Below are 115,343 nucleotides of genomic sequence, written 5' to 3'. Positions count from 1 at the left end.
ACCTGCCGCCCGTGCAGGCCGGCTCGTCGATCATGCCCGGCAAGGTCAATCCGGTGATTCCGGAAGTCGTGAACCAGGTCGCGTTCGAGGTGTTCGGCAACGACGTGACCATCACCTTCGCGGCCGAGGCCGGCCAGCTTCAGCTCAACGCGTTCGAACCGGTGATCGCGAGCGCGCTGTTCCGCAGCTTCAGCCACCTGACGGCCGCGTGCACGACGCTCGCGCAGCGATGCGTGAGCGGCATCACCGCGAATCCCGAGCGGCTGCGCGAAACGATGGAGCGCTCGGTCGCGCTCGCGACCGCGCTGAATCCGTACATCGGCTACAAGCGCGCGACCGCCGTCGCCGCCGAAGCGCATGCGACCGGCAAGTCGATCCGCGAGGTCGTGCTGGCGCGCGAACTGATGACCGAGGCGCAACTCGACGAAGCGCTGCAGCCCGAAGCGCTGATCCGGCCGCGCGCGTTCTGACGCGAGCCGGTTCGCGGTCGTACCGAAAGCGCCTCCGGAGCGGGGCGCGACACATCTACAAACAACGGAGACTCACGATGACACACCCCAGCGAGCGCCCGGCCGGTCCGGCCGGCGGCGCGGATGCCGCGCATGCCGATCCCGATGCGATGTTCGCGTCGCACGAAGCCGGCTATGCGAAGCAGTTGAAGCCGCGGCACGTGCAGATGATCGCGATGGGCGGTGCGATCGGCACCGGCCTCTTTCTCGGCGCGGGCGGCCGCCTGCAAAGCGCGGGGCCCGCGCTCGCGCTCGTGTATCTCGTGTGCGGCGTGTTCGCGTTCCTGATCATGCGCGCGCTCGGCGAACTCGTGATGCACCGGCCGACCAGCGGCAGCTTCGTGTCGTATGCACGGGAGTTCATGGGCGAACGCGCGTCGTTCGTCGCGGGCTGGATGTACTACCTGAACTGGGCGACGACCGGCATCGTCGACATTACCGCGGTCGCGATCTACATGAAGTACTGGGCCGTGTTCACCGACGTGCCGCAATGGGTGTTCGCGCTCGGCGCGCTCGGGATCGTGTCGGTGATGAACATGATCGGCGTGAAGGTGTTCGGCGAGATGGAGTTCTGGTTTTCGCTCGTCAAGGTCGGCACGCTGGCGGTGTTTCTCGCGGTCGGCGCGGTGTTTCTCGCGAGCGGCCATCCGGTGGCGGGGCAGATGACGGGGCTGCATCTCGTCGCGGATCACGGCGGGATCTTCCCGCACGGGATTCTGCCGGCCGTGCTGATCGTGCAGGGCGTCGTGTTCGCGTATGCGAGCATCGAACTCGTCGGCGTCGCGGCGGGCGAGACGGCCGACGCGCGCAAGGTGCTGCCGAAGGCGATCAACAGCGTGATGTGGCGCATCGCGCTGTTCTACGTCGGCTCGGTCGTGCTGTTGACGCTGTTGCTGCCGTGGACCGCGTACAGCTCGCATGAAAGCCCGTTCGTCACGTTCTTCAGCAAGCTCGGCGTGCCGTACGTCGGGACCGTGATGAACGTCGTGGTGCTGACCGCCGCGCTGTCGAGCCTGAATTCCGGTCTCTATTCGACCGGCCGCGTGCTGCGCTCGCTTGCGATGGGCGGCTCGGCGCCGCGCTTCGTGTCGCGGATGAACGCGCGCGGCGTGCCGTACGGCGGGATCCTGATCACGGTCGCGATCAACGCGATCGGCGTGCCGCTGAACTACATCGTGCCGGCGCAGGCGTTCGAGATCGTGCTGAACATGGCGTCGCTCGGGATCATCACGACGTGGGGCTTCATCGTGATGTGCCAGATCCTGTTCCGCCGCGCGGTCGATCGTGGCGAGATGAAGGCCGTGTCGTTCCGGATGCCCGGCGCGCCGTTCACGTCGTGGCTCACGCTCGCGTTCCTCGTCGGCGTGCTGGTGCTGATGGCGTTCGACTACCCCGGCGGCACGTGGACCATCGCGATGATTCCGGTCGTCGTGCTCGCGCTGGTGATCGGCTGGAAGCTGGCGAAACGTGGTGCCGAGCGCGAACGGGCGGCGGCGATGCCGGCATCCGTGCGCGCCGTTGCGGATCCCGCGCAGAACGCGTGATGAACGCTTGACGTCATGCACCGGGGGCGTCGGTCCGTTCGCGGGCCGGCGCCCCCGGTGCGTTCGGTTCCGGTTCAATTCACATTCAGTTCAGCCCGGCGCGCTCGCCGACCCATCGGCCGAAATCGCCGGCCATCTCCGCGGTCAGCTCGTGGCCGGCCGCATACAGCCGCGTGTCGTGCGCGACGCCGAGCGCCGTCAGCTTCGCGTCGGCCGTGTCGGCCCACGCGATGGGCAGCTTGTCGTCGAAGCGGCCGTGCATCACCAGCGCGTGCAGCGTGCTCAATGCATCGCGCGGCGCGATCAGCGGATCGATTTCCGGCAGGACGCGCCCGCACAACACGGCGAACGCGTTCACGTCGCCCGGCGACGTGAGGCCGACGCTCGCGCTCATGATGCCGCCCTGGCTGAAGCCGGCGATCACGGTCGGCAACGCGGGCGCCGCGCCATCTCGCGCGCGGAACGCATGCAGCAGCGTGATCAGTTGCATGCGGCTCTCGTCCGCACGCGCCGCATCGATTTCAGGGCCGTTCGGGCCGAAACGCACCGGAAACCACGCATGCTGATTGGGCCCGAACGTGAGCGGGCCGCGCAGGAACGCGATTTCGATGCGCGGATCGATCGTGTCGGCCACGTTCAGCAGGTTGGTTTCGTTACCGCCGACGCCATGCAGCAGCAACAGGCGGGCGGCGGCGCGGCCGGTGGCCGGACGCAGCCGGTATTGAAGGCCGGATTCGGGTTCGGTGGTCAGCGACAGGACGTCGGTCATTGCGTGGGTCCGGAAGAGGATCGATGCGACAGTCTAGAGCGAGCGGATCGGCAGGGGAATCGCCAGGACGGGATTGATTGTTTCCTGTTGGGAATGAATCGGGGCACGGGTCGTTTCGAGAGCCGGTCACGATGTCACGCGGCCACGCATCTGATCGCGGCCGGCACGCCGATCGGCCCCTACGGCTCATTGATCGCAGGGCAGGCGCGTGCCCGGCACCTGGTGCTCGTCACGCACAACGTCCGCGAGTACGAGCGCGTTCCGCGGCTGCAGTTCGAAGACTGGCTCGCCGAGCCGGACGAAGGCTGAACGGTCGATCATGCAGAGTCGACACTAACGAACCAGCCGGGCGAATACTGAGACGATTATAAAAAATACCAAAACAAACCGCCCGTCGATAATGCGCAAACGTTTTGCCGGAATTCAATAAGACGGATGTTGCGCGCATGAATAAAACAATGAATTTCCGCTATTCCGGCAATTCGTCGAGCGCCGCAGCCGTACGGGGCATGGTGGCGGAAAGTTAACGGCAAATCCGCAAAAAACTTTAGGCATTTCCGTGCGCAATTAATCATTGCGATTTCCTCGATGATCGATTGGTTTTCGGTCATCGGACAGTCATACACCATCCCCGATAATGCGGCGCTCATTCTTTCAATAGACAAATGGGCGATCGAACCCGGATCGCCGCGGGGAGCTGTACTCATGACCATCCGTCATCGCATTACGCTGCTAGTCGTCCTGACGTTCTTCGCGCTGTCCGCGATCGGCGTCTACGCCGTGTACCAGACGCGCAAGAGCGCGTCCGAGGTGCGTCAGGTCACCCAGGGAATCGTGCCGAGCGCGCTTGCGTCGGCGGATCTCGTCGCCGACGTGAAGAACATCCAGATCGCGACGATGACGCTCGTCTACGCGCCCGACGCGAACACCGCCGCGCAGGCGCGCGACGAGCTGAAGGCGAAGCAGGCTGCACTGCGCGCCGCGCTCGACGGGCAGGCGAAATCGGCGGTCGGCCGCGCGCAGGAAGGGCTCGTCGCGCAGGCGAAGGACAGCGCCGCGAACTATTTCGCGGCGATCGACGACACCGTGAAGATGAAGACGGACGGCAAGGTCGAGATGGCGCAGGCGTACCTGTTCGCGAACGTCGCGCAGTATCGCGACGAACTCGAAAGCATCGTCGACACGCTGCGCGTCGAGAAGAACCGCCAGAAGGACGACGCGATCGGCGCGTTGAACGGGATGCTCGCGACCACGGCGACCGCGATCGCGGGCGTCGCCGGCACGGTGATCGTGCTGCTGACCGCACTCGGCTTCGTGCTGTATCGCCAGATCACGCGCCCGCTGATCGGGATGCAGACGGCGATGAGCGAGATCGCGACGAGCCAGGATTTCACGCGCCGCGTGCCGGTGGGTCGGATGGACGAAATCGGCCATTCGATCGTCGCGTTCAACGGGATGATCGAGAAGATCCAGGAGAACGCCGCGCAACTGAAGCAGAAGACAGCCGACATCCAGGCGATGCTGCAAAACATGCAGCAGGGCATCCTGACCGTCGTCGAAGGCGGCGTCGTGCATGCGGAGTATTCGGCGTACCTCGAAACCATCTTCGAGACGAACGACATCGCCGGGCGCGACCTGATGGCGCTCGTGTTCGACGATTCGGCGATCGGCGCCGACGCGCGCTCGCAGGTCGACGCGGCCGTGCATGCGTGCCTCGGCGAGGACAGCATGAACTTCGAGTTCAACGAGCATCTGCTCGTCAACGAAGTCGCGAAGCGGATGCCGGACGGCCGAGAGAAGTGGCTCGACCTGAGCTGGTCGGCGATCACCGACGAGACCGACACCGTGGTGCGCCTGATGTTGTGCGTGCGCGACGTGACCGAGATCCGCGAGCTGACCGCGCAGGCCGGCGAACAGCAGCGGCGCCTCGAGATGATCGGCGAGATTCTGTCGATCAGCCAGGACAAGTTCCACGACTTCGTGCACAGCGCGAAGGGCTTCCTCAGCGAGAACGAACGGATGATCCGCCAGCACGAGCGCGTCGATCACTCGATCGTCGCGGCGCTGTTCCGCAACATGCACACGATCAAGGGCAATGCACGCACGTACAGCCTGCAGCACCTGACGAACATCGTCCACGAAGCGGAGCAGGCGTACGAATCGCTGCGCCGCGCGGACGGCGGCCCCGAGTGGAACCGCGACGCGCTGATGGACGACCTGGCGCGCGTGCGCGAGGCCGTCGACCACTACGCGACGATCAACGCGGTCACGCTCGGCCGCAGCGGCGAGCCGGCACCGAATGGCGCCGATTTCCTGATGGTCGAGCGCGCGCACATCAGCGAGAGCCTGCGCGTGCTCGACGGCGCGGATCCGGCGAACGCGTCCGACTGGCACGCGGCGCGCGATGCGGTGCGCCGCATGCTGAGCCAGCTCGGCACGCAAGGGATCGGCGACGCGCTCGGCGGCGTGATCGAATCGCTGCCGTCGCTCGCGGCCGAGCTCGGCAAGCCGGCGCCCGTCGTGCATATCGACAGCCACGGCCAGCGCGTGCGCAGCGAGATCGTCGCGACGCTGAAGAACGTGTTCATGCACCTGCTGCGCAATGCGATCGACCACGGCATCGAATCGTCCGACGCGCGGCGCGCGGCCGGCAAGCCGGCGTCCGGCACGATCGACATCGCGGTCGGCGTGGGCGGCGGCGAACTGTGGTTCGTGCTCGCCGACGACGGCCGCGGCCTCGCGCTCGACCGGATTCGCGGCATCGCGCGCGAGCGCGGCTGGATCGATGCCGCGAGCGAAGCGGCGCTGTCCGACGAGGACGTCGCCGAGCTGATCTTCCGGCCGGGCTTCTCGACCGCTCAGATGGTGACCGAAGTATCGGGGCGCGGCGTCGGCATGGACGCGGTGCGCAACTTCCTGAAGCGCGACGGCGGCGATATCGCGCTGCGCTTCACCGACGATCGCGTCGGCGCGCCGTATCGCGCGTTCGAGACGATCGTGTCGCTGCCGGCGCGCTTCGCGGCGGACGGTGCCGCGCACGGCGCGGGGCACGCGCAGCGCGCGCGCAGCGCGGATATCGGCGCGGCGGAGTGACGGCGTGATCGTGCAGGCATGGATGATCCAGATGGCCGCCGCGCTGGCGGGCGGCGGGGTCGTCGCGGTCGCGGCGGCGGTCGTGTTTCGCGTGATGCGCCAACGGCTCGTCGCGTCGATGGAACGCGACACGCACGCGTTACGCGGTGCGCTCGACGCAGCCGCCGCACGCGCCGATGAAGCGGCGTCGGCGCATGCGCAAGCAGCCGACGCATGGGCGCAACGCGAGGCGCAGCTGGAGGAGGCGCTGACGCGCGAGGCATCCGCGAACGGCGCGCAGCGCGACGCGGTGCAGGCGCTGTCGGCCGAGCGCGCCGCGCTCGCGCAACATGCGCTGAAGATCGCCGACGAAGCCGCGCGTTTGCGCGGGCTCGCCGGCACGTTCGAGCGCTGGCACGAGCAGATGATCTCGCTGACCACGCAGAACCAGGACATGCGCGCGAAGAACCAGGAGCTGTCGGCGATCGTCGCGCACGTGTCGATCGTGTCGCTGAACGCGTCGATCGAGGCCGCGCGTGCAGGCACGGCCGGGCGCGGCTTCTCGATCGTCGCGAGCGAGGTGCGCGGGCTGGCCGCGCGCTCGCAGGAGCTGTCGAACAGCTATCGCGACAGCCTGAACCGCAACGATCTCGTGACGGCCGCGACGTTCCAGGACATCCAGGCCGGCGGCAAGATGATCACGGCCGCGCTCGCGACCGTCGAGACGCTGGCCGGGCAACTGCATGCACGGATCGAAGGAGAAGCCGCGTGATCAGCGCGCAGGCGAGGGCCGGGTTCGAGCGGATCTTCTTCGATGCCGCGCGCACGCGGCTCGCGGCCGGCGGCGTGTGCGACATCCGGCCGGCCGCCGGGCATGAACACGATGCGCCGGATCGCGTGCAAGCGAAGTCGCGATCGAAGCCGAAAGTGACCGGACATGTCGTCGTGCTGACGATCTCGGCGCTGCATTTCCGGCTGCTGCTCGCGCTGCGCTTCAGCGACGACGACGCGACGCGTCGCCATTTCGCCGGTGCGACGGCGGGCGCGAACAGCCAGCGGCCGCTGACCGACGCGTTCATGGAAGTCGCGAACCTGTGTTGCGGCGCGATCAACCAGGCGCTGACCGCGCCGTTTCCCGATCTCGGGATGTCGACGCCTTACCTGCTGAGCGGCGCGAGCCTCGACTTCATGCACGCGCTCTCGCCCGATTACGTCGCCGCATACGACCTGACGCTCGACGGCGACGTGCGGGTCGGCGCGACGCTGTGCGTGTGCGCGAACGCGCCGGTCGATTTCCACGTGCCGGAAACGGCCACGGTCGATACCGGCGGCGAGCTCGAACTGTTCTGACCGACCATCAGGAGTCCATCAGATGACCGAAGACCAACCCGTCAGCAAGGTGCTCGTACTCGACGATAGCCGCGTGCACGCCGACGCGCTCAAGCGTTTCTGCGACGCGCACAACCTGGTCGGCCTGACCGTGCGGCGCAGCCGGCTGCTGAAGGTGCTGCGCTCGAACATCGATCTCGGCGCGATCCTGCTCGCCGAGGATTACGGCGGCTCGCCGGCCGAGAGCGCGATCATCGCGACGCAGATCGACGCGCTGCGGCCCGAGCTGCCGATCATCCTGCGCCGCGAATCGCTCGCGTCGCGCGACGGGCTGCCCGATGCGCTGGCACGCGTCGCCTGCGCGGCCTACGTCGCCGACGACATGACGCCGCTCGCGCGCGCGATCGACGAATATCTGTTCGGCCGCGACTACCCGAACGCGCTGGTGCGCGGCATCTCGGAGATCACCGAGGCGCGCCTCGACAGCCTGTTTCCGGGCATGACGATCGAGCACGACACGCCGTGCATCGTGCGCGACCAGATCATCTTCGGCGAAGTGTTCAGCCTGATCGCGCTCGAAAGCGCATGGTGCCGCGGCTACATGCTGCTGCAGACGAGCGAGCAGCCGCTGCTCGACATGATCGGCGGCACGCGCGACGGCGGCCGCGCGCCGGATTTCCGCGACGTGAACAGCGTGCTCGGCGAGTTGACCAACCTCGTGTGGGGCGCGTTCAAGAACCGCTATCTCGGCGACGCGGAGGCGCTGGCGCGCCATCCGGTGCAGGTGCCGCTCGTCGTCAATCACAAGCAGAAGTTCATCTCGTTCGGCGGCGACTGTCCGCAGCTCTGTTTCAAGTACCGGATGACCGATCCGGCATCGGGGCGCTCGGTCCGTCTCGACCAGCGTTTCGTGTTCAGCCTCAGCTGGTCGCCGGAGGATTTCCGCGAATCGGTGCAGGACGTCGGGCCGATGGTCGAGTCCGGCGAACTCGAACTGTTTTGAATGTTGAAGTCAGCAACAACGAAAAGGGGAATACGACATGGCAAAGATTCTGGTGGTCGACGATTCGGGCACGGTGCGCGACGAAGTGGCCGGCTTCCTGCGCAATCACGGGCTCGACGTCGCGACGGCCGTCGACGGCAAGGACGGGCTCGCGAAGCTCAAGGCGACGCCCGGCGTGCGCCTCGTGATCAGCGATGTGAACATGCCGAACATGGACGGGCTGACGATGGTCGAGAAGATTCGCGGCGAACTGGCGAACACGGCGGTCAACGTCGTGATGCTGACGACCGAGAGCAGCCCGGCGATGAAGGAGCGCGGCAAGGCCGCCGGCGTGAAGGGCTGGATCGTGAAGCCGTTCAAGGGCGACGCGGTGCTCGACGCGCTGAAGAAGCTGGCGGGCTGACGCGCCCGCGGGCCGTCGAACGGTTGCGCGCGCAATTTACAGCGCGCCGGGATGTCCGTATCCTGCCGGATGCCGAGGGCGGCGTGGCGGCGCATCGTGCGCCGCACGCCCGGCATTGACGAACATCAGGAACGGAACGAAACCGATGGCATCCGAATACGGGCGACCCGCTGCGCGGCACACGGGAATGCAGATCGCGAAGGGCGTCGTTTTTACCATCGTGGGCACGTGCATCCTGATCGGCGTCGCGCTGTACGCGCAGTCGACGCGCGAATTCCTGCGAACGTCGGTCGTCGTGCCGGGGCGTGTCGTCAAGCTGAACGCGGGCACGCATCATCCGGAGATCGCGTTTACGACGCTCACGGGCGAGCGGGTCGAATATGCGCAGGGCGGCGACGTCAGCGTGCAGGACGGCGCGACGGTCGAAGTGCGCTATGCGCCGGACGCGCCGAAGATGACCGCGCGGATGAATACGTTCGGCGCGATCTGGGGCGGCGTGCTGGCGATCGGCGCGATGGGGGCGGTGTTTTTCGCCGTCGGCGTCGGTCAGTTGTGGTCGGGTGTGCGTGCATGGCGCAGCGGGCGGAACGCGACCGCGCGCTGACGCCCTGAAGCGTGGAGGCTGACTATCGGCTCGCCGCCGCCGTCGCGAACTCCTCGACGACGGCTTCGATCACCGCCTGCACGCGCGCGGTCTTGTAGAGATCGGCATGGGCGACGAGCCACACGTCGAAATGATTGCACCGCTGCGGCATGAGTCGCACGAGTTCCGGCTCGGTGTCGGCGCGGAAGCACGGCAGCTCCGAAATTCCGAGCCCCGCCAGCGTCGCCTCCACCAGCATCATCGTCGACGAGGTCTGGAACATCACGCGGCCGCGCGACGTCGGCTCGCCGCACAGCGCGTCCCACATCGTCGGCACCACCGGCTGTTGATACATCACCAGATCGTGCCCGTCGAACGCGCTGCTCGCGACCGGTTCGCCCCGTTCGGCCAGGTAGGCGCGCGATGCGTAGATGCCCGTTTCGAGATGCCCGAGCCGCCTGGCGATCAGGTCCGGCGATTCCGGCCGCAACGTGCGGATCGCGAGATCCGCCTCGCGGCGCGTGAGGTTGGTGATTTGCGCCGACGTCACGCACACGACGTCGATGCCGGCATGCCGGCGCCGCACGCGGGCGATCGCGGGCACGACGAAGCGCTTGCCGAGCGTGTCGGTCGTCGCGATCCGCACGGACCCGGCCAGTTGCTCGTCGAGCCCCATTACCCGGCGTTCGATCGTGAGCGACGCGCGCTCCATCGTTTCGGCCGGTTCAAGCAGCGCTTCGCCCGCGGTCGTCAGTACATAGAGGGACGGCGTGCGCAGAAACAGCCGGGCCGACAGTTCGTCCTCGAGCGCGGCGATCCGGCGCCCGACCGTCGCCTGGTCGACGTTCAGCTGCGTCGCGGCGCCGCGCAGCGTGCCGGTGCGCGCCAGCGCAAGGAAGAAGCGGGCGTTGTCCCAGTTCATACGGACTGATTGTGTCATCGGGCAGGCGGCGACGGACGGGAAACGGTGATGCAAATCTGCATCGGGGAAATGCGAAATTATCACTTTTCCGCATCGCGCGCCCGGTCCTAGACTTCCGGCATCCGCATGGAGGTGTCATGTCCGATTGCCGTTCCGTTTCCGTCCCCGTTCCCCTCGCTGTGGCGGCCCCGAGCCGCGCGACGAAGCGCGAGCAGCGCCTGACGCTCGCGCTCGTCGCGGTCGGCATGTTCATGGCGGTGCTCGATTCGACGATCGTCAACGTCGCGCTGCCGGCGATGCGCACGAGCCTCGGCGCGACGGTCGCGGAACTCGCGTGGATCGTCGACGCCTATACGCTCAGCTTCGCCGCGCTGATCCTCGCGGGCGGTGCGCTGTCCGACCGGTTCGGCGCGAAGCGCGTGTACCTTGCCGGATTGGCGCTGTTCGTCGGCGCATCGGCGGCGTGCGGCGTCGCGTCGTCGGTGGCGATCCTCGTGGCCGCGCGCTTCGTGCAGGGCATGGGTGCCGCGCTCTTTTTGCCCGCATCGCTCGCGATCGTACGCAGCACGTTCGACGTGCCGGCCGAGCGCGCGCGGGCAATCGCGGTGTGGGCCGGCATCGCGTCGGTCGCGGTCGCGGTGGGGCCGGTGCTGGGCGGCATCCTCGTCGACGATTTGGGCTGGCGCAGCGCGTTCCTGATCAACGTGCCGACCGGCGCGGTCGCGTTTGCCGGCGCGGCGGCGCTCGTTCGCGCATCGGTCGCGCGGGATGTGCGCCACTTCGACTGGGCCGGCCAGTGCGTCGGTGCGGCGGCGCTCGGCGCGCTATGTTTCGCGGTGATCGAATTGCCGACCCGCGGCGCCGGCGCCACGGAGGTCCGCGCCGCATTGCTGATCGCCGCGCTCGCCGCCGGGGTACTGGTCGTCGTCGAGCGGCGTGCGCGCCATCCGATGGTGCCGCTCGCGTGGTTTCGCAATCGCGTGTTCGTCGCGATGAACCTGATGGGCAGTCTCGTCTATGTCGGCTACTTCGGGTTGCTGTTCGTGTTGAGCCTGTACCTGCACGGGCGCTTCGGCATGAGCGCGCGGCAAATCGGGCTGACGCTGCTGCCGTTCGCGCTGAGTCTGTCGCTCGGCAATCTGCTGTCGGGAAAACTGCATGGCCGCGTTCGTCCGGTCACGCTGATGGCGAACGGTCTTGCGATGGCCGCGCTGGCCATTCCGGCGATCGCGCTTGCGCTCGCGCTGCATGCGCGGTGGCCGGTGGTCTGGATCGCCATGGCCGCCTTCGGCACCGGGACCGCGTTGTCGGTCGCGCCGATGATCGCGACGGTGCTCGAACAGGTGCCTGCCGACGCGGCGGGCGTGGCATCCGGGTTCCTCAACGCGGCACGTCAGGCCGGCAGCCTGCTCGGCGTGGCCGTGGCAGGCGCCGCGACGATACTGTTGCCGGATCTGACCGATGCGCTGTGGGCGGTCGCGGCGCTCGGCTGCGTCGCCTATGCGATCGCCGCGCTGGCCGCGAGGACGGCAGGCCGCGCGGACGCCGCGCAACGACGCCGTTGACGCGAGACGGGCACGGGCGTTGCGCATGGCCGGCTGACCGCCACGCATGCGCGTGCGCGTGCGGCACCGCGGCTGGACGCCGTGCGGAATGTGGAGGACCATTTCGTGACGATGCCGCGAACGGACGGATAAGCGTTTCGCCCGGTCGCGTTGCATCGAAACCTGCCGAACCCGTCAAGCGGAACACCATGGAACCCATTCACGAGACAGCCGAGCCGATCCTGCTGCGCGACGCGCACGACGGCGTCGTCACGCTGCGCCTGAATCGCCCGCAGCAGTTCAACGCGTTGTCCGAAGCGATGCTCTCGGCTTTGCACGATGCCTTCGATACGCTGGCCGCCGATCCGCACGTGCGCTGCGTCGTGCTGGCGGCCGAAGGCAAGGCGTTCTGCGCCGGCCACGACTTGCGGCAGATGCGCGGCAAGCCCGAACTCGACTACTACCGCACGCTGTTCGCGCAGTGCAGCCGCGTGATGCTCGCGATGCGCGCGTTGCCGGTGCCGGTGATCGCGCGCGTGCATGGCATCGCGACGGCGGCCGGCTGCCAGCTCGTCGCGGCATGCGACCTCGCGATCGCGGCCGATACCGCGCGCTTCGCGGTGTCGGGCATCAATGTCGGGCTGTTCTGCTCGACGCCGGCCGTCGCGTTGAGCCGCAACGTCGCGGCCAAGCGCGCGTTCGACATGCTGGTGACCGGCCGTTTCGTCGATGCGGCGACGGCCGCCGCGTGGGGGCTCGTCAACGAAGCCGTGCCCGAGGACGCGCTCGATGCGGCCGTCGCGCGCAAGGTCGCGGAGATCGTCGCGAAGAGTCCGGCCGCGGTGCGGGTCGGCAAGCAGATGTTCTATCGTCAGCGCGAGTTGCCGCTCGACGAAGCGTATGCGTACGCGGGCGACGCGATGGCGCGCAACATGATGGAAGAGGATGCGGGCGAGGGGATCGACGCATTCCTCGAGAAGCGCAAGCCGACGTGGCGTTCGTGATGCGGTGACGGAGGTGGGCAGGGACCGCGTTGTCTCCCCGACGGTGGGTGCAACGCGCTACGACGTGACGCCCCGCCGCAGCGCCTCCGGTCAGCGTCCGTAGCTCCCCGTGCGCAGCGCCGGTTGCACGGTCGACGCGCCGGGCGGCACGATCACGACCGGCACGCGGCGCGCGAGCGCGCACATCAGCTCGTAGCCGATCGTGCCGCTGGCTTCCGCGACATCGTCCACCTTCACCTGGTCGCCCCACAGCTCGACGCTCGAGCCGATGCCCGCGTTCGGGCACGGCGTCAGGTCGACGGTCAGCATGTCCATCGACACGCGGCCGACGACGCGCGTCATCACGCCGTCCACTGCGATCGGCGTGCCGGTCGGCGCGTGGCGCGGATAGCCGTCCGCGTAGCCGCACGCGACGACGCCGATCCGCATCGGCCGGTCGGCCGTGAAGCGGCGGCCGTAGCCGACCGTTTCGTCGGGCGCGAGCGTCTGCACGCCGATGATCTTGCTGGTCAGCGTCATCGCGGCCGTCAGCGGCGTGTCGGCGATATCCCGCGCCGCGCCGGTCGGCGACGCACCGTACAGGATCGTGCCGGGCCGCACCCAGTCGCGGTGCGCGCGCGGATGCCACAGCACGGCCGCCGAATTCGACACTGAGCGCTCGCCCGGAATCCCGGCCGTGGTCGCGTCGAACTGGTCGAGCTGCCAATCGACTTCGCCTTCGTCGGCGTTCGCGAAATGCATCATCAGCGTGATCTTGCCGATCGACGGCGCGCTCGCCGCGCGTTCCCACGCGGCGCGGAACACGGCCGGCCGGTAGCCGAGCCGGTTCATGCCGGAATTCATCTTCAACTGGATGTCGATCGGCTGCCGCGGCTTCGCGGCGATCAGCAGGTCGAGCTGTTCGTCGCAGTGCACGGCGACCGTCAGCCGATGGCGATCGGCCAGCTCGACGTCGGCCGGTTCGAAGACGCCTTCGAGCAGCAGCACGGGCTTGTCCCAGCCGAGCTCGCGCACGCGCACGGCTTCGTCGAGATCGAGCAGCGCGATGCCGTCGGCGGCCGCGAGGCCCGGGTAGATCCGTTCGATGCCGTGGCCGTACGCGTTGGCCTTGATCACGGCCCACACGCGCGATGGCGCGACGGTGCGGCGGATGAAGTCGAGGTTGTGGCGAACGGCGTCGGGGCGGATATGGGCGACGATGGGACGGGGCATGGCAAGGGCTCGGGTCGGATGTCGTTCGGCGCAGGGTAGCGCGGGGGAAAAGGGGCTGGCCGGGGCTGGCCGCGCGCGGGGCGCGTCAAGCCAGTGTTGAGCGCTATGTTATGGGTGTTCGACCAGTTTTAATTAACGTATTTATCGACGATTTGGTGGAAATTTTGGCGGCGGCGCGGGCCGGGCGCCGTCATCCGCGGCGTGTGCGGCCGAGTCTCCCGTCTAGAAAACCCGTGCGCGAACGGCACGGCGCAATGCTAAGCTCTCGGCGATCTTGTCATTGATCAATGTAATCATAACGGAGGAGACTTTGATGACGACGTCCCAGCTGTGCCTGTTCATCGTGGCGCTGTTGCCGTTCCCGATGACGTTTCTCGCCAAGGCCCGCAAGGGTTACGACAACCGTACGCCGCGCGACTACCTGGCGAAGCTCGAAGGCTGGCGCGCCCGCGCGCAGGCCGCGCATCAGAATTCATGGGAAGCGCTCGCGCTGTTCGCGGTCGCGCTGCTGGTGGCGTGGCACAACGGCGCGAACGTGCATCGCGTCGACCAGCTCGCGATCGCGTTCGTCGCGATCCGCGTCGTCTATGCGCTGATGTACCTGCTGAACTGGGCGTCGCTGCGTTCGCTCGTATGGTTCGGCGGCATGGCGTGCGTCGTCGGGCTGTTCTTCGCGACGCCGTAAGCGGCCGCCCACGGGCAACGCGCCGCCGGCATTGCGTGCGGGCGCTCGTCAGGCGCCGCCCGCGCCTCGTGCGTGACTGTCATTGGATGCGGGCGCAACGATCTTCGACACGAACGGCGGCGCGTCCGCTTCGCTGCGCAGGAACGCGATCAACGGATCGAGCAGCCGGTGCCGCGTCGACGGATGGCGGCGCAGCACGAAGCGCCATGACGCATCGCGTGCGAGACCCGGCACCAGCGGCACCAGGCGCCCGCTGCGCAGTTCGGGCTCGATCAGCGGCACGCGGCCGAGCGCGATGCCCGCGCCGCCGACGGCCGCGCCGATCACCTGGCTGAAGCTGCTGTAGCGGACGATCTTCGTGTCGAAGTCGTCCGGCAAGCCGAAGTGCACGGCCCAGTTGCGCCAGTCGATCTCGGGGCTGTCCTCGTGCATCTCCTGCAGCAGCCGCGAGCGGCAGACGTGCTCCGATGCGTACGGAAACAGTTCGGGGCTGCAGACCGGAAACACGGTTTCCCGGATCAGCACGTCGTCGTCTGCGCGCAGCCGATGCACGGGCACGTGCACGATCGCCAGATCGACGCTGCTGCGCGCGAAATCCGGCTCGTCGTCGAGCACGACCGCATGCAGCGGGGTGTCGGGATGCAGCGACGAGAATTCCGCGAGACGGCGCGCGAGCCACATCGACGAAAACGGCGCGTTGGCGGACACGGTGAGCCGTTGTGCGGTGCCGCGAATCTCGGCGCACGCGTCGGTCAGACGCGACAGCGCATCGCCGACCGCCGGCAGCAGCCGCGCGCCGGCCGGCGTGAGGCCGATGCCGCCGAGCCCCGTGCTGCGTTCGAGCAGCCGCGCGCCGAGCGATTCCTCCAGCGAACGGATCTGGTGGCTGACCGCGCTGGTCGACACGTTCAACTCGGCCGCCGCGCGCGCGAACCCGCCGAGGCGGACGGCCGCCTCGAAAGCACGCAGTGCGCTGAGGGGAGGAAGGTGCGACATGCGGGGTATTGTAGTTGACTCAACACCCGTTGAAAAATCATCTTTTGCCGCGCGCGAGCGGCGCGGGTAGCCTCGATCCGGTCAATAAAAACGCAACGAAACACCGACCGGAGGGCTGCATGTATTTCGACCGACGACTATGGGCAATGATGGCGGGACTGCGCTGGCGCGTGGCGGCGGCCGTCGCGCTCGGGCTGCTCGCGATGGGTGTCGGCATCCTGCGCTTCGTGTTTCTCGGCCGCGTGCTGGCGCTGGTGTTTTCCGGCGCGCCGGCGCGCGGCATCGGCGAGGCCGTCGCCGCAACGGCGGCTTGCGTGCTGCTGCGCGCATGGCTCGACCATCGCCGCACGGTGCTCGCGCAGCAGACGGCGGGCCGCGTGCAGGCGACGCTGCGCGCGCGGCTGTTCGACCGGATCGCCGCGCTCGGCCCCGCGTGGTTCAGCGGCGAACGCACGGGCGGCGTGATGCTGGCCGTCGTCGACGGCGTCGAGCAGTTGCAGACCTTCTTCGGCGTCTACCTGCCGCAGCTCGCGATCGCCGCGTGCGCGCCGGTCATGATCTTCGCGGTGCTCGCGTGGTGGGATGTGCCGACGGCCGCGATCCTGCTGGTCGCGGCGCTCGTCACGCTCGCGCTGCCGCAACTCGTGCATCGCGCCGACAAGCGCGCGGCGCTCGCGCGTTCGACCGCGTTCAAGGCGTTCGGCGAGGAGTTTCTCGACGCGGTGCAGGGCCTGCCGACGCTGAAGGCATTCGGGCAGAGCACCGCGTTCGGCGCGAAGCTGGCCGCGAAGGCGCGCGCGCTGTCGGACAGCACGTTCTGGGTGCTCGCGCTCGGGCTGCTGACGCGGCTCTTCACGGATCTCGGCACCGGCCTCGGCGCGGCCGCGGCGATCGCGGTGGGCGCGTGGCGCGTGCAGCACGGCGACATGAGCCTCGAAGCGCTGCTGATCGTGCTGATGGCCGGCAGCGAGATCTTCCGGCCGCTGCGCGACCTGCGCGCGGTGCTGCATCAGGGGATGATCGGCCAGTCGGCGGCGAATGCGGTCCATGCGCTGCTCGACGCGGGCGATCATGCGCGTTCCGTCGACGCGCCGCGCGTAGCGGGCCTGCGGCCGGAGATCGTGTTCGACGACGTCAGCTTCGCGTATCCGGGGCGCCGCGCGGACGCGCATGCGGCGCTGAGCTTCACGGTGCGCGAGGGCGAGACGGTCGCGATCGTCGGGCCGAGCGGGGCCGGCAAGTCGACCATCGTGCGGCTGCTGCTGCGCCAGCACGACGCGCAGGGCGGTGCGGTCCGGATCGGCGGCCACGACGTGCGCACGCTCGATGCCGACCAGGTGCGCGAGATGATCGCGGTCGTCGCGCAGGATGCGACGCTGTTCGACGGCAGCGTCGCCGACAACCTGCGGCTCGGCCGCCCGGACGCGAGCGACGCGGACATGATCGCCGCCGCGCGCGCGGCCAACGCGCACGATTTCATCTCGTCGCTGCCCGACGGCTATGCGACGCGCATCGGCGAACGCGGGCTGATGCTGTCGGGCGGCCAGCGCCAGCGGATCGCGATTGCCCGCGCGCTGCTGCGCGACGCGCCGATCCTGTTGCTCGACGAGGCGCTGTCGTCGGTCGATGCGGAGAACGAAGCACTGATCCAGCAGGCGCTCGACCGGCTCACGCGCGGGCGGACGACGCTCGTGCTCGCGCACCGGCTGTCCAGCGTGATCGGCGCCGATCGCATCCTGGTGCTCGACCAGGGGCAGGTCGTCGACGAAGGGACGCATGCGGCGCTGATCGCGCGCGACGGCCCGTATCGACGGCTGATGGGGCCGCAGCTGGAAGCGGTCGCCGAAACCGTCGGCGTGGCGGCGGCGGCCGGCGCGACCGCGCGCGCGTCGTCGGGCCCGCAGGTGCGGCCGCTGAACGACGACGCGGCGATCATCGGCTGGCCGGAGACGTTGCAGACGCTGCTGCGCTTCGTGCGTCCGTGGAAGGGCAAGGTCGTGCTCACCGTGCTGTTCGGGATCGGCCGCGTGCTCGCGTTCATCGGTGTGGGTGTGATCGGCGCATGGGTGGTCGGCGCGGTACCGACCGGCCATGTCGGCACCGGGCTAGTGGCCGCGCTGCTCGTGATCGCGCCGGTCGCGGCCGTGCTGCACTGGCTCGAATCGTGGCTCGCACACGACATGGCGTACCGGCTGCTCGCGGAAATGCGCATCGCGCTGTTCGCGACGCTCGAACGGCTCGCGCCGGCCGGGCTGCTGCGCCGCCGCTCCGGCGATCTCGTGGCGCTCGCGACGCAGGACGTCGAGACCGTCGAGTATTTCTACGCGCATACGCTCGCACCCGCGTTCGTCGCGGTGCTCGTGCCGGCCGGGGTGCTGGTGTTGCTCGCGTCGGTCGCGTGGCCGCTCGCGCTGGTGCTGCTGCCGTTCCTGCTGTGGGCCGGGCTCGCGCCCGTGCTGGCCCGGCGCGACGTCGACCGGCTCGGCACCGGCGCGCGCGACGCGCTCGGCCAGCTCGGCGCGCATCTGACCGAAACGATCCAGGGGCTCGCGGAACTCACCGCGTTCGAGGCGATCGCGCGCCGGCGCGCGGCGTTCGTGGCCGAAGTCGATGCGTACCGCCGGCAGCGCGCGAAGCTGCTCGACGATCTGTCGATGCAAAGCGCCGCGCTGGAAGTCGCGAGCGGGCTCGGCGGGCTGGCCGTCGCGGCGCTCGGTGCGTGGTGGTGCGCTCGCGGCGGGTTTCCGCGCGAGTCGTTGCCGCTGCTGGTGCTGGTCGCGGTGGCCGCGTTCATGCCGGTGGCCGAGATCGGGCAGGTCGCGCGCCAGCTTGCCGACACGATCGCGTCGACGCGCCGCTTGCGCGCGCTGGAGAAGGAGCCCGTGACGGTGACGGACGGCACGCACGCGATGCCGGGAAATTCGGCGGTGCGGTTCGACGCGGCGTCGTTCACGTATCCGGGGCGCAGCGTGCCCGCGATCGACCGCGTGAGCTTCGAGGTGCCGGCCGGCAGCACGGTCGCGCTGGTCGGCGCATCGGGCGCCGGCAAGTCGACGATCGCGAGTCTGCTGCTGCGCTTCTGGGATCCGCAGCAGGGCCGCGTGACGCTCGGCGGCGTCGACCTGCGCGACCTGCGGCTCGACGATCTGCGGCAGCACATCGCGCTCGTTGCGCAGGATACCTACCTGTTCAACGACACGCTCGAAGCGAACATCCGGCTCGCGGCGAGCGACGCGTCCGACGCGGACGTGCGGCGCGCGATCGACCACGCGGCGCTCGGCGACTTCGTCGCGCGGCTGCCGGACGGCCTCGCGACGCGCGTCGGCGAGCGCGGCGTGCAGTTGTCGGGCGGCCAGCGTCAGCGCGTGGCGATCGCGCGCGCGTTCCTGAAGGATGCGCCGGTGCTGATCCTCGACGAGGCGACGTCGCACCTCGACACGATCAGCGAACAGCAGATCCGCGCGGCGCTGGAGGACCTGATGACGCAACGCACGTCGATCATCATCGCGCACCGCCTGTCGACCGTGCGCCATGCCGACCTGATCCTCGTGATCGAGCACGGTGCCGTGATCGAGGCCGGCCGCCACGGGGAGCTGATGGCGCGGCAGGGCGCGTATGCGCGGCTCGTGTCGCATCAGGCGAGCGGGGTCGCGGCGTGACCGCGCGGTGTGCCGGCCGCATCCGGTGTTGTCGATCGCGGGCTATTGACAACATATGTTGCGTCATTGTCTAATTCGTCATCGTGCGTTGCGAACGTCTGGCCGCGTGCGTCCCGACATCGTTTGACGGGGCCGGCCAATCGGGCGCACGCTGCATGGCGGCCGAATTGATCCTATTGCACGACATCCGCGTGCGCCTGGGCGAGCTCGCCCGCCCGGTATGCGACGCGTACATGCAGTAGAGCGACGCATGGCAGGCCGTGCGCCGCCGGCGCGGCCGTCCGTTCGTCGATGCGCTGCGGCAGGCTGCGCTCGCCGCATACCGCGGTCTCGTCGCGGAACTGGACGGGATCGCGGCTGGCGTCGGATGGCCGTCCGGGCACGCGCCGCACACATCCTGATCCATGAGGCCACGCATGACGACCGTTTTCCATCGCGCCCCGTGCGCCACCTTGCCCGTTGCCGTCGCAGGCGACGGCATCGAGATCATCGATTCGACCGGCAAACGCTATATCGACGCGTGCGGCGGCGCGGCCGTATCGTGTCTCGGTCACAGCAACCAGCGCGTGATCGACGCGATCAAGCGGCAGGTGCAGCAATTGCCCTACGCGCATACGTCGTTCTTCACGACGGAAGTGGCCGAGGAACTGGCCGACCGGCTCGTCGACGCCGCGCCGGCCGGGCTCGACCACGTGTATTTCGTGTCGGGCGGCTCCGAGGCGATCGAGGCCGCGCTGAAGCTCGCGCGCCAGTATTTCGTCGAGAAGGGCGAGCCGCAGCGCCGTCATTTCATCGCCCGGCGCCAGAGCTATCACGGCAATACGCTCGGCGCGCTCGCGATCGGCGGCAACGCATGGCGGCGCGAGCCGTTCCTGCCGCTGCTGATCGAAGCGCACCACGTGAGCCCGTGCTATGCGTACCGCGACCAGCAGGCTGGTGAAACCGACGAAGCGTACGCGCAGCGCCTCGCCGACGAGCTCGAACGGAAGATCGTCGAACTCGGCGCGGAAAACGTCGCGGCGTTCGTCGCGGAAACGGTGGTCGGCGCGACGGCCGGCGCGGTGCCGCCGGTGCGCACGTACCTGAAGAAGATTCGCGCGGTGTGCGACAAGTACGGCGTGCTGCTGATCCTCGACGAGATCATGTCGGGGATGGGGCGCACGGGTTACCTGTATGCGTGCGACGAAGACGGTGTCGCGCCCGATCTGCTGACGATCGCGAAAGGGCTCGGTGCGGGCTACCAGCCGATCGGGGCGACGCTCGTCAGCGACCGCATCTATCGCACGATCGTCGACGGCTCCGGCTTCTTCCAGCATGGTCACACGTACCTCGGCCACGCGACCGCGTGCGCGGCCGCGCTCGAAGTGCAGCGCGTGATTGCGGAAGAGAAGCTGCTCGACAACGTGAAGGCGCGCGGCGAGCAGTTGCGTGCGTCGTTGCGCGAGCACTACGGCGCGCATCCGCATGTCGGCGACGTGCGTGGTCGCGGGTTGTTCGTCGGCGTCGAACTCGTGCGCGATCGCGACACCAAGGCGACGTTCGACCCCGCGCTGAAGCTGCATGCGGCGGTCAAGCGCGAAGCGATGCAGCGCGGGTTGATGGTGTATCCGATGGGTGGCACGATCGACGGCGTGCACGGCGATCACATCCTGATCGCGCCGCCGTTCGTCTGTACCGCGCAGCAGATCGACACGATCGTCGAGCGGCTGTCCGGCGCGATCGGCGCGGCGCTCGCGTCGGCCGGCGCGTAAACCCCGACCTCAATGATTCCTCACCATGACAGACAGACTGCCTCCTTTCGATCCGGCGTCGGCCACCGACGAACAGAAGGCCGTGCTCGCCGACATTCTCAGCGGCCCGCGCGGCAATCTGAACGGGCCGTTCCTCGGCTGGATCGCGAGCCCCGAACTGGCCCAGCACGCGCAGAAGCTCGGCGCGTTCTGCCGCTATCGCACCGGGCTGCCGCTGCGCCTGTCGGAACTCGCGATTCTAGTGACGGCCGCGCGCTGGCGCTCGCAGGCCGAGTGGCACATCCATCATCCGATCGCGCTCGAGGCCGGCGTGCCGGCCGCGACGGCCGACGCGATCCGGCTGGGCGTCGCGCCCGCATTCGAATCGGACGACGACGCGCTGATCCATGCGTTTGCCACCGAGCTGTACGACACGAAGCGCGTGAGCGATGCGACGTTCGCGCGTGCGCAGGCGCGCTTCGGCCACGAGACCGTGGTGAATCTCGTCGCGCTGCTCGGCTATTACGCGCTCGTCGCGATGACGCTCAACACGTTCGGTATGCGCGCAGACGGACAAACTGATTTGCCGTTTCCGGAATAATCGCCGCGGGTGCGTGCGTCGGTAGCCTGCCGCGCATGCATGCAGATTGCCGGAAAAGCCCGTATACGCGGGCGTTTCGGCACGGATCGGTCGGCTATCTCGCCGCGTTGTAAGACGTACACCGCACGACTGCACCGTCAGAGCAGGAAATTTTCCCCGTCTCTAGAATTTCTTCGAAAGAGCTACGGGGGAAATATCGATGCGCTGGGTCCTGTTGATCGTGTTCATTGTGTGCGTCGCGTACACGCATCGGCGCGGCAAGGTTCGGCACCGGTTGTTCAGGCAACTATCCGACCACTCGACCTTTACCGCACCGCTGAACTGCTTTTCGTACGCGTTCTCGTCGGTGCCGACCACGCCGTTTCTCGACACCGATCATTTTCCGGAGCTCGCGGTGCTGCAGCGCGAATGGCGCACGTTTCGCCGCGAAGCGCTCGCGTTGCGCGACGCGAGCCGGATCAAGGCGTCGGGCGAGTACAACGACATCGGCTTCAATTCGTTCTTTCGCCGCGGCTGGAAGCGGTTCTACCTGAAGTGGTACGACGCGCCGCATCCGTCCGCGCAGGCGTTGTGTCCGCGCTCGGTCGAGATCCTGTCGCAGATGCCGTCGATCAAGGCGGCGATGTTCGCGCAGTTGCCGCCGGGCGGGAAGCTCGGCCTGCATCGCGATCCGTATGCGGGCTCGCTGCGCTATCACCTCGGGCTCGATACGCCGAACGACGATGCGTGCCGGATCGTCGTCGACGGCGAAGCGTACGCGTGGCGCGACGGCGACGCCGTGATGTTCGACGAGACGTACCTGCACTGGGCCGAAAACCGCACCGCGCACGATCGCGTGATCCTGTTCTGCGACGTCGCGCGCCCGATGAAATATCGCTGGGCGCAGCGCGTCAACGATGCGGTCGGGCAACTGCTGATGCGCGCGGCCGCATCGCCGAACGAAACCGGCGATCGCACGGGCGGGCTCAATCGCGCGTTCCGGTACCTGTATGCGATTCGCCGCGCCGGCAAGCGGCTGAAGGCGTGGAATCGCACCGTGTACTACATCGTCAAGTGGCTGCTGTTCGGCGGGATCGCGGTCGCGATTTTCTGGATCTGACGACGGGCGAGAGTGGGCGGTTGCTTTCCGTCTGACGATAGCGCGGCCTCGCACGGGCCGACGGCCTTGCGCCGCCGTCAATGCAACCAAATGTATTCGTGCGAGATCAACGTGCATTGGCCGCGTATGATGGCTTGTTCACATCGATAGGTCGGTGAGCAAGCATGACGAGTACCCGTAAAACCATGATGATCGCCGGCGGGCTCCTGGTCGCCGCGGCCGGCACCGCGTACGTGATGCTCCTGCGCGCGGACCACCGTGCGATCGAAGACGCCGGCATCGCCGATTCGGCCGCACCCGTTGCCGCGGCGTCCGCGGGCAGCGATCACGCGGTGCAGGGCGCGATCGCGCCGCCGGCGCCGGCGCCGGCTGCTGCGACAGTACCGAAACAGGCGGCTGTCGCGGCACCCACAGCACCAGCCGCACCAACACCCGCGCCGGCCCCGACCGCGCGCGTCGCCGCCGCGCCTGCGCCGGCCCCCGCGGTCCCGGTCGTCAGCGACAAGCCGCAACTCGTGACGAAGCCCGCTGCGCCGCCGCCGAAGGTCAATGTCGTAACGGTGGATGCGCAGGATTCGACCCCACCGGCACCGGCACCGGCACCGGCCGCGAAATCCGCTCAGTCCATGCCACCCGCGCAGGTCACGCAGCGCGCGCCGCGCAAGCGCGACGGCCTCGAACGCCACGCCACCGCCGCGCCGCCGGCCGCGACGAAATCCGAAACGCCGGAGACCGCCGCGCTCGTCAGGGAATCGGCGAAGCTCGATCCGTCGTTGCCGCCGCCGTCGATGTCGTCGATCTCTTCGATGCCGGCGAGCACCGGTTCGTACCGGCAGGGGAGTGGGTCGTCCGGCGCGAATCCGGTGGCGGCCGCGATGACCGAGCAACTGGTCAGGCAGTCGAGCAGTTTCAAGTCGACGGCGCCTGCGCCGGCGGACGGCGGCCCGAGCGCGACCAAGTAACCGCGAACGCCTTCGGCATAAAAAGCGCCCCGCACGCCGACCAAAGCATGCGGGGCCAAGAGAGACAAACCTTAATGTCGTCGGGGCTGACGTCCGTCAGGCGGCGACCGCTTCCTCGGCTTGCGGCTGAGCGGTCGTCACGGGCGCGGCCACGTCCTGCCGGATCAGGTGGTCGAACGCGCCGAGCGACGCCTTCGCGCCTTCGCCGACCGCGATCACGATCTGCTTGAACGGCACCGTCGTCACGTCGCCGGCCGCGAACACGCCCGGCACCGACGTCGCGCCGCGCGCATCGACGACGATCTCGCCGTGCTTCGACAGTTCGACCGTGCCTTTCAGCCATTCGGTGTTCGGCACGAGGCCGATCTGCACGAACACGCCTTCGAGCTCGATGCGCTGCGTGTCGCCCGAGCGCAGATCCTTGTACACGAGCCCGTTCAGCTTGCTGCCGTCGCCAGTCAGCTCGGTCGTCTGCGCCTGCGTGACGATCGTCACGTTCGGCAGGCTGCGCAGCTTGCGCTGCAGCACCTCGTCCGCGCGCAGTTGCGTGCCGAATTCGATCAGCGTGACTGCCTTCACGATGCCGGCGAGGTCGATCGCGGCCTCGACGCCCGAGTTGCCGCCGCCGACCACCGCGACGCGCTTGCCCTTGAACAGCGGGCCGTCGCAGTGCGGGCAGTACGCGACCCCGCGGTTGCGGTATTCACGCTCGCCCGGCACGTTGATTTCGCGCCAGCGTGCGCCGGTCGCGAGGACGATCGTCTTCGCTTTCAGCACCGCGCCGTTCGCGAGGCGGATCTGGTGCACGTCGCCGGGAATCAGCGCGTCGGCGCGCTGCACGTCCATGATGTCGACGTCGTATTGCTTCACGTGCTGTTCGAGTGCGGTCGCGAACTTCGGCCCTTCGGTTTCCTGCACCGACACGAAATTCTCGATCGCCATCGTGTCCAGCACCTGGCCGCCGAAACGCTCGGCCACGACACCCGTCGCGATGCCCTTGCGTGCCGAGTAGATCGCCGCGGCCGCGCCTGCCGGGCCGCCGCCGACGATCAGCGTGTCGAACACCGGCTTGTTTTCGAGCGACTTCGCCGCGCGTTCGCTGGCGCCCGTGTCGAGCTTCGCGAGGATTTCCTTCACGCTGCTGCGGCCCTGGCCGAACGATGCACCGTTCAGGAACATCGTCGGCACGGCCATGATCTGGCGCGATTCGACTTCATCCTGGAACAGCGCGCCGTCGATCGCGACGTGGCGGATGCGCGGGTTGATCAGCGACATCACGTTCAGCGCCTGCACGACTTCGGGGCAGTTCTGGCACGACAGCGAGAAATACGTTTCGAATGCGTAGTCGCCGTCGAGCGCGCGAATCTGTTCGATCACGTCGTCGTCGAGCTTGATCGGATGACCGCCCGTCTGCAGCAGCGCGAGCACGAGCGACGTGAATTCATGGCCCATCGGGATGCCGGCGAAGCGGATGCCGGCCGGCTTGCCGGGTTCGCCGATCGAGAACGACGGCTTGCGCTCGGCGTCGTCGCGGCGTTCGGCCACGGTCACGCGATCCGTCAGCGACGCAATCTCGTTCAGCAGCGCCAGCAGTTCCTGCGATTTCGCGCTGTCGTCGAGCGAGGCGACGAGTTCGATCGGGCGCGTGATCTTTTCGAGGTACGCTTTGAGTTGGTTCTTGAGATTGGCGTCGAGCATGGCGTTTCGGATTCCGTATTGATGATGCTGGTCGGGCACGTCGTGCCGGAGGAGGGCGCGGGCCGCGCGAGGCCGCCCGTGGTGACGCGTGTCGCGCGCCTCGTGCGAGGCGCGCTGCGCCCCTTAGATCTTGCCGATCAGGTCGAGCGACGGGGTCAGCGTTTCCGCGCCCGGCGTCCACTTGGCCGGGCACACTTCACCCGGGTGAGCGGCGATGTATTGCGCGGCCTGGACCTTGCGCAGCAGTTCGCCTGCGTCGCGGCCAATGCCGTTGTCATGGATTTCGCACAGCTTGATCTCGCCTTCCGGGTTGATCACGAACGTGCCGCGCAGCGCCATCCCTTCTTCCTCGATCAGCACGTCGAAGTTGCGCGACAGCGTGAGCGTCGGGTCGCCGATCATCGGGTACTTGATCTTGCCGATCGTGTCCGACGTGTCGTGCCAGGCCTTGTGCGTGAAGTGCGTGTCGGTCGACACGCCGTAGATTTCGACACCCAGCTTCTGGAATTCCGCGTAACGGTCGGCGAGGTCGCCCAGTTCGGTCGGGCAGACGAACGTGAAGTCGGCCGGATAGAACACGACGACGGACCACTTGCCCTTGAAGTTCTCTTCCGAGACGGGCACGAATTCGCCGTTGTGGTAAGCGGTTGCCTTGAACGGCTTGATTTGGGTGTTGATGATCGGCATCTGGACAATTCCTTTTCGTCAGGGGTGAGTGGAGTGTTGCCAGTATCCGGGTTCACCCTGAACTTGTGAAATTGCTTGTTTCAATCCGGGGCATCGGGATTTTCTATCTGCTTCCGGCCCTTGATTGGCGGGGGCGGGCGGGGGACATCGGATGAGTAGTTGCGACGCTGGGGCCGCGATGGCCGGACGGCGGGCTTCTGGTGACGATCGCCTCCCGGCGAATCGGTTCCGGACGGCGCCGAAGGTGATTCAGGCGATAAGGGCTGTACGTGCACTCACCATTCCGAGCGCAGGTCCTCCTGGCTGGCGATCTCGCGCCCCTTCCATAGACCGAACACATTGTTGACAAGTGTGTGTTCGTGTCGCGCGATATAGGCGTCGATGGCGTCGCCGATGATCTCGGCGCGGGAGCGGTTCCTGGCCGCTGCGATGAGGCTCAACGCGGCATGCTGGTCATCCGACAGATCGATCGGGATCGTGCGCATTGCAATCTCCATGACTTGATGCATCCATCATCGATATGCGGTTGCGCAAATGCAAGGTCGCCGCCGATCCGAAGCGAATACCGCTTCGCGGTTCGGTCGGCGGGACACGCGCCGCTCAAATCCCCGCCATCTTCCGCAACCACGCCGCCAGCCGCCGCGCCCCGTCCGGCGTGTCCGCGTCCTCGCGCGTGCACAGGTAATAGTCGCGCCCGTCGTCGAGCGCGTGATCGAACAGCTGCACGAGTTCGCCGTTCGCCAGTTCGCGCTGGACCAGCGGCGCACGCAGCAACGCCGCGCCGAGATCCGCGCGGGCGGCGCTCAGCGTGAGTTGCCCATCCTCGAACATCGGCCCCACCGCGTGCGACACGTGCCGCACGCCGGCGCCCTGCAGCCAGTTGACCCACGTGCTGCGATCCTCGTCGTGCACGAGCGGCGCGCGCGAGAGATCGGCCGGCGTGCGGAACGGCCCGTGACGCTTCAGGAACGACGGGCTGCACATCGGCACCATCGCGCCCGGCAGCAGCCGCTCGCAGCGATAGCCGGGCCAGTCGCCGGTGCCGAAACGGATCGACAGGTCCGACGCATCGCTTCGGTAATTGCGGTGATGCGCGTACAGCACCGTGACGTCGACATCGGTGTTGTCGGCCAGGAACGCGTGCAGCCGCGGGATGAACCAGCCGATGCCGAGCAGCGGAATCAGGCTGACGGTGATCTGGCGCAGCGACGAACGGTCGCGCACGAAGCGCGTCGCGCTGCGCAGCACCGAGAACGCCGCGCTGATCGACCGGTAGTAGTCGCGTCCCTCGTCGGTGAGCGCGAGCAGCCGGCCTTCGCGTACCGTCAGCGGCGTCTGGATGAACGCGTCGAGCAGTTGCAGCTGATGGCTGACCGCCGACGGCGTGATGTCGAGCTCGCTGGCCGCCGCGGTGACCGACCCGAGACGCGCAAACGCTTCGAACGCACGCACCGCACGCAGCGGTGGATCGTGCGGCAATTGTTCTATATTTTTCATGTATCGAATTTTATCGAAAAATCAGGGTAAGCGACAACACAAAAATATCCCGTATTTACAGGGTGATACGTTAATGTGTCGGGAACGGCATAAGCATCCAACAATTGGGTATTTGGGGTTTGGATGTCGAATATTTAATATTTTTCATGTTTCAGATCCAGCCGACCGATCCCCGCACATGAAAATCGCTTTCCTCTCCGTCAGCCTCGCCTTCTCGGCGGCCGCCCTGGTCGCTACCGTTCCCGCGTCCGCGCAGTCCGCGCCGCAGACGGTCCTGATCGGTCTCGCCGCGCCGCTCACCGGCCCGTCCGCGCGGATCGGCAAGGATCTGCAGAACGGCGCGCAACTCGCGATCGACGACGCGAACGCGAAGCATCCGACCATCGGCGGCAAGCCGGTCGTCTACAAGCTCGTCGCGGCCGACGACCAGTCCGACCCGCGCACGGCCGTCGCGGTCGCGCAGCAACTCGTCGACCAGCACGTGATCGGTGTCGTCGGTCACTGGAACACGGGCTGCAGCGTGCCGGCGTCGCGCGTGTACCGCGATGCGGGCATCCCGCAGATCGCGCCGGCGTCCACCGGCCATCAATACACGCAGCAGGGCTACGCGACGGCGTTCCGCATCATGGGTCACGACGATGCCGGCGGCCATTTCACCGGTGCGTACGCGGTGAAGACGCTGAAGGCGAAGCGCATCGCGGTGATCGACGATCGCACGTCGTTCGGCGCGGGGCTGGCCGATCAGTTCATCAAGGGCGTGCAGGCGAACGGCGGCACGATCGTCGATCGCCAGTACGTGAACGACAAGACGACCGACTTCAGCGGCGTGCTGACCGCGATCAAGGGCAAGCGCGCGGATCTCGTGTTCTTCGGCGGCCTCGACGCGCAGGCCGCGCCGATCGCGCGCCGGATGCGCCAGCTCGGCGTGAACGCGCCGCTGCTCGGCGCGGGTGGTTTCGTGAGTCAGACCTTCCTGTCGCTCGCGGGCAAGGACGGCGACGGCGTGACGGCGCTCGAACCGGGCCTGCCACTCGACCGGATGCCGGGCGGCAAGGCGTTCGACACGCAATACCAGGCACGCTTTCATGCGCCGATCGAATTGCATGCGCCGTTCGCGTACGACGCGGCCGCCACGCTGATCGCGGCCGCGCAGAAGGCCGGTACGACGCAGCCGGCGAAGCTGGTCGCGGCCGTTCGTGCGGCCGATCGACCGGGCGTGACCGGGCGCATCGCGTTCGACGCCGAAGGCAACCTGAAGGACCCGGCTTTCACGATCTATCAGGTGCGAGGCGGCAAGTGGGCCGTCGTCGACGTGCTCGGCGGCTCGCGCACCGCGGCCAGGTAACGACAAAACGACAATAACCAGGACGATTCCCATGACAGAAGCGAACCCGACATCCGCCGCCGCTCCCGAGGACACGCGCCTCGGGATCCTCGCGCGGCGCCGCATCGAAGCGGAAATCATCAAGCCGATCTACGAGATCATGAAGCGCGAATTCGGCGCCGAGCGCGCGCAGGCCGTAATCGCCGAAGCCGTGCGCGGCGCGGCCGTCGACGCGGGCCGTACGTTCGCCGCGCAGGAGCCGGGCGGCACGAGCGTGAAGTCGTTCATCGCGCTGCAGGTGCTGTGGGAGAAGGACGATGCGCTCGACGTCGAGGTGCGGCGCGCGGACGACGCGCACTACGACTACGACGTGCATCGCTGCAGCTACGCTCAGATGTATCACGCGATGGGGCTCGGCGAGATCGGGCACCTGCTGAGCTGCGCGCGCGACAGCTATTTCATCCAGGGCTATGCGCCGGACATTGCGCTCACGCGTACGAGCACGATCATGCAGGGCGGCAAGCGCTGCGATTTCCGCTATGCGCTGCAACGGGCGCCGGAGAACGGCGATGCGTGACGATACCGATATGGCGAGCGTGCCGCGCGTCGACGGCGAACGCCTGTGGGCGTCGCTCGAACGGATGGCGCAGATCGGCGCGACGCCGAAGGGCGGCGTGTGCCGTCTCGCGCTGACCGATCTCGACCGCGAGTCGCGCGACCTGTTCGTGCAGTGGGCGCGCGATGCCGGTTGCGCGGTGCGCGTCGATCGGATGGGCAACGTGTTCGCGCGCCGTGCGGGCCGCAATCCGGACGCCGCACCGGTGATGACGGGCTCGCACGCCGATTCCCAGCCGACCGGCGGCCGCTACGACGGCATCTACGGCGTGCTCGGCGGGCTCGAAGTCGTGCGCGCGCTGAACGACGCGGGGATCGAGACCGAGCGTCCGGTCGACGTCGTGATCTGGACCAACGAGGAAGGCTCGCGCTTCGCGCCGGCGATGGTGTCGGCCGGCGTGTTCTCGGGCGTCTATACGCTCGAATACGGGCTGTCGCGCACCGACGGCGCGGGCCGGACGATCGGCGAGGAGCTCGAACGGATCGGCTACGCGGGCACGGAGCCGGTCGGCGGCTATCCGGTGCACGCGGCGTACGAACTGCACATCGAGCAGGGCGCGATTCTCGAGCGGGCCGGCAAGACGATCGGCGTCGTGACGGCCGGGCAGGGACAGCGCTGGTACGAGGTGACGCTCACCGGGGTCGACGCGCACGCCGGTACGACGCCGATGGCGTTCCGTCGCGACGCGCTGGTCGGCGCGGCGCGGATGATCTCGTTCATCGACGTGCTCGGCCGCCGTTACGCACCGGATGCGCGCGCAACGGTCGGGATGATCGAGGCCCGGCCGAATTCGCGCAACACGGTGCCGGGCGGCTGCTTCTTCACGGTGGAATTCCGTCACCCCGACGACGCGGTACTCGACGAACTGGACGCGGCGCTGCGCGCGGAACTCGCGCGCGTGGCCGACGAAACCGGTCTCGGCGCGCAGGTCGAGCAGATCTTCACGTATGCGCCGGTGCCGTTCGCGCCGCGCTGCATCGATGCGGTGCGTGACGCGGCGCGCTCGCTCGGGCTGTCGCACATGGACATCGTGTCCGGCGCGGGCCACGACGCGTGCTATGTCGCGCGTGTCGCGCCGACGGGCATGATCTTCGTGCCGTGCGTCGACGGGCTGAGCCACAACGAGGCCGAAGCGATTACGCCGGAATGGGCGACGGCCGGCGCCGACGTGCTGTTGCGCGCGGTGTTGCAGAGCGCGCAGGAAGCATAAGCGCGACGCGCGCGGCCGAGCAGCGGCGCGCCCGCGTTACTTCGCTGCCTTGCGCCGCGCCCTATGCGCGAGATACGCGACGATCTGGTCGAGTTCGCGGTCGCTCAACTGATCGGGCGGAAACGCCGGCATGCTGCGGCCCGGCCAGTCGCGCACCGACGCCGGATTGCGGATGTAGCGGCGCAGCGCGGCGGGCTGAAAGTAGTCGACCGGGTTCATCGGCGTGTTCAGATCGGGGCCGGCGTGGCTGCTGCCCGCGCCGTCGATGCGGTGGCACGCGAGACATTGCGTGACGAACAGACGCTGGCCCGCACGGGCCGGATCGTTCGCGGGCAATGCGGTGTCGACCGCGAGCGACGGCCAGCGCGCGAGCGGCGACGATTCGATCGTGATGCGCACGATCTGGTACGGCCACTGCTCGCCGCGCACCGACGACGCGTCCGGGCCGAGCCAGACGAGATAGAACGGCCCCGCGCTGACCTGCTTGCCGGGTAGTTTCGGCCACGGACGGGCCGGATCCTCGATCGCGAGCCACGGGGTCGCGCCGGCCGGCGCGCGGCGGCGCACGAGATCGAGCGGCAGTTGCGCGGCGAAGCCGTCGGCCGCGCGCGTTTCGAGCACACCGTCGTCCGGCAGCGGCGTGTCGCCGAGCAGCGCGGCGAACGGCACCGCGCGGAACGTCATCGGGCGGCCGTATGCGATGTCGCGCGGCACGTGGATGTCGGCCGCGTCGGCGCGTGCGAGCAGCGTCTGGCGGGAGACGGCGCGGGCCGTGCCGTCGGTGTCGAGTTCGAGCGTGGACTGGGCCGACGCATGTTGCCCGAGCAGGCAAACCGTCAGCAGCACAAGCGAGAACCACTGGCGCTTCAGCATTCGTTCTCCGGGAAGGGGCGTTCCGGCGGCGGCAGGAGGCGGGGCGCCGCGGCCGATGGAAGGAATCGGGCGACAGTCTATCCGGTACGCGCGGCGCTGGCGAATTCGGCAGAGGAAAGGCGCGGCGGTCGCGGTCGGACAGGCCCGCGACAGCGCGCCCGACTACCGGGTTGGCGGGGTGGTGTCATAGCGCGGTCCGGACGGAGGGAAGACGAAGGGCTCGCTGGCGACACGCGGCCTGCCCGCGTTCACGACGACATTGCGTTACCGGGCCGCCATCAATGATTCGAACACGTCGCTTCGTTTTTCGGCATCGGCGTGTCTTGCTTCGGTTCGAAATCGGCTTCGCGCATTCCCGACGGCGTCAGCGACACGAAATGCATCGCCGTGCCGCGCGCCGGGAAGCCGGCGACGCCGGTCGAGCCCCACGGAATCGGTGAGCGCTGCACGCCGCTCATCGCGATGTCCGCCGGCGCGAGCGCGAGCGTCAGCAGCCGGCCGTCGCGGGTCGGCACGTACGCGTGCGTGCCGGAAACGCCGATGTCCGATTCGCGCACCGACGCGGGCAGGCAGTCGAGCGTCGCCGTGCGGCGGCCGTCCGGGGCGATCAGCATCGCGACGCCGCGATCGTCCGCCGTCGTCGTGACGACGATGAAACGGTCGATGTCCGGCACATAGGCGGCCGAATACACGTAGTACTGGATCGCGCCGTTCAGCGAGCCGAGTTTTTCCAGCTTCGCGGCGACCGGGTCGAACATCGCGTATTCGAGCGTCGCGTCCGTGCTGCCTTCGATGAACTTCTGCCACACCAGCAGCGCGTTGCGCGGCGAGCCCGCGATCACGGGCCACCACTCGCGGCGGTGCGGCGCGACCGCGACATGGTTCAGCACGCGCCCGGCCGCGTCGTAGGTTTTCAGGTAGACGCCGTTGCCGCTGCCGAGGTTGTCGACCCCGCCGCCGTTGACCCAGTCGGCCGAATAGAACACGACGAAGCGGTCGCCGACCGTCGCGACGTGCCCCGAATGGCCGCCCGATTCGACGTCGTTCGGATAGGGCTTGATCGGCTTCAGGTCGCGGCGGTAGACGCCGTAGCGCTGGCTGACTTCCTGCGACGTGTTCCAGCCGTCCTCGAACGTGACGAAGATGTCGCCGCGCGCGTTCTGCGCGATCGACACGGGTTCCTGCGCCTCGGGGCGGCTGATGAACGTGCGGACGCGCAGCGCGCGCCGCTTGTCGGGCAGCCATTCGCCGACGTACACGTCATGCGGCCAGTTGCCGCTGCGCAGCGCACCGCGCGGCACGATGCCCGAGCTGCTGAAGAATACCCAGCGTTTGCCGTCGCCCGCATCCGCCACGCCGATGCCGTGCATGAAGCGCCGCGGGTCGCCGGTGTCCTGCGGCGACGGGGCGCTCGACACGGTGACCGTATGCACGGCCGGCGCGCCGGCGAGGGCCGGCGAGCCTGCGCCGACGCCGCCCGCGCCGCAGAGCACGGTCGCGGCCAGCCGCATGACCGCCTGTCCCGCGCGCGTTCGCCGCGTCATTCGACGGTCACCGATTTCGCGAGGTTGCGCGGCTTGTCGACGTCGGCGCCGCGCGCGCAGCCGACGTGATACGCGAGCAGTTGCAGCGGGATCACGTTGACGATCGGCGACAGCAGGTCGCCCGATTCGCGCACGCGGATCAGGTGCGTGTCGCGGTCGGCGTCGATCTCGAGCTGATTGCCGGCCAGCACGTAGAGCCGGCCGCCGCGCGCGCGCACCTCGGCCATGTTGGACTTCAGCTTCTGGAACAGGCGGTCGTCCGGCGCGATCGTGACGACCGGCATCGCGCTCGTGACGAGCGCAAGCGGCCCGTGCTTCAGCTCGCCGGCCGCATAGCCTTCCGCGTGGATGTACGACACTTCCTTGAGCTTCAGCGCGCCTTCCAGCGCGATCGGGAAATGGATGCCGCGGCCGAGGAACAGCGCATTCTCGGTGCGCGCGAATTTCGCGGCCCAGCCCATGATCTGCGTTTCCAGCGCGAGCGCGTGGCCGATGCGGTCCGGTAGCGCGCGCAACTGCTTCAGATGCGCCGCGACTTGCGCGGCATCGAGCCGGCCGCGCAGTTGCGCGAGCGTCAGCGTCAGCACGAACAGCGCGACGAGCTGCGTGGTGAACGCCTTGGTCGACGCGACGCCGAGTTCGACGCCGGCCCGCGTCAGGAACCGCAGCGGCGCGTTGCGCGCGATCGTGCTGGTCGCGACGTTGCAGATCGCCAACGACAGTGCCTGGCCCATCGCGCGTGCCTGTTCGATCGCGCCGATGGTGTCGGCCGTTTCGCCCGACTGCGAGATGCCGACGACGAGCGTGCGCGGATCGGCCACCGTATCGCGGTAGCGGAATTCGCTGGCGATCTCGACCTGGGCGGGCACGCCCGCGATGCTTTCCAGCCAGTATTTCGCGGTCAGGCCCGCGTAGTAGCTGGTGCCGCAGCCGAGCAGCAGCACGCTTCTGACCCGCGACAGCAGCGCGCGCGTGCCTTCCGTCGCGTCGAACAGCGCCGGCGAGATCGTGTCGATGCCATCGAGCGTGCTGTCGATCGCCTTCGGCTGCTCGAAGATTTCCTTCTGCATGAAATGCTGGTACGGGCCGAGCGCGGCGTCGTCCGCGCGCGCCTTCACTTCGCACAGCGGGCGCCGCGCGTCCTGCCCGCCCGCGTCGACCACGGCGATGCGCTCCGGCGTGATCAGCGCGACGTCGCCGTCCTCCAGGTACACGAAGCGGTCGGTCAGGTCGCCGAGCGCCGCGCAGTCGGACGCGAGGTAGTTCTGCTCGGCGCCGATGCCGATCACGAGCGGCGAGCCGGCGCGCGCGGCGACGAGGCGCTGCGGCTCGCGCGCGCCGAGCACTGCGATCGCGTACGCGCCGTGCAGCCGTTTGACGGCGCGCACCACCGCGTCGAACAGGTCGTCGCGATAGAAACTGTGGATCAGGTGCGCGATGACCTCGGTGTCGGTCTGTCCGCGAAACGTGTAGCCGCGTTGCTTCAGTTCGGCGCGTAGCGTGTCGTGGTTCTCGATGATTCCGTTGTGCACGACGGCGATCGTGTCGCCCGACATGATCGGGTGTGCGTTCATTTCAGACGGCGCGCCGTGCGTCGCCCAGCGCGTATGCGCGATGCAGGTCTGTGCTTCGAGACCGAGCGTCAGCACGCGATCCTGCAGATCCGTCACGCGTCGCAGCGTGCGTTCGCTGCGCAGGCGGCCGTCGCCCTGCACGGCGATGCCGCACGAATCGTAGCCGCGATATTCGAGCCGGCTCAGCGCATTGACCAGTTGCGGCACCTGATTGTTCAGGCCGCTTGCTCCGACGATTCCGCACATGATTCACCTCGTCTCCATGAAGTTTTACGGCTGGCGCGCGACGCGCGCCGGCGCGATGTCAGAAGCGGCGCCGCGTCGCGCGGCAGGCGTCGCGCCCGGCGCGGCACGTCTCCGGCGGGCTATTCGCGGGGCTGCGGCCCGGCATGGGCGACCCATTCGATGCCCGAAATCGACCCGTTCGCATCGTGCGACGCGACGAGAATGCGCGTCGTGCGCCGCGCGCCGCGCCGGCGCTCGCTCGCGAACGCGGTCGGCGGCACGGAGCGCACCTTCACGCTGGCCGAGCGCCGCATCATCTTCGATACGCGTAACCGATAGGCGAATGGATGCACGACGCGTCCCGCGATCAGCCACATGACGATCGTGCCGGCGATCAGCGCGATGCTCGTCACGTAGAACACGATCTGTTCGATCGGCATCTCGGCCTCGTTGAACGGCAACAGGTAGCGATACGTGTAGATGCAGATCGATGCCCATACGCCCCCGACCAGCGCGGGCCGCACGAGGCGGAACCACGCGACGAGCACGGGCCCGACGATGCTGCCGCGTTCGGCGATCATGTCGCGCGGTGCGCGCAGGGAAAGGTCAATAATCGGCGCGTTCTTCATGTTGAATGCCTCGGTCGGGACTGACCCAAACGGCGCGCTTGCCGCGGCCCCGCAGTACGACGGCGGGCAGGGCGACGACAGTGGTGATCATGCTGATCAGCCAGAACGCGACGGGGTACCAGATGGTGTCAAGGAAGTACATCAGGAGTTTTTCGTCGTAACGACGATCGATCATGCTGCCGATGATCAGCTGCAGGATGCAGGTCGCGACCAGCAGCATCCCGTGCCAGTGCGGCACCACGGACACATGCCAGTTCGGCGGAAGCGGGTAGACGACGTCGATCAGCGCGAGCAGCAGGATGAACGACATCGAGTACGCCCATGCGATGCCGATCAGGTACTCGACGAACAGCGGCCACATCATCATTTGCGTCGGCCGCATCAGCGTGCCCGCGTACTTGAGCAGCACCTGGATGCCGCCCTTCGACCAGCGCAGCCGCTGCCGGTAGAGCCCCTTGATCGTCTCGGGCATCAGGATCCAGCTGAGCGCGTGCGGCTCGTACACGACGCGCCAGTCGCGGCACTGCAGCTTCCAGCTGATGTCGATGTCCTCGGTCAGCATGTCCGAGCTCCAGTAGCCGACGTCGGCGAGCGCGGTCTTGCGGAACATCGTGATCACGCCCGACACCGTGAAGATGCGGCCGTACACCTGCTGCGTGCGCTTGATCAGCCCGACGATCGACGAGAACTCGCCGACCTGCATGCGGCCGAGCAGCGACGTGCGCGTGCGGATGCGCGGGTTGCCGGTCACCGCGCCGACGCCCGGGTCGGTCAGGAAGTGCTCGAGCATCCAGCCGATCGCGTCGTGCGCGAGCAGCGCGTCGCCGTCGATGCACAGCAGGTACTCCGCGTTCGACACGGCCGCCGCGGTCGTGAGCCCGACCGCCTTGCCTTCGTTGCGCGCGTGATGGATCACGAGCAGCCGCGGAATCTCGACGGCCAGCTCGTTGAGGATCTCGCCGGTGCGATCCTTGCTGCCGTCGTTGACCGCGATGATGTCGTAGTTCGGATACTGCATCCCGTTCAGATGCGCGATCACGCTGCGCGCGTTCGCGGCTTCGTTGAAGCAGGGCACGACGATCGAGACCTTCGGGATGCCGCTCGACGCGATCGTGCGCGTCGACAGCTCGCGGCCCTCCTCGAGCAGGAAGTAGTGCACGACGCCGCCGATCATCCACAGATACGACATGAAGAACGGATAGTAGAAGACGAAATCCTGCAGGCGCTGGATGAGGCTATGGGAGGTCATGGCGTCTTGGTTCCCTGCGCGTGCTGCATCTGCATCAGCGCGTTGATCGAGGTCGGGTCGAGGCGCGACTTCAGCGACATCACGTCGCGCATCGCGTCGAGCTCCGGCTGGCCGTTCAGGAAGTTGTCGGGGTAGTAGCCGAAATTCACGGCGCCCTCGCTGCGCAGCCGCCGCATCTGAGCAAGCAGCGTGCTGGCGGGTACGGCCTTCTGCGCGTGCCAGTCGTACGACTGCAGTTCGAACACGGTGCGCTGCAGCCCGCGCTGCTTCGTGCGCACCGCCTTCACGAGTTCGTCCAGCCAGCCTTCCGGGTCCTTCGCCTGCTCCATGTACGGCATCGCCATCAGCGCGACGTAGTCGTAGGCGGCGAGGAAATCGTCGTAGTTCTGCGCATACCATGCTTCCGATTCGGGCTTGAGCACCGGCATCGCGAAGATGTTGCGCGCGGTCAGCACGTCGCCGACGTTCTGGTGAGCCAGCACGATCTGCTCGAGCTGCCGGGTCATGTCGATCAGGTGGCGCGTCTTCTGGCGCGTCCAGCGCTTCATCAGGTCGGGGTTCTCGCGAATCTTGCCGACGTCGGCCGGCAGCCCCCATTGGGAATAGGTGCGCAGCGCATGCCGGCCCGCGTCCTCGTAATCGTCGAGCGCCGCGTCGTCGCCGAACAGGATGCCGCTGAACGACGCATGCTTGCTGAGATCCTCGTAGATCTGCTGGATCATCAGTCGCGCATCGGGATCGAACGGGCTCAGCCGGAACACGCGCGTGCCGTTCTCGCGGGCCGGCGCGCCGCCGAATGCCGTGACGGCCTCGAGGCTGCGCTGCTTGTCGGCAGGCGGCCGGAACGCGAGCACCGGCATCCATGCATACACCTGCACGTTGGCGCGCGTATTGAGTTGCCACGCGGCACGCGAGAACAGGTCGGAACGCATCGGCAGGTGCCGGTTCGGGAAATACACCGCTTCGGCCACGCCGGTGCCCTTCGGGTCCGCATACGCCTGCAGGTACACCGATTTCGGCTGCATCCGGTAGATGCGCTCGATCAGCTTGCCGAGATTCGCTTCCTGTCGCGCGGGATCGGGATCGTAGACCTGGTCGAGGTCGACCTGCACGGTGCGCTCGGGCACGTCGACGTCGCCGCGGTTCGACGCCGGTTCGCGCATCGAGCGCTCGAACCCGCCGATGTCGACGTCGTACATCATCAGGATCCGTCTCAGCCGGTCGAGCGGCACGTCCGGCGTATTCGGGCCGGCGTCGAGGCTGAACTGGATGTCCATGCCGAGCGACGTCGAGATCTGGCGCACGGGCTGGTTTTCCGCGCCGTACGGCCACACCATCGAGCGTGCGACGATGCCGGTGCGTTCGCGGATCTGCCGCACGCACGTCTGCAGGTCGTCGTGCACGCGTGCGTGGAACTCGGCGTCGGTCTCATAGCGCTTCTGGTCTTGCAGATAGAGGTGCGACGTGGTCGCCGGCAACTCGTTGCCTTGCGGATTGGCGATCGCGCCGTGATGGAGATTGTGCGTGTGGCAGCCGAGCTCGACGAATTCCGACTGCCCGAGCTTCTTCACCTCGTCCCACGACAGGAAGTAGTCGCGCGGCACCTGAACCTTGTCGCTGATGCGGATCGGCGTATCCGGCGGCGTGTCGATCCATGCGGTGACGAGGCCCATCACGGCCGGATACTTGAAGCGCTCGAGCAGCGGCAGCACTTTCGTATAGTGGCTGCGGAAGCCGTCGTCGAACGTGAGCAGCACCGAGCGCGGCGGCAGCGGCTTGCCGCCGTGCCGCGACGCCTCGATCTGCTTGACCGTGATCGTGTGGTAGTTGTTGGTCTGCAGCCACGAGAAGATCGCGGTCAGCGTGCCGGTGTCGACCGCGAACGGATCGATGATGGCCGTCTGCGACGAAAACGACGCCATCAGGTTGTCGCGCACGTCGTGCATGCAGATCACGCGGAACGTCTTGCCGTCGGCCGGATCGGACGGCGGCAGCAGGTCGATCATCTTGGCGCCGGTCACGCCCGGAAACAGCGAACAGGCGGCAAACGTGCCGAGGCATCCGCACATGAAGGTCCGTCTGGATTGCAGCATTGCCCGATCTCCTTGCTAGAACGGCAGGTTGAGCGACAGGAAGCCGGTTTCGGAGCGCTCGCGCTGGCCGTCGTATGCGTGACTGCTGACCTCGACGCCGTAGCTCAGCGTGATGTCGTGCTTGAACGTCCACGCGTGCTCGAGGCGCGCGCTCCACAGCGGGCTGGTGCCGAAGCCGCGCTCGTTGTACACGCCGCCCGACACCGACACGCGCTGTTGCAGCCCCACGTCCCCCTTCTTGAACAGCGTCAGCTGATGCATCACGGTCGCGGCGGCCGCGTAGTCGCGACCGGGGCTGAAGTAGGGCGCGTCCCGGCGCGTGTTGCTGTCGGTACCGAGGTTCAGCGAGACGTTGACGAGCTGGTTCGCAGCCGTGTACACGCGCTGCGTGGCGGTCGCCGCGATCTCCTGGTGGAAGTTCGAATCGCTGTAGCGGCTCACGCCGTAGCTCAGCCTGACCTGGCGTCGGTCGTTCTGGCGATACACGACCTCGACGTTCGCGGAGCGGCCCCAGATGTGCGCGGCATACGCCTTCCACGGCAGCGAGTTGTCGTTGGTGTCGAGCCCGGCGCTGACCGTCCAGTAGTCGTTCAGCGCGTACGCGATCGTCCCGCGGCCGCCGGTTCGACCGTCCCCGCCCGTCGAGCGCGTGACTTCGCCCAGCACCGTGAGCGGCCCGTGCCGGTAGTCGCCGCCGATGCCCGTGCGCGTGCGGCTGAGGTTGCCGTCGTCGGTCTGCGCGAAACCGTAGAACGTGTGCGAAAACACGCGCCAGTTGTCGCCGAATGGTTGCGAATACACATAGCTGTCCGACGTGAAGCTGTTGTTGGCCAGTGCGCTGTTGCCGTGCTCGAAGCTCAGGTCGGTCGTGAACACCGGGCTGCGGTACGCTTTGTAGTCGCGCTTGAAGCCGCGCACGGCGCCGCTGTCCGGGAACGTGTTGCCGAGCGTCTGGTCGACGGTCTTCGCGGTCGCGTAGTCGTCCGCCACGAGCGACGCGCGGCCGAGGCCCGCGAGCATCTCGACGCTGTCCGGGTGATCGGTCAGCGACGCGCGATACATCGAGATCGCCTGGCGCGGATGCGACTGGCCCGATACGGCGTCGGCGTGCGCGGCGCGGATCTCCGCGTTGAACGGCACCTGCTTCTCGAGTTCTTCGAGCGCGGCGATCCCCTGGTCGACGTGTCCGGTGAAGATCAGGTACTGCGCGCGCAGCCGGTAGTAGCGCAGATAGTCGCTTTCTCCGGGACCGACGTTGGTCACCTGCTTGACAGGCGGCAGCGACTTCTCCATGTCGTCGAGCACCTGTTTCGCTTCGGGCGCACGCGCCTGGTCGACGTACGACCAGAACAGCCCTTCGCGCAGCTCGATCGGCTGCGTGCGGGCGCCGTACTGGAAGCCGCGGGTCGCGCGATCCGTCGGCGACGCGGTCGCCTGCTGCAGCGCACGCGCGTAGACGGCGTTCGCCTTGGCCGGCTCGCTCAGGTACAGGTAGGCGTCGCCGACGGCCGCCAGCGCGTCGATCGAGATCTCCGCATTCGACGGAATCGTCTCGAACGTCGCGACGGCCGGCTTCATGTCGCCGCGTGCCGCAAGGGCGACGACCCGATCGCCCGCGAGCGCCGTGCGGACCGGCGTGTACTCGGGTGTGGCCGGCATCCGCTTGTCGAGGTCGTCGGCCGCGCGCAGCGCGTTGTCGAGCCCGTCGAAGCGGTCCGAACTCGTCATCGAACGTGACTTGTCGCGTCCGCCGCGCACCTGCTGGCGAATCGACAGTTCTTCGAGTTGCGCGATGTCGACCGCGGAGAACGCATCGGGGCGGGCCTTCGCTTCGTCGAGCGCCTTGACCGCGCCGCCGCTCGCCGCGAGGCCGAACACGTCGTTGCGGACCGTCGCGACGTCGGCGGTGCGCAGATTCGGCGCCTGCGCATTCGGCGCCTCTACGTCGGGTCCTTGCGATCGCTGGATCGGCTCGCCGGGGAGCTGCGCGCCGGGTGACTGTGAAGTCGGTTGCCGGGACGACGGCGGTTCGGCGCCGGATGGCTGGGTCATGGGCGTGGGCGAATTCGGCATCGGCGTGCCGGACGCCTGCGCGGTGAGCGTCGGCGTAGTCGGTGGCGTGGGCGGTGTGGGCGGTGCGGCGGTCGCGGTTTGGGCGGGCGGCTGCGGTGCATCCGACGTCTGCGCGCGTGGCGCCGACGTATCCGGCGGCGCGGTGTCGACGAATGCCTGCGCAAGCAGCATCGGCGCATTCGACGATGGCCCGCTCGGCTGCGGCGCGTCGGGGTCCACCACGACCGTGGTCGGCGTCGCCGGGTTCGATCCCTGCGCGATCTGCATCGACGTATCCGACGCCTGCGCGATCGGCGTCGGCGCTTGAGGGGGCTGTGTACCGGAACCCTGGGCGACCTGCGGCTGCGCGTCGCCTTCGCCGGCAAGGCACGGGCCGGACGCGACGAGCAGGCACAGCAGCGGCGCATGCAGGAGGATCCGCCGGGTCGGCGGAACGACGGTGGTGCATTGTTGTTGACGATTGTTAGCCACGGTGTCTCCTCACTTTGAAACGATCACATCGGTTGCACGCCCGACGGCGCGCGTCGCCGGCCGTCATGCCGCCGGGCGGCAAGGCCCGGCGACATCCGGCCCGCTCACAAGCGGTTGCGGATCGCTTGTCCAAGCAGCGCGCGCGATTCGCTGTTCTTCGGATCGATGGCGAGTGCACGGCTCGCGTTTTGCTCCACACAGCTCCATTCGTCGATCTGTGCGCACCAGCGCGCCTTGGCCAGCGCGCGGGCGCCTTCCAGCTCATCGTGTGTGACGGTGGTCGCTTCCATGTGCGACGTGCCGGCGAGATACGATTGCGGTTGCCGTTTCGGCACGGGGTCGGGGTGTTTTCTCGTGCGCGCCAGCGCCTGTGAACGGGATGTCCGGTGCGCGTCGCCGGCGCGCGCCGTGCGCCTGGCGGCCGACGCGGCGTGCGGCTCGGCCGCGAGCTTCGTCGCCGGCACATGCGCGGGGCGCATGGGTTTCACGTCGGAACGGGCCGTCGTTTGCGGCGGTACGGGCGGTTCGGCTGCGGCCGACATGGCCGGCGTCGCCGAGGCAGACGGCGGAATCGGCCCGGCCTGCGCGACCGTCGCCGTCGAGCCCGCGGGCGCCGCGGTGCCGGACGCGCCGCCCGTTGCCGCCACGATGAACTCGCGGTACTTGCCGGCGGCGTTTTCGATCACGCCGGCGATATCGTGCGTCACGCTCGCGTGGCCGATCCTCGCGTCTCGCTCGACATACGCGAAGGCGCCGAAGATCGCGGCAAATGCGGCGACGCTGAGCGCCGCATTCTTTCCCGGACCCCACGAGGGTTTCGGCTCACGGGCGGGCGAGTCGTCCGGTCGTTCTGCACGAGGCATTCAAGGCTCCTTGATTCGATACGTTCGACGAATGACGCGATCGGCGCGACGCTCACCATCGCAACTGCGTCGTGAGCGTGCCCGTCTCGACGATCGCGAACTGGGTTGCTCCCTGATAGGTTCCTTCGACCCGGTAGCTTGCATCCGGCACGCTGAACAGGCAGCGCGATCCCGATGCATTGAATTCGACGAGCACGCGCCCATGCCGGCGCAGGCGCACTTGCACGTTGGAGAGCGGCTGTCCGGTGCTCTCCGACAGGAAAGACACGCCCAGGTTGTACGGGCGTCCGTCAGGCGGAAGCGGCGCGGTACCGTCGATCCGCGCGTCACCGCAGATATACGAAATCACGTACCGGTTCGCCCCCGGCCCGGACGCCGGCGACGAAGCCGCCGGTGTCTGGGCCATGACGTTCATGCAGAGCGTGGAAAGCACGGCGCTCAGGAAAGGGCGAGCATGTTGTCGAAGCGAGGGTGACATTGCAATCTCCCGTCCAGACGCGATGACGCGCATCGACGCCGAGTCGAATTTGCCAACGTTCTTTTTGCGACACGCTATTGATACACGATGGTTTTTGAACCAACAACTGCGTGTGGCCCGAATGGGACGAAGGGAAAGATCCTATCTAAACAGGATAAGGACGGATTGGTGAGGATTTCTTAATTCTGAATAAAGTCGAGAATTCCGAACATGGAAATTGCTCGTCGGTAGCGATGATCGAGCACGCTTTGAATCACGTCGGAGGTATCGACTTTCGTGCCGAAAAATAACGACTGATAAAAGAAACTATTGCACCTGTATTCAAGGCGAATCGATGAAGGTCCGAGTACAGGTCGTGGATTGTGAAATGAGGGTGCGACGTTTTTGATCATCCCGGCAGTTACAGGTAAATGGAAACTTGTGTAACAAGGTATTTCTGTCTGGAAAATCTCGCTGAATATTCTTACTTAATACCGAAAACAGTAAAAAATACGATGTGAATTCGCAAACGTTTGCGCTTTTCCGCAGATCGATTACAGGTCTGCAAGGGATTTTATGGCGTCGGACGGGATTATCGATTGCTATTGAAACCACGCGCATTCGCGCCGTGGATGCTCACGGCGCGAATGCGCGATCAGCGGCTGCCGCCCGCGCTTCGCCGCGCGCTGCGCATCGCCGGCGCGGCCGCCTCTTCGGTGCCGATCGCGCCGTCGAGCGCCGTGCGCGGCCGGTTCATGATGTAGGCCCACAGCTGTTCGGCCGCGAGCCCGCGCTTGCGCGCCGATCGATACAGGCGGATTTCGAGTTCGGTGATCCAGTCGCCGGCGCCCGCGCACACGAGCGTGCCGTCCACGAGCTCCTTCGCGACACAGCTTTCCGGGAGCCAGCCGATGCCGTGCCCGGCCACGACCATGCCTTTCAGCGCCTCGGACATGTGCGTCTCGAAACACCGGTGCAGCACGTACGGCTCGGTCGCGTTCAGCAGCAGCATCTCGACGATGTTGCCGAGAAACGCGCCCGACGAATACGCGAGCAGCGGCAGCGGCGCGTCGGGCGTGCCGGGCAGCTGGAACACCGGCTTGCCGCGCGCATCGGGCGACGACACCGGCAGGATCCGCTCGACGCCGAGGCTGACGAACGGGAAGTGGTTCGGATCGAGCACGATCGGCAACTGCGGGTGGTGATAGCCGAGCAGCAGGTCGCATTCGCCTTCGACCAGTTGCTGCACGCCCTCCGGCACGTTCACCGCATTGACGCGGGCCGTGACGTGGCCGACCTCGCTATTGAGCTGCTTGAGCCATTCGGGAAACAGCGTGAACACGAGCGTGTGCGCGACGGCGAAGCGCACGACCTGGTCGCTCGCCGCGAACTGATCGTAGCCGTTCACGAGATTGCGCGCCGCATACATGCTGCGCAGGATGTCCGCGGCGAGCCCGCGGAACATCTGGCCGGCGGGCGTCAGCGCGACCGGGTTGATGCTCCGGTCGACCAGCTTCGCGTCCATCCAGGTTTCGAGGGCGGCGATTCGTCTGCTGAACGCCGACTGCGTCAGGTGCCGGTGACGCGCGGCCCGGGAAAAACTCTTGGTATCCGCCAGGCTCAGGAAATCTTCCAGCCACTTTGCTTCCATTTCGATCTTCGCTTTTTATAGTCGGGCGCCTGAAAGGCGGCGCCGTCTGCTGCACCAACGTTCTAGCGTACCGCGCATCGCGCCGGTCGGGCCGATGTTTTTTTTCGATCGGTGTCAGTCGAAATATGCATGGGCGTTGTCGGCGGGATTACGGCTGCATAGCGTTGAGGGGCCGGACCGGTTAACCGGACAGTTCACCGCGTTGGACTGTCCCGGCCGCCCGGACGGCACTTCCCCAGGGCCGGCTGCGCCGTGTGCGTGCCGGCCCGCCCCGTTCACGGTCGTTCCGGGGGCCCGGCTCGCCGTTTTTGGTGCAGTGCAGATTGCACATTCGTGACACGCGGGGGAACTATGTTCGTCGGACGCGGCGCAGCATCGGCCGTGTGCGCTCGCGGCGCACCGCCAGCGCCCGTCGCGCCCGACGTTGCACCGTTATGGTGCGCAATGCCGCGCAGGCGTGCCTGCACGGCGCAAAACAGGGGGATATCGAAGGGATCGAGCAAGGCACGTTCCTTGCAAAGCAATCAGTACGCCGGTCCGGCATGCGCAATGCCGGGGAAAACGATCGATGGAGAGAAGATCGATGAAGCCATTCGATGAAATGCTGCAATCCGGCGACATGGTGAGGGCGCCTTACGCGCGCCTGAAACAATGGCTCGACACGCAGGATCCTGCGAGCCTCGCCCAGAAGGCCCACGACGCGGAAGGCGTGTTCCGCAAGACAGGCATCACGTTCGCCGTCTACGGCGACGCGGAAGCCGCCGAGCGGCTGATTCCGTTCGATATCGTCCCGCGCATCATCTCGGGTTCGGAATGGAGCCGGCTGTCGCTCGGCATCGAGCAGCGCGTGATGGCGCTGAACGCGTTCCTCGACGACATCTACCACCGCCAGGAAATCGTGCGCGCGGGCATCGTGCCGAAGCACCTGATCGCGCACAACGAGGCGTTCATCCCGGAGATGATCGACTTCCGGCCGCCCGGCAACGTTTACACGCACATCATCGGCGTCGACATCGTGCGCACCGGCGAGAACGCGTTCTACGTGCTGGAAGACAACGCGCGCACGCCGTCCGGCGTGTCGTACATGCTGGAAAATCGCGAAACGATGATGCAGCTTTTCCCCGAGCTGTTCCAGCAGGTGAAGGTGCGCCCGGTCGAAACCTATCCGCAGATGCTGCGCCAGTCGCTCGCGGCCGTGTGCCCGCCGGGCGGCAACGCCGACAACCCGACCATCGCGGTGCTCACGCCCGGCATCCACAATTCCGCGTACTACGAGCATTCGTTCCTCGCCGACCAGATGGGCGTGCACCTCGTCGAGGGCAGCGACCTGCAGGTGATCGACGGCCGCGTCGCGATGCGCACGACCGAAGGCTTCCAGCCGATCGACGTGCTGTACCGCCGCGTCGACGACGCGTTCCTCGATCCGCTCACGTTCCGCCCCGACTCGGTGCTCGGCGTGGCCGGCATCATGGACGTGTACCGCGCGGGCAACATCACGATCGCGAATGCGCCCGGCACCGGCATCGCCGACGACAAGGCGATCTACTCGTACATGCCGGAAATCGTCGAGTTCTACACGGGCCGCAAGGCGCTGCTGGAGAACGTGCCGACCTGGCGCTGCGGCGAGGCCGACAGCCTGAAGTACGTGCTCGCGCATCTCGACGAACTGGTCGTGAAGGAGGTGCACGGCTCGGGCGGCTACGGGATGCTGGTCGGGCCGTGCGCGTCGAAGGCCGAACTCGAGGCATTTTCCGCGAAGCTGCGCGCGCGTCCCGCGAACTACATCGCGCAACCGACGCTCGCACTGTCCACGACGCCGATCCTGACCGACGCCGGCCTCGCGCCGCGCCACGTCGACCTGCGACCGTTTGTGCTGGTGTCGGACCGGATCCGCATCACGCCCGGCGGGCTCACGCGCGTCGCGCTGCAGGAAGGATCGCTGGTCGTCAACTCGAGCCAGGGCGGCGGCACCAAGGACACCTGGGTGCTGGCCGACTGAGCCGGGCACGACCGCGCGCGCCGGAGTCGGCGCGCGAACCGAACGAAGACGGAGTGGACACGAGATGCTTCTGGGACGTACTGCAAGCGGTCTCTACTGGATGTACCGCTATATCGAGCGCGCGGAGAATATCGCGCGCATCGTCGATGCCGGGCTGCGGATGGCGCTCACGCGCACGGCCGACGCGCCGGCCGAATGGTCGTCGGTGCTCGTCAGCTCGGGCGCGGACGACGGCTATCGGGAGAAATACGACGCGTATGCGGCCGATACCGTGACCGACTACCTGCTGCGCGACCGCGACAACCCGTCGAGCGTGCTGTCGTGCATCGAGGCCGCGCGCTCGAATGCGCGGATGGTACGCACGGCGCTCACGCGCGAGGCGTGGGAAAGCGTGAACGGCGCGTGGCTCGCGCTGCGCCGCGCGTTCGCGCAGCCGGTGCCGGAAAGCGAGCTGCCGGCCGTGCTCGACCAGGTGAAACGCGAAACCGCGCTGATTCTCGGCAGCTTCTACAGCACGATGCTGCGCAACGAGATCTTCGATTTCGCGCAGATCGGCGCATTCATCGAACGCGCGGACAACACCGCGCGGATCATCGACGTGAAATACCACCTGCTGCTGCCGTCGGTATCGCACGTCGGCACGATCCTCGACAACTACCAATGGGAGACGATCCTGCGCTGCGTGGCCGCGCATCGCTCGTACCGCTGGGTGTACGACGTGCAGTACAAGCCGCTGAACATTGCCGACTACCTGATCCTGAACGGCCGCATGCCGCGTTCGCTGCGCTATTGCTACGGGCGCGTCGTATCGAGCCTGAACCTGCTCGCGAAGGATTACGGCGTGATACACCCATGTCACGACACGGCCACGAAGATCCTGCAAATGCTGTCCGATACGTCGGTCGAGCGAATCTTCAAGAGCGGCCTGCACGAGTTCCTGACCGACTTCATCGGCCGTAACAACAGCCTCGGGCTCGAAATCGCCCAGGCTTACAACTTCGACTGAGACTTGCCATGCGACTCGCCATCCGACACATTTCGCGTTATCAGTTCGACGATCAGGCCACCCACGCGCTGCAACGGTTGCGGCTGCGCCCGCAGTCGGGCCCCGGGCAGACGGTGCGCGCGTGGCAGGTCACGATCGACGGCGTCGAGCCGACGCTGTCTTACGCCGACGGGCTCGGCAACCGGATCGACCTCGTGCGCCACGATCGCGGCGCGAAGGCCGAGATCGTCGTCGTGGCGGCCGGCGTCGTCGAGACGCAGGACCGCTCGGGCATTATCGGGAATCCTGAAGGCTATGCGCCGCCGTGGATCTTCGAGCGCGAAACAGCGCTCACGAAGGCCGGCGACACCGTGCGCGCGCTGACCGACGCGCTGCCGATCGAGCCGCACGGCCTCGACGCTTTGCACTGGCTGATGACGGAAGTGCACGGCCGCATCGCGTACGCGCCGAACCTGGCCGCCGACGCGCCCGTCGATGCGGAAACCGCGCTGCAAAGCGGCGAGGGCACGAGCCGCGACCATGCGCACGCGTTCATCGCGGCCGCCCGCGTGCTGAAGATCCCTGCGCGCTACATCTCGGGCTACGTGCTGGCCGACAGCGCGATGCAGCGCATCGCCGATGCGAAGCAGAATGGGACCGACGTCGAGGACGAGGAAGCGCTCGCGCTGCAGAGCGGCGACGGGATGCAGCAGGTGCTCGGCGCATCGCATGCCGCGCAATCGCAATCGCAAGGGCAATCGCAGTCGCAATCCCAGGGGCAGCCGCACGCGGCGCTCGGCGCGCAGCCGCAAGCCACGGCGCTGATGCAGCAGCCGGCCGGCCATGCGTGGGCGGAGGCCTATGTCGAAGGGCTCGGCTGGGTCGGTTTCGACCCGTTCATGAACCGTTGCCCGGACGAACGCTACGTGCGCATCGCGGTCGGCCTCGACCATCGCGACGCGCAGCCGGTGACGGGGCTCGGCGCGACGGCCGTCGGCGTCGAGATCAGCGTCGTGCAGACGCCGGAACTCGTCTGACCCGCGGCGCGCTTTCGCCGCATCCGCCATGCCGGGCCGCCGCGTCGCAAACGACGCGGCGTGCGCGGCCGGCCCAACCCGACTCGAGCTCCCATGTCCATCCACGTCGCGCTGCATCACACCACCCGCTATCGCTACGACCGGCTCGTCAACCTCGGCCCGCAGGTCGTGCGACTGCGGCCCGCGCCGCATTGCCGGACCCCGATCCTCGCGTATTCGATGACGGTCGAGCCCGCGCAGCACTTCATCAACTGGCAGCAGGATCCGTTCTCGAACTATCTCGCGCGGCTCGTGTTTCCGGAGCGCACCGAGCACTTCGAGATCACGATCGATCTCGTCGCCGAGATGTCGGTGTACAACCCGTTCGACTTCTTTCTCGAAGCGAGCGCGGAGCAATACCCGTTCAGCTATGACGACGCGCTGAAGACCGAACTCGCGCCGTATCTCGCGTGCGACCCGCAGACGAGCGCCGCGCCGCTGTTTCGCGCGTATCTCGACGGCGTCGACCGCACGCCGGCCGGCACCGTGAACTTCCTCGTCGCGCTGAACCAGCAGCTTCAGCGCGACATCGGTTATCTGGTGCGGATGGAGCCGGGCGTGCAGACGCCCGTGCAGACGCTCGAACTCGCGTCGGGCTCGTGCCGCGACAGCGCGTGGCTGCTCGTGCAGCTGTGCCGCCATCTCGGCATCGCCGCGCGCTTCGTGTCCGGCTACCTGATCCAGCTGACCCCCGACGTGAAATCGCTCGACGGCCCGAGCGGCACGTCGGTCGATTTCACCGACCTGCATGCATGGTGCGAGGTCTATCTGCCGGGCGCCGGCTGGATCGGCTTCGATCCGACGTCGGGCCTGCTCGCCGGGGAAGGGCATATTCCGCTTGCGTGCACGCCGCAGCCGACGAGCGCCGCGCCGGTCGAAGGGCTGATCGACGAGTGCGAGGTGTCGTTCGAGCACGAGATGAGCGTGACGCGCGTGTACGAATCGCCGCGCGTGACGAAGCCGTACACCGAATCGCAGTGGGAGGCCGTGCTCGCGCTCGGCACGCAGGTCGACGGCGCGCTGGCCGCCGGCGACGTGCGGCTCACGCAGGGCGGCGAGCCGACCTTCGTGTCGATCGACGATCGCGACGGCGCCGAGTGGAACACCGACGCGCTCGGCCCGACCAAGCGCGGCTATGCGACCGAACTCGTGCAGCGGCTGCGCGCCGAATACGGCGACGGCGGCTTCCTGCATTTCGGGCAGGGCAAGTGGTACCCGGGCGAGCAACTGCCGCGCTGGGCGCTGTCGATCTTCTGGCGCGCAGACGGTCAGCCCGTGTGGCACGATCCGTCGCTGTTCGCCGACGAGCGCGAACCGTCGTCGTACACCACCGACGACGCGAAGCGCTTCATCGATGCACTCGCCGCGCGGCTGAGCCTGAGCGGCGAATTCATCCAGCCTGGCTACGAGGACGTCTGGTATTACTTGTGGCGCGAGCGCCGGCTGCCCGTCAACGTCGATCCGTTCGATGCGCGCCTCGACGACGAGCTCGAACGCGCGCGGCTGCGCAAGGTTTTCGAGCAGCAGCTCGACAGCGTGGTCGGCTACGTGCTGCCGGTCAAGCGCACGGACGACGCGCCGGGCCTCGACGGGCCGCGCTGGCAGACGGGCCCGTGGTTCTTCCGCGACGAGCGGATGTATCTCGTGCCGGGCGATTCGCCGATGGGCTATCGGCTGCCGCTCGATTCGCTGCCGTGGGCGGCGCGCGCCGACTATCCGTACCTTGTCGAGCGCGATCCGTTCGCGCCGCGCGACGTGCTGCCGGACGCCGCCGCCATTCGCGCCCGTTACGCGGGCCCGGCCGACGCGCCGCGCTATCTGGCCGGCGTGCATCGCGAAGCGTCCGCGCAGACCGTGATGCAGTGGCGCGACGACGGCACGGCCGCGAGTGGCCGACCGGGCGCCGCGGACCCGCATCGCCGGCCCGAGCGCTTCGAATCGGCCGCGTGGATCACGCGCACCGCGCTGTGCGTCGAAGTGCGCAACGGCATCTTGTACCTGTTCATGCCGCCGCTCGCCGCGCTCGAGGATTATCTCGACCTGCTCGGCGCGATCGAGCTGACCGCCCACGCACTCGGCGTGAAGCTCGTGCTCGAAGGCTATCCGCCGCCGCGCGACGCACGGCTGAAGCTGCTGCAGGTGACACCGGATCCCGGCGTGATCGAGGTGAACATCCATCCGGCCGCGAGCTTCGACGAGCTCGTCGACCACACCGAATTCCTGTACGACGCCGCGTGGCAATCGCGGCTGTGCAGCGAGAAGTTCATGGTCGACGGGCGGCACGTCGGCACGGGCGGCGGCAACCACTTCGTGCTCGGCGGCGCGACGCCGGCCGACAGCCCGTTCCTGCGCCGCCCCGATCTGCTCGCGAGCCTGATCGCGTACTGGCACAACCATCCGTCGCTGTCGTACCTGTTCTCGGGGCTGTTCATCGGGCCGACGAGCCAGGCGCCGCGTGTCGACGAGGCGCGCAACGACCAGCTTTACGAGCTCGACATCGCGTTCGCGGAGATCCAGCGCAACAAGCTGCTGTTCGGGCAGGACATGCCGCCGTGGCTCGTCGACCGCGTGCTGCGCAACCTGCTGATCGACGTGACGGGCAACACGCACCGCAGCGAGTTCTGCATCGACAAGCTGTATTCGCCCGATTCGTCCACCGGCCGGCTCGGCCTGCTCGAACTGCGCGCGTTCGAGATGCCGCCGCATGCGCGGATGAGCATCGTGCAGCAACTGTTGCTGCGCGCGCTGGTCGCGCGCTTCTGGGCCGCGCCGTACACGACGCCGCTCACGCGCTGGGGCACCGCGCTGCACGACCGGTTCATGCTGCCGGAATTTCTTCAGATGGATTTCGACGACGTGCTGGCCGAGCTGCGCGACGCCGGTTTCGCGTTCGATCCGGCGTGGTTCGCCCCGCACTTCGAATTCCGGTTTCCGCTGTTCGGGCAGATCGCGGTGAACGGGATGGAACTGTCGCTGCGCGGCGCGCTGGAACCGTGGCACGTGATGGGCGAGGAAGGCGCGCCCGGCGGCACGGTGCGCTACGTCGATTCGTCGGTCGAACGGCTCGAAGTGCGCGTGACGGGGCTGAACGACAACCGGCACGTCGTGACCGTCAACGGCCGCGCGCTGCCGCTGCAGCCGACCGGCACCGTCGGCGAATACGTCGCGGGCGTGCGCTACAAGGCGTGGTCGCCGCCGTCGGCGCTGCATCCGACCATCGGCGTGCACGCGCCGCTCACGTTCGACATCGTCGATACGTGGCTGCAACGCTCGCTTGGCGGCTGCCGGTATCACGTCGCGCATCCGGGCGGGCGCAACTACGCGACGTTCCCGGTCAATGCGTACGAAGCGGAGAGCCGCCGGCTCGCACGCTTCGTCGAGATCGGGCACACGCCGGGCCGGATGGAGGTCGCGGCCGCCGCGCCGAGCCGCGAATTCCCGTTCACGCTCGACTTGCGGCGGCCGTGATCGATCGATGACAGGGCGGACGACGATGCGCGGTTCGCGACCGCCCGGCGCACCGGCCGGTCGCGGCCCCGCCGGAATGCTAGGATGCGGGCAGAATGCGGTTCCGCACTGCGGCTTGCCGCCTGAATGGCGGCGCGCATGCGCGGCCGCACCCTGACGACGGAACGACATCGTGCCGCCCATTGACCTCGATCATCTCGCCGCCCTCGACGCGATGCCCACGCTTTTCGATACCGGCGCGCAGCCGGACGCCGCCGAACTGGCCGCCGCGCTCGCGGCGCCGGCCGCCGCCGGCCGCTACGACGAACTGCGCGGCAGCGCGGCCGGCCTGCACGCGCCTGCGCTGGCGCCCGCGTGGCGCAGCTTCTTCACGTCGATCGGCAGCGACGGCGTGGCCGACCTCGACCGCCGCGCCGACGCGCTGCACCGGCGCATGCGCGAGAACGGCCTGTTCTACCAGTTGCACGAGCAGCGCGCCGGCGACGGCGCGGTCGGCCCGTGGTCGCTCGACCTGCTGCCGCTGATCGTCACGCCCGAGGACTGGGTCGGGATCGAGCGTGGCGTGCTGCAGCGCGTGCGGCTGCTCAATGCGACGCTGGCCGACCTGTACGGGCCGCAGACGATCCTGCAGCGCGGGCTGCTGCCGCCCGCGCTCGTGACCGGCCACCCCGGGTATCTGCGTGCGATGCGCGGCGCGCGCGTGCCGGGCGATACGTGGCTGCACGTCGTCGCGTTCGATCTCGCGCGCGGCCCGGACGGCCAATGGCGGATCGTCGCGCAGCACACGCAGGGCCCGGCCGGGCTCGGCTACCTGCTCGAGAACCGGCTGATCGTGTCGCGGCTCTTTCCGCGCGGGTTTCGCGGGCTGCGCGTGCAGCGGCTTGCGTCCGCGTACCGCGCGCTGCTGCAGAGCATGCAGTCGCTCAGCCCTGCCGCGAAGAGTTCGCGGATCGTGCTGCTGACGCCGGGGCCGCACAGCGCGACCTATTTCGAGCATGCGTATCTCGCGCGCTATCTCGGCCTCACGCTCGTCGAAGGCGGCGACCTGACCGCGCGCGACAACCGCGTGTTCCTGAAGACGCTGAGCGGGCTCGAACCGGTGCACGGCATCCTGCGGCGCGTCGACGATGCGTGGCTCGATCCGCTCGAACTGCGGCCCGATTCGATGCTCGGCGTGCCGGGGCTGTTGCAGGCCGTGCGCGCGGGCAACGTGCTGCTCGCGAACGCGCCGGGCTCGGGCTTCCTCGAGTCGCCGGCGATGCTCGGCTTCATGCCGCGTCTCGCGGAAGCGCTGCTCGGCGAAACGCTGACGCTGCCGGCCGTGCATTCGTGGTGGTGCGGCGAGGCGGCCGCGTGCGACGACGCGCTGCCGCAGCTCGCGCGCGGCATCGTGAAGGCATCCTATCCACCCGACGTGCAGGAAGGCGGTGCATTCGAACCGGTGATCGGCGCGCGGCTCACGCAGGCGCAACTGGCGGAATGGCGCGCGCGGATTCTCGCGCAGCCCGGACACTACACGGTGCAGGCCGACCTGCCGCTGTCGCAGGCGCCGACCTGGCCGCGGCCCGACGCGCCCGACGGCAACGACAGCGCGCGCATCGTGCCGAAGCCGCTGCTGCTGCGCGTGTTCGCGCTCGCCGACGGCGCGCAGCGCTGGCGGCTTCTGCCGGGCGGGCTGTCGCGGGTCGGCACGCGCGACGCGCTGTTCAACGCGCCGATGCCGCGCGGCGGCAGCACCGTCGACACGTGGGTGATGACCGAGGGCATCGTCGATTCGACGACGCTGCTGCAGACGCATCTCGGCCCCGACGACCTCGTCGAACGGCCGCGCGCGATCGCGAGCCGCGCGGCCGAGAACCTGTTCTGGCTCGGCCGCTACACCGAGCGCGCGACCAACCTGATGCGCCTCGCGCGCGCCGCGCTCGAACGGCTGCGCGGCGAAGACGACGTCGACAGCCCCGCGCATCTGGAACTGATCGACACGTTGTGCCGGGACACCGGGCTGATCGCGGCCGACGCGCCGCACGCCGTCGATGCGCCGCGCGCGTTCCAGCATGAGCTCGCGACGTCGCTGACGCGCGGCGCCGACCGCACGTCGGGGATCGCGTCGTGCCTGTTCGGCATGCGCGGCGCGGCTGCCGCGATCCGCGAACGGCTGTCGAGCGATCAGTGGCGGCTGATCGACGACGCGACCCAACTGTTCGCCGACAGCGCAGGACAGCAGGAAGCGGAGGAGCAGGTCGGCAACGACGCGCTGCAGTTGCTCGAGCGCCTCGGCCTGCTGCTCGGCGCGATCACCGGTGCGCAGACCGACAACATGACGCGCGACGACGGCTGGCGATTGCTGTCGATCGGCCGGCAGATCGACCGGCTCGACTTCCTGTGCAGCGTACTGAAGTTCGCGTTCGACGAAGGCGCCGTGCATCGGCAGGACGGCTTCGAGCTCGTGCTCGAACTGTTCGACAGCACGATCACGTTCCGCTCGCGCTTCCAGCGCGGCTTCGACGTCGCGCCGCTGCTGTCGCTCGTCGTGCTCGATACCGACAACCCGCGCTCGCTCGGCTGGGTCGTGCAGGCGCTGCGCGGCCGGCTGACGAAGGTCGAACGCGGCGAAGGCTATGCGCTGTCGGAACTGGCCGAGACGGTTCCGGACATCCCCGCGTGGTCGCTGCACGAGCTGTGCGAGACCGCCGAAGACGGCCGGCACGACAAGCTGCTTGCCGCGCTCGACACGACGGTAAAGGCCGTCTGGGAGCTGTCGAACCGGATCGGCGAGCGCTATTTCAGTCACGTGCGCGAGGCGGGCAGGACGCTATGGTGACGACGAAAGGTGCACCGAAAACCCCGGCTGGTTCCGGCAACGCACGGCAGGCGCCGCCCTCGGCTCCGGCCGCGACGGGGGCGCCGGCCGCCGTCGCACCGGGCCGGTTGCTGCGTGTCACGCACGACACCGAATACCGTTACGCGGCGCGCGTCGAATCCGCTCAGCACCAGGCACGCCTGCAACCGCTCGCGACGCCGCGCCAGCAGGTGCTGTCGTTCTCGCTCGACATCGAACCCGCACCGGAATCGGTTTGTACCGAAGTCGACGCGTTCGGCAATGCACGTGCGTCGTTCGCGCTGAACCTGCCGCACGACACGTTGCTGGTGCGCAGCCGCAGCACCGTGCGCGTGACGCCGCCCGTGTGGTCGCTCGGCGCGCGCGGCGCGCCGCCGCCTGCGATCGCGAACCCGGACGCCGCGCATGCCACCGCATGGGAGGCCGTGCGCGACCGCCTGCGGTTCCGCGCGGGGCAGCCTTACGACCCCGCGAGCGAATTCGTGTTCGCGTCGCCGCACGTGGCGTGCGACCCGGAACTCGCCGCATACGCGGCCGCGAGCTTCACGCCGCAACGGCCGCTCGTGCAGGCGGCATGGGACCTGATGCGGCGCGTGCATGCCGATTTCGCGTACACGCCGAACAGCACCGACATCACGACGTCGGCGCTCGACGCGCTGCGGTTGCGCAAGGGCGTGTGCCAGGATTTCGCGCACGTGATGATCGGCGCGCTGCGCTCGCTCGGGCTGGCCGCGCGTTACGTCAGCGGCTACCTGCTCACGCAGCCGCCGCCGGGCCAGCCGCGGCTGATCGGCGCCGACGCGTCGCATGCGTGGGTCGAGGTTTACGACCCCGCGTGGCCCGAGGATGGCGGTTGGCTGCAACTCGATCCGACCAACGATCGAGCGCCGGGCGACGACTACGTGATGCTGTCGGTCGGCCGCGATTATGCCGACGTGACGCCGCTGCGCGGCGTGATCCGCGGCGGCGGCGCGGATCAGGAACTGAAGGTCGGCGTGACGGTCGAGCCGCTCGATGCCGATTGACGCGGGTTCGCCGATCGGAGCGGTCGTTTGTTGATCGCGTGTCTGCAGGCGCGTACGTTCGTGACGGCTGCGAACCGGACGGTCCATGCGCGCGGCTCGGAAGACACTTCGTACTCGACCGTGAGACATGACCGGAAAGTCACGTGTCATTCTGTTCGATTGAGTCGGACGAGTTCAATTCTGTAGGAAAAGAGAAAACTGCACTTGTGCGCTGGTGCCCGGATTTCCGATGATCCGGATCTGCGTTCACGTCGCGTCAGCCTGAACGGCTGGCGGCGGAACGGCAGCAAAACACCAAATCGCGCGCAGGAGCCAGGGTGACGCAGCTTTATCCCGATCATCGATCGGCGACGGATGAACCCGTCGCACGGTCGATCGATGCCACCGAGTCGGACAGCACCGGAACGCCACGCAAGCCTCCACCGATCGTCGTCGGCCGAGGCGACGGGGTGTCGATGTGGACGAAAGACACTCGGCTGATCTGCATCAAGCAAATGCCGTTGCCCGGTATCGTCATCTTCGTCCATGGTGTGAATTCCGAAGGCGAATGGTTCGAAGCCGCCGAGCAAGGGCTGTGCGAGGGCCTGAATCGCCGGCTCGGCCGGCTGGACGATCAATTGATGTATCACGGCATCGACGCCGGGCAATTGGTGCCGGCGAAGTACACGGAAAGCGTGACGCCGGACGGGTTTTTGAATCCGAAGCTGCTTGCGGACAACTACGTCAAGCCTGATCCGTCGTTCTCGCCGGTCATTCATTTCCGGTGGGGCTATCGGGCGACAGCCGAGGAACTCAAAGAATACGGCGACAAGATTTTCCTGAACGAAAAGGACTACTGGGGCGGCGGCCCGTTCACGAACGGTTGCGCGAGCCTGCCCGATCTCTGGCACGGCGGCCTCGACGACCGGGCGGCCGGGTGGATAACCGTGCAGGGCATCAACCCGACCAACCGGCCGCTGTATCGCGCGCCACCCCGCGCATATGGCGTGCTCGCGGCGTTGCGCCTTGCGAGGCTGATCGAGTCGATTCGCCGCATGCAGGCCGACGTACCGATTACCGTCGTATGCCATAGCCAGGGCAACATCGTGGGCCTGACGGCGGCGTTTTTCGGCGATGCGCTGCCCGACGTCGAAGATCCGTGGGGACGTAGCGGGCATTGCGTGGCGGATGCCTACGTACTGGCGAATGCGCCGTACAGCCTTGCGCGCGCGGACGGCCTAAACCCATCCGATACGTTCATGGATACCTGGTCGCAACGCGCGACCAGGGACGGCAGCGGTCGTCGCGGACGGCAGACCTACGCCGCGCGCACGAAAACGTTCGGCAAGTTTCTGTCGATCATCGGCACGCGCAAAGCCTACGAACTGCCCGCCGGCAAGATCGATGAAGACATGGCCAACGAACGGGTATCACCGACCAGCAAGCGGTCTTATGCGGCACAAGAGGATCGGGCTCGCCACGGCCTGAACGGATCGACATATGGTCGCGTCACCGCGTATTGCTGTCCACACGACCAGGTGATTTCGGCGGTCACGGTTCAAGGCATCGGCTGGCGCGGCATCGACAAGAACGAGCTGAACGATATCAGCGTCCCCGGCGTGCTGACGCAGCGCGTCTTTGCCTCCGGCTTCCAGGTTGGCGTGCAGGAGCGCTATCGGTATTGGGAAGATGACTGGCGGCATCGGCAAAAGGGGAAGACGTCGGGATTCTGGTATCCGCCTTCGCCACCTGCCAAGTTCAACCTCATCGGTGCGCTCAAAGGGAACGAAAGTGTCTGGGGCGTGGCGGCTACGCTTGCAACCGCGCCGCTGATGTTCGTCGTGACCGGGTTCAGCTCGGCATTGAATATGTTCCGCGTGAACGCCGATCCGCCGGAGCGCTGGGCCGTGGTGGCGGACGCGCCGGCGCTCGACGAACCGTTCGCGCCGCAAGCGTTGCGTTTCGGCAAGCCCATCGAAACGAAGGACGGCAATGCGACAAGCGACTTCAACGAAGGCAACGATCCGCCGGCCGCATGGCGCGACGCAAGCAAGAGCGAGGCAGACAAGCGTGCGGACGATCCTTACGATCAGTACGAGGCGAAGAACGCGGACAGTGTCGCGCAAGGGACGGCAGAGAGCGAAGCCGGACAGCGTTACGAGGACCGCGCGCTGATGCGGATGGAGGCGCGGCGAACGCTGAATACGGAATGGCTCGATGGTAATGGCCACGTGATCGGCGAGGACGGCAAGAGCGAAATACCGGAGGGCTACAAGGAATGGCGCGACAAGCAGATTGTCGATTGGCTCGATCGTGGCTCGACCAACAGCCCGACGAATCACTCCACGACGATGACCAATCCGGAGCATGCCGAAAAGGCGCTTGCGTACGATGTGGCGATCGGGGTTTGCTATCTGACGCCCAAGCAAATGAAGATGCTACGGCTTGAAGCCGATTGGCGGATGGGGGATGGCATCCCGAATGACAATCCGAACAAGAAGTACTGCGACTATTTTTCGTCAGGAAATTTCGATAGAACGCCCCTCCACGAATGGGTACATGCCGAGAAAAGCGAAGCCAATATTCCCGCCGCGATCGTTGACGAACGCGAAGGACAGATTTATCTGAAAGTTGGGGGTGCAATATGAAGACGCTGATCGCCACATGGCCGAGACGTGTTGCCGTTGCGGTCTTGGCGTGGATGATCGCCGCCCTGTTGCTGGCTTTGCTAATGACACACGTTGAACAACCAGACCGAACACAATTGGAGATAGGAGATTGGATGAAACGATTTGTAGTCGTGCCCGGCCTGGTGGCACTCATGGTGTTTCTGTCTACCACGGCCATGACGCGTTCGGCGCATGCCGTGCCCGCTTCGGAGCCGGCAGCAAATGCAACGCCGGCCGCAGAAGAGTCAGTGAAGCCATTTGTGGCACAGGTTGTCGGCCTGATTTGGTTGAATCCTTTGCAGCGGATGGACTACCCGACCGAATGGCAATTGTTGTGGACGCAAGGGCTTGCTGCGCCGAACGGGAACGATGACATGGTGCGGACCGATCCGACATCCTTTACAACGCTTCAATCGATTGGCGCGCTTGTATATGGCAACGAAGGGGTAGAAACATTCAAGGGCTTCTATGCCAAGTACATTGATAAATTCATCCTGCTCATACGCACCCGTTATATTAGCAACGCAAAATATTTCTACACGGTGAAGCCCGAGAAGCAAATCGATTGGCGTGAACTCGCTGGTATCCGGGTCGAAATTGCCACTCCACTTCGCCTCGACGCGGCCTATGCCCGATCGCGCATGATCGATCGGATGATGAACTTCTTCGAGATCGGCCCGCCGTCACCCAAGACTTTGTGGAGCCGCGACACGCCTCCCGACGTACAAATCACGCAAGGCGGCCCCAACGCCGGCTTCACATCGCTGAACAACGCATTGGACTACTTGCAGGCGAACCCCGACAAGAGCGTCTGGGTGATGAACTGGGACGCACCCAACTTCCCGCCCACGGATGCACAGATCAACGAGAATCTGGTCGCGCTGTTCCTCGCCGGCCCAGCCTTCAAAACCGAGCGCGAACCGCTCGCCTGGATCGGCAAGGCCGCAACCGGCAATACGCATGATTTTCCGCAGAAGGTCGGCACGACCCGCGCCGTGCAGGCGTGGAAGGCGACCATCGACCAGGCGTCACGCAACGCAGGCGTCGCGGTCCCGGATCTCCATTACATCGTTCACGACGCAGGCAAGGGCAGCGATGCATCGTCGGCACGTCTTGCCTCGCTCTCCCGGACCTTGACCGAAACCCTCCCCGAATACGACCACTCGAAGCAGGCATTCAACACGGCCGCGCTACTCGGCGACATGGGAACCGGCAGCGCATTGACCGACGTCGCGCTTGCGATCGGCCGGATCAACCACTTCGGCGGCAACGCACTCGTCGCCGGCACGACCGATCCCGAGCATCCCGTCGCGGTCGTTGTCCGGCCACCGTCGAAGCTCACGCCGATCGATCCCGACAAGGACTGGTTCCGCGCACGCGGCGGCAACAATGCCTACCTGCCGTGGTGGGGACGCCGACACGATACGAATTACGGCATGCAGGGCTATTCGTGGTGAGCTCCGCTTGTGCGACGACCGGCCGGTTTGGCACCCCCGATGCGCGTCCCACCAGGGCGCGAGACCCTGCCAACGCTTTAAGTCTTCGTTAATTCTGCACGCCTAGCATGGTGATGCCGGCGAACGGCTCGGACCCCGGTCCGGCGCGCCGGCGGCACGCGCGGGTGCGTCGACGTCACGGCGCCGCGCCGTCGCGCGTCGCCATTTCCCTGCAACGGCGGCAGATCATGATCAAAAACTTCGACTACACGCTCGGCAACGAGACGATCGAGCTTTGTGCGAGCTTCGGCGCGGGTCCGGCATTCCGCCGTGTGCTCGTGAGCCGTGCGGATTCGATGGAAACGCTGGTGGTGCTCGACGCGCGCGGACTGTCGGGCCTGCTGAAGGTGGCGACCGAAGAACCGGAAGGGCTGCTCGACGACGCGATCCGCAAGGTCGGCGACGAACAGCTCGTCGAGCGGGCGATCAGCGGCCGGACGATCGTCGAAGCGGCGTTGTGATGGGGCGGCGCGTGAGCGTGCCGGCAGGCACGGCAACACGCGTCGCGTCGCGTGACGTCGCTCAGGCGGCGAACCGGTCCGTCGCCGCAACCAGCGCCTCCAGAATCCCCGGCTCGTTGTACGCGTGCCCGGCGCCGGGCACGATTTCGAACGTGGCGTCCGGCCACGCCTTCGACAACTCCCACGCGGTGCGCGCCGGCGTCGCGATGTCGTAGCGGCCCTGCACGATCACGCCAGGGATGCCGGCGAGACGATGCGCGTCGCGCAGCAACTGGCCTTCCTCGACGAAGCCCTTGTTCACGAAGTAGTGGTTTTCGATCCGCGCGAATGCGAGCGCATAGTGGCCGTCCGCGAAGTGCGCGGCGAGCGCGGAATCGGGCAGCAGCGTGATCGTGCGGCCCTCCCAGATGCTCCATGCGCGCGCGGCTTCGAGTTTCGCGGCTTCGTCGTCGCCGGTCAGCCGACGATGGTAGGCGGCCATCAGGTCGCCGCGCTCGGCTTCCGGAATGGGCGCGACGAAGTCTTCCCACAGATCGGGGAACAGCCACGACGCGCCTTCCTGGTAGTACCACAGCAATTCCGCGCGACGCATCGTGAAGATGCCGCGCACGATCAGCGCGCTCACGCGTTCCGGATGGGTTTCCGCATACGCGATCGCCAGTGCGCTGCCCCACGAGCCGCCGAACACGAGCCATTGATCGGCACCGACCATCTCGCGCAGGCGCTCGATATCGGCGACCAGATCCCACGTCGTGTTGTTCTCGAGGCTCGCGTGCGGCGTCGAGCGGCCGCAGCCGCGCTGGTCGAACAGCAGGATGTCGTAGCGCTCGGGATCGAACAGGCGGCGATGGTCGGGACCGCAGCCGGCGCCGGGGCCGCCGTGCAGGAACACGGCGGGCTTGCCGGCCGGGTTGCCGCAGCGCTCCCAATAGATGCGATGGCCGTCGCCGGTGTCGAGGTGGCCGTGGGCGTAAGGTTCGATCGGTGGATACACAGGCAGACTCCGGGTGAGGGTCGACAGGAGGCGGACGAGGCGCGGACCGGTGCGCGGGCGGGGTACGGGACTGCGTGGATTGCTGCGCCGCAAAAGTCGTTGCGTGGGCATCGGACCGGCCGCCGCCGGACAAGGTTTGTCATTATGCCCATTCGTCGCGCCGGACGTTGACCCGCCGGGAAGCGGCGTCGCCGGCGGTGTGAGTCACGCGGATTTTTGAAGCAATTTCATTCCGATATTTTTCATACAAAATCCGGCGACAGGTCGGCGGGCTGATCGGACGCCGGCCCATTCCCGCTCCTTCACCGTGCCAACGGAAACCAGCCGATGAACCATCGCGTCACGCAGTTGACCGGGTTGCGCGCCGTCGCGGTCGCGATGGTCGTCGTCGGTCATGCCGAGCATGTGCTACCCGGCGGCTATACCGGCTGGTACGCGCCGTTGCGGCTGATCGCCGACGGGCGGCTCGGCGTGCTGATCTTCTTCGTGCTGAGCGGTTTCCTGATCACCAACGTGCTGCGCGCCGAGTTTGCGCGCACGGGCGGCATCGCGCTGACGTCGTTCTACGTGCGCCGGGCGCTGCGGATCTGGCCGGCCTGCTACGTGTATCTCGCGGCGGTGGCGATCGTCGCGTTCGCCGGCGGGTTCGATGTCGACCGCCGGCAGTGGCTCTATGCGGCGCTGCACCTGTGGAATTACTCGGCGTGGTTCGGGCTGACCGGGGACAACGCGCTGCATCCGGACGGCGCGTGGTACCTCGGCCATTTCTGGTCGCTCGCGCTCGAGGAGCAGTTCTACTGGTTCTGGCCGCTGCTGTTCGTGTTCGGCATCCGCCGCACCGGCACGCGCTGGCTGGCCGCGCTGATCCTGATCGTGCCGCTGGTCCGTGCGACCACGTATTTCCTCGCGCCCGCGCTGCGCGGCCAGCTCGGGATGATGCTGCATACGGGTATCGATCCGATCCTGATCGGCTGCTATGCGTCGCTCAACCGCGAACGGCTCGAAGCGTGGATCGGCTCGTGGCGCGGCGAGGCGCGCATCGTGACGGCGCTCGTGTTCGTCGTGCTGCTCGGCATGCCGCTCGCCGAACACCGGCTCGGCGGCTTCTGGAATGCGACGTACGGCGTGACGCTCGAAGCCGCGCTGATCGCGATCGTCATCGTCGTGCTGAATTTTCGCAGCGAGTTCTGGTGCGCGCGCTGGCTGCGCGCCCGGCCGGTGGTGTTCGTCGGCACGATCTCGTTCAGTCTTTATCTGTGGCAGCAGCCTTTTGCGAATCCGGATCTGCCGGTGCCGCATGGGTTTCCGCTTGGTATCGTGTGGGCACTGATTGCCGCGACCGCCAGCTATTTCCTCGTCGAAAAGCCGTTCCTGCGGCTGAAGGATCGCTATTCGGCGCGCGAGGCGCGACGCGTGCGGGACGACGCGTTGCGGAGGCCGGCGCCGACCGATGCGATCGGGCCGAAGGTGGTGGAATAGGTGGGCGGGGTGGTGATTCGCGTGGCCTTACTTGAAGCGCTTCTTCGAGGCGGGTGAATACCAGAAGTCGCGGAACATATCGATTCCATACGACTTGCCGTCGTATTTGACGATCGTGCGCATGGTACGTTTCCCGGTGGCCGAGCCATTGTCGTCGTCGCTTTCCATATCGGTGACGTGCGCCGTAATCGATAGATCCGCGAAACCGTTGTGAGACGTTTTCTCGACAGCAATCGTCATGTGCGCAGATTCACTACGCAAGTCGCTCGTGTCGGGGCCGCAAGCGGTGCCCGTGGTGGCTACCCAGCCATGGAGATTTGTACCGAACACCGGCCGGAGGCGGGCGCCGTCGCGAATCCACAGCGTCAGGTCGTTCTCGGGGTATGCGTCCACGCAACTTGGCCCGCGCGCGCTGCTGGTAAACACGACGCCGAACGCACGCACGTCGGGTGACAAACGGTAGGGCGCCGTGTCGATGCGGTAGCTGTTCTCGCCGATCTCAGTCGCCGCATCCTCTTCGACCACCGACCGATCGGCCGCCACGACCTTGCCGCCCTCGACGAGCGCGACGACCTGCAGCTTTTTGCTCTCGTCCGGGTTCTTGCTTTTGGGCAGCGAATCGAACGCGACGGCCGCGATCGTCGTTTGCGGCGCGTTCGGCATGGCCTTGCACGACGACGCGACGACGAGCCGGTCCGCGTCGCGCGTGGCGATGCGTGCGCTCGCGATGCCGGCCCAGCGGGCGATGGCTGTGACGGTTTCGTCGCTGCAGGACTGGCTGTCTGCGGCATGGGCGGCAGTGAGCGCCAGCAGCAGGGCGAAACAAAAAGATCTCGTAACCACGATGGAAAATTTTCGTTGAAGCGCTTATCGATCCGTGCACCCTTTGAATTATGGGAAGTGTACTTCGACGTAATGCCGATCGGCACAGCACATGTTATCGCGTTCAAGACTATCCGGCATGCTACAGCTTCAGGTGATCTTTAAGAGCGGGAATGAGTTCGTTGGCTACGTGCTCGACACTTAGAGACTCGCTGAGGCGGACATATTTCTTCATTTGTAGAAAAATCGGTAATTTGTCGTGGCTGACATCTTTGGCGATGACGCACAAGATCAAGATATTATGCCCGCCACCAAATCTACTCAGGAATCCCTCCATTTCTAACTTGCACCAGGATGACTCCAAGAATTCGGGTGTAATGAAAAATATAACGGCGCCTGAGGTAACGATTCCAGATTGAATTGCGGTTACAATGGTTTCCCCATATTGGATATTGACCTTGTCATACCATACGGGCAAACCCTTTCCGTTGAGATACGGGATCAAGTCCTCGACAAAAGGCTTGTTATGTGAGGAGTGACTCAGAAAGACAGGTAGGGCCTTTCCTAGCGGCCTCATGGAAATGGTGGATGCAACCTCTGATCGATCTTTGTACCAAAAAAGACTTGGTGTAACGAAGTCGATGCTGTCTGGACCGGCAGTCGCTGCATATTGGAAGCGTTTGTTCGCAAGTTCACTGAATAGATCGTCGTTGACGAGATCTGATCGATATCTGGCTCCGCACGCCACCATCGATTTCTTCATCTCCTCAATTTGTCCGTCAACTGGGGTTTCATATCCAAAAACAATATAAAATTCTAGATTGTATGGGTTGTTGTTTGCATAAATAAAGCAATAGGCGAGTTGGTATGGGTTTTGTGTGGAGAGAATAATTTTTAGGCGATTTAGTACGAAAGAGTGTTCGCCGTAATCGCATTCCCAAACAAAATCTCTATAGTCGATGGTCATATTGGTTTGCTTTTGTGCGTGGTTGAGGTTGATAATACCAGAGGTTGGCTGCATTCTAACAACGAGCAAGAAATAGGAAAGCGGATGGCTGTTTCCTGACTCGATCCCGTAGGGTCACGCTTGCTCGCATGCCGATAACGTGCCCCTGTATTTCTGAGGAATGTACGGAAACAAAAAAGGCCCTTCCGGGCCTTTTCGTAGACGAAGTTACGGACAACGCTTACCGCGTCAACTGGGTAAAACCATCCAACAACCGCTCGACATCAGCCGCCTGAATCGCGCCCATCGTCGAGATCCGGAACAGTTCCTTCGACAGTCCGCCTTGCCCCGCATAAATCACGAAGCCACGCGCCTTCAGTCCGTCGTGCAGCGCTTCGTACGTTACACCTTGCGGCAGCCGATACGCACGCAGCACGACCGACGACGCACCTTCCGGCAGCACCAGCGGCATCCCGCGCGCCGCAAGCCCGGCCTGCGCCTGGTCGGCAAGCGCCTTGTAATGCGCATGCCGCGCGCGCCAGCCGCCAGCCTCGTCAAACTCGCGCAGCGCCTCGACGAGCGCGTAATACGCATGCACGGAAGGCGTAAACGGCGTATTCCGCTGATCCTGCAGCTTCGCAAGCCGCCCGAGATCGAGGTAGTAAGTCCGGCTCGCGGCTTTCACGAGCGCGCTGCGGCGCACGATCACGAACGCCGCGCCCGGCACGCCGTGCAGGCACTTGTTCGCGGTAGCGGCAACGGCGTCGATCACGCCACCGCCGAAATCGATCGCTTCCGCACCGAAGCTGCTGACGCCATCGACAAGCATCTTCACGCCACGGGCACGACAGACTTCGGCGATCGCATCGAGATCATTCAGCCGGCCGGTCGTCGTTTCATGATGAATCACGGCGACATGCGAGTACCCACCTGCATCGAGCTTCGCACCGATCTGCGCGAGATCCGGCGCCTGCATCCACTCATGCTTGAGCACGTCATGCGCGATGCCGTACTGCGTGGCGATCTGCGTGATCCGCTCGCCGTACACGCCGTTCTCGATCACGAGCAGCTTGCCGTCCTGCGGCACGAGCGCCGCGATCATGCTCTCGACGGCGGCCGTGCCTGAACCCGTCATCAGCACGGCAGCCCATTCGGCCGGATCGAGTTCGTACGCGGCGACGAGGCGCGCACGCGCTTCATCCTGCAGGTCGAAGAATTCGCCTTCGCGATGGCACAGATCGGGTTGCAGCAGGCTGCGGCGCACGCGTTCGGTGAGCGTGACCGGGCCGGGGTTCAGCAGCAGCATCAATGGGCTCCTTCAACGTGGGCTTCGGTCTGCTCGGCGCCGATGTGCCGCATCAGACGGGTCTTGACCTCGACCGGCGTGACGGTCGGGCGGGGCAGGCCGTCGGGCACGCCCGTGCGGATCGCCACGCGAACGAACTGCGCACCGGATGGCCGGCCCCCCTCGCTGGTTGAGGCGAGCGTCGCATCGAGCACGTCGAGCGTATCGCCTTCGACCGCCGACGCGTAACCGCAAGCGGCCGCGACGCCCGCGAACGACACATGCTGCGACACCGTCGCCTGGCCGCCCGTCGATTCGTGCGCGCCATTGTCGAGCAGCACGTGCGTGAGGTTGGCCGGGCCGTAGGTGCCGAGCGTCGCGAACACGCCCATGCGCATCAGCGCGGCGCCGTCGCCGTCGACGGCCACCACGCGCAGGTCGGGGCGCGCGAGCGCGAGGCCGAGCGCGAGCGGCGTCACGCAGCCCATCGAGCCGACCATGTACAGCTGGTTCGGGCGATCGTCGAGCGCGTAGAGTTCGCGCCCGCAGAAACCGGTCGATGCGAGCACGACGGTCGAATCGACCGGCGTATGCGCGATCACGCGCTGCAGCGCGTCGTGACGGGTCGGCCACGCGTCGGCCGACGCGGCGCGCGACGACGATTGCGCGGCGACGTGCGCGCGCGGCTTCGCGGCCGGGTTCGCCTTCAGTTCATACGGCGCGACGCTGCCTTTCTGCATCACGAGCGCGTACGGGCGGCCCGTCGCGTCCATGTGCGCGATCGCGCGGTCGAGTGCCGGGCCGACCTGTTCGGGGTCGGTCGGGAACGTCTCCCACGGGATCTCCATCGTGTCGAGCATCGCCGGCGTGATCGGGCCCATCAGCGCATGCTGCGGCTCGTCGGCCACGCCCGGCTGGCCGCGCCACGTGACGATCAGCAACTGCGGCAGGCGGAACGTCCAGGTCAGCGACGTGAGCGGGCTCACCGCGTTGCCGAGCCCGGAGTTCTGCATCATCGCGATCCCGCGCTTGCCGCCGAGCGTCGCGCCCGCGATCAGCGCGACCGCGTCGCCTTCGTTCGCGGCCGACACGTAGTGCAGCGTCGGGTCCTGCAGCACGTAATTGATGAACGGCGTCAGGTACGAGCAGGGCACGCCCGCGTACCAGTCGAAGCCGCGTTCGCGCGCGGCCTCGACGAACTGGGCCGCTTCGATCATTGCGCGCCCCCGTTGCCGGTACCCGGTTCGGACAGCGGCGTCTGGCCGTGCGCGAAGTCGCCCGCGCGACGGAAGTCTTCCAGATCGTTGACACCGCGCCAGTGGCCGTGCACGTACTGCACCTCGATCTTCTCGCCGGCGGCGATCAGCTCGTTCAGCAGCGACGGGATGTCGAGCGTGTCGAAATCAGGACGTGCCTGCAGCGTCGCGAGCATCGCCTTCAGGCGGTCGACGCCGGCGCCGCGCACGTTCAGCAGACCGATCCAGCGGCCGTGCGGCGTGCCCGCGGCGACGTCGCTCGACACGCGTTGCAGATAGGTCTTCTGGCCGAACAGGCCGCGATCGTCGGCCGCCGAGCAGAGGGCGAAGTCGCGCACGCTCTGATTGGTCTCGGTGAGCGACGAATCGACCACCACGCTGAACTCGGCCTCGCTCTCCGCGAGGTCGCGCACGATGTAGCTGCGGAACAGCAGGTCGCCGTACGAGATCACGGTGTCGCCGGTCAGGCGTTCGGCCGCGCATGCGAGCGACGCGAGCTCGCCGGTCTGCGCGTGGCGCTCGTTGACGACGAGCTTGATGCCCGACGTATCGATCGCATCGGCGCGATAGCCGCCAACCACGGTGATGTCGTTCACGCCGTGCGTCTTGAAGCCGTCGACGAGCCAGCGCAGCAGCGGCTTGCCGGCGACCGGCAGCATGACCTTCGGCTTGTCTTCGGTCACGGCTTCGAGGCCCTTGCCGCGGCTCGCGGCGAGCACGATCGCGGCATTCGACGCGCGCGACGACGACGACAGGTAGATACGCTCGGCGGCCGAGTACTCGTCGGCGTCCTGCAGGCGGAAGATCTCGTTGACCGACGCAACCCGGTCCTCGACGTTGATCAGCGTTTCGCTCTCGTGGATCTCGCGCGCGGTCGCCTGCATCGCCGATGCCGACGCGCGGATCAGATGATTCGCCCAGATCACGGTGCTGATGCCGGCCTGGCGGAACACGTCGGTCGGCGTGCTGTAGTACTTGGTCGGCACGATCACGAGCGGCGCCTTGCCGCTCCATTCGCGCGCGAACTGCAGGATCTCGTCCGGGCGCGACAGCTTGCTGTGGATCAGGATCGCGTCGGCGCCGGCTTCCGCGTACGCGTTCGCGCGGCGCAGCGCCTCGTCCATCCCCCAGCCTGCGATCAGCGCCTCGACGCGCGCGACGATCGAGAAGTCGGGATCGGTCTGCGAATCCTTGCCGGCCTTGATCTTGCCGCAGAATTCGTCGATTTCCGCGAGCGGCTGGCGCTCGCCGCCGATGAAGCTGTTGGTCTTCGGGAACTGCTTGTCCTCGATGCAGACGCCCGCGATACCGCGCTGTTCGAGCTTCTTCACGAGGCGGCGCACGTTGTTGAAGTTGCCGTAGCCGGTGTCGCCGTCGAGCAGGATCGGCAGGTCGCTCGCATCGGCCATGAACTCGAGCACGTCGACGACCTGGGTCCAGCTCGCTTCGTTGTTGTCGCGCACGCCGAACTGCGCGGAGATCGCGAGGCCCGACGCCCAGATGCCTTTGAAGCCGGCTTCGCGGACGATCCGCGCGGACAGGCCGTTGTGCGCTTCCATCAGGAATTCGAGATCGCTGCTCACGAGCATGCGGCGCAGGCGCGCGCTGCGCGATTCGGTGAAGTTGGGTTCGCGTGCGTTCATCGTGCGGCTCCGGCGGTGGTGCGTTGAATCAGGGGAAGAATGTCTTGCGTCGCGCGTGCGACGTCGTTCGGGAAGTCGATCTCGATCCACGGCGAGCCGGTGACGTCGGCGACGTCGAACGAATGGCCGCCTTCGAGCAGCAGGTCGCGCACGGCTTCCTCGTGCGGCATGTTCGCGCGGCCGCTGTCGACGTAGCCCGCGACGATCGTCGCGAGGCGGCGTGCGGTGCCTTCGGTGAAGCGGAAGAAGCCGACCGATTCGCCGATCGTGTCGTAGTCGAGGTCGACCGCGAGCTGCTTGCGCAGCTCGACCGGCACGCCGTTCTTCAGGCACAGCTTGACGGGTTCGTCGCCGGCCTCGAAGTCGCGGTCGATCAGCAGGCGGTCGACGGTCTTGTCGGCATCGGCCACCAGCGCGTGCAGGATGTTCTCGTCGTACAGCACGTCCGCGTCCATCAGCAGCACGTCGCCGCCGCGCGTCATCGCATCGGCGACGGTATGCACGGTCAGCACGCTGCCGAGGTCGTAGCGGTCGTTGATCACGATCTCGGCGGTGCGGCCGAGGCGCTTGAGCTCCTGTTCGACCTTCTCGTGCTGGAAGCCGAGCCCGAGCACGATGTCATCGACGCCCGCGGCGTCGAGCACGCGCAGATGGCGCTCGAGCAGCGACACGTCGTCGAAGCGCAGCAGGCACTTCGGGAACTGCGCCTCGGGCGGTTGTTGCAGGCGCAAGCCGAGGCCTGCCGCAAGAATGATGGCTCGCATGGGTTCTCCAACCAAAAAGCCGGCGATCTGAACGATCAGTCGGCGAGCGGCTGCGGCGCACGACGCCGCTGCCAGTTTCTTTCACTGAAATGCAGATAGAGCAGGCCGGGCAGGCCGAGCGCGAGTTCGCGCGCGCGCTTCGCGAGAGACAGCGCGAGCGCTGCGTCGGGCGGCAAGCCGACCAGCGGCGCGAGCAGCAGGTAGCCGCCTTCCTGCGCACCGAGCGAGCCGGGGATCGCGAAGGCCGCCCCGCGAATCGCCTGGCCGACGCTTTCCAGCAGCAGCGCGTCGAGCCAGCTGACCGGGTGCCCGAGGAAGTGCAGCGCGAGCCACACTTCCGCGGTGCCGACGATCCAGCCGACGAGGCTCAATGCGAAGGTCTTCGCGACTTTCGCGCGATCGCGGTACAGCGCGCCGACCGCGTCGTCGATCGCGTCGGCGCGCGTGGCCAGCGACGACCAGTCGCGCGGACCGAGCAGCTTCGACGCGAGGCGCAGGCCGCGGCCGAACAGCCCGCGCCGCTGCGCCGCGTAGAACGCGACGGCGAGGGCGCCGAGCACGCCGGTGGCGATCAGCGCGGGCGTGCGCAGATACGCGACCGACTCGTGCGTCGCATACAGGCTGAACGCGGCGATGCCGATCAGCGCGAACGCCATCTGCGCGAGCGCCTGCATCGTCGTGCCGACGGTCATGGCGGCAGCCGCGTCGGCCATCCGCGTGCCGCGCTGCGCGAGGTAGCGCACCATCAGCACGGGGCCGCCGATCTGCCCGGCGGGCAGCAGGCTGTTTACCGATTCGCCGACCCAGCGCGCGCGCAGCGCGTTGCCGAGTTCGGCGCCCGGCTGCCCGCGGCGGAACATCACGGAGATCGCGACCGCGTCGATCGCGAGCGGCACGACGTGGAACGCCGCGACGAGCGCGAGGCCCCAGCCGGCCGCGAGGAGCGTGGACGCTACCGCGCCGACGCCTTGCCAGGCCAGCAGTGCGATGAAGAGTGCGGTCCCGAGGGACAGCAGGATGAGGCCCGCGCGTGTCATGACCCGCTCGTGCGTCGCGTGGCCAGTTGCTTGAACACCTGGCGGAAACCGAAATACGCGATCGCGTCCTTCATGTTCGAGATGAAGCGCTTCCACGGCCGCATGCCGGGGTTCGTCACGTATTCGAACGTGAGCGACACGCGCATCTCGTTCTGGCCGAGCGGCGTGATGCGGTGGCGCAGCTTGTCGCCGTCGAACAGCACGATGCCGCCGTCGGCGATCTGCACGGAGCCCGGTTGATCAGGCACGTCCGGGTTGCGCGTATGCAGCTCGTAGTCGAGCCGGCACGACGATTCGTCGATCACGCCGATCAGCAGCGTGTAGCGGCGGCCATCGTAGTACGACGTGTCGTAGTGCCAGCCGATGTGGTCGCCGGGCTTCGTGTAGTAATACAGCGCGTACGCGTGCGGATCGTCGTCCGGCGACAGCATCAGCTTGTCGCCGGTGATCTTTTCGAGGAAGGAGATGAGTGCCTTCGAGCGATACAGCTCGGCGATGTACGGCGCCTGCTCGTCGATCGTATGGCGGCTCACGCTGCCGCCCTGCTTGTGGCCGGGCAGGTAATTGCGGTTCAGGCCGGCCTGCATCGCGCGGGCCGCGTTCGCGAGCTTCGCGTGCGCGTCGGCCGGCAGGAAGGTGTCGAGGTAGAGGAACGAGCCCTGGCGCGTGTAGTCGCCGCGCAGGCGGTCGAGGTCGAGCTGGCCGACGCGGTCGGCCACGGTGCGATCGGGATCGGCCGCGGCCGCGCGCACGGGCGCGGGGCGTGCCGGGCTCAGCACGGAATCGTCGCGCGTGCTAGGAGTCATTTGGAAGCCTGGATTTCGGTTGGGTTCTGCGCGGCCGGGGTCTGCGGGAGGTTGCCGCGCCGCACGATGCGCCACCAGTCGATCACGACCCAGGCGGCGAACAGCGGGGCGCCGATCGACGCCGCGAGCAGGAACGGCTCGACGCCGTCGACGAGCGTCACGATCGGCAGCAGGTACAGCACGTCTTCGGTCTCGAAGCCGCCGGCGAACGCCTGCTTGGTGCCGGCCTTGCCGGCGATCGATTCGATCCGCATGCGCAGGAAGAAGATCAGCGCGACGGCCGCGCCGGCGACCGCGCCGAGCAGCACCGGCGACGCGGCCATCTGGCCGCCCTGGGCGACGATGCCGACGCCCATGCTGACGAACAGCGCGACCGTGACGAGCGCATCGGCCGCGAGGTCGTAAAAATGACCGATTTTGCTGGACTTGCCGCTGATGCGCGCGAGTTCGCCGTCGGTGTGGTCGACGAAGTTCGACAGCACGATCAGGAACGCGCCTGCATTGCCCCAGACGAAGCCGCCGTGCGCGAGGCACCAGGCGCCGGCGAGGCCGATCAGCAGACGAAGGGTGGTGAGGTGATTCGGCGTGACCGGCGTATCGACGAGCGGCCGGACAAGCGAGCGCGCGAGCCGCGCATCCCAGGTGCGTGGCGGGGGCGGCTCGGGGCGTTTGACGGTTTTTCTTTGGTCCATCGGCGAAATATATACGGAATTGTAATTTGTTGCTTTTTATTCGATCAATGTCCTGACATGCGGGAGTGTTACCGCGTCTTGCAGGCATCGGCCGGTTCAAAAACGCACCCGCGAACGACGCGGCCGACCGGGCGCCGGACCCGTCTTCCAGTGTGGTTCGCGTCGCGCGGCTGTCAAGGCCGGACGGGCCTCGCAGGCCGGCGAGGCGGTGTTTTTCGCGCCGCCCGGCCGGTGTCGCGCAGCCCATGCGACCTTGATCCCCGTCAGCGCCGGATAAACCGCATCGGGCGACAATCGGCCGCGCCGGACGGGTCGCGGCGATGACCGAGCCGAACGTCGCCGATGTCGATGCAGACCGGTCGATCGACGCGCGACGGCCGGCGATCGCGAACCGGCGATTCGCCCGATGCTTTCGTGCACCTTTCGTGGGTGTCCGGCGCGGGCGCATCGCCTGTCACAGAACGGTCGTTCGATACCCGGCAAATCCGGCAAGGATCTTTTGCATCCAGCGGACATTTCGCGGCGATCGCCTCTGCGATACTCCGACCGTGCCTGTGGTGCCGGGCCGCCCCTCGCGGCCCCAAGGGCTTCGCGTCGCTCAGGAGACACCCCCCGCGACGTCAACGACAGACCCAAGCGTCAGATAACCAGCCATGTCTTCTTCACGCATCCTCGCTCCCGCCCTGCGTTCGCTCGTCCGCACCGCCGACGAAGCCGCCGCGCTGATCCGCCCCGGCATGACCGTCGCCATGAGCGGCTTCACCGGGTCGGGCTATCCGAAGGCCGTGCCGGCCGCGCTGGCCGCCCACATCGACGCGGCGCACGCGCGCGGCGAGGACTTCCGGATCAACGTGCTGACGGGCGCATCGACCGCACCGGAACTCGACGGCGCGCTCGCCCGCACGAACGGCATCTCGATGCGGCTGCCGTACCAGTCCGACCCCACGCTGCGCGACAAGATCAACGGCGGCGAAGTCGATTACCAGGACGTCCACCTGAGCCACGTCGCGCAATACGCATGGTTCGGGCTGTACGGCGATCTCGACGTCGCGATCGTCGAAGTCGCGGGCATCCGCGAGGACGGGCTGCTGATTCCGTCCGCGTCGATCGGCAACAACAAGACCTGGCTCGAGCGCGCGAAGCACGTGATCCTCGAAGTGAATGCGCGGCAGCCGCTCGGCCTCGACGGGATGCACGACATCTATTACGGCACCGCGCTGCCGCCGCACCGCAAGCCGATTCCGCTGACGAAGAGCGACGACCGGATCGGCGAGCCGTATCTGCGCTGCCCGGCCGACAAGATCGTCGCGATCGTCGAGACCGACGCGCCCGATCGCAGCAATGCGTTCTCCGCGCCGGATGCGACGTCCAAGCAGATCGCGCTGCAGCTGATCGACTTCCTGCGTCACGAAGTGAAGCGCGGCCGCCTGCCGGAAAACCTGCTGCCGCTGCAGTCGGGCGTCGGCAACATCACGAACGCGGTGCTCGCGGAACTCAGCTCGGCCGGCTTCTCGAACCTGACCGCCTACACCGAGGTGATCCAGGACGGCATGCTCGACCTGCTCGACGACGGCACGCTGAGCTTCGCGTCGGCCACCGCGCTGTCGCTGAGCCCCGCCGCCGTGCAGCGTTTCGCCGACGAAATCGCGACGTTCCGCGAGAAGATCGTGCTGCGCCCGCAGGAGATCAGCAACCATCCGGAACTCGTGCGCCGGCTCGGCTGCATCGCGATGAACGGGATGATCGAGGCCGACATCTACGGCAACGTGAATTCCACGCACGTGATGGGCACGAAGATCCAGAACGGCATCGGCGGCTCGGGCGACTTCGCGCGCAACGGCTACCTGTCGTGCTTCATGTCGGCGAGTACCGCGAAGGGCGGCGCGATCTCGCGGATCGTGCCGATGGCGAGCCACGTCGACCATACCGAGCACGACGTCGCGGTCGTCGTCACCGAACAGGGGCTGGCCGACCTGCGCGGCCTGTCGCCGAAGCAGCGCGCGCGCAAGATCATCGCGACCTGCGCGCACCCGGACTACCGGCCGATGCTCGAGGACTACTTCGAGCGCGCGTCGCGCGAGAGCTTCGGCAAGCACACGCCGCATCTGCTCGCCGAAGCGCTGTCGTGGCACGAGCGCTACGTGCGCACCGGGTCGATGAAGGCCTGACGGGGCTTGGGACGGGCGCAGGCGGGCCCGTCAATCCATCGCCGCATGCGCGACGTCGACGCTCGCCGCTTTCTGCGGCGGGCGGATCAGCAGCAACAGCGGGATCATCAGCAACGTCGCGACGCGCGAGATCTTTCCGCAGATGCTGGAGGTGGGCGATACCGCCGCCGATGACGGGCTGCGCGGCTTCACGCCCGACGAGCGCGATACGCTGGTGCGGCTGACGGTACGCCGGTGCGCGGGTCAACCGGCCAGCGCCGCGAGCGTGTACGCCGCAAGGTAGAGCCCCGCGCCGTACGACAGATGCGTGACGAGGCTGCGCCGGCGCGCGACGCCCGGCCGCGGCGTGCGCGACGCCGCCATGCCGAAACCGAACGCCGGATGCATCACGAAGAACGGCGCGGCCACGCTCGCGAGCCCTGCCACGAGGGCGGGGAGCAGCGTCGGCGCGTCGATCCACGCCGGGCCGGCGATCAGCACGGGCAGTGCCGCGAACGCGATGCCGATCGCGTAATGCGCGACCCATCCGAGCACGCGTTCGCCGGGCACGGGCGCGGCGGTGACGATCGACGCATGCCGGAACCGGCCGTGCGTCATGTGGCCGAGCCAACGGCCGACCAGCGCGTAGTCGAGCGACGGAATGCCGAACGCACGCCGCCGGAACAGCGTCCACAGATCCATCACGAGCGTGGCGCCCGCGCCGATCAACAGCAGTTTGAGGAGGGCATCGGGCGTGCTCATCGCGCCCCTCCACAGCGGGCGGTGATGGCGATGCGGTACAGCGGAATGCGACGCGGTTTCAACGGTTTCATGACGGTTGGGGCTTGTCTTCGTGGAGTCGGGCGACTATCTTGCAACTTCAAGTTCACTTGAGGTCAAGCATGAGCCGACTGGACATTGCGGACGTCGCGCGGCGCACGGGATTGCCCGCGTCGACGCTGCGCTACTACGAGGAAAAGGGACTGATCGTTCCGATCGGCCGGCACGGGCTGCGGCGGCAATACGACGAGTCGGTGCTGGAGCGCCTGGCGCTGATCGCGCTCGGGCGGGAGGCCGGGTTCTCGCTCGATGACATCCTCGCGATGGTCGGCGCGGAGGGCCGGCCCGCGATCGACCGCGCGAAGCTCGACGGCAAGGCCGACGAGCTCGATCGCACGATCCGCCGTCTCGGCGCGGTACGCGACGCGCTGCGGCATGCGGCCGTGTGCCCGGCCGCGAACCATCTCGAATGCCCGTCGTTCCAGAAGCTGCTGCGCATTGCCGCGCATCGTCATCCGGCGCGCCGCGCGAAGGCGGAAGGTGCGTAGGCGGCGAGCCTGCGCGAAGCGGGCGGTGCGGTAGCGGTTCGGAGTGGTGCGGCAGGAGAGGCTACGTGGCGACGTGACGGGTTCGACCCGTCGAATCGCGAAAAGGCGGCGCGGCCTGTGCCGCCTTCGACGTCAGCGAAACCGCCGACGCCTGCATCACCCTGCGTAATACACGCGGCATTCCATCTCGCGCCCGCGCACGATCCGCTTGCCGGCAAGCGCGCCGTACGTTCCGGTGAACACGGTGCGCTGGTGCTCGCACTGCACGGCGTCGTAGAAGTAGAGCGACACCCAGTCGGTCGGGCGCCCGGCTTCCGGCGTGCGCATGGCCGCATGCTGGCTCAGCACCGTGAAATGCCAGCCGCCCTTGGTCATGTGCATCACGGGCGGCGGCACGTAACCGTCCGCGTTCAGGCGCCGGTGCGCGAGCGTCGGCAGCACGCCGGCGGCCGCCTTGTTGCGGTACTGGCGATCGATGTAAAGCAGCAGTTCGACGGGCGGCTCCGTGCCGGGGCCGGCATGTCGCATATGGCCTTGCCAGCGCCGGCGGCGGCTCAGCACGTCGTCGAGCGCGGCGCGGATGCCGACCGCGCGTCGCGGGCCGACGCCCGCGATCGTTTCGAGCTGGCCGTTGCGGGCCGCGCGTTCGAGCTCCTCCAGCGTGTCGATGTGCAGTGCGTCGTGAATGCGTAGCGCGAGCGCGTGGCCGATGCCCGGCACCGCTTCGAAGGCGGACGCGCGTTCCGCGTCGCCGCGCAAGCGGTCGAGCTGGCGCCAACGTCCCGTGACCAGCAACTCGGCGATCGCCTGCGCGACGCCCGCGCCGATGTCGGGCAGCGCGCCGAGCGCCTCGACGCCGCCGGTTTCGAACACGCCTCGAATGTCGCGGTCGAGCGCGCCGACCGTATCGGCCGCCGCGCGGTACGCGGCGACCCGATACGGGTTCGCGCCCTGGTCGACGAGCCACTGCGAGGCCTCGCGCAGGCAGGCCGCGACAGTCCGGTTTTCCTCGTACGTCTGGCTGACGGTCGACTGCATGGCAAGAGACCCGGAAAGCACAAACGGAATGGACGCGGCGAGCGACGCGCCGGTCGGCTGTCAACCATTGTCGCGACGCGCGATGAAGAAAACTTGATGCGCGTCAATGGCAAACGTAACACAGGCGCGCGGCGCACGGTCGTGCCGGAGTGCGGCATGACCGTGCGCCGCGCGCGATGCGGTTACGCGTCGAGAAACGACTGCGCGTTCTCGGCCTCGGCGGCCGTACGCAGCGCGGCGAGCGCCCGTTTCTCGATCTGCCGCACGCGCTCCCGCGACATCCCCGCATCCTGCGCGATCGCGTCGTAGGTGTCGGGCTCGGCGCCGCCGAGGCCGAACCGCCGGCGCAGCACGTCGGCCTCGGTCGGCGTGACCGAACGCAGCAGCGCCCGTACGCATTCGCGCATGCGCGTGTCGGCCAGTTGCTCGAACGGGCTGGCCGATGCCTGATCCTCGATCAGCTCCACGAGGCCGGTGTCCGCGTCGGGCAGCGGCGTGTCGAGCGAGACCGGCTCGGCGGGGAGTGCGAGCACCGCGCGCAGCTTGCCTTCGTCGAGGCCGGTTTCGGCCGCGAGCTCGGCCGGCGTGGCCCGCCGGCCGGTGCGCTGCCGAAAGCGCAGCGCATGCCGCTGCACGCGCTGGTACTGGTCGCCGACGTGCACCGGCACGCGGATCGTGCGCGAACGATCCGCGACCGCGCGCGCGATCGCCTGGCGAATCCACCAGGTCGCATAGGTCGAGAACTTGAACCCGCGCCGGTATTCGAATTTCTCGATCGCGCGCATCAGGCCGAGGCAACCGTCCTGCACGAGGTCGGACAGGTCGACGCCGCGGTTCAGGTACTTGCGCGCGATCGACAGCACGAGCCGCAGGTTCGCCTCGAGCATCGCACGCGTCGCGTCGCGGACCTTCTGCTGGCCGTCGCTCAGCGCGGCTGCGAGGGCGCGCCGCGCGACCGCGTCGAAGCCCGCGGCGTCGGTCGCCGACGGATCATCGCGGGCGGTGGCGAGTGCGCGCACGGCACGACTTGCGTCGTCGACGGCCGGCGCGACCCACGCGAGCGAACCCAGCAGGGTCGCCACGTGGTTGCGCGCGTCACGGTAGTCGGCCGAACGGCTGCCATGCGTATGCAACGCGTCGCGCAATGCCGACACCGCTGCGTGCAGCGCGTCGTAGCGGGCGGGCGCGGACGTTTCGCGATCCTCTTCATCGGGCGATCCGGTTGCACCCGTCGCGCGATGGCGCTCGAGCAGCGCGTCGACCGCGGGCGGATAGCCGGCAATCGCATGCAGTATCTGATGGCGGCCCGTCTCGATCTCGCGGGCGAGCACGATTTCGCCTTCGCGCGTGAGCAGCGGCACCGCATGCATGCGCCGCATGTACAGCGCGAGCGGATCGGTCGACGCGCTCGTGCCGCGCGCGAGGTCGCCGAGCATGGCGCGGCCTTCGTCGAGCGCGTCGCGATCGACCTCGACCGGCGCCGCGCCGGCGAACGGTGCAGGCACGGCCGGCTCGTCGAGTACCGCGATGCCGATGTCGGCCAGCGCGGCGCGCACGACCTCGAGCGCGTCGGGGCTGTCGCTTTCGGGCGGCAGCGCGTCGACGAGGTCGGCGTGCGTCAGATAACCCTGCTCGCCGGCAAGGGCCAGCAGCTGGATGATCGGATCGAGCGGTGTGTCCGCCCGGGGAGTGGGGCGTGGCGTAGTCATGTCGATGGCGGCGCGAGCCGCGTTCCTGTCAGGGCGGGCCGAAGCTCGCCGGTTTGCGGTTGCCGGTGGACCGCGGACGCCCGTCCGCGCCGGTCAGCCCGACATCGTCCAAGTTGAGGGCATTTGCGCCAACTTCAACGCCGGCGCCGCGGACGGGCCAGCACGCTGCGTGCCCGCGCGGCCGTCCGGCGCAGGAAACAAAAAGTAACCGATCATACGCGCGGAAATCTGCAGGGGACGTAAGCTAGAGTCAGGCGCGCGCCCGGCGGCGGCGCGCGGATTCTGCCGGAGTACGAGATGAACCCGATTTCCGCCGCGAGGCCCGCCGTCGTCGCGCTGGCCGCATTGACGCTGGGCGGCTGCTACTACACGAGCCCGTACGGTTATGCACCTTATTACGCGCCGGTGCCCGCCACGGTGACGCAGCGCGAGATCCCGGCCGCACCGACTGCGTCCGGTCCGGCCGCGTCGACCGTGCCGCAGGCGCAGGTCGACGCCGGCACGACGGTGCCCATGTACGTCGCCCCGGCCTACGTGCCGCCACCGTATCCGTATTACTACCCGGCGTACTACTCCGGCTGGTACGGGCCGCCCGTGACGATCGGCTTCTGGGGCCGCTGGGGCGGCGGATACTGGGGCGGGCGCGGCGGGTACTGGCATCGTCCGTGGGGCGGCGGGCATTGGGGTGGCGGTCACTGGGGTGGCGGCCATCGGCACTGACCGGCGCGCGGCGGCGCGGGAGAGCATCATGAGGAACACGATTGTCCGAAGTCTGTGCATCGTCCTGGCTGGCCTCGCGGCCGCGCCGGGCGTCGCCGATGCGCAGAGCAGCGCTTACACGAATTCGCCGGCCGAGCTGTATGCGGGGCCGGCGCCCGATTACCCGGTGGTCGCGCAGATTCCGCCCGGCACCGCGCTGGGCGTATTCGGTTGCCTGAGCGACTACACGTGGTGCGACGTCGCGCTGCCGGGCGTGCGCGGCTGGATCGATGCGCAACTGCTCGACTATCCGTATCAAGGCAGCTACGTGCCGTTGCTCGAGTACGGCGCGATCATCGGCGTGCCGGTGACCGGATTCGCGATCGGCGCGTACTGGGATCGTTATTACCGGCACCGCCCGTGGTATCCGGACCGCGACCGCTGGGCGCGCCGTCCGGAGCCGAGGCTCGGCCCCGGAGGCATGCCGCCGGCGCAAGGGCGTCCGCAACCGGGCGCGCCGATGCAGGTCGCGCCGGGCGGCCCGCCGCCCGTGCATGACACGCGGCCGTCGGCGACGCGCGGCGGCTGGAACGGTGCGAACCGGATGCCGGCGCCGGCCGCGCCAACGCCGATGCCGGGCGGAGCGGGCAACGCGCGTCCGGCCGGCCCGCCGCCGGCCGTGCTCCGGCCGCCGCCCGCGCCGGGCGGCGAGGCCCGCACGATGCCGCCGCCGGTGCGGCAGGGAGCCGGAGGTGGTGGCGGTTATGCGCAGCCGCAGGGCGGCGGAAACGGTGGCGGTAACCGCGGCGGCGGTGGCGGCGGCCCGGACGAACGCCGGCACTGACCGCGCCGGTGCCGCGGGTGCTCCGGCACCGGACGAAAAAAAGCCGCTCCGGAGAGCGGCTTCGGGATCAGGCAAGCGGGGGCGAGGTCACGCGCTACCGGTCGCTCGCAGCCCGCTGCGTCAGTCGTCGAGCAACGACAGATCGCGCACCGCGCCCTTGTCGGCCGACATGACCAGCTTCGCGTAGGCCTTCAGCGCCGCGGACACCTTGCGCGGACGCGACTGCGCGGGCTTCCAGCCCTTCGCGTTCTGCTCCTCGCGGCGGCGCGCCAGTTCCTCGTCCGATACCAGCACGTCGATCGTGCGGTTCGGAATGTCGATGCGGATCCGGTCGCCGTCGCGCACGAGGCCGATCGCGCCGCCCGCTGCCGCTTCCGGCGAGCAATGGCCGATCGACAAACCCGACGTACCGCCCGAGAAACGGCCGTCCGTCAGCAGCGCGCACGCCTTGCCGAGCCCCTTCGACTTGATGTAGCTGGTCGGGTAGAGCATTTCCTGCATGCCCGGGCCGCCCTTCGGGCCTTCGTAGCGCACGATCACCACGTCGCCGGCCTTGACCTTGTCGTTCAGGATGTTCTCGACCGCTTCGTCCTGCGATTCGGTCACGTGCGCCGAGCCTTCGAACACGAGGATGCTCTCGTCGACGCCGGCCGTCTTCACCACGCAGCCGTCGAGCGCGATGTTGCCCGTCAGCACCGCGAGGCCGCCTTCCTTCGAGAACGCATGCTCGTACGAGCGGATGCAGCCTTCGGCGCGGTCGAGGTCGAGGCTCGGCCAGCGCGTGTTCTGGCTGAACGCGACTTGCGTCGGAATCCCGGCCGGGCCGGCCTGGTAGAACGTGCGGACCGCTTCGTCCTGCGTGCGGACGATGTCCCACTGGTCGAGCGCATCCTTCAGCGTCGGCGCGTGCACGGTCGGCACGTCGGTGTGCAGCTTGCCGGCGCGGTCGAGTTCGCCGAGGATCGCCATGATGCCGCCTGCGCGGTGCACGTCCTCGATGTGGTACTTGTTCGTGTTCGGCGCCACCTTGCACAGCTGCGGCACGATGCGCGACAGCCGGTCGATGTCCTTCATCGTGAAGTCGATGCCGGCTTCCCGCGCGATCGCGAGCAAGTGCAGGATCGTGTTGGTCGAGCCGCCCATCGCGATGTCGAGCGTCATCGCGTTCTCGAACGCCTTGAAGCCGACCGCGCGCGGCAGCACGCGTTCGTCGTCCTGCTCGTAGTGCTGGCGCGTCAGTTCGACGATGCGGCGGCCGGCGCGCTTGAACAGTTGTTCGCGGTCGGCGTGCGTGGCGACCACCGTGCCGTTGCCGGGCAGCGACAGGCCGAGCGCTTCGGTCAGGCAGTTCATCGAGTTCGCGGTGAACATGCCCGAGCACGAACCGCAGGTCGGGCACGCCGAGCGTTCGACTTCGGCGACGTCGGCGTCCGAATACGACTGGTCGGCCGCGATCACCATCGCGTCGACGAGGTCGAGCTTCTTCAGTTCGATGGCCTTGGTGACCGGGTTCGCGAGGCGCGTCTTGCCGGCTTCCATCGGGCCGCCCGACACGAAGATCACCGGAATGTTCAGGCGCATCGCGGCCATCAGCATCCCCGGCGTGATCTTGTCGCAGTTCGAGATGCACACCATCGCGTCCGCGCAGTGCGCGTTCACCATGTATTCGACCGAGTCGGCGATGATGTCGCGGCTCGGCAGCGAATAGAGCATGCCGTCGTGGCCCATCGCGATGCCGTCGTCGACCGCGATCGTGTTGAATTCCTTCGCGACGCCGCCCGCGGCTTCGATCTCGCGCGCGACGAGCTGGCCGAGATCCTTCAGGTGCACGTGCCCGGGCACGAATTGCGTGAACGAGTTGACGACCGCGACGATCGGTTTCGAGAAATCGTCGTCTTTCATGCCGGTGGCGCGCCACAGCGAGCGCGCACCTGCCATGTTGCGGCCGGCGGTGGAGGTTTTGGAACGGTAAGTGGGCATGGTGATGGCTGAAGAAATATCGCGGGAAAAGGGTGGAGGCTCGGGGAATAAAGGCCTCTCTCGCGCCCGTGCGAACAACCTCTTGAGCTGCGCCCTGGGCAAACTCCGCGATTATCCCACAGCCGCCGGGCGGGCGGCGCCGGCGGGAGCGGGCGGCGCGGGCGGTGCAGCGGACAGCGGCCGACTGCGCCGACTGCGCGAGTCCTACCAGACCCGGCAAACACGAAGCCCGACGCAGGCCATCGCCGGCGCAACCGGGCGGCGGCTCCGTCGCCCGTTCCGCCGACGATGAAGCCGCGCCGCTCGATCGCGCATCAATCGAGCAACGTCAGGATCTCGTCGTACAGCGGCTTCGGAATCCGCACCCCATTTGCGATGCTGCGCGCGCGGGCGTCGAAGCGCCGTTGCGACGGCAGCCGCGCGCCCTGCGCGACGATCGATTCGAACATCCGCTCGCCGCGCGCGAGCCCCGCGTCGAGATCGTCGCCGAGAAACACGTTCGGATCGAACGCGATCACGAGTTCGCCGTGGCACGGCGTCGCGCCGACGCCTTCGTCGAAGTCCATCGATTCCCGGCTCGTCATGTCGCCGATCAGCGCGCCGCCGAGCAGCTCGACCATCGCCGCGAGCGCCGACCCCTTGTGGCCGCCGAACGTGCGCATCGCGCCTTGCAGCGCGGCCTTCGGGTCGGTGGTCGGCTGGCCGTCCGCGTCGATCGCCCAGTGCGCCGGAATCGCCTTGCCCTGTTTCGCGTGCAGCTCAATGTCGCCGCGCGCGATCGCGCTCGTCGCGAAATCGAACACGAACGGCTCGCCGCCCGGGCGCGGCCACGCGAACGCGATCGGGTTGGTGCCGAACACGGGCTCGCGGCCGCCTTCCGGCGCCACCCAGCTATGGCTCGGGTTCATCGCGATGCCGACCAGCCCTTCGGCGGCGATCGCCTCGACCTCCGGCCACAGCGCGGAGAAGTGATAGCAGTGGTTGATCGCCATCGCGGCGATGCCGTGCTGCTTCGCCATCTCGACCAGCACGGGCAGCCCGGTCTCGAAGCTCAGCAGCGAGAAGCCGCGATGCGCGTCGACCGCGACGACCGACGACGACAGCCGGCGCAACGTCGGCACGGCCTGCGGATCGACCTTGCCTTTCTTCAGCGACCGCACGCAGACGAGCAGCCGGTACACGCCGTGCGAATGGCATTCGTCGCGCTGGCCCTGCGTGATCACGTTGGCGATGGCGCGCGCATGCGCGTCGGACATCCCGTTGTGCGTCAGCACGCGCAGCGCGAGCGCGTGGACTTCGTCGAGCGACAGCACGACTTCGGCGGTGCGCTCAGCCATGGTTCACCTCGCGCGGGGCGGGCACGCCGTCGATGCGTTGCGGCACGTGCAGCGGATTGCTGCTGCGGAGCGCGTCCGGCAGCAGCGCGTCCGGCACGTCCTGGTACGACACGGGGCGCAGGAAGCGCTCGATCGCGCGTGCGCCGACCGACGTCGTGCGCGTGTCGGACGTCGCCGGGAACGGGCCGCCGTGCACCATCGCATGGCCGACTTCGACGCCCGTGCCGAAGCCGTTGACGAGAATGCGGCCGGCCTTGCGTTCGAGCGTCGGGCGCAGCGCGGCGAACAGCGCCGCGTCGCCGTCGGCGAGATGCGCGGCGATCGTCAACTGGCCTTCGAGCGATTTCAGCACGCGATGCAGCGTGTCGGCGTCCGCGCAGCGCACGATCAGCGACGCGGGGCCGAACACTTCGTCGCGCAGTTCGGGGTGCGCGATGAACGCGTCGGCGGAGGTCGCGAACAGCGCCGCGCGGGCCTGATGGCGGCCGCCTTCGACGCCTTCGGCCAGCCGTTCGACGGCCGAGTGATCGCGCAGCGCCGCGACGCCTTGCGCATAGCTCGCGTGGATGGCCGGTGTCAGCATCGTTTGCGCGGCGACGGCGCGCACGGCATCGGCCGCTGCGGCTTCGAACGCGCGCAGCGCGGGGCCGTCGACCGCGAGCACGAGGCCCGGATTCGTGCAGAACTGCCCGGCGCCGAGCGTGAGCGACGCGACGAACTGCGATGCGATGGTGTCGTGACGCGCATCGAGCGCGGCCGGAAACAGCAGCACCGGGTTGATCGAGCTCATTTCCGCATAGACCGGAATCGGTTCGGCTCGCGCCGCAGCGATATGCATCAGCGCCACGCCGCCACGGCGCGAGCCGGTGAAGCCGACGGCCTTGATGCGCGGATCGGCGACGAGCGCCTGGCCGATCTCGCGCGATGCGTCGAACAGCAGCGAGAACACGCCGGCCGGCATCCCGCATTCGCGCGCGGCCTGCTGGATCGCGCGGCCGACGAGCTCCGACGTGCCCGGATGCGCGGAATGCGCCTTGACGATCACCGGGCAGCCGGCCGCCAGCGCCGACGCCGTGTCGCCGCCGGCCACCGAGAACGCGAGCGGGAAGTTCGACGCGCCGAACACGGCGACGGGCCCGAGCGCAACGTTGCGCAGCCGCAGGTCGACGCGCGGCAGCGGCTTGCGCTCGGGGCGTGCCGGGTCGATCCGCGCGTCGAGAAAGCCGCCGTCCCGCACGAGCGACGCGAACAGCGCGAGCTGGCCGACCGTACGGCCGCGTTCGCCCTCGATGCGCGCGCGCGGCAGTCCCGTTTCGACGATGCAGCGCTCGATCAGGTCGTCGCCGAGCGCGATGATGTGGCGGCCGATCGCGTCGAGGAACGCGGCGCGTGCTTCGAGCGACGTCTCGCGATAGGTGTCGAACGCGTCGTCGGCGAGTGCGCACGCCGTTTCCAGATCGTGCAGGCTCGCGCCGCCGAAGGCCGGTTCGAGCGGCTCGCCGGTGGCGGCGGCGAGCGCGTGGAGGGTGCCGTTCTGTCCGGCGACGGCCGACTGGCCGATCAGGAGCTGACCTGTGAGTTGCATGGTTTTCCTCGAAAAAAGCAGGGCCGGGCGTGGGGCGCCCGGCCAATGGAAGGGGAAAGGGTGCGGGCGCGTCAGTCCTCGTCGTCGTCGAGTTGCAGCTTGTCGGCGCGCACGCCGGTGTTCGCGCCCCAGTAGTAGATGACGAGCGCGACGGCCGCGACGACGACCGTGTCGTACGGATGCGCGAGCCGGCCCGTGCCGCCGAAGCCGCCGAGATACGACAGCACGATCATCGCCGCATAGAACGCGATCAGCCACGCGGACGAACGCACCTGCTCGGCGAGGCTCAGGTGCGCGGTCGGCACCCAGCGGCGGCACGCGAGATAGACGACGAACATCGCGATTTGCAGCCCGAGCAGCCAGGACACCGTGCTCCAGCCCGACCAGTAGACGATCAGCGCGGCGATCACGAACGACGCGGGGCCGGTGAGGCCGAACGCGCTGGCGCGGAACGGCCGCGGCAGGTCGGGCGCGGTGCGGCGCAGCGCGGCGACCGACACGGGCGCGACCGCATAGCTCAACACCAGCGCGGCCGACACGATGTTGATCAGCGCTTCCCACGACGGGAACGGCAGCGTCCAGAAGATCGCGAGGCCGAACGTGAGCCACAGGCCCGCGCGCGGGATGCCCGACGCTTCGTCGACGCGCGTGAACACCTTGAAGAACGTGCCCGTTTTCGCCCAGCCGTAGACCACGCGCGGCGTCGCGTTCATGTAGATGTTGCCGCAGCCGCTCGGCGAGATCATCGCGTCGGCGACGACCATCACCGCGAGCCAGCCGACGCCGAGCGCGAGCGCGATGTCGCGGTACGGCAGCGAGAACGCCTTGTTCACGTCGTGCCAGCCGGCGGCGAGCATGTCGGTGGGAATGCTGCCGATGAACGCGAGTTGCAGCAGCACGTAGATCAGCGTCGACAGCAGGATCGACAGGATCAGCGCGATCGGGATCGTGCGCTGCGGATTGCGCACCTCGCTCGCGACCGACACGATCGGCGTGAGCCCCAGATACGCGAAGATAATGCCGCCCGCGGACACGGCCATCTCGATGCCCGGCATGCCGAACGGCGCGAAGCCGTGCACGGTCAGGTTCGCAGGCCTGAAGAACGTGAACAGCACGCCGATCACCGCGAGCGGCACGATGAACTTGAAGATGCTGATGATGTTGTTCGCCTTCGCGAACGTCTTCACGCTCGAATAGTTCAAGTAAAAGAAGAAGCAGAGCAGCGCGGCCTGCACGAGCCAGCCGAGCGTGGTCGGGTCGCTCGATCCTTCGACCGTCAGGCCCGGAAACCACGCGGCCGCATACTGGCGCGCGGCGACGACTTCGATTGCGATCAGGCTCGAGAACGCGATCAGCGTGATGAAGCCCATCAGGTAGCCGAGCAGCGGGCCGTGCGAGAACACCGGGTAGCGCACCACGCCGCCCGCGCGCGGCAGCGCGGCGCCGAGTTCGCAGTAGACGATGCCGAGCAGCAGCACCGCGAAGCCGCCGAGCAGCCACGAAAAGATGCCGGCCGGGCCCGCGATCGTCGACACGTGACTCGCGGCGAACAGCCACCCCGAACCGAAAATGGCGCCGAGACCGATGAACGTGAGATCGGTCAGCGACAGCTGTTTCTTGAACTTGCCGTGACCCACGCCGGGGCGCGCGGAACGGGAAAGCGGGACAGACGGGTGTGCATTGCCTTGGCCTGGCATGGGCGTGTCTCCTGGAGGGAATATCGGCACAGGCTTGAGGTGCGCCGCGCTCCGACGGAGCAGCCGCGCCTGCCTGTCGGCCGGCAACGCCCGGTTCGAGCGACCGGGGCGGGCTGCGGGACATTCACGCGCGGCGCGGGCTGGCGCCGGGGGCGAACGGGCCCGCAGGCCATGCCGGACCGGAGACGGCGGCGCGCAGGCGAAATGCCCGCGCACCGCCGCCGCAGAGGCGTCGATCAGAGACCGACGTCGGGCAGCGCCGGGCGCGTGTCGAGCGCCTTCGCGACGATCGCCTTCACTTCCGCGAGCGTCTCGCCTTGCAGCGCGAGGCGCGGCGGACGCGTGACCGCGCTGCCGCGGCCGACGAGTTCTTCGCACAGCTTGATGCACTGCACGAGGTCCGGGCGTGCGTCGAGGTGCAGCAGCGGCATGAACCAGCGATACAGCGCGAGCGCTTCGTCGAAGCGCTTCTGCTTCGCGAGGCGGAACAGCGTCTCGCCTTCCTTCGGGAACGCGTTCGACATGCCCGATACCCAGCCTTCGGCGCCGACCGCGATGCTCTCGACCACGACGTCGTCGAGGCCCGCGAACAGCACGAAGCGATCGCCGACCGCGTTGCGCAGGTCGATGAAGCGGCGCGTATCGCCCGACGAATCCTTGAAGCAGACGATGTTCTCGCAGTCCTGCAGCGCGATCAGCACGTCGGGCGTCACGTCGTTCTTGTAGATCGGCGGGTTGTTGTAGACCATCACCGGCAGGTCGGTGCTCGTTGCGACCGCGCGGAAGTGCGCGGCGGTTTCGTGCGGCTTCGCCGAGTAGACGAGCGCGGGCATCACCATCACGCCGTCGACGCCGACGCGCTGCGCTTCGCGCACCGTGTTGCGCGCGAATTCGGTCGTGAATTCGGCGATGCCGGCGATCACCGGAATCTTGCCGCCGGCCGCGTCGCGTGCGGCCTCGATCACCTGGAGTTTCTCGCTCGTCGACAGCGACGTGTTTTCGCCGACCGTGCCGCAGACCACGAGGCCCGACACGCCGTCGTTCACCAGGTTCTTGACCACGCGGTGCGTGGCGTCGATGTCGAGGGAAAAGTCCGGCTTGAACTGGGTGCTGACGGCCGGGAAAACCCCGGTCCACTGAATGGCTTTGCGGCTCACTGAAATCTCCTACGTTCGTATCGGTCGGCCGACGGGTGTGTCGGTGTGGCAACCAGTATCGCCGCGCAAACGTCCATCACGCTTGAGTCGTATCGCGGAGCAAAATGACGAAATCGGCACAGCGGCCGGCAGGGGCGCGAAGGGCGCGTCGCACTATGCCGATTTCGTCGTCGTCCTCATCGAAAAGCCACAAGCGGACGGACGCGCGACGGAGGAAGCTATGCTCCTTTCCCCACTTCGGACAGCTCATGATGAAGCGCATCCAGATCATCGATTCGCACACGGGCGGCGAACCCACTCGGCTCGTCGTGTCCGGTTTTCCGTCGCTCGGCAACGGCACGATGGCCGAGCGCCGCGACGTGCTCGCGCGCGAGCACGACCGCTACCGCACCGCATGCATCCTCGAGCCGCGCGGCAGCGACGTGCTGGTCGGCGCGCTGCTGTGCGACCCGGTGTCGGCCGACGCGGCGGCCGGCGTGATCTTCTTCAACAATAGCGGCTATCTCGGGATGTGCGGGCACGGCACGATCGGCGTCGTGCGCACGCTGCATCACATGGGGCGCATTGCGCCCGGCGTGCACCGGATCGAGACGCCGGTCGGCACCGTCGAGGCGACCCTGCACGACGACCTGTCGGTCAGCGTGCGCAACGTGCCCGCGTATCGCCATGCGCAGGGCGTCGCGCTCGACGTGCCGGGATACGGCCCCGTGAAGGGCGACGTCGCGTGGGGCGGCAACTGGTTCTTCCTGATCAGCGACCACGGGCAGCGCGTCGCCGGCGACAACGTCGCGGCGCTCACCGCGTATGCGTCGGCCGTGCGCGAAGGGCTCGAACGCGCGGGCATCACCGGTGCGAACGGCGGCGAGATCGATCACATCGAGCTGTTCGCCGACGATCCCGCGCACGACAGCCGCAGCTTCGTGCTGTGCCCGGGCCTTGCCTACGACCGTTCGCCGTGCGGCACCGGCACCAGCGCGAAGCTCGCGTGCCTCGCGGCCGACGGCAAGCTCGCGCCCGGCGTCGTGTGGCGGCAGGCGAGCGTGATCGGCAGTGTGTTCCACGCAAGCTACGAGTTGGCCGACGGCGGCATCGTGCCGACGATTCGCGGCAGCGCGCACCTGAGCGCGGAAGCGACGCTGCTGATCGACGAAGACGATCCGTTCGGCTGGGGCATCGGGTCGTGAGCGAAACGAAGACCGACGTCGTCGTGATCGGCGCCGGCATCGTCGGCGCGGCGTGCGCGCACGAACTCGCGCAGCGCGGGCCGCGCGTGCTAGTCGTCGACGACGCGAGCGGCGGCGCGACCGGCACGGGCATGGGGCACCTCGTCGCGATGGACGACAACGCGGCCGAGCTCGCGCTGAGCCATTACTCGATCGGACTGTGGCGCGCGTTGAGTGGCGAGATGCCCGACGGCTGCGCATACCGCAACTGCGGCACGCTGTGGCTCGCGGCCGATGCGCACGAAATGGATCTGGCGCGCGCGAAGCAGGCGACGCTCGCTGCCCACGGCGTGGCCGGGGAGCTGATCGACGCGGCGGCGCTCGCGCGACTGGAGCCGATGCTGCGCGCGGGCCTCGGCGGCGCGCTGAGGATTCCGGGCGACGCGATCCTCTATGCGCCCGTCACCGCGAACTGGCTGCTGCAGCGCGCGCCGCGCATCACGTTGCGCCGCGAGCGGGCCGTCGCGATCGACGGCCCTGGCGTGACGCTCGCGAGCGGGGACGTGCTGCGCGCGGAGCGTGTGGTCGTCGCGAATGGCGTCGCGGCGCGTACGCTGCTGCCCGAACTGCCGCTGCGCCCGAAAAAGGGCCATCTGCTGATTACCGACCGTTATCCGGGCCACGTGTCGCACCAGCTCGTCGAGCTCGGCTATGCGGCGAGCGCGCACGCAAGCGACGGCACGTCCGTCGCGTTCAACGTGCAGCCGCGGCCGACCGGCCAGCTGCTGATCGGCTCGTCGCGCCAGTTCGACACCGAGGACGCGCAGGTGGAGCCGCCGGTGCTCGCGCGGATGCTGCGCCGCGCGGTCGGCTATCTGCCGGATCTGGCCGACCTGAACGGCATCCGCGCATGGACCGGCTTCCGCTCCGCGAGCCCCGACGGCCTGCCGCTGCTCGGCGAGCACCCGGCGCGGCCGGGCGTGTGGCTCGCGGTCGGGCATGAAGGGCTCGGCGTGACGACCGCGCCGGGCAGCGCGCGGCTCGTCGCCGCGCTGATGGCCGGCGAGCGGCCGCCCATCGATATCGAACCGTATTTGCCGGGACGCTTCCTGAGCGCGTCCCTCGTCACCGGAGCGCTGACATGAAACGACCCCCACGCTCACTTTGTTCGCTGTCGACCGGAGTTGGTGCATCAGCGCTTACTCCGGTCCCATGCAACGCTCCCCCCGAGGGGGCGGTCAGCCGCCCACGGCCGGCTTTGCAAAGCCGGCCGGCTACGCAGGCGCAGAGCGATGCTCTGCGAATTCCCTGCTACGCCCTTGGCGCGGCCCGGCGGCGGAGGCTGACATGATCATTCATCTGGACGGCCGCGCGCTGACGGTGGCCGACGGCGCGACCGTCGCGGCCGTCGTCGCGGCGAGCGGCGACGACACGACGCGCGTGTCGTGCACGGGCGCGGCGCGCGCGCCGTTTTGCGGGATGGGCATTTGCCAGGAATGCCGGATGACGATCGACGGCCGCCGCCGGCTCGCGTGCCAGACGCTGTGCCGCGACGGCATGCAGGTGGAGCGCACGCGATGAAACAGGAACGACTGAGCGTCGACGTCGCGATCGTCGGCGCGGGTCCGGCCGGGCTGTCGGCCGCGCGGGCCGCCGCGCGAAGCGGCGCGACCGTTGCGATCGTCGACGACAACCCGCGTGCGGGCGGGCAGATCTGGCGGCAGCCGGCAGCGGCTGTACCGACGCCGGCCGCCGCCGAACGCGTCGCCGTGCTGCGACAGCCGAACGTCACGCACCTCGCGGCGACCCGAATCGTCGCCGAAACGCAGCCGGGCACGCTGCTGCTCGAAGACGACGAACGCGGGCTGCTGCTCGATTTCCGGACGCTGATTCTCTGCTGCGGCGCGCGCGAGCTGCTGCTGCCGTTTCCGGGCTGGACCCTGCCGGGCGTGACCGGCGCGGGCGGCTTGCAGGCGCTGATCAAATACGGGCTCGACGTGCGCGGGCAGCGTACGGTGATCGCGGGCAGCGGGCCCCTGTTGTTGGCCAGCGCGGCGACGGCCCGGCAGGCCGGCGCGCGCGTGTCGCACGTGGTCGAACAGGCCGCATGGGGCGACGTGGCCGGCTTCGGCGCGGGGCTGTGGCGCTGGCCGTCGAAGCTCGCGCAGGCCGCGAAGCTCGTTACGACCGCGTATCGGCCCGCTGCGCACGTCGTCGAGGCATTCGGCGATAAGCGGCTCGAACGCGTGCGAATTCGCCAGGGCGATCGCGAATTCGACGTCGACTGCGACCGGCTCGCGTGCGGCTTCGGCCTCGTGCCGAACACCGTGTTGCCGCGTCATCTCGGCTGCCGGATCGACAACGGCGCGGTGGCGGTCGACGCGCACCAGCGCACGAGCCGCGACGGATGTTTCGCGGCGGGCGAGTGCACGGGCGTCGGCGGCAGCGAGCTGGCGATGGTCGAAGGCGAGATCGCCGGCTATGCGGCGACCGGGCAGACCGCACAACTGGCCGCGCTGGTTGCACGCCGCGCGCACTGGCAGGCGTTCGCGGATGCCGTGCGCGAGCGCTTCGCGATCCGGGAGCCGATCCGCCGGCTCGCGCGACCCGACACGCTGCTGTGTCGTTGCGAAGACGTGCGGTTCGATGCGGTCGCGCGGGAACCGGGCTGGACGGCCGCCAAACTGCAATCGCGCTGCGGGATGGGCGCGTGCCAGGGCCGCGTGTGCGGCGCGGCCGCGCAGGCGTTGTTCGGCTGGACGCCGCTGGCGCCGCGCACGCCGCTCGTGCCCGCGCGGGTCGGCACGCTGATGCTCGACGGCACGGAATCCTGCGACCGCGCGTGACGCATGCAGCGTCGCGGTGATGCGGCCCGGTTCAGGCCGGGCCGCGCCTTTTACTCTTCCTCCACTTCGGATCGGCGACGCGATGCTGTTGACCGCGTTCGCCGTTGTTACCGCGCCACGCGTGATCGCGGCGGTCGTGATGCTCGCGCTCGGCGTGGTTCGCGGAGGTGCGGTACGCGCGGCAGCCGCCGACGGGTTGGCGGGCAAGCAGGCCTGACAGAAGGAAGGGCGGCCGGATTGCCGATCCGGGAAGCAGCGGGATACGACAATATATAAAGTTATATAATATTAGTTCTTTAATCGTATCCCGCCCCGATGAACGACGATCTTCCCGCCGGCTTGCCCGGCCTCGATCAGATGCGCGCCGCCGCCGAATCGGCGTGCGCGCTCCTCAAGGTGATGTCGAATCCCGACCGGCTGCTGCTGCTGTGCGAACTGTCGCAGGGCGAGCGCGGCGTGAGCGATCTCGAGGCGCGACTCGACATCCGTCAACCGACGCTATCGCAGCAGCTCGGCGTGTTGCGGGACAACGCGCTGGTCCGTACGCGCCGCGAAGGCAAGTCCATCCGCTATTCGCTCGACAGTCCGGCCGTGATCGCGGTGATGGGCGTGCTGTACGAACAGTTTTGCGGGGCGACCGCGAAGGAGGCGCGCGATGCAGGTTGATGCGCTTCATTTCACGCCGTGGCTGTCGCTGGCCGGCGGCGTGCTGATCGGGCTCGCGGCAGCGTGGCTCGTCGCGTTCAACGGCCGGATTGCCGGTATCAGCGGGATCGTGGGCGGCTTGCCGACGGCGGGCGGCGCAGAGCGCGGCTGGCGCGCCGCGTTCGTCGCCGGGTTGATCGCAGCGCCCGTCGCGATGCGTTTCGTCGGGAGCGATCTGACGCCGCAGGTCGACGCCAATTGGCCAGAATTGCTGGCGGCCGGGCTGCTGGTGGGAATCGGCACGCGGTACGCGGGCGGCTGCACGAGCGGTCACGGCGTATGCGGGATATCGCGCGGGGCGTTGCGTTCGATGGTCGCCACGGCGACCTTCATGGTCGCGGGCTTCGCGACCGTCTTCGTGCGGCTGCACGTGGCGGGAGGCTGACATGCAAGCAGGATTCGCGTTTCTGGCGGGGCTGCTGTTCGGCGTCGGCCTCATCGTGTCGGGCATGGCCAATCCGCAGAAGGTGCTCGGTTTTCTCGACTTGGCGGGCCGCTGGGATCCGTCGCTCGCGTTCGTGATGGCGGGCGCGATCGGCGTCGCCGTGTTCGCGTTTGCGTGGGCGAAGCGCCGGACACGGTCGTGGCTCGGCCTGCCGATGCAGTTGCCGGCATCGCGGGCGATTACCGTGCGCCTCGTTGCAGGAAGTGCGGTATTCGGCATCGGCTGGGGAATTGCCGGGTTCTGCCCGGGGCCCGCGATCGTGTCGATCGGCTTCGGGTCGGCCAAGGGGATCGGGTTCGTCGTCGCGATGCTGGCCGGGATGGCCCTGTTCGAGTGGATCGAGCGTCGGCGGAACGGGCGGTGACGCCGGGGCACGCTCGCCGGGTACGGTTGCCCGGAACATCATGTGTTCGTCGGTCACCGCGATGATGCGATGAGCTCCCAGTGTTTCCCGCGGCAGGCAGGTCGCGATGTCAGACATGCTCGCTTACGTGGCGGCCGCCGTGCGCTCGCCCGGACAGCCGGCGCAGGATGCCGCGCCACACCGAGAGCATGCCTCGTTGCCCCGAGGGTTCAACGATCGTTGTGCTGACCACGCCGCTGCCGCGAGCCGACAGCGCGACATGACCGGCGGTTTCGAGCGTCAGGCATTCGCCTTCGTCGAGTTCGCGGCGAACGTATTGCGGTACATCGGGCAGCCAGTCGAGCCCGCCGTGGCGCAGCGTGACCGCCAGCGCGCCGTCCAGCACGATCAACTGGCTGCCCTTGTCGAACCACGCAAAGTGGCTTTGCCCGGCGTCGAGCCGGAGGTGTTGCGTCCGCATGGCGATTCCCTTTTTCCGGTTACTCCGGTTGTGCGGCCTCGCGACGACGAGGCGACATCGTGCAATCAGGTTAGGGAAACGGACGTGCGCACGACAGATTCAGGGGACGGGAATCTGTTGCGGTGCAGGCGACGATTTCGGGCTGCTGTATCGGTGGGTTTTCCCCGGATCTGTATCTGGCGTGCGCGGGAGGCAGCGGGCACGATGGTCCGCATGACGATTCTCGCCGACGCATCCCGCACGCCTTTGCCGAGGGACGGCGAGCCGCTTTACGAACGGCTCGCCGAACATTACCGCCGCATCATCGCGGCCGGCACGCTGGCGCCCGGCGACCGGATGCCGTCGGTCCGCGCGTGCATGGCGCAGCACGGCGTGAGCCTGTCGACCGCGATCCATGCGTTTAGGCGGCTCGAGGATGCGGGCTGGTGCGACGCGAAGCCGCGTTCGGGTTACTTCGTGCGCCGCCGCGCGGCGGCCGTGCTCGACACGCTGCCGGAAAGCGACGGGCCGCCGCTGAGCGTCGAGCCGCCGTTCGCGGGGCTGCACGAGCGCGTATCGCGCGTGATCGACCGTGCGAACGCGGCGACCGATGCGTTGAATCTCGGCGGCGCATCCGCGCACGCCGCGCTGTATCCGACCGAGCGCCTGCAGGCGCTCGCGATCCGGCTGCTGCGGCGCAAGCCCACGTTGCTGACCGACGCGGGGCCCGTCGGCGGCTCGCCCGAATTCCGGCAGACGATGGCCAAACGCGCGTTGTCTTACGGCGTGACGCTGACGCCGGACGACGTGATGTCGACGAGCGGCGGCGTCGATGCGGTGAATCTCGCATTGCGGGCGGTCGCGCGGCCCGGCGACACGATCGCGATCGAATCGCCGGCCTTCTTCGGCCTGATCCAGTTGCTCGAAAGCCTCGGCCTGAAGGCGCTCGAAATCCCGGCAAGCCCGACGACCGGCCTGTCGATCGAGGCGCTCGACGTGGCGCTGGCTGCCTATCCGGATATCCGGGCCGTGGTCGTCGTGCCGAACCTGCAAAACCCGCTCGGCTGCGTGATGCCCGACGAGCGCAAGGCCGCGCTCGTCGCGCTGTGTTCGCGCCACGGTGTGGCCGTGATCGAGGACGAGCCTTATCGCGAGCTCGTCGAGGCGCCGACGGCGGCCAGGCCGGTCAAGGCATGGGATCGCGACGGCACGGTGATCTACTGCCCGTCGTTCAACAAGGTGCTGGCCCCCGGGATGCGGCTCGGCTGGATGAGTGCGGGCCGCTGGCAGGCGCGCGTGAGGATGCTGAAATTCGCTCAGAGTCGACACAACGCCGCGTTGCTGCAGGCCGTGGCCGCCGAATTCGTCGGCTCCGGCGCATTCGATCGACACCTGCACCGGTTTCGCGAACAGTTGCGCGTGCAGCGCGACGTGACGATCGACGCGATTGCGCGGCATTTCCCGGCCGGCACGCGGATGAACCAGCCGCCGGGCGGGATGTTGCTGTGGATCGCGTTGCCGGCAGGCGTGCGCTCCGATGCGCTGTTCGACGCCGCGCTGGCGCATGGCGTCAAGATCGCGCCCGGTTCGATCTTCTCGAATTCGGACCGTTTCGACGGCTATATCCGGCTTGCCTGTACGCGCGTATTCGACGCGGCGCACGAGGCGGCGTTCGACATACTCGGCCGCCTCGTACGGGAAGCCATGGCGGCCGCGTAAGCGCGACGGCGGCAGCGGGCCGGATTTCCGAATACGCGAGTGCTCCGGCCGGACGCGGTACCGAAGCGGCAAGCCGCCGCCACTTCATCGGCCGACCGAATGCGTGGCGAGGTGCTGGCGGATCAGCGACAAATAACGATCGCCGACCGAGAAATCGCGTGCCGCGCGCGGCCGGGCGGGGGCCGGACGCAGCGTGGCCGGCGCGCTCATGCCCAGGTACCGGCAGACGGCGGACGGAAAGGGCTTGCGCGTATGCCCGAGCTGACGCGCCGCGCGCTCGACGCGGGCATCGCCGACCTGGGCACGCAGCCACGCCAGCACTTGGCGATCGGTGTCGTTGACGATACGGACCAGATGTTCCATCGCGCACCTCACTGTTCATAAATACAGTACTGTAAATATAACCAGTGTTTGCGCGAACCGCAAGCGCGGGCGCGTCGGCTGGCCGTTCGGCCAGGGTCAGCGCACCGGCGCGGCGGTGCGCGCGACCCGGGCCGCAGGAGGCGCAGAGGCGGCAGGCGCGGCCCGGCCGGTATAGCGCGCATCGGTCAGCGTGCCGAGGAACGCGACGATGTCGTCGATTTCCGCGTCGGTCAGCGCGGGCGGCGTGCCGGGCCGGCGGTTCATCGGCGTCGAATTCACGTTGATGTTGCCGCGATAGGCGGCCGGCACGTCGTCGAACGTCTTGGCGCCGTGATACCAGAAGCCGGGATCGGTCGAGCGCGTGTTGTAGAACGCGACCGCGTCGCGCAGCGTCGTGAACACGCCGTTGTGCATGAACGTCTGCTTGAGCGCGACGTTGCGCAGCCCCGGCGTGCGCAGGTAGCCGCACCATTGCGTCGGCTCGGGCCAGCGCAGCCGACGCGCGGTGTCGCACAGCCCGTTGTCGAAATGGCGCGGATCGCGGTTGGCCGGCAGCGCGCGGTTGCGCGGCACGGCGATCGCGTCGTAGCCGAAATCGGTGAACAGCGAGCGTTCCGGACGGCTCGACGTGTCCGACAGCGTATGGCAGGTCATGCAATTGCCCTTGTCCGGATTCCGGAACAGCGCGAGGCCGCGCATCTCGGCCGGCGCGAGCGGCTTGCGCGTGCGCAGGAATGCGTCGAAGCGCGACGTGAACGGCGCCATCTCGTCGCTCTGCAGATAGGCTTCGACGGCCGCGCCCAGCGCGCGCACCAGTTGCTCGGGATCGCGCCGCACCGGCGCGCCGAAGCGCGCGGCGAGATCGGGCGCGAGTTCGGTCGCATCGACCTTGCGCAGCAGCGCGGCCGGCGACCGGTTGTTCATCTCGTTCGGATCGAACAGCGGCCCGCGGATCTGCTCGGCGAGCGTATCCGCGCGACCGTCGCTGAACAGCCCGCCGAACGGCGACGGCGCGGGCGCATCGTCGTCCTGGTAGAAGTGGCGGCGCGGCACGTAGCGCACATACAGCAGCGATGGCGCATTGCGCTGGCTGAAGCGTCCGGGCCGGCTGCCTTCCGGCACGCCGGGCCCCGCGAGCGATGCGGCCGACAGTGTCGGCGCGAACGCGCGGCCCGGATCGTGGCAGCCCGCGCACGACATGCCGCGCGGCTCGGACAGCCGCGGGTCGAAGAAGATCCGGCGGCCGAGCGCGACGAGCGTCGGGTCCGGCGCGAAGCGCGCGGTGGCCGCGTCGATCTTGCCCGTCACCTGCGGCGTGCCGTTGCCGATCGTGTCGACGACGCGCGACGGCGGCGCGCCGGGAAGCAGCACCGTTTCGGCCGGCGCGGCGTGAACCGCGAGCGTCAGGCCGGCGAGCACGGTGGCGGCAAGCGTGTGCAGCGTCTGCCGGCCACGCTTGCCGCGGCCGTCGCATCGAACTTCTTCCGTCACGGCGCGATGAACCCCGTCTTGTCGCAGGCGAGCGTCCGGCCCGACTGATTGCACGACGCCAGCAGCTTGCCGGCCGCCGAATACGCATGGAACGTCCAGCCCGTCGCCGGCGCGGCGTTGCGCTCCATGATCAGGAAGCCGAAGCTGTTGTTGTGCGACAGCCGTTCGATCACCGCGCCCGGCGCGGGCGTCAGGCCGGCCGGGAACGGGTCGGGCAGCGCGACGTCGAGGTTGTCGCCGCCGTTGCCGGACACGATCGTCGCCGGGTGCCCGGAGGAGAAGTTGATCGCCTGGAAATCGTGCACGTGGCCGTGCAGCGCGACGTGCACGCCCGGCGGGTAGTACGCCTGCGCGTTGAGGCTCGACATCACCGACTGCAGTGCGAGGTTGCCCGGCGCGGGCGTACTGCCGGCGATCGGCGCGAACGCGAGGATCGGATGATGGTTCGTGAAGATCGTCGTCGTGATGCCGGCCTTCGACGCGAGCGCCGCGACCGTCTGGAACTGCTTCTGGTAGATGCCGAACTGCGCGTCGGTGGTCTTCAGCGGCGTGCGGCCGACCTTCGCGGTGTCGAACACGATCACCTGCGAGCCGCTGCCGAGCGACACCGCATAGGGTTCCGAATAGTTCGCGTTGTTGTCGTTGGCCGGATCGTCGCACGAGCGTGCGGCCGAATACGGGCGCGGGTCGAGGAAGCGGAACCAGCCCTGGCCCGCACGTGCGCATTCCTCGTGATTGCCGCGGACGACGACCCACGGCGCCTTCGCGAGCAAGGCCGCGGCCGGGCGGAACAGGTCGGCCTGCCACGTATCCCAGCCGTAGCCCCACGGGCTGTCCTTGCAGCCGGCGATATCGGGCGGGCACGCGTTCTCGCGATAGTGGTAGTCGCCGACGTGCAGCACGAGATCGGGCGACAGCTTCGCGACGCTGGCCGCGATCGTATCGAGCGGCCAGACCGACGCATCGTTGCACGCCTGCCATGCGTTGTCGGCTTTCTTCATTCGGCAGCCGGTGTCCGCGATGATCGCGATGCGCTGCGGCTGCGCTTTCGGCAGCGGCAGCGTGCGGCCCGCGACGCTTGCCGCCTGCGCGCCAGCCGGCAGCGTCGCCTCGCAGACGGACACCGGGAAGCTCGACGGTTTCGAATCGGCCGGGTCGCTGGCAGTCGGCCGCTGGGGGACGGTCGCGGCGCCTGCGCGCAGCGCCATGCGCGACACCTTGCCGTCGACGCTCAGTTGCGGGCACAGCGGGTCGCCGGCCGACGCGGGCGTGTAGTTCGTGATCACGCGCGCGATCGCCTGGTTCGCATCGCCGATCTCGACCCATGCGGCCTGGACGTTGGCCGACGCGCTGGCCGGATCGGCCGGCGTATCGATGTGATTCGAGCACGCGGACAGCGCGGCGAGGGCAGCAAGGGGAGCGCAGCGCACGAGCAGGCCGCGCGTGAGGAATCGTCGCATGGGAGGGGCAGGCACCGTAGGAAAGTCGTCAACGATACGCAGCGCGAATGTAAGAAATGTGAAAACGGGGCGTGACGGGGCGCACACCGGCAGTCCTTGACTTCAAGCCGGCTTGAAGCGGCACAGTCCGGTTCGTGATCAATGAAACGGAAGGGGATCGACGATGGAAGCCAACCGGCCCAATGAAGCGCAATCCGCGCTATGGAACGGTCCGTCGGGGCGCGCATGGGTCGATGCGCAGGCGCTGCTGGACCGGATGTTCGAGCCGTTCGAAACGCTGCTGGCGGATGGCGCGGCAGCGTCGTCTGCCAGCAGCGTGCTCGACGTCGGCTGCGGCACGGGTGCGGTCACGCTCGCGATCGCGCGGCGGCTCGGCGCGAACGCGCAGTGCACGGGCATCGACATTTCGGCGCGAATGATCGACGCCGCCCGGGGGCGTGCCGGACGCAGTGGTCTGCCCGCCCGGTTCGTGTGCGCGGACGTGCAGACGCACGCGTTCGAGCCGGCGAGCGTCGACCTGATCGTGTCGCGTCTCGGCGTGATGTTCTTCGACGATCCGGTGCGTGCGTTCGCGAACCTGCGGCATGCGGCGCGGCCCGGCGCGCAGATGCGGTTCGTCGCGTGGCGCGGCGCGGCCGACAACCCGTTCATGACGACGGCCGAGCGGGCGGCCGCGCCGCTGTTGCCGAATCTGCCCGCGCGGCAACCCGGCGCGCCGGGGCAGTTCGCGTTCGGTGACCGGCAGCGCATTGCGTCGGTGCTGTCGGACGGTGGTTGGGCCGACGTTGCGATCGAGCCGGTCGAGCGGGCATGCGTGCTGTCGGAATCCGCGCTGGACGACTACCTTGCCCGGCTGGGCCCGGTCGGCCTGGCGTTGCTGGAGACGGACGAGGCGACGCGGCGGCGCGTGATCGACACGATGCGCGCGGCGTTCGAGCGGTACGTGCACGGCGCCGAGGTGCGCTTCGATGCGGCGTGCTGGCTGGTGACGGCGCGCGCGCCGTCCGCATGACATGTAGCGTGGAAGCAGCGGATGAGGAACGGCATGGCCGCCCGTTCGCCCCGCACGCGACCGTGCCCGCGTGACGAAGCTGGGGCTGCGCGACCTGCGTGCGTCAGCGTTTGCGCGCGCGCAGCATCAACCACGCGCAGCCACCGGCGACCAGCGCCAGCCCGAGCAGAACGGCCTCGGCGCCGAGTGCGAAACCCGGCGGCATTTCGCCGCTGTTCGGCACCGGCGACAGGTTGCCGCCCATCGCGACCGCGCCGCCGGCAAGCAGTGCCGCGCAGACGATCCAGTAGACCTTGCCGAGCGGCGCCGCGGTGCGGATTCGCCACAGCGCGATGCCGGCGCCGCCGAGGTACAGCACGGCGAGCGTGCCGAGCGCGATGACGTCGACCGCGCGGCTTTGCAGCAGTCCGCTCATTCGGCCTCCGTCGCGTGCCCCGGCGCGCGGCTCAGCAGATGCGTGCGGGTGTCTGCCGCGAGCGATACGTAGCGTTCGTACTGGCGCAGCACGTCGGCGATCACTTCGTCGCCGCGCAGGTATTCGACGTCGTAGCCGAGCCGGCCATCCTCGAAGAACGTGACGATGCCATACACGTGCGCACGTGCCTCGTCCGGCTCGGCCGTCTCGCGCACCAGGAACGCGGCTGCGGATTTCGCGGTGACGCGCACGCCGTACACGAAATCGCGATGTTCGGCTGTCGGCACGGTCAACCGCACCGCATCGTCGCTGTCGTGCTGTACGTGCGCATCGACGCCGCTCGCGCGCAACTCGTCGGCGACCTTGCGCAGCGCCGGTTCGACCGTTTCCGCGATGAACTGGCGCGCTTCGGCCTCGGTCGTCTGCCGCAGGATGTGCGTCAGGCGATGGCGCCAGTGCTGACCGGTCCAGAAGCTCGTTGCAGGCGCAACGTCCTGCGAATAGTGCGCGCGATCGGCCGCGAGCCCGCGCCACAGCCCGTAGCAGAGCGCGAGCATGATGATGGCGACCGGCAGCGCGGCGATCAGCGTCATCGCCTGCAGCGCGCCCAGCCCGCCCGCGACGAGCAGCACCGCGGCCGTCACGCCGAGCAGTGCGGCCCAGAACAGCCGCTGCCAGACCGGCGAATGCGCGCTGCCGCGCGTCGCGATCTGATCGATCACGAACGCGCCCGAATCGGCGGACGTGACGAAGAACACCGCGATCAGCACGATCGCGACGATCGATAGCAGTTGCGGCAACGGCAGGAAATCGAAGAAGCGGAACAGCAGCGCATCGACGTTGGTCGCCGTCTGCGCGAGCGCGCCGGCCGCGGCGTGCGTATCGAGCCAGATCGCGCTGTTGCCGAACACGGTCATCCAGACGAGATTGAATGCGGTCGGCACGAGCAGCACGCCGATCACGAACTGGCGGATCGTGCGGCCGCGCGAGATGCGCGCGATGAACATGCCGACGAACGGCGACCACGACACCCACCACGCCCAGTAGAGGATCGTCCAGCCGCCGAACCAGCCTTCCTCGCGCGGCGGTGCATACGCATAGGTGCGGAACGACAGGTCGACGAGGCTCGACAGGTACTGGCCGATGTTGTCGCCGAGCGCACGCAGCAGGAACGCGGTCGGGCCCGCGACGGCCACGAACGCGAGCAGCAGGAACGCGAGCAGCAGGTTCAGCTCGGACAGCCGGCGCACGCCCTTGTCGAGGCCGCTCGCGGCCGACAGCCCTGCGAGGATCACGACGAGCGCGACGAGCCCGATGCGAAACAGGTTGCTGCCGGTGTCCCATCCGGCGACCGTATGCAGGCCCGCGCTGATCTGCATCACGCCGTAGCCGAGCGTCGTCGCGATGCCGGCGACCGTGCCGACCAGCGCGAACGCATCGACGGTGTGGCCGATCCAGCCGTTGATGCGCTCGCGCAGCACCGGATACAGCCCCGAGCGCAGCGTCAGCGGCAGGTTGTAGCGAAAGCCGAAGTACGCGAGCACGAGCCCCATCAGCCCGTAGATTGCCCACGCATGGAAACCCCAGTGGAAGAAGGTCATCAGCATCGCCTCGCGCGCGGCGGCGGACGTGCCGGGGTCGACGGTCGGTGGCTTCAGGAAATGCTGCATCGGCTCGCCGACGCCGAAGTACATCAGGCCGATGCCCATGCCGGCCGCGAACAGCATCGCCGTCCACGACACGAAGCTGAATTCGGGTTCGGCATCGTCGGGGCCGAGCCGGATGTTGCCGAAATCGCTGGCGGCGATCAGCACGAGAAACACGAGGAAGCCGGTGACGGCGAGCACGTAGAACCAGTCGAACCGTGCGATGACCCATTGCTGGCCGGCGGAGAACAGCGCGCCGGCTTCGCTCGGGCGCAGTGCGCACACGACGAGCAGCGCGCCGATCACGACGAGCGCGGGCAGGACGACCTGCGGCTTGAATGTCGTGCGGGGCGAGGGACGGGAATCCGGCATGGCGGGTATCCAGTTGTGGGCGCAACGAGGCGCGACGCCGCCCGGCGCGTGGTGCGCGTCGGACCCTGATACGGCGTGCGTCGAGTGTACCGCGGTGTCAGGACTGCAAGAACAGGGCATGCAGAAGGGTAAACCTGACGAATTGTAAGGTATCGGGGCGAGCGAGAAAACCCGCGCGGTGCGTGCGGCGGGCCGGCGAGGCCGGGAAAAACGCCGCGGCAAACGCATATCGGACACCCGGACGGCGCGCACGGCATGCGCAGCGTCCAGGCGTCCAGGTAGAAGACAGCGCGCGGAAGGCGCCGTCGGGCGGGTTCAAAACGTGACCGCGATCCCGGCCATGCCGACGAACTGGCCGTGCGTCGTCGACGGCGTGAGCTGCTGCGAATCGCCGACGATCGGCGCCGCGTCGACGATGTGGCCGGCGCCTTGCGCGCCGAGCGTCCGCCCGCTCGAATGCGTGTACGCCTGCAGCGCATAGAGCGTCGTGCGTTTCGACAGGCTGTACGACTCCTTCAGCGAGTACTGCTGATAGCGGGCCGCGTTCGCGACGCCGTTCGCCTTCGATGCGAGCGTGTACGCGAATGCGCCGGCCACCGAGAACGTCGGCGTGAAGCGGTACGCGGCGAGTGCGCCGTAGGTATTGAACACGGCCGTATCGGTGAAGGCCGAGCCGTTGCCGGGCAGGTACTTCACGTTCGAATAGTTGAGCCCCATCGTCAGGTCGCCGAGCGTGTAGTTGCCGGCCGCCGCGACCTGCTCGACGGCCTTCGCGGTCAGGTAGCCCTGGTTCAGCACGGACACCGCGAAGCTGCCCGACGACGCGGTGGCCGGATTCAGGAAGCCCACGGAAGAGCCCGAGCTGTTGATCCGCAGATAGCCGGCCGCGATCCCGATCGGCCCGTTCGCGTAGCGCAGCGCGGCGCTGAACGTGTTGCCCTTGCCGGTCGCGCCGGCAATGCCGCCGAATGCGTACATCGCGCTCGCGGTCAGCCCGGCGAAGGTCGGCGACGTATAGGTAACCGAATTGTTCACGCGAATCGTCGTGTCGAGGCCGTCGATGTCGCCCGGATGCGCGCCGGTCGCACCGGTCAGCCAGCTGCTCGACGCGTACGGGCCGACGAACAGGAAGTAGGGCGTGTACTGGCGGCCGGCCGTCACCGTGCCGTAGCTCACGTTGCGCAGGCCGACGAAGGCCTGGCGATTGAACATCGTGCCGGCGGCGGCCTGCGCGCCCGTATTCAGGTTGAAGCCGGCCTGCAGGTCGAAGATCGCATGCGTGCCGCCGCCGAGATCCTCGTCGCCGCGCAACCCGAACTTCGACGCATACAGGTTGCCGTCGCGCAGGTAGATGTTCGAGTGCCCTTGCTGGTTGTTCACGTACGCGAGCGAATCGTCGACGACGCCGTACAGCGTGACGCTGCTCTGCGCATGGGCGGCGGTCGCGCCGAGCGACGCGGCCGATAAAATCAGGATTGCATAACGGTTGACGGGTGCTTTCATTGTCGATCTCCGGGGTGCTTCATCTTTTCAAGGGGCGGGAGGTTTAATGCCTCCTCTGTGGCAGGCGGCGGGCCGCGCGAACGGCCCGCCTGATCGGGTTGGCTTCAGTGGTTCAGTGGTCGAACGCGACGACGAGGCGGCGCCACGCACCGTCCCCCGCATCCTGCTCGACACGCGCGCCGCGCACGGCGACCGGGCCTTGCAGCGACGCGGGCAGCAGGATCTCGACGCGCTCGGCCGGGCGCGCCGGGCGGCCGTCCCAGCGGACCGACACGCCGAGCTCGCCCGACGCCTCGCGGCCGGTCTCGATGCGCCACAGTCCGTATTCGCCGTCGCGCCACGCTTCCGTCTCGCCGTCGTCCTCGACGCATTCGCCGTACGCGACGCCGTCTTCGATGCGCGGTGCGACGACGAAGCCGCGCGTGTCGGCACGCGCACCGAAATGCTGGTCGGCGACGTTCAACGGCAGCACGCGACCTTCGCGCAGCAGCATCACCGGCGTGTCGAGCGGCGCGGGCAGCGTCACGCTCGCGCCGCCGTCGAACGACTGCGCGCTCGAACAGCATGTCCAGCGTGCGCCCGACGGCAGGTACACCGTGCGTTCGGTCCGGCCGGGATCGACGACCGGTGCGACCAGCAGCGCGTCGCCGAGCATCATGTCGTCGCACGCGTCGTAGCAGCGCGCATCGCCGGGGAAATCGGCGAGGGTCGGCCGCAGCACGGGCTCGTAGCGCGTCGTCGACAGCCACAGCAGGTGATAGAGGTACGGCAGCAGCCGGTAGCGCTGCTTGATCAGCGACGCGACCTGCGCGGTGATCTCCGGGTACATCCACGGTTCGTTGACGGTGCCGTCGTCGTTCCACGAATGAATGCTGAAGCGCGGCATGAAGATGCCGAACTGCACCCAGCGCAGCAGCAATTCGGGCGACGGCGCGGGGCCGGAGAAGCCGCCGATGTCGTGGCCGATGTTCGACACGCCCGACAGCGCGAGCCCAAGGCCCATCTTCAGGTTGTAGCGCAGCGTTTCCCACGACGTAGTGTTGTCGCCGGACCACGTCTGCACGTAACGCTGCATGCCGGCGCCGCCGGAGCGCGACACGAGGAACGGCCGCCGCGCCGGCGCATGCGCGCGCTGCGCGTCGCGCGACGCGCGCATCATCAGCATTGTCTGCAGCACCTTCGCTTCGCGCGCCGGAAACGGCTGGCCGAAGCCGTGCGCGATCGCGTCGGGCGACCAGATCTCGTATTCGTTGTTGTCGTTCCAGGTCGATTCGATCCCGTATTCCAGCAGCGCCGACGTGACCTGCTCCTGCCACCAGCGGTAGGCGTCCGGCTGCGTGAAGTCGATGTACGCGCCGACCTCGTCCCAGAACTGCACCCATGCGGGCTCGCCCGACGCGGAACGGATCAGCAGCCCGCGCTGCGCGGCGTCGTCGAAGGCGGGATGGTCGCGCAGCAGGCACGGCTTGATGTTCGCGCACAGGCGGATGCCGTGGTCGCGATAGTGCTGCACGAAGCCTTTCGCATCCGGAAACTTGTCGCGGTTCCAGTTGAACACGTAACGCTTCGCGCCGATCGACGTATAGCCCGACGACAGGTGGAACGAATCGCACAGGATGTCGTGCGCGTCGCACTGCTCGACGAACTGGTTCATCTGCTGCTGCGCGTCCGGCGCGTCGGTATAGCTCATCGTCGAACCCGAATAGCCGAGCCCCCATTTCGGCGTGCGCGCGGGGCGCCCGGTCAGCCACGTGAAGCGTCGCGCGGCCGCGAGCGGCGTCGCGGGCGACGCGATGAAGTAGTAGTCGAGATCGCCGTGCTCGGCGACGAAATAGCGATAGAGCCCGTGATAGTTGTCGAGCTCGCGGCCCATGTCGAACACGCAGTCGGACAGCGTGTCGTAGAACAGCCCGAAGCCCTGGCACGCATCGGGCGACCACGTGATGTAGAACGGGATGTGCTTGTACAGCGGGTCCGTTCTTTTCGCGCTGTAGCCCATCGCGTCGATGTTGCGCATCTCGAAGCGCGCGCCCGTGCGGTCGAGTTCGCCCGCGCGTTCGCCGAGGCCGAACACCTTGTCGCCGCGCTCGCGGGCGACGTAGTGATACGCGCGATCGTCCCACCAGCCGAAGTTGTATGCCTGCGTCGCGCGGTCGGCGAGCGCGACGCGCCATGCGCCGTTCGCGTCGCGCATCGACCACGTGCAATGGCCGCCTCGCCGGCGCACCGTAAGCCGGACCTGCGCGGTTTCGATCCGCACGCCGTCGTCGTCTTCGACGAAGTCGTAGTGGGGCAGCGCGAAGCCGCTCAGGTCGAGGCGGTCGCGCCCGTGGAGCGGCACGTCGTCGAGACCGGGTGCGATCGTCCACGTGCGCGGGGTGCGCGCCGTCGCGTCGGGCAGCACGCGCACGCGCACGATGTCGTCCTCGAGCACGAAGATTTCGACGGTGGCGCCCGTATCGGACGCGAGCAACACGCGGTTCGCGTGGTGGCTGGCGACGCGGAACACGGGCGGATGAAGGAGCGAAGTCATGAATGCGATTCCTGGTGAAAACGGAGGTCAGGCGTGCTGCGCGAGCAGGCGTTCCTGCTTCGACTGCCCGCGGATCAGCAGCGCGAGCAGCGTGACGCCGATGATGTCGAACAGCCCGAGGCACGCGAACAGCGGCGCATAGCCGATCTTGTCGGCGAGCGCGCCGACCAGCAGCGAGAAGCCAAGGCCGCCGATCCACGCGGCCATCCCGGCGAAGCCGCTCGCGGTGCCGACTTCCTCGGGGTCGAACACGTCGGCCGACAGCGTGTTGACGAGCGCGGAGATCATCTGGTGCGCGAAGCCGCCGACGCAGAACAGCGCAATCGCCGTGTACGGCGACGACACGAGCCCGATCGTCGCCGGCCCGAGCATCAGCACCGCGCCGAGCGCGACGCCGGCGACGCGCGACCACACGAGCGGCAGCTTGAAGCGATTCGCTAGGTACGGCGACAGGTAGCCGCCCGCGATGCCGCCCAGGTCGGCTGCGAGAAACGGCATCCACGCGAATACCGCGATCTGCGTGAGCGGCATGTGGCGCTCGGTCGCGAGGTACAGCGGAATCCAGAAGCTGAAGGTCTGCCACGCGGGTTCCGCGAAGAAGCGCGGCAGCGCGATCGCCCAGAAGCGCCGCGCGGTGACGACGTCGCGGATGCGGCGCTTCGACACGGGCGGCATCGTCGCCTGGCCGTCGCGGATCAGCGTGCGCTCCTGCGGCGTGAGGCGCGGATGGTCGGCCGGGGACCGGTACTGCGTGTACCAGAGCGCGGCCCACAGGAACCCTAGCGCGCCGGTGACCATGAACGCGGCCTGCCAGCCGAAGCGCATCGAGATGAACACGACGAGCGGCGGCGCGATCGCGGCGCCGAGCGACGTGCCCGCGTTGAAGTAGCCGACCGCGACGGATTTCTCGCGATCGGGAAACCATTCGGCGACGGCCTTCATCCCCGACGGAATCGCGGCGGCCTCGAACAGGCCCAGAAAGCCGCGCAGGATGCCGAGCGACAGCCAGCCCGATGCGAAGCCGTGTGCGACGCCGACCACCGACCACAGCATCGCGAACAGCGCGAAGCCGAGCCGCAGCCCGATCAGGTCGACGATGAAGCCGCACACCGGCTGCATGATCGTGTAGCCGATCTGGAATGCGCCGACGATGTACGAGTACTGCTGCGTCGAGATCGCGAACACCTGCTTGAGTTCGGGCGCGAGCACCGCGAGGGAATTCCGTGCGAGGTAGTTGAGGATCGTGCCGAGACACACGAGCACGATGATCCACCAGCGCAACGCCTTGACTGTCTTCACTGCTGTCTCCTGTCAGGGAGGGCGGCGCGCGGCGCCTGCCCGGTCCATGAGGGCCATCCGTCGGAATGGCTTGTTTCGTTTTGGTTCGTACGATGTCCGATCTTGATGCGCGCCGGTTTTTGCCGGTTCATATCGAAATCACGGTGTTCGAGCGAACATTTCGTCGTCACAGATCTGCAATGTTATCTGACGACTGATCATTTTCGAACATCCTATGTTCGAATGCGAATCCGGTCAACGTGAATCTGCATTCGAACGAACGTACTCGGGGTTTTCCCGATGACCGGATGGCGACCGTGAGCGGCGACGCAGGGCGATCGGCCGTCAAAGGCCCGTGGGGCGGGGCCGAACGATCGTCCGCACGGTCGACGGACGCCGGTTGAGGCGCAACACATCCTGATGAAAATTTATTTCTTTTCAGTCGGGAGATTGTGTAAATTCATTTTCATCGAACCTTGCAACAACCCTTCGCATGACGCCTCTCGTTCCGCCCGATGTCAGTCACGACGAACCCGCGATCGCCGCGCGGATCGCGTCGGCGATGCCGTTGATGACGCCGATTCACCGGCGCATGGGCGAGTTCGTGCTCGCGAACCCGTTTCGCGCGGCGACGATGCGGATCGACGAGCTCGCGCAGGCCGTGAATGCGTCGATCGCGACCGCGAACCGCTTCGCGAAGGCGCTCGGTTTCGACGGCTATCCGGCGATGCGTGCGGCGCTCGTGCGCGGCTTCGAGGCCACGCTCGGGCCGGTCGAGCGGCTGCGTTCCGCGCAGGAGCAGGAATCCGGCGTACGCGGCGCAGTCTGGATCGATGCGGTATTCGACCAGGCTGTCGCCAACATCGAGAACACGCGCGCGCAACTGGACGCGGCCGATGTCGAGGCGGCGGTCGAGGCGATCGTCGGCGCGCGGCGCGTGCTGATTCTCGGCGCCGGGTCGAGCGCGTTCCTCGCCGGGCTGATCGAGCATGGCCTGTCCGTCTGCCATGACAGCGTGCAGTCGCTCGCGCTGCTCGGCGGGCCTTCGCATGCGGCGCGACGCCTGTACACGGCCGATTCGCGCGATCTCGTGATCGCGCTCGCGTTTCCGCGCTACGTGAAGGACACGATCGAGCTGGCGCGTCGTGCGGCGGCGCGCGGCGCGCGCGTGCTCGGCATCTCCGACGGCCCGCAATCGCCGCTCGCGCCGATCGCGTCGCTGAACCTGTACGTGAAGGCCGAGCGGCGTTTCGCGGCCACGTCGGAAGCGGCCGTGCTCACGATGATCGAGGCGCTGATCGATGCGGTCGCGCTGCGCACGCACCGGTCCGCGAAATCCGCCGCCGAGATGACTGAATTCCTGCTGCCGTGGCTCGTGCAGCCGCAAGCGGCGCTGCCGGCCGCGAACCCTTCTTCCCCACGTCCGAAAAAATCATGACTTCACCCGCGATCGTCGCGATTCACGGCGGCGCAGGCACGATCCTGCGCGAAGCGATGGATACCGACACCGAACGTCGGTACCGCGCCGAACTCACCGCGATCCTGCAGGCCGCGCAGCAAGTGCTGGCCGACGGCGGCAGCGCGCTCGACGCCGTGACCGTCGCGGTGCGCATGCTCGAGGACTGTCCGCTGTTCAACGCCGGGCGCGGCGCCGTCTATACGGCCGAAGGCAAGCACGAACTCGACGCGGCGGTCATGGACGGCGCGACGCTCGGCGCCGGCGCGATCTGCTGCGCGACGCGCGTACGCAATCCGGTGCTCGCCGCGCGGCGCGTGATGGAGGCGAGCGAGCACGTGCTGTTCGCCGGCGCGGGCGCGGATGCGTTCGCAGCCGCGCAAGGGCTCGAACTCGCGGAACCCGGCTACTTCGACACCGAAGCGCGGCATGCGCAGTGGGTCAAGGCGCGCGCGGCGGCCGGGATGATGCTCGACCACGATGCGGCCAGCTTCGCGTTCGGCGGCGCCGCGCAACCCGCCGAGCCGCTCGATCCGGACCGCAAGCACGGCACGGTCGGCGCGGTCGCGTGCGACGTGCACGGCCACATCGCGGCGGCGACGTCGACGGGCGGCATCACGAACAAGCAGCCGGGGCGCGTCGGCGATTCGCCGATCATCGGCGCCGGCTGCTATGCGGACGACGCGACCTGCGCCGTCTCCGCGACGGGCACCGGCGAGATGTTCATCCGGCTCGCGACCGCGCATGACGTGGCCGCGCAGATCGCGTATCGCGGCGCGTCGCTCGCGGACGCCGCGCACGACGTCGTGATGAACAAGCTGCCGCGCCTCGCGGGCCGCGGCGGGATCATCGCGGTCGATGCGCACGGCAACGTCGCGATGCCGTTCAACACCGAAGGGATGTACCGCGGCTACGCGCGCGTCGGTGAAGCGCCGGTCGTCGGCATCTACCGCGACGATGCGGCCTGATTCCGGATCGCACGAGGAGAGATGCCATGACTTCGAGCCGTAACCCGTCGCCCCTGACGTTGCCCGAGCAGCGCGTGGTGGCCGTCGACGACCTGTCGGTCACGTTCCGCCGCGAAAACGCGACGTTCGACGCGGTGCGCAACGTGTCGTTTCACGTCGATCGCGGCGAGACGCTCGCGATCGTCGGCGAATCGGGCTCGGGCAAGTCGGTCACGTCGCTCGCGCTGATGCGGCTCGTCGAGCACGGCGGCGGCGAGATCACGAGCGGCCGGATCGCGTTCCGGCGCCGTGGCGGCGCGCTGGTCGATCTCGCGCGGGCGAGCGCCGCGACGATGCGCGGCATCCGCGGCGCGGACATCGCGATGATCTTCCAGGAGCCGATGACGTCGCTGAACCCGGTGTTTACGGTCGGCGACCAGATCAGCGAGGCGATCGCGCTGCACCAGTCGAAGAGCGCGGCCGAAGCCCGCGCGGAAGCGCTGCGGCTGCTCGATCTCGTGCGCATCCCGGAAGCGCGCCGCGTGTTCGCGCGCTATCCGCACCAGTTGTCGGGCGGGATGCGACAGCGCGTGATGATCGCGATGGCGTTGTCGTGCCGGCCCGCGCTGCTGATCGCCGACGAGCCGACGACCGCGCTCGACGTGACGATCCAGGCGCAGATCCTGCAACTGGTGCGCGGGCTGCAGGACGAAATGAACATGGGCGTGATCTTCATCACGCACGACATGGGCGTGGTGGCCGAAGTGGCCGATCGCGTGCTCGTGATGTATCGCGGCGAGAAGGTCGAGGAGGGCGAGTCGGACCGCATCTTCGCGACGCCCGCGCATCGCTACACGCGCGCGCTGCTCGCGGCCGTGCCGCGGCTCGGCTCGATGCAGGGCACCGACGCACCGGAGAAATTCCCGCTGTTGAAGGTGGACGGCACGAACGCGACGGCCACGGCCGCGACGACGGCGTCCGCGGCGAACGACGCGCAGCCGCCCGTCGATCATGCCGCGCCGCCGATCCTGCGCGTGCGCGATCTCGTCACGCGGTTTCCGGTGAAGAGCGGCGTGTTCGGCCGCGTGTCGCAATACGTGCATGCGGTCGAGCGAGTGAGCTTCGAGCTGCGTGCGGGCGAGACGCTCGCGCTCGTCGGCGAATCGGGCTGCGGCAAGTCGACCACCGGCCGTTCGCTGCTGCGTCTCGTCGAATCGCAAAGCGGCTCGATCGAATTCGACGGCCGCGACATCAGCGCGCTGAAGGGCCCGGACCTCCAGGCGCTGCGTCGGAACATCCAGTTCATCTTCCAGGACCCGTTCGCGTCGCTGAACCCGCGCCTGACCGTCGGCTTCTCGATCATGGAGCCGCTGCTCGTGCACGGCGTCGCGAGCGGCAGCGAAGCGCAGGCGCGCGTCGACTGGCTGCTCGACAAGGTCGGCCTGCCGCCGGATGCCGCGCGCCGCTATCCGCACGAATTCTCGGGCGGCCAGCGCCAGCGGATCGCGATCGCGCGTGCGCTCGCGCTGAATCCGAAGGTCGTGATCGCCGACGAGTCGGTGTCGGCGCTCGACGTGTCGGTGCAGGCGCAGATCGTCAACCTGATGCTCGACCTGCAGCGCGAGCTCGGCGTCGCGTACCTGTTCATCTCGCACGACATGGCGGTCGTCGAGCGCGTCAGCCATCGCGTCGCGGTGATGTATCTGGGCCAGATCGTCGAGATCGGCCCGCGCCGCGCGGTGTTCGAGGCGCCGCAGCATCCGTACACGAAGAAGCTGATGAGCGCGGTGCCGGTGGCCGACCCCGCGCGCCGGCATGCGCCGCGCCAGCTCGCGGCGGACGAGATTCCGAGCCCGATCCGCGCGGTCGGCGACGAGCCGGTCGTCGCGCCGCTCGTCGCGGTCGGCCCGGATCATTACGTCGCGACGCATCGCGTGGGCGGCGCGTATTGAGGAGTGGCGTCGTGCGCCGCGATGACGGTGCGCGAACCAGCAGGCAGTCGAAACCGAAACGCCCGTGAGGCGTCACCGATTCACCGATAGGAGCCCAGCAAAATGAGCAAGCAGCATCCGTTTCCGATGTTTCGTCCGCGCGCATGCTTCGTCGCGCTCGCCGGCGCGTTCGCGCTGTCGGCCGCGCTGCCCGCGTTCGCGCAGCAGACCGCGGTGATGGCGGTGGATTCGACCTTCACGACGATGGACCCGTACGACGCGAACGACACGGTGTCGCAGGCGGTCGTCAAGTCGTTCTACCAGGGGCTGTTCGGCTTCGACAAGGACATGAAGCTCGTCAACGTGCTCGCGACCGGCTATGAAGCCAGCCCCGACGCGAAGACGTACACGATCAGGCTGCGCTCGGGCGTGAAGTTCCACGACGGCACCGATTTCAACGCGGCGGCCGTGAAGGCGAACTTCGACCGCGTGACCGATCCCGCGAACCATCTGAAGCGCTACAACATGTTCCGCGTGATCGAGAAGACCGAAGTGGTCGATCCGACCACCGTGAAGGTCACGCTGCACGAGCCGTTCTCGGCGTTCATCAACACGCTTGCGCACCCGTCGGCCGTGATGATTTCGCCGGCCGCGCTGAAGAAGTGGGGCCGCGACATCGCGCTGCATCCGGTCGGCACCGGGCCGTTCGAGTTCGTCGAATGGAAGCAGACCGACGACCTGAAGGTGAAGAAGTTCGCCGGCTACTGGAAGAAGGGCTATCCGAAGATCGACGCGATCGACTGGAAGCCGGTGGTCGACAACAACACGCGCGCGGCGCTGATGAAGACGGGCGAAGCCGATTTCGCGTTCCGCATTCCGTTCGAACAGGCGGCCGACCTGAAGAGCAACCCGAAGGTCGACGTGGTCGAGCGGCCGTCGATCGTGCAGCGCTACGTGTCGCTGAACATGCTGCAAAAGCCGTTCGACAACCCGAAGGTGCGCCAGGCGCTGAACTACGCGGTGAACAAGGAAGCGCTCGCGAAAGTCGCGTTCTCCGGTTTCGCGACGCCGTCGACCGGCGTGGTGCCGCAGGGCGTCGATTACGCGACGAAGCTCGGGCCCTGGCCGTACGACCCGGCAAAGGCGCGTGCGCTGCTGAAGGAAGCCGGCTATCCGAACGGTTTCGAGACGACGCTGTGGTCCGCGTATAACAACTCGACGTCGCAGAAGGCGATCCAGTTCGTGCAGCAGCAGCTCGCGCAGGTCGGCGTGAAGGTGCAGGTGCAGGCGCTGGAGGCCGGCGAACGCGTCGCGAAGGTCGAGAGCGCGCCGGATCCGGCGAAGGCGCCGGTGCGGATGTACTACATCGGCTGGTCGTCGTCGACCGGCGAAGCGAACTGGGCGATCACGCCGCTGCTGGCCGGCGCATCGGCGCCGCCGAAGCTGGTCAACACCGCGTACTACAAGAACGACACGGTGGACGGCGACCTGACGAAGGCGCTGGAGACGGTCGACCGCGCGAAGAAGGCCGAGCTGTACGCCGATGCGCAGAAGCAGATCTGGGCCGATGCGCCGTGGATCTTCCTCGTGCAGGAGAAGATCGTGTATGCGCGCAGCAAGCGGTTGCAGGGCGCGTACGTGATGCCGGACGGTTCGTTCAACTTCGACGAGATCTCGCTGAAATGACGGCGGTTTGCCCGCCACGCAGTGCCGGCGGCGCGGGCCGCCGGTGCGCTGATTCGATCGGTGTCCCATGCTGAATTTCCTCGTCAAACGCCTGTTCGGCCTGCTGCCCACGCTCGCGATCGTCGCGGTGCTGGTGTTCCTGTTCGTGCATCTGCTGCCAGGCGACCCGGCGCGGCTCGCGGCCGGTCCCGAAGCCGACGAGGCGACCGTCGCGCTCGTGCGCGCCGATCTCGGGCTCGACCGGCCGCTGCCCGCACAGTTCGCGCGTTTCTTCGCGAAGATCGCGCACGGCGATTTCGGGATGTCGACGCGCAGCAAGCGGCCGGTATCGACCGAGATCGGCGAGCGCTTCATGCCGACGCTGCTGTTGACGCTCGTCAGCATGGGGTGGGCGACGGCGTTCGGGATGGCGATCGGCATTGCGTCGGCGGTCTGGCGCAATCGCTGGCCTGATCGGCTCGGCATGACGCTCGCGGTGTCGGGCATCTCGTTTCCTGCGTTCGCGCTCGGCATGCTGCTGATGGAGATCTTCTCGGTGAAGCTCGGCTGGCTGCCGGTCGTGCCGGACGGCACGTGGAAGAGCTACGTGCTGCCGTCGCTGACGCTCGGCGCCGCGGTCGCGGCGGTGATGGCGCGCTTCACGCGCGCGTCGTTCGTCGAAGTGCTGAACGAGGATTTCGTGCGCACCGCGCGCGCGAAGGGCGTGCATGAACCGATGGTCGTGCTCAAGCACTGCCTGCGCAACGCGATGATCCCGGTCGTCACGATGATGGGGCTGCAGTTCGGCTTCCTGCTCGGCGGCTCGATCGTCGTCGAGGCCGTGTTCAACTGGCCGGGGCTCGGGCGCCTGCTGGTCGACGCGGTGACGATGCGCGACTACCCGGTGATCCAGGCGATCGTGCTGCTGTTCTCGCTGGAATTCATCCTGATCAACCTGACCGTCGACGTGCTGTACGCGGTCATCAACCCGACCATCCGGTTCAAGTGAGGCCCGCATGAACGCGACTGTCCAGCCCGCGGCGCCGGCCGCAACGACCGCGATCCGCACGCCGTGGCGCGAATTCTGGCGCAAGTTCCGCAAGCAGACCATTGCGCTCATTGCGGGCGGCTTCGTGCTGGCGCTCGTCGTGCTCGCGTTCGTCGGCCCGCACATCGTGCCGTTCGATCCGGAAAACTATTTCGACTACGACGCGCTGAACGCGGGGCCGTCGGCCGTGCACTGGTTCGGCGTCGATTCGCTCGGCCGCGACATCTTCAGCCGGATCGTCGCGGGCACGCGCATCTCACTCGCGGCCGGCTTCTTCTCGGTGGCGCTCGGCGCGGTGATCGGCACGTTCTTCGGGCTGCTCGCCGGCTATTACGAAGGCTGGTGGGACCGCATCACGATGCGCGTCGCCGACGTGCTGTTCGCGTTCCCGGGCATCCTGCTCGCGATCGGCGTGGTCGCGATCCTCGGCAACGGGATGGTCAACGTGATCTGCGCGGTCGCGATCTTCAGCATTCCGGCGTTCGCGCGGCTCGTGCGCGGCAACACGCTGATGCTCAAGCACATGACCTACGTCGAGGCCGCGCGCAGCATCGGCGCGTCCGACTGGACGATCATCATGCGGCACATCCTGCCGGGCACCGTGTCGTCGGTCGTCGTCTACTTCACGATGCGGATCGGCACGTCGATCATCACCGCCGCGAGCCTGTCGTTCCTCGGGCTCGGCGCGCAGCCGCCGACGCCGGAGTGGGGCGCGATGCTCAACGAGGCGCGCGCGGACATGGTGACGGCGCCGCACATCGCGGTGTTCCCGAGCCTCGCGATCTTCCTGACCGTGCTCGCGTTCAACCTGCTCGGCGACGGGCTGCGCGACGCGCTCGACCCGAAGCTGGAGCGCCGTTGATGCAGGCTGCGCCGATGTGGGCCGCGACGCTGCCGGCCGGGCCGCGCGGCACGATCGCCGACGTGCCGGGCGTGATGG

General features: G+C 67.9%; 96 protein-coding genes and 3 pseudogenes (2 of these 99 cut by a window edge). 52 read left to right on the top strand and 47 right to left on the bottom strand.

From position 1 onward, the window contains the following. Both aspA and HWX76_RS00960 read left to right on the top strand, forming a co-directional pair. Positions 1 to 470 carry the end of an aspartate ammonia-lyase gene (gene aspA, locus HWX76_RS00965; RefSeq protein WP_050013764.1) on the top strand. 937 nt of this gene lie to the left of the window's left edge, so the window shows 470 of its 1,407 coding nt (coding positions 938-1,407); the start codon falls outside the window, past its left edge; the stop codon is at positions 468 to 470. A 77-nt stretch (positions 471 to 547) separates the two neighbouring features. After that, positions 548 to 2,053, top strand: coding sequence for an amino acid permease (locus HWX76_RS00960; RefSeq protein ID WP_050013765.1), 1,506 nt, complete (start codon positions 548 to 550; stop codon positions 2,051 to 2,053). Positions 2,054 to 2,138: 85 nt separating this feature from the next. On the opposite strand, the gene HWX76_RS00955 is transcribed toward HWX76_RS00960, so the two are convergent. Further along, entirely contained in the window at positions 2,139 to 2,822 is a 684-nt protein-coding gene (locus tag HWX76_RS00955; protein WP_176015372.1) for a phospholipase, read from the bottom strand. 147 nt (positions 2,823 to 2,969) lie between these two features. Between HWX76_RS00955 and HWX76_RS00950 the strand changes: the two are divergent. Beyond that, a pseudogene (locus HWX76_RS00950) lies at positions 2,970 to 3,131 on the top strand (type II toxin-antitoxin system VapC family toxin); the annotation flags it as partial. Positions 3,132 to 3,187: 56 nt separating this feature from the next. On the opposite strand, the gene HWX76_RS00945 reads toward HWX76_RS00950, so the two are convergent. Next, the gene (locus HWX76_RS00945) at positions 3,188 to 3,529 is read right to left on the bottom strand and encodes a hypothetical protein (RefSeq protein WP_176015371.1); all 342 of its coding nucleotides are present in this window, start codon (positions 3,527 to 3,529) and stop codon (positions 3,188 to 3,190) included. On the opposite strand from HWX76_RS00945, the gene HWX76_RS00940 reads away from it, so the two are divergent. The 6 genes from HWX76_RS00940 (at position 3,528) to HWX76_RS00915 (ending at position 9,233) form a co-directional block, all read left to right on the top strand. Further along, on the top strand, positions 3,528 to 5,915 hold the full coding sequence (locus HWX76_RS00940; RefSeq protein ID WP_176015370.1) for an MCP four helix bundle domain-containing protein: 2,388 nt from the start codon (positions 3,528 to 3,530) through the stop codon (positions 5,913 to 5,915). The genes HWX76_RS00945 and HWX76_RS00940 overlap by 2 nt on opposite strands. Before the next feature lie 22 nt (positions 5,916 to 5,937). Further along, positions 5,938 to 6,666, top strand: a complete 729-nt coding sequence (locus tag HWX76_RS36905) for a methyl-accepting chemotaxis protein (RefSeq protein WP_050013790.1) — start codon at positions 5,938 to 5,940, stop codon at positions 6,664 to 6,666. Then, positions 6,663 to 7,244 (top strand): hypothetical protein, encoded by a 582-nt coding sequence (locus HWX76_RS00930; RefSeq protein ID WP_050013768.1) that lies wholly within the window; start codon positions 6,663 to 6,665, stop codon positions 7,242 to 7,244. The genes HWX76_RS36905 and HWX76_RS00930 overlap by 4 nt, the downstream gene beginning before the upstream one ends. A 22-nt stretch (positions 7,245 to 7,266) precedes the next feature. Beyond that, on the top strand, positions 7,267 to 8,226 hold the full coding sequence (locus HWX76_RS00925; protein ID WP_050013769.1) for a chemotaxis protein CheX: 960 nt from the start codon (positions 7,267 to 7,269) through the stop codon (positions 8,224 to 8,226). Positions 8,227 to 8,263: 37 nt separating this feature from the next. Then, positions 8,264 to 8,629, top strand: coding sequence for a response regulator (locus HWX76_RS00920; RefSeq protein WP_006486240.1), 366 nt, complete (start codon positions 8,264 to 8,266; stop codon positions 8,627 to 8,629). Between the two features lie 145 nt (positions 8,630 to 8,774). Continuing rightward, complete coding sequence (locus HWX76_RS00915) at positions 8,775 to 9,233, top strand: DUF3592 domain-containing protein (protein ID WP_050013771.1); 459 nt, start codon at positions 8,775 to 8,777, stop codon at positions 9,231 to 9,233. Between the two features lie 22 nt (positions 9,234 to 9,255). Here HWX76_RS00915 and HWX76_RS00910 read toward each other — a convergent pair whose 3' ends face one another. After that, a complete protein-coding gene (locus HWX76_RS00910) occupies positions 9,256 to 10,134 on the bottom strand; it encodes a LysR family transcriptional regulator (RefSeq protein ID WP_050013772.1) in 879 nt (292 codons plus the stop codon). Positions 10,135 to 10,271: 137 nt separating this feature from the next. Between HWX76_RS00910 and HWX76_RS00905 the strand changes: the two genes are divergently transcribed. Beyond that, positions 10,272 to 11,699 carry an MFS transporter gene (locus HWX76_RS00905; RefSeq protein ID WP_050013773.1) on the top strand — a complete coding sequence of 476 codons (1,428 nt, stop codon included), beginning with the start codon at positions 10,272 to 10,274 and terminating at the stop codon, positions 11,697 to 11,699. 188 nt (positions 11,700 to 11,887) lie between these two features. Continuing rightward, positions 11,888 to 12,682: an enoyl-CoA hydratase gene (locus HWX76_RS00900; protein ID WP_050013774.1), complete on the top strand. Its 795-nt coding sequence runs from the start codon at positions 11,888 to 11,890 to the stop codon at positions 12,680 to 12,682. A 90-nt stretch (positions 12,683 to 12,772) separates the two neighbouring features. Here HWX76_RS00900 and alr read toward each other — a convergent pair whose 3' ends face one another. Further along, positions 12,773 to 13,894: an alanine racemase gene (gene alr, locus HWX76_RS00895; RefSeq protein ID WP_050013775.1), complete on the bottom strand. Its 1,122-nt coding sequence runs from the start codon at positions 13,892 to 13,894 to the stop codon at positions 12,773 to 12,775. 313 nt (positions 13,895 to 14,207) lie between these two features. Between alr and HWX76_RS00890 the strand changes: the two genes are divergently transcribed. After that, entirely contained in the window at positions 14,208 to 14,579 is a 372-nt protein-coding gene (locus HWX76_RS00890; RefSeq protein ID WP_050013776.1) for an MAPEG family protein, read from the top strand. A gap of 48 nt (positions 14,580 to 14,627) precedes the next feature. Here HWX76_RS00890 and HWX76_RS00885 read toward each other — a convergent pair whose 3' ends face one another. Next, positions 14,628 to 15,575 carry a LysR family transcriptional regulator gene (locus tag HWX76_RS00885; protein ID WP_176015369.1) on the bottom strand — a complete coding sequence of 316 codons (948 nt, stop codon included), beginning with the start codon at positions 15,573 to 15,575 and terminating at the stop codon, positions 14,628 to 14,630. A 119-nt stretch (positions 15,576 to 15,694) separates the two neighbouring features. Here HWX76_RS00885 and HWX76_RS00880 point away from each other — a divergent pair, with 119 nt between their 5' ends. The 6 genes and pseudogenes from HWX76_RS00880 (at position 15,695) to HWX76_RS00860 (ending at position 23,626) form a co-directional block, all read left to right on the top strand. Next, positions 15,695 to 19,234: an ABC transporter ATP-binding protein gene (locus HWX76_RS00880; RefSeq protein ID WP_176015368.1), complete on the top strand. Its 3,540-nt coding sequence runs from the start codon at positions 15,695 to 15,697 to the stop codon at positions 19,232 to 19,234. Positions 19,235 to 19,389: 155 nt separating this feature from the next. Further along, a pseudogene (locus tag HWX76_RS36590) lies at positions 19,390 to 19,611 on the top strand (hypothetical protein); the annotation flags it as partial. A 39-nt stretch (positions 19,612 to 19,650) separates the two neighbouring features. Next, positions 19,651 to 20,985, top strand: a complete 1,335-nt coding sequence (locus HWX76_RS00875) for an aspartate aminotransferase family protein (RefSeq protein ID WP_176015367.1) — start codon at positions 19,651 to 19,653, stop codon at positions 20,983 to 20,985. 25 nt (positions 20,986 to 21,010) lie between these two features. Beyond that, positions 21,011 to 21,565 carry a carboxymuconolactone decarboxylase family protein gene (locus tag HWX76_RS00870; protein WP_050013780.1) on the top strand — a complete coding sequence of 185 codons (555 nt, stop codon included), beginning with the start codon at positions 21,011 to 21,013 and terminating at the stop codon, positions 21,563 to 21,565. A gap of 199 nt (positions 21,566 to 21,764) precedes the next feature. Next, on the top strand, positions 21,765 to 22,664 hold the full coding sequence (gene lpxO, locus HWX76_RS00865; RefSeq protein WP_176015366.1) for a lipid A hydroxylase LpxO: 900 nt from the start codon (positions 21,765 to 21,767) through the stop codon (positions 22,662 to 22,664). Positions 22,665 to 22,828: 164 nt separating this feature from the next. Beyond that, on the top strand, positions 22,829 to 23,626 hold the full coding sequence (locus HWX76_RS00860; protein ID WP_176015365.1) for an extensin: 798 nt from the start codon (positions 22,829 to 22,831) through the stop codon (positions 23,624 to 23,626). 96 nt (positions 23,627 to 23,722) lie between these two features. Here the strand turns inward: HWX76_RS00860 and ahpF are convergent, their stop codons facing one another. The 4 genes from ahpF to HWX76_RS00840 all read right to left on the bottom strand — a co-directional run bounded on the left by ahpF (position 23,723) and on the right by HWX76_RS00840 (position 27,508). Further along, positions 23,723 to 25,324: an alkyl hydroperoxide reductase subunit F gene (gene ahpF, locus HWX76_RS00855; protein ID WP_050018013.1), complete on the bottom strand. Its 1,602-nt coding sequence runs from the start codon at positions 25,322 to 25,324 to the stop codon at positions 23,723 to 23,725. Between the two features lie 123 nt (positions 25,325 to 25,447). After that, positions 25,448 to 26,011 (bottom strand): alkyl hydroperoxide reductase subunit C, encoded by a 564-nt coding sequence (gene ahpC, locus HWX76_RS00850; protein ID WP_034179823.1) that lies wholly within the window; start codon positions 26,009 to 26,011, stop codon positions 25,448 to 25,450. Positions 26,012 to 26,286: 275 nt separating this feature from the next. Continuing rightward, complete coding sequence (locus HWX76_RS00845) at positions 26,287 to 26,496, bottom strand: ribbon-helix-helix protein, CopG family (protein ID WP_124593766.1); 210 nt, start codon at positions 26,494 to 26,496, stop codon at positions 26,287 to 26,289. Positions 26,497 to 26,611: 115 nt separating this feature from the next. Next, entirely contained in the window at positions 26,612 to 27,508 is an 897-nt protein-coding gene (locus HWX76_RS00840) for a LysR substrate-binding domain-containing protein (RefSeq protein ID WP_089489261.1), read from the bottom strand. Between the two features lie 178 nt (positions 27,509 to 27,686). On the opposite strand from HWX76_RS00840, the gene HWX76_RS00835 reads away from it, so the two are divergent. The 3 genes from HWX76_RS00835 to HWX76_RS00825 are packed head-to-tail and all read left to right on the top strand — an operon-like array spanning position 27,687 to position 30,658. Next, on the top strand, positions 27,687 to 28,853 hold the full coding sequence (locus tag HWX76_RS00835) for a branched-chain amino acid ABC transporter substrate-binding protein (RefSeq protein ID WP_176015364.1): 1,167 nt from the start codon (positions 27,687 to 27,689) through the stop codon (positions 28,851 to 28,853). A 31-nt stretch (positions 28,854 to 28,884) separates the two neighbouring features. Beyond that, positions 28,885 to 29,409, top strand: coding sequence for an L-2-amino-thiazoline-4-carboxylic acid hydrolase (locus tag HWX76_RS00830; RefSeq protein ID WP_176015363.1), 525 nt, complete (start codon positions 28,885 to 28,887; stop codon positions 29,407 to 29,409). Then, the gene (locus tag HWX76_RS00825; protein ID WP_176015362.1) at positions 29,402 to 30,658 is read left to right on the top strand and encodes a Zn-dependent hydrolase; all 1,257 of its coding nucleotides are present in this window, start codon (positions 29,402 to 29,404) and stop codon (positions 30,656 to 30,658) included. Before HWX76_RS00830 ends, HWX76_RS00825 begins: the two co-directional genes overlap by 8 nt. 36 nt (positions 30,659 to 30,694) lie before the next feature. Here the strand turns inward: HWX76_RS00825 and HWX76_RS00820 are convergent, their stop codons facing one another. The 10 genes from HWX76_RS00820 to HWX76_RS00775 form a co-directional block, all read right to left on the bottom strand. Continuing rightward, a complete protein-coding gene (locus HWX76_RS00820; protein ID WP_176015361.1) occupies positions 30,695 to 31,531 on the bottom strand; it encodes a cytochrome c in 837 nt (278 codons plus the stop codon). Positions 31,532 to 31,809: 278 nt separating this feature from the next. Then, entirely contained in the window at positions 31,810 to 33,075 is a 1,266-nt protein-coding gene (locus HWX76_RS00815; protein ID WP_089489263.1) for a hypothetical protein, read from the bottom strand. After that, positions 33,072 to 34,895: a glutamine--fructose-6-phosphate transaminase (isomerizing) gene (gene glmS, locus HWX76_RS00810; RefSeq protein WP_176015360.1), complete on the bottom strand. Its 1,824-nt coding sequence runs from the start codon at positions 34,893 to 34,895 to the stop codon at positions 33,072 to 33,074. Before glmS ends, HWX76_RS00815 begins: the two co-directional genes overlap by 4 nt. A gap of 119 nt (positions 34,896 to 35,014) precedes the next feature. After that, a complete protein-coding gene (locus HWX76_RS00805) occupies positions 35,015 to 35,503 on the bottom strand; it encodes a hypothetical protein (RefSeq protein WP_050018021.1) in 489 nt (162 codons plus the stop codon). Next, complete coding sequence (gene pgaC / locus HWX76_RS00800) at positions 35,481 to 36,752, bottom strand: poly-beta-1,6-N-acetyl-D-glucosamine synthase (protein ID WP_050018022.1); 1,272 nt, start codon at positions 36,750 to 36,752, stop codon at positions 35,481 to 35,483. The genes HWX76_RS00805 and pgaC overlap by 23 nt, the downstream gene beginning before the upstream one ends. Continuing rightward, complete coding sequence (gene pgaB / locus HWX76_RS00795; RefSeq protein ID WP_124593857.1) at positions 36,749 to 38,842, bottom strand: poly-beta-1,6-N-acetyl-D-glucosamine N-deacetylase PgaB; 2,094 nt, start codon at positions 38,840 to 38,842, stop codon at positions 36,749 to 36,751. Before pgaB ends, pgaC begins: the two co-directional genes overlap by 4 nt. An 18-nt stretch (positions 38,843 to 38,860) precedes the next feature. Further along, a complete protein-coding gene (gene pgaA / locus HWX76_RS00790) occupies positions 38,861 to 41,389 on the bottom strand; it encodes a poly-beta-1,6 N-acetyl-D-glucosamine export porin PgaA (RefSeq protein ID WP_176015359.1) in 2,529 nt (842 codons plus the stop codon). Between the two features lie 104 nt (positions 41,390 to 41,493). Continuing rightward, complete coding sequence (locus tag HWX76_RS00785) at positions 41,494 to 42,252, bottom strand: hypothetical protein (protein WP_176015358.1); 759 nt, start codon at positions 42,250 to 42,252, stop codon at positions 41,494 to 41,496. Between the two features lie 52 nt (positions 42,253 to 42,304). Continuing rightward, entirely contained in the window at positions 42,305 to 42,730 is a 426-nt protein-coding gene (locus HWX76_RS00780) for a hypothetical protein (RefSeq protein ID WP_050018025.1), read from the bottom strand. 634 nt (positions 42,731 to 43,364) lie between these two features. After that, positions 43,365 to 44,360 (bottom strand): LysR substrate-binding domain-containing protein, encoded by a 996-nt coding sequence (locus tag HWX76_RS00775; RefSeq protein WP_050018026.1) that lies wholly within the window; start codon positions 44,358 to 44,360, stop codon positions 43,365 to 43,367. A gap of 583 nt (positions 44,361 to 44,943) precedes the next feature. Between HWX76_RS00775 and HWX76_RS00770 the strand changes: the two genes are divergently transcribed. The 9 genes from HWX76_RS00770 to HWX76_RS00730 all read left to right on the top strand — a co-directional run bounded on the left by HWX76_RS00770 (position 44,944) and on the right by HWX76_RS00730 (position 60,357). Continuing rightward, entirely contained in the window at positions 44,944 to 46,359 is a 1,416-nt protein-coding gene (locus tag HWX76_RS00770) for a circularly permuted type 2 ATP-grasp protein (RefSeq protein ID WP_050018027.1), read from the top strand. A gap of 64 nt (positions 46,360 to 46,423) precedes the next feature. Then, the gene (locus HWX76_RS00765; protein WP_176015357.1) at positions 46,424 to 47,365 is read left to right on the top strand and encodes an alpha-E domain-containing protein; all 942 of its coding nucleotides are present in this window, start codon (positions 46,424 to 46,426) and stop codon (positions 47,363 to 47,365) included. Positions 47,366 to 47,373: 8 nt separating this feature from the next. Then, positions 47,374 to 48,381 (top strand): transglutaminase family protein, encoded by a 1,008-nt coding sequence (locus HWX76_RS00760; RefSeq protein WP_050018029.1) that lies wholly within the window; start codon positions 47,374 to 47,376, stop codon positions 48,379 to 48,381. Positions 48,382 to 48,474: 93 nt separating this feature from the next. Beyond that, positions 48,475 to 51,888: a transglutaminase family protein gene (locus HWX76_RS00755; protein WP_176015356.1), complete on the top strand. Its 3,414-nt coding sequence runs from the start codon at positions 48,475 to 48,477 to the stop codon at positions 51,886 to 51,888. 214 nt (positions 51,889 to 52,102) lie between these two features. After that, the gene (locus HWX76_RS00750) at positions 52,103 to 54,709 is read left to right on the top strand and encodes a circularly permuted type 2 ATP-grasp protein (protein WP_176015509.1); all 2,607 of its coding nucleotides are present in this window, start codon (positions 52,103 to 52,105) and stop codon (positions 54,707 to 54,709) included. Further along, a complete protein-coding gene (locus HWX76_RS00745) occupies positions 54,703 to 55,752 on the top strand; it encodes a transglutaminase family protein (RefSeq protein ID WP_176015355.1) in 1,050 nt (349 codons plus the stop codon). The genes HWX76_RS00750 and HWX76_RS00745 overlap by 7 nt, the downstream gene beginning before the upstream one ends. Positions 55,753 to 56,207: 455 nt before the next feature. Continuing rightward, the gene (locus HWX76_RS00740) at positions 56,208 to 58,379 is read left to right on the top strand and encodes a hypothetical protein (protein ID WP_176015508.1); all 2,172 of its coding nucleotides are present in this window, start codon (positions 56,208 to 56,210) and stop codon (positions 58,377 to 58,379) included. Continuing rightward, the gene (locus tag HWX76_RS00735; RefSeq protein WP_176015354.1) at positions 58,376 to 59,857 is read left to right on the top strand and encodes a virulence factor; all 1,482 of its coding nucleotides are present in this window, start codon (positions 58,376 to 58,378) and stop codon (positions 59,855 to 59,857) included. The genes HWX76_RS00740 and HWX76_RS00735 overlap by 4 nt, the downstream gene beginning before the upstream one ends. Positions 59,858 to 60,084: 227 nt before the next feature. Beyond that, positions 60,085 to 60,357, top strand: a complete 273-nt coding sequence (locus tag HWX76_RS00730) for a hypothetical protein (protein ID WP_089469567.1) — start codon at positions 60,085 to 60,087, stop codon at positions 60,355 to 60,357. 61 nt (positions 60,358 to 60,418) lie between these two features. On the opposite strand, the gene pip is transcribed toward HWX76_RS00730, so the two are convergent. Next, the gene (gene pip, locus HWX76_RS00725) at positions 60,419 to 61,351 is read right to left on the bottom strand and encodes a prolyl aminopeptidase (protein ID WP_176015353.1); all 933 of its coding nucleotides are present in this window, start codon (positions 61,349 to 61,351) and stop codon (positions 60,419 to 60,421) included. A gap of 327 nt (positions 61,352 to 61,678) precedes the next feature. Here pip and HWX76_RS00720 point away from each other — a divergent pair, with 327 nt between their 5' ends. Then, positions 61,679 to 62,830, top strand: coding sequence for an acyltransferase (locus HWX76_RS00720; protein ID WP_124630332.1), 1,152 nt, complete (start codon positions 61,679 to 61,681; stop codon positions 62,828 to 62,830). Between the two features lie 27 nt (positions 62,831 to 62,857). On the opposite strand, the gene HWX76_RS00715 is transcribed toward HWX76_RS00720, so the two are convergent. From HWX76_RS00715 to HWX76_RS00675, 9 genes are all read right to left on the bottom strand, one after another. Then, complete coding sequence (locus tag HWX76_RS00715; protein ID WP_089489269.1) at positions 62,858 to 63,673, bottom strand: multidrug ABC transporter ATPase; 816 nt, start codon at positions 63,671 to 63,673, stop codon at positions 62,858 to 62,860. A gap of 121 nt (positions 63,674 to 63,794) precedes the next feature. Next, on the bottom strand, positions 63,795 to 64,619 hold the full coding sequence (locus tag HWX76_RS00710; protein ID WP_160300483.1) for a toll/interleukin-1 receptor domain-containing protein: 825 nt from the start codon (positions 64,617 to 64,619) through the stop codon (positions 63,795 to 63,797). 220 nt (positions 64,620 to 64,839) lie between these two features. After that, complete coding sequence (locus HWX76_RS00705) at positions 64,840 to 65,904, bottom strand: 2-aminoethylphosphonate aminotransferase (protein WP_050010756.1); 1,065 nt, start codon at positions 65,902 to 65,904, stop codon at positions 64,840 to 64,842. Then, complete coding sequence (aepY, locus tag HWX76_RS00700; protein WP_089489270.1) at positions 65,904 to 67,100, bottom strand: phosphonopyruvate decarboxylase; 1,197 nt, start codon at positions 67,098 to 67,100, stop codon at positions 65,904 to 65,906. Before aepY ends, HWX76_RS00705 begins: the two co-directional genes overlap by 1 nt. Beyond that, positions 67,097 to 68,782, bottom strand: a complete 1,686-nt coding sequence (aepX, locus tag HWX76_RS00695) for a phosphoenolpyruvate mutase (protein ID WP_089489271.1) — start codon at positions 68,780 to 68,782, stop codon at positions 67,097 to 67,099. The genes aepY and aepX overlap by 4 nt, the downstream gene beginning before the upstream one ends. Next, positions 68,779 to 69,546 (bottom strand): phosphocholine cytidylyltransferase family protein, encoded by a 768-nt coding sequence (locus HWX76_RS00690; RefSeq protein WP_050010761.1) that lies wholly within the window; start codon positions 69,544 to 69,546, stop codon positions 68,779 to 68,781. Before HWX76_RS00690 ends, aepX begins: the two co-directional genes overlap by 4 nt. Before the next feature lie 35 nt (positions 69,547 to 69,581). After that, positions 69,582 to 70,583: a TIGR00374 family protein gene (locus tag HWX76_RS00685; protein WP_050010763.1), complete on the bottom strand. Its 1,002-nt coding sequence runs from the start codon at positions 70,581 to 70,583 to the stop codon at positions 69,582 to 69,584. After that, positions 70,580 to 71,389 carry a 2OG-Fe(II) oxygenase gene (locus tag HWX76_RS00680; RefSeq protein ID WP_050010765.1) on the bottom strand — a complete coding sequence of 270 codons (810 nt, stop codon included), beginning with the start codon at positions 71,387 to 71,389 and terminating at the stop codon, positions 70,580 to 70,582. Before HWX76_RS00680 ends, HWX76_RS00685 begins: the two co-directional genes overlap by 4 nt. Beyond that, positions 71,386 to 72,081: a CDP-alcohol phosphatidyltransferase family protein gene (locus HWX76_RS00675; protein WP_050010767.1), complete on the bottom strand. Its 696-nt coding sequence runs from the start codon at positions 72,079 to 72,081 to the stop codon at positions 71,386 to 71,388. The genes HWX76_RS00680 and HWX76_RS00675 overlap by 4 nt, the downstream gene beginning before the upstream one ends. 653 nt (positions 72,082 to 72,734) lie before the next feature. On the opposite strand from HWX76_RS00675, the gene HWX76_RS00670 reads away from it, so the two are divergent. Further along, a complete protein-coding gene (locus tag HWX76_RS00670) occupies positions 72,735 to 74,249 on the top strand; it encodes an acetyl-CoA hydrolase/transferase family protein (protein ID WP_050010770.1) in 1,515 nt (504 codons plus the stop codon). A 30-nt stretch (positions 74,250 to 74,279) separates the two neighbouring features. Here the strand turns inward: HWX76_RS00670 and HWX76_RS00665 are convergent. Both HWX76_RS00665 and HWX76_RS00660 read right to left on the bottom strand, forming a co-directional pair. After that, a pseudogene (locus HWX76_RS00665) lies at positions 74,280 to 74,384 on the bottom strand (multidrug transporter); the annotation flags it as partial. A gap of 108 nt (positions 74,385 to 74,492) precedes the next feature. Then, positions 74,493 to 74,990: a DUF2938 domain-containing protein gene (locus HWX76_RS00660; RefSeq protein WP_176015352.1), complete on the bottom strand. Its 498-nt coding sequence runs from the start codon at positions 74,988 to 74,990 to the stop codon at positions 74,493 to 74,495. A 140-nt stretch (positions 74,991 to 75,130) separates the two neighbouring features. On the opposite strand from HWX76_RS00660, the gene HWX76_RS00655 reads away from it, so the two are divergent. Beyond that, on the top strand, positions 75,131 to 75,556 hold the full coding sequence (locus HWX76_RS00655; protein ID WP_089489272.1) for a helix-turn-helix domain-containing protein: 426 nt from the start codon (positions 75,131 to 75,133) through the stop codon (positions 75,554 to 75,556). 156 nt (positions 75,557 to 75,712) lie between these two features. Here HWX76_RS00655 and HWX76_RS00650 read toward each other — a convergent pair whose 3' ends face one another. Further along, positions 75,713 to 76,594, bottom strand: a complete 882-nt coding sequence (locus HWX76_RS00650) for a helix-hairpin-helix domain-containing protein (RefSeq protein ID WP_050010774.1) — start codon at positions 76,592 to 76,594, stop codon at positions 75,713 to 75,715. A 182-nt stretch (positions 76,595 to 76,776) separates the two neighbouring features. Beyond that, the gene (locus HWX76_RS00645) at positions 76,777 to 78,303 is read right to left on the bottom strand and encodes a sigma-70 family RNA polymerase sigma factor (RefSeq protein WP_124554123.1); all 1,527 of its coding nucleotides are present in this window, start codon (positions 78,301 to 78,303) and stop codon (positions 76,777 to 76,779) included. A gap of 297 nt (positions 78,304 to 78,600) precedes the next feature. On the opposite strand from HWX76_RS00645, the gene HWX76_RS00640 reads away from it, so the two are divergent. Further along, complete coding sequence (locus HWX76_RS00640) at positions 78,601 to 79,023, top strand: hypothetical protein (RefSeq protein WP_176015351.1); 423 nt, start codon at positions 78,601 to 78,603, stop codon at positions 79,021 to 79,023. A 28-nt stretch (positions 79,024 to 79,051) separates the two neighbouring features. Further along, entirely contained in the window at positions 79,052 to 79,846 is a 795-nt protein-coding gene (locus tag HWX76_RS00635) for an SH3 domain-containing protein (RefSeq protein WP_176015350.1), read from the top strand. Positions 79,847 to 79,966: 120 nt separating this feature from the next. On the opposite strand, the gene ilvD is transcribed toward HWX76_RS00635, so the two are convergent. The 5 genes from ilvD to HWX76_RS00610 all read right to left on the bottom strand — a co-directional run bounded on the left by ilvD (position 79,967) and on the right by HWX76_RS00610 (position 87,602). Then, entirely contained in the window at positions 79,967 to 81,826 is a 1,860-nt protein-coding gene (gene ilvD, locus HWX76_RS00630) for a dihydroxy-acid dehydratase (protein ID WP_050010780.1), read from the bottom strand. A 314-nt stretch (positions 81,827 to 82,140) separates the two neighbouring features. Further along, positions 82,141 to 83,163: an Ldh family oxidoreductase gene (locus HWX76_RS00625; protein ID WP_050010782.1), complete on the bottom strand. Its 1,023-nt coding sequence runs from the start codon at positions 83,161 to 83,163 to the stop codon at positions 82,141 to 82,143. Continuing rightward, complete coding sequence (locus HWX76_RS00620; RefSeq protein ID WP_124638535.1) at positions 83,156 to 84,748, bottom strand: aldehyde dehydrogenase (NADP(+)); 1,593 nt, start codon at positions 84,746 to 84,748, stop codon at positions 83,156 to 83,158. Before HWX76_RS00620 ends, HWX76_RS00625 begins: the two co-directional genes overlap by 8 nt. 71 nt (positions 84,749 to 84,819) lie before the next feature. Next, complete coding sequence (locus tag HWX76_RS00615) at positions 84,820 to 86,445, bottom strand: APC family permease (protein WP_176015349.1); 1,626 nt, start codon at positions 86,443 to 86,445, stop codon at positions 84,820 to 84,822. A 236-nt stretch (positions 86,446 to 86,681) separates the two neighbouring features. Next, positions 86,682 to 87,602 (bottom strand): dihydrodipicolinate synthase family protein, encoded by a 921-nt coding sequence (locus HWX76_RS00610; protein ID WP_089489277.1) that lies wholly within the window; start codon positions 87,600 to 87,602, stop codon positions 86,682 to 86,684. Between the two features lie 251 nt (positions 87,603 to 87,853). Here HWX76_RS00610 and HWX76_RS00605 point away from each other — a divergent pair, with 251 nt between their 5' ends. The 8 genes from HWX76_RS00605 (at position 87,854) to HWX76_RS00575 (ending at position 93,125) form a co-directional block, all read left to right on the top strand. Further along, positions 87,854 to 88,786: a 4-hydroxyproline epimerase gene (locus HWX76_RS00605; RefSeq protein ID WP_050011078.1), complete on the top strand. Its 933-nt coding sequence runs from the start codon at positions 87,854 to 87,856 to the stop codon at positions 88,784 to 88,786. After that, a complete protein-coding gene (locus HWX76_RS00600; protein WP_176015348.1) occupies positions 88,783 to 89,910 on the top strand; it encodes an FAD-dependent oxidoreductase in 1,128 nt (375 codons plus the stop codon). Before HWX76_RS00605 ends, HWX76_RS00600 begins: the two co-directional genes overlap by 4 nt. A 202-nt stretch (positions 89,911 to 90,112) precedes the next feature. Continuing rightward, positions 90,113 to 90,346 (top strand): 2Fe-2S iron-sulfur cluster-binding protein, encoded by a 234-nt coding sequence (locus HWX76_RS00595; RefSeq protein ID WP_050010794.1) that lies wholly within the window; start codon positions 90,113 to 90,115, stop codon positions 90,344 to 90,346. After that, entirely contained in the window at positions 90,343 to 91,611 is a 1,269-nt protein-coding gene (locus HWX76_RS00590) for an FAD/NAD(P)-binding oxidoreductase (RefSeq protein WP_176015347.1), read from the top strand. Before HWX76_RS00595 ends, HWX76_RS00590 begins: the two co-directional genes overlap by 4 nt. An 82-nt stretch (positions 91,612 to 91,693) precedes the next feature. Further along, a complete protein-coding gene (locus HWX76_RS36900; protein ID WP_256975748.1) occupies positions 91,694 to 91,828 on the top strand; it encodes a hypothetical protein in 135 nt (44 codons plus the stop codon). Between the two features lie 98 nt (positions 91,829 to 91,926). After that, positions 91,927 to 92,277 (top strand): metalloregulator ArsR/SmtB family transcription factor, encoded by a 351-nt coding sequence (locus tag HWX76_RS00585; protein ID WP_050010798.1) that lies wholly within the window; start codon positions 91,927 to 91,929, stop codon positions 92,275 to 92,277. Further along, positions 92,267 to 92,701 (top strand): YeeE/YedE family protein, encoded by a 435-nt coding sequence (locus HWX76_RS00580; RefSeq protein WP_176015346.1) that lies wholly within the window; start codon positions 92,267 to 92,269, stop codon positions 92,699 to 92,701. Before HWX76_RS00585 ends, HWX76_RS00580 begins: the two co-directional genes overlap by 11 nt. Position 92,702: 1 nt before the next feature. Continuing rightward, a complete protein-coding gene (locus tag HWX76_RS00575) occupies positions 92,703 to 93,125 on the top strand; it encodes a DUF6691 family protein (RefSeq protein ID WP_124554133.1) in 423 nt (140 codons plus the stop codon). Positions 93,126 to 93,234: 109 nt separating this feature from the next. On the opposite strand, the gene HWX76_RS00570 is transcribed toward HWX76_RS00575, so the two are convergent. Further along, positions 93,235 to 93,585 carry a hypothetical protein gene (locus HWX76_RS00570; RefSeq protein WP_050010803.1) on the bottom strand — a complete coding sequence of 117 codons (351 nt, stop codon included), beginning with the start codon at positions 93,583 to 93,585 and terminating at the stop codon, positions 93,235 to 93,237. 204 nt (positions 93,586 to 93,789) lie between these two features. Between HWX76_RS00570 and HWX76_RS00565 the strand changes: the two genes are divergently transcribed. After that, positions 93,790 to 95,283 (top strand): PLP-dependent aminotransferase family protein, encoded by a 1,494-nt coding sequence (locus HWX76_RS00565; RefSeq protein ID WP_050010805.1) that lies wholly within the window; start codon positions 93,790 to 93,792, stop codon positions 95,281 to 95,283. Between the two features lie 84 nt (positions 95,284 to 95,367). Here the strand turns inward: HWX76_RS00565 and HWX76_RS00560 are convergent, their stop codons facing one another. From HWX76_RS00560 to HWX76_RS00550, 3 genes are all read right to left on the bottom strand, one after another. Then, a complete protein-coding gene (locus tag HWX76_RS00560; protein ID WP_027782819.1) occupies positions 95,368 to 95,646 on the bottom strand; it encodes a hypothetical protein in 279 nt (92 codons plus the stop codon). Positions 95,647 to 95,742: 96 nt separating this feature from the next. Beyond that, entirely contained in the window at positions 95,743 to 97,137 is a 1,395-nt protein-coding gene (locus HWX76_RS00555; RefSeq protein ID WP_176015345.1) for a cytochrome c peroxidase, read from the bottom strand. Further along, entirely contained in the window at positions 97,134 to 98,597 is a 1,464-nt protein-coding gene (locus tag HWX76_RS00550; protein ID WP_124630320.1) for a metallophosphoesterase, read from the bottom strand. Before HWX76_RS00550 ends, HWX76_RS00555 begins: the two co-directional genes overlap by 4 nt. 163 nt (positions 98,598 to 98,760) lie before the next feature. On the opposite strand from HWX76_RS00550, the gene HWX76_RS00545 reads away from it, so the two are divergent. Further along, positions 98,761 to 99,609, top strand: a complete 849-nt coding sequence (locus HWX76_RS00545) for a class I SAM-dependent methyltransferase (RefSeq protein ID WP_176015344.1) — start codon at positions 98,761 to 98,763, stop codon at positions 99,607 to 99,609. 103 nt (positions 99,610 to 99,712) lie between these two features. Here HWX76_RS00545 and HWX76_RS00540 read toward each other — a convergent pair whose 3' ends face one another. From HWX76_RS00540 to HWX76_RS00520, 5 genes are all read right to left on the bottom strand, one after another. Beyond that, positions 99,713 to 100,024 carry a hypothetical protein gene (locus HWX76_RS00540; RefSeq protein WP_124554138.1) on the bottom strand — a complete coding sequence of 104 codons (312 nt, stop codon included), beginning with the start codon at positions 100,022 to 100,024 and terminating at the stop codon, positions 99,713 to 99,715. Further along, on the bottom strand, positions 100,021 to 102,042 hold the full coding sequence (locus HWX76_RS00535) for a BCCT family transporter (protein WP_124630318.1): 2,022 nt from the start codon (positions 102,040 to 102,042) through the stop codon (positions 100,021 to 100,023). The genes HWX76_RS00540 and HWX76_RS00535 overlap by 4 nt, the downstream gene beginning before the upstream one ends. 315 nt (positions 102,043 to 102,357) lie before the next feature. Then, positions 102,358 to 103,545, bottom strand: coding sequence for a porin (locus HWX76_RS00530; protein WP_089489281.1), 1,188 nt, complete (start codon positions 103,543 to 103,545; stop codon positions 102,358 to 102,360). A gap of 112 nt (positions 103,546 to 103,657) precedes the next feature. Next, entirely contained in the window at positions 103,658 to 106,078 is a 2,421-nt protein-coding gene (locus HWX76_RS00525) for a glycoside hydrolase family 31 protein (protein WP_176015343.1), read from the bottom strand. A gap of 27 nt (positions 106,079 to 106,105) precedes the next feature. Further along, on the bottom strand, positions 106,106 to 107,377 hold the full coding sequence (locus tag HWX76_RS00520) for an MFS transporter (RefSeq protein ID WP_050010817.1): 1,272 nt from the start codon (positions 107,375 to 107,377) through the stop codon (positions 106,106 to 106,108). Positions 107,378 to 107,849: 472 nt separating this feature from the next. On the opposite strand from HWX76_RS00520, the gene HWX76_RS00515 reads away from it, so the two are divergent. The 7 genes from HWX76_RS00515 to HWX76_RS00485 all read left to right on the top strand — a co-directional run. Continuing rightward, positions 107,850 to 108,794 (top strand): MurR/RpiR family transcriptional regulator, encoded by a 945-nt coding sequence (locus HWX76_RS00515; protein ID WP_050010818.1) that lies wholly within the window; start codon positions 107,850 to 107,852, stop codon positions 108,792 to 108,794. Next, positions 108,791 to 109,780, top strand: coding sequence for an isoaspartyl peptidase/L-asparaginase (locus HWX76_RS00510; RefSeq protein ID WP_089489283.1), 990 nt, complete (start codon positions 108,791 to 108,793; stop codon positions 109,778 to 109,780). Before HWX76_RS00515 ends, HWX76_RS00510 begins: the two co-directional genes overlap by 4 nt. A 26-nt stretch (positions 109,781 to 109,806) precedes the next feature. Next, on the top strand, positions 109,807 to 111,711 hold the full coding sequence (locus HWX76_RS00505; RefSeq protein WP_089489284.1) for a dipeptide ABC transporter ATP-binding protein: 1,905 nt from the start codon (positions 109,807 to 109,809) through the stop codon (positions 111,709 to 111,711). A gap of 102 nt (positions 111,712 to 111,813) precedes the next feature. After that, complete coding sequence (gene gsiB, locus HWX76_RS00500; RefSeq protein WP_050010823.1) at positions 111,814 to 113,376, top strand: glutathione ABC transporter substrate-binding protein GsiB; 1,563 nt, start codon at positions 111,814 to 111,816, stop codon at positions 113,374 to 113,376. A 67-nt stretch (positions 113,377 to 113,443) separates the two neighbouring features. After that, entirely contained in the window at positions 113,444 to 114,364 is a 921-nt protein-coding gene (gene gsiC / locus HWX76_RS00495) for a glutathione ABC transporter permease GsiC (RefSeq protein WP_050010825.1), read from the top strand. A gap of 7 nt (positions 114,365 to 114,371) precedes the next feature. Continuing rightward, complete coding sequence (gene gsiD / locus HWX76_RS00490) at positions 114,372 to 115,265, top strand: glutathione ABC transporter permease GsiD (RefSeq protein WP_050010827.1); 894 nt, start codon at positions 114,372 to 114,374, stop codon at positions 115,263 to 115,265. Continuing rightward, positions 115,265 to 115,343 carry the beginning of a P1 family peptidase gene (locus HWX76_RS00485; protein WP_050010828.1) on the top strand. It continues 1,004 nt past the right edge of the window, so only the first 79 of its 1,083 coding nucleotides appear in the window; it begins with the start codon at positions 115,265 to 115,267; the stop codon falls past the right edge of the window. Before gsiD ends, HWX76_RS00485 begins: the two co-directional genes overlap by 1 nt.

This window comes from Burkholderia sp. BCC0398, from assembly GCF_902833245.1.
Taxonomy (GTDB): domain Bacteria; phylum Pseudomonadota; class Gammaproteobacteria; order Burkholderiales; family Burkholderiaceae; genus Burkholderia; species Burkholderia sola.
Note: the sequence above shows the minus strand (reverse complement) of the source record. Positions and strands in the feature narration are given on the sequence as shown.

Coding starts and splice junctions, on each gene's coding strand:
- HWX76_RS00960 (WP_050013765.1), top strand. CDS start 548: ATGACACACCCCAGCGAGCGCCCGGCCGGTCCGGCCGGCGGCGCGGAT.
- HWX76_RS00955 (WP_176015372.1), bottom strand. CDS start 2,822: ATGACCGACGTCCTGTCGCTGACCACCGAACCCGAATCCGGCCTTCAA.
- HWX76_RS00940 (WP_176015370.1), top strand. CDS start 3,528: ATGACCATCCGTCATCGCATTACGCTGCTAGTCGTCCTGACGTTCTTC.
- HWX76_RS00945 (WP_176015371.1), bottom strand. CDS start 3,529: ATGAGTACAGCTCCCCGCGGCGATCCGGGTTCGATCGCCCATTTGTCT.
- HWX76_RS36905 (WP_050013790.1), top strand. CDS start 5,938: ATGATCCAGATGGCCGCCGCGCTGGCGGGCGGCGGGGTCGTCGCGGTC.
- HWX76_RS00925 (WP_050013769.1), top strand. CDS start 7,267: ATGACCGAAGACCAACCCGTCAGCAAGGTGCTCGTACTCGACGATAGC.
- HWX76_RS00920 (WP_006486240.1), top strand. CDS start 8,264: ATGGCAAAGATTCTGGTGGTCGACGATTCGGGCACGGTGCGCGACGAA.
- HWX76_RS00915 (WP_050013771.1), top strand. CDS start 8,775: ATGGCATCCGAATACGGGCGACCCGCTGCGCGGCACACGGGAATGCAG.
- HWX76_RS00910 (WP_050013772.1), bottom strand. CDS start 10,134: ATGAACTGGGACAACGCCCGCTTCTTCCTTGCGCTGGCGCGCACCGGC.
- HWX76_RS00905 (WP_050013773.1), top strand. CDS start 10,272: ATGTCCGATTGCCGTTCCGTTTCCGTCCCCGTTCCCCTCGCTGTGGCG.
- HWX76_RS00900 (WP_050013774.1), top strand. CDS start 11,888: ATGGAACCCATTCACGAGACAGCCGAGCCGATCCTGCTGCGCGACGCG.
- alr (WP_050013775.1), bottom strand. CDS start 13,894: ATGCCCCGTCCCATCGTCGCCCATATCCGCCCCGACGCCGTTCGCCAC.
- HWX76_RS00890 (WP_050013776.1), top strand. CDS start 14,208: ATGACGACGTCCCAGCTGTGCCTGTTCATCGTGGCGCTGTTGCCGTTC.
- HWX76_RS00885 (WP_176015369.1), bottom strand. CDS start 15,575: ATGTCGCACCTTCCTCCCCTCAGCGCACTGCGTGCTTTCGAGGCGGCC.
- HWX76_RS00880 (WP_176015368.1), top strand. CDS start 15,695: ATGTATTTCGACCGACGACTATGGGCAATGATGGCGGGACTGCGCTGG.
- HWX76_RS00875 (WP_176015367.1), top strand. CDS start 19,651: ATGACGACCGTTTTCCATCGCGCCCCGTGCGCCACCTTGCCCGTTGCC.
- HWX76_RS00870 (WP_050013780.1), top strand. CDS start 21,011: ATGACAGACAGACTGCCTCCTTTCGATCCGGCGTCGGCCACCGACGAA.
- lpxO (WP_176015366.1), top strand. CDS start 21,765: ATGCGCTGGGTCCTGTTGATCGTGTTCATTGTGTGCGTCGCGTACACG.
- HWX76_RS00860 (WP_176015365.1), top strand. CDS start 22,829: ATGACGAGTACCCGTAAAACCATGATGATCGCCGGCGGGCTCCTGGTC.
- ahpF (WP_050018013.1), bottom strand. CDS start 25,324: ATGCTCGACGCCAATCTCAAGAACCAACTCAAAGCGTACCTCGAAAAG.
- ahpC (WP_034179823.1), bottom strand. CDS start 26,011: ATGCCGATCATCAACACCCAAATCAAGCCGTTCAAGGCAACCGCTTAC.
- HWX76_RS00845 (WP_124593766.1), bottom strand. CDS start 26,496: ATGCGCACGATCCCGATCGATCTGTCGGATGACCAGCATGCCGCGTTG.
- HWX76_RS00840 (WP_089489261.1), bottom strand. CDS start 27,508: ATGAAAAATATAGAACAATTGCCGCACGATCCACCGCTGCGTGCGGTG.
- HWX76_RS00835 (WP_176015364.1), top strand. CDS start 27,687: ATGAAAATCGCTTTCCTCTCCGTCAGCCTCGCCTTCTCGGCGGCCGCC.
- HWX76_RS00830 (WP_176015363.1), top strand. CDS start 28,885: ATGACAGAAGCGAACCCGACATCCGCCGCCGCTCCCGAGGACACGCGC.
- HWX76_RS00825 (WP_176015362.1), top strand. CDS start 29,402: ATGCGTGACGATACCGATATGGCGAGCGTGCCGCGCGTCGACGGCGAA.
- HWX76_RS00820 (WP_176015361.1), bottom strand. CDS start 31,531: ATGCTGAAGCGCCAGTGGTTCTCGCTTGTGCTGCTGACGGTTTGCCTG.
- HWX76_RS00815 (WP_089489263.1), bottom strand. CDS start 33,075: ATGACGCGGCGAACGCGCGCGGGACAGGCGGTCATGCGGCTGGCCGCG.
- glmS (WP_176015360.1), bottom strand. CDS start 34,895: ATGTGCGGAATCGTCGGAGCAAGCGGCCTGAACAATCAGGTGCCGCAA.
- HWX76_RS00805 (WP_050018021.1), bottom strand. CDS start 35,503: ATGAAGAACGCGCCGATTATTGACCTTTCCCTGCGCGCACCGCGCGAC.
- pgaC (WP_050018022.1), bottom strand. CDS start 36,752: ATGACCTCCCATAGCCTCATCCAGCGCCTGCAGGATTTCGTCTTCTAC.
- HWX76_RS00785 (WP_176015358.1), bottom strand. CDS start 42,252: ATGCCTCGTGCAGAACGACCGGACGACTCGCCCGCCCGTGAGCCGAAA.
- HWX76_RS00780 (WP_050018025.1), bottom strand. CDS start 42,730: ATGTCACCCTCGCTTCGACAACATGCTCGCCCTTTCCTGAGCGCCGTG.
- HWX76_RS00775 (WP_050018026.1), bottom strand. CDS start 44,360: ATGGAAGCAAAGTGGCTGGAAGATTTCCTGAGCCTGGCGGATACCAAG.
- HWX76_RS00770 (WP_050018027.1), top strand. CDS start 44,944: ATGAAGCCATTCGATGAAATGCTGCAATCCGGCGACATGGTGAGGGCG.
- HWX76_RS00765 (WP_176015357.1), top strand. CDS start 46,424: ATGCTTCTGGGACGTACTGCAAGCGGTCTCTACTGGATGTACCGCTAT.
- HWX76_RS00760 (WP_050018029.1), top strand. CDS start 47,374: ATGCGACTCGCCATCCGACACATTTCGCGTTATCAGTTCGACGATCAG.
- HWX76_RS00755 (WP_176015356.1), top strand. CDS start 48,475: ATGTCCATCCACGTCGCGCTGCATCACACCACCCGCTATCGCTACGAC.
- HWX76_RS00750 (WP_176015509.1), top strand. CDS start 52,103: ATGCCCACGCTTTTCGATACCGGCGCGCAGCCGGACGCCGCCGAACTG.
- HWX76_RS00745 (WP_176015355.1), top strand. CDS start 54,703: ATGGTGACGACGAAAGGTGCACCGAAAACCCCGGCTGGTTCCGGCAAC.
- HWX76_RS00740 (WP_176015508.1), top strand. CDS start 56,208: ATGTGGACGAAAGACACTCGGCTGATCTGCATCAAGCAAATGCCGTTG.
- HWX76_RS00735 (WP_176015354.1), top strand. CDS start 58,376: ATGAAGACGCTGATCGCCACATGGCCGAGACGTGTTGCCGTTGCGGTC.
- HWX76_RS00730 (WP_089469567.1), top strand. CDS start 60,085: ATGATCAAAAACTTCGACTACACGCTCGGCAACGAGACGATCGAGCTT.
- HWX76_RS00720 (WP_124630332.1), top strand. CDS start 61,679: ATGAACCATCGCGTCACGCAGTTGACCGGGTTGCGCGCCGTCGCGGTC.
- HWX76_RS00710 (WP_160300483.1), bottom strand. CDS start 64,619: ATGACCATCGACTATAGAGATTTTGTTTGGGAATGCGATTACGGCGAA.
- HWX76_RS00705 (WP_050010756.1), bottom strand. CDS start 65,904: ATGCTGCTGCTGAACCCCGGCCCGGTCACGCTCACCGAACGCGTGCGC.
- aepY (WP_089489270.1), bottom strand. CDS start 67,100: ATGATCGAAGCGGCCCAGTTCGTCGAGGCCGCGCGCGAACGCGGCTTC.
- aepX (WP_089489271.1), bottom strand. CDS start 68,782: ATGAACGCACGCGAACCCAACTTCACCGAATCGCGCAGCGCGCGCCTG.
- HWX76_RS00690 (WP_050010761.1), bottom strand. CDS start 69,546: ATGCGAGCCATCATTCTTGCGGCAGGCCTCGGCTTGCGCCTGCAACAA.
- HWX76_RS00685 (WP_050010763.1), bottom strand. CDS start 70,583: ATGACACGCGCGGGCCTCATCCTGCTGTCCCTCGGGACCGCACTCTTC.
- HWX76_RS00680 (WP_050010765.1), bottom strand. CDS start 71,389: ATGACTCCTAGCACGCGCGACGATTCCGTGCTGAGCCCGGCACGCCCC.
- HWX76_RS00675 (WP_050010767.1), bottom strand. CDS start 72,081: ATGGACCAAAGAAAAACCGTCAAACGCCCCGAGCCGCCCCCGCCACGC.
- HWX76_RS00670 (WP_050010770.1), top strand. CDS start 72,735: ATGTCTTCTTCACGCATCCTCGCTCCCGCCCTGCGTTCGCTCGTCCGC.
- HWX76_RS00660 (WP_176015352.1), bottom strand. CDS start 74,990: ATGAGCACGCCCGATGCCCTCCTCAAACTGCTGTTGATCGGCGCGGGC.
- HWX76_RS00655 (WP_089489272.1), top strand. CDS start 75,131: ATGAGCCGACTGGACATTGCGGACGTCGCGCGGCGCACGGGATTGCCC.
- HWX76_RS00650 (WP_050010774.1), bottom strand. CDS start 76,594: ATGCAGTCGACCGTCAGCCAGACGTACGAGGAAAACCGGACTGTCGCG.
- HWX76_RS00645 (WP_124554123.1), bottom strand. CDS start 78,303: ATGACTACGCCACGCCCCACTCCCCGGGCGGACACACCGCTCGATCCG.
- HWX76_RS00640 (WP_176015351.1), top strand. CDS start 78,601: ATGAACCCGATTTCCGCCGCGAGGCCCGCCGTCGTCGCGCTGGCCGCA.
- HWX76_RS00635 (WP_176015350.1), top strand. CDS start 79,052: ATGAGGAACACGATTGTCCGAAGTCTGTGCATCGTCCTGGCTGGCCTC.
- ilvD (WP_050010780.1), bottom strand. CDS start 81,826: ATGCCCACTTACCGTTCCAAAACCTCCACCGCCGGCCGCAACATGGCA.
- HWX76_RS00625 (WP_050010782.1), bottom strand. CDS start 83,163: ATGGCTGAGCGCACCGCCGAAGTCGTGCTGTCGCTCGACGAAGTCCAC.
- HWX76_RS00620 (WP_124638535.1), bottom strand. CDS start 84,748: ATGCAACTCACAGGTCAGCTCCTGATCGGCCAGTCGGCCGTCGCCGGA.
- HWX76_RS00615 (WP_176015349.1), bottom strand. CDS start 86,445: ATGCCAGGCCAAGGCAATGCACACCCGTCTGTCCCGCTTTCCCGTTCC.
- HWX76_RS00605 (WP_050011078.1), top strand. CDS start 87,854: ATGAAGCGCATCCAGATCATCGATTCGCACACGGGCGGCGAACCCACT.
- HWX76_RS00595 (WP_050010794.1), top strand. CDS start 90,113: ATGATCATTCATCTGGACGGCCGCGCGCTGACGGTGGCCGACGGCGCG.
- HWX76_RS00590 (WP_176015347.1), top strand. CDS start 90,343: ATGAAACAGGAACGACTGAGCGTCGACGTCGCGATCGTCGGCGCGGGT.
- HWX76_RS36900 (WP_256975748.1), top strand. CDS start 91,694: ATGCTGTTGACCGCGTTCGCCGTTGTTACCGCGCCACGCGTGATCGCG.
- HWX76_RS00585 (WP_050010798.1), top strand. CDS start 91,927: ATGAACGACGATCTTCCCGCCGGCTTGCCCGGCCTCGATCAGATGCGC.
- HWX76_RS00580 (WP_176015346.1), top strand. CDS start 92,267: ATGCAGGTTGATGCGCTTCATTTCACGCCGTGGCTGTCGCTGGCCGGC.
- HWX76_RS00575 (WP_124554133.1), top strand. CDS start 92,703: ATGCAAGCAGGATTCGCGTTTCTGGCGGGGCTGCTGTTCGGCGTCGGC.
- HWX76_RS00570 (WP_050010803.1), bottom strand. CDS start 93,585: ATGCGGACGCAACACCTCCGGCTCGACGCCGGGCAAAGCCACTTTGCG.
- HWX76_RS00565 (WP_050010805.1), top strand. CDS start 93,790: ATGGTCCGCATGACGATTCTCGCCGACGCATCCCGCACGCCTTTGCCG.
- HWX76_RS00560 (WP_027782819.1), bottom strand. CDS start 95,646: ATGGAACATCTGGTCCGTATCGTCAACGACACCGATCGCCAAGTGCTG.
- HWX76_RS00550 (WP_124630320.1), bottom strand. CDS start 98,597: ATGCGACGATTCCTCACGCGCGGCCTGCTCGTGCGCTGCGCTCCCCTT.
- HWX76_RS00545 (WP_176015344.1), top strand. CDS start 98,761: ATGGAAGCCAACCGGCCCAATGAAGCGCAATCCGCGCTATGGAACGGT.
- HWX76_RS00540 (WP_124554138.1), bottom strand. CDS start 100,024: ATGAGCGGACTGCTGCAAAGCCGCGCGGTCGACGTCATCGCGCTCGGC.
- HWX76_RS00535 (WP_124630318.1), bottom strand. CDS start 102,042: ATGCCGGATTCCCGTCCCTCGCCCCGCACGACATTCAAGCCGCAGGTC.
- HWX76_RS00530 (WP_089489281.1), bottom strand. CDS start 103,545: ATGAAAGCACCCGTCAACCGTTATGCAATCCTGATTTTATCGGCCGCG.
- HWX76_RS00525 (WP_176015343.1), bottom strand. CDS start 106,078: ATGACTTCGCTCCTTCATCCGCCCGTGTTCCGCGTCGCCAGCCACCAC.
- HWX76_RS00515 (WP_050010818.1), top strand. CDS start 107,850: ATGACGCCTCTCGTTCCGCCCGATGTCAGTCACGACGAACCCGCGATC.
- HWX76_RS00510 (WP_089489283.1), top strand. CDS start 108,791: ATGACTTCACCCGCGATCGTCGCGATTCACGGCGGCGCAGGCACGATC.
- HWX76_RS00505 (WP_089489284.1), top strand. CDS start 109,807: ATGACTTCGAGCCGTAACCCGTCGCCCCTGACGTTGCCCGAGCAGCGC.
- gsiB (WP_050010823.1), top strand. CDS start 111,814: ATGAGCAAGCAGCATCCGTTTCCGATGTTTCGTCCGCGCGCATGCTTC.
- gsiC (WP_050010825.1), top strand. CDS start 113,444: ATGCTGAATTTCCTCGTCAAACGCCTGTTCGGCCTGCTGCCCACGCTC.
- gsiD (WP_050010827.1), top strand. CDS start 114,372: ATGAACGCGACTGTCCAGCCCGCGGCGCCGGCCGCAACGACCGCGATC.